Origin of the sequence: Streptomyces pyxinae, from assembly GCF_024756275.1 — a bacterium.
GTDB classification, from domain to species: Bacteria; Actinomycetota; Actinomycetes; order Streptomycetales; family Streptomycetaceae; genus Streptomyces; species Streptomyces pyxinae.
Window position 1 is genome coordinate 1 of record NZ_JANUGQ010000025.1, and the last position, 102367, is coordinate 102367.

Here is a 102367-nt window from a genome sequence, read left to right on the forward strand (position 1 = left end):
AACAACCACTCCGCGGTAAGCCGTCCAGGCCCCGCCGCACCCGAAGTCCCGGGTTCAGCGGACGGGAGCAGGCCGGGCACAGCCCATGGACCGGGGTGCTGTCGTCGGCCGGGGCACCGGAGGACGACGGCGGAAGCAAAGGGAAGCGGGGGGAGTGCGGGGTCAGGGAAAGATCTATGCCTCCGGCGGGGGCCAGACGCCGGGATGGCCGGGGGCTTGTCCGGCGGGCGCGGGTCGGTGGGGGCGGACGTGAAAACGGCTGCCATCCCGCGTGCCTCGGCCCAGCCAAGGCGAGCAGACACGGCACCGGGCGTCAAGGTCGTTCGTCCAGTGGGGCGCTCCACCTTGACGCCCGGCACCGCGCCCGCTCCACGTACGTGTTGGGTCGAGGCACACGGGATGGCAGCCAGGGGCGAGTGGTAGGCAGAGGAAGCGGTTCGCCTGCGGCAAGTGCGTGTCTAACTGCGTGACAACAGCGGCAAACAACGACGAACGCGGGCGGACGACTGCGGACCATCACAGCAGCTCAGCGCCACGATCCCTCCTGTCCGGCGGGTGATCTCGGTTGCTTCGGGACGAAGAGGTCGTGGGTTCAAATCCCGCCACCCCGACTTCGTAAGACCAGGTCAAGGGTCTGATCCTCAGTGAGGATCAGACCCTTTCTGCATCTCGGGGAACACATCTGGGTGACGTCCGGGAGAAGACAGCGCGGGGCCCCCGAGGTCAGGGGCCGTCCGCGCGTCGGAGTCCGAGCACCCGCTGCTGGGTGAGGGCCTGGAGTCCGGCGTCACGGCCGCCGGGGTCGGGTGGGCCGGGGCGGGCACTGTGGCCGGCTCCGGTCATGCTCCGGTGGCGAGGGCCAGGAGGAGGGAGGCGACGGCCAGGGCGAGGTAGGCGCCGGGGAAGGCGATGTTGTGGTGGACGCGGGCGCGGATGTGGGTGATGACGGCGCCGGTGTAGAAGAGGACGAGGCCCGTCGCGGCGGCGATGCCGAGGGGCCGGAGACCCAGCAGGCCGAGGAGGAGCCCGGCGGCGCCGGCGGCCTTGAGGGTGGCCAGCCAGGGGAGCCAGGAGGGCGGGAGCTGCACCTCGGCGGAGTTGGCCAGGACGGACTTGGCCTTGGCGAAGTCGGCTGCGGCGATCCCGGCGTTGGCCGCGATGGTGACGGCGGTGACGATCACTTGGGCGAGGTGCATGGGTGCTCTCCCTTTCCGGCGGGGCGGTGTGCCCAGCCTCGTCGGGGCCCTCGCGGAGCGTCCAATAGCGGCTTCCATAACCTGGTGGAATGGACGTGGACACCCGGCTGCTGCGCTCGTTCGCCGCGGTGGCCGAGGAGGGCAGCCTGACCGGGGCGGCGGAGCGGCTGTTCGTCTCCCAGCCGGCGCTGACCAAGCAGATCAAGCAGTTGGAGAACCGGCTCGGCGTGCCGTTGTTCGTACGGTCCCGGGCGGGCATGGCGCTGACCGCGGCGGGCCGGGCGCTGGCGGAGCGGGCGCCCGGGCTGTTGGCCGGGTGGGACACCGCGCTGCGGGAGGTGCGGGGCACGGCGAGCCGGGCGGAGCGGGTGCTGCGGGTCGGCTTTCTGGCCAGCGCCGCCAATGAGGCGACGCCCCGGATCATCGCCGGGTTCGCCCGCCGCCGGCCGGGCTGGCGGGTCGACATGCGACAGGCCGCCTGGTCGGATCCGACGGCCGGGCTCGCCGCCGGGACCGTCGATGCCGCGCTGCTGCGGCTGCCCTTCCCGGGGCAGGAACGGTTGCGGCGGGCAGTGCTGTTCGCCGAACCCCGCTGGGTGGCACTGCCCTCGGCGCATCCACTGGCGGCGCGTGCGGTGGTGCCGTTCCGGGAGCTGTGGGACGAGCCGTTCGTGGCGGCCCCGGCCGAGACCGGCGAGTGGCGGGACTACTGGCTGGCCGCCGGCGAGCGGGACGGCCACCCGGTCCGTGTCGGGGCCGTCACCGACCAGCCCGACGAGTGGCTGAGTGCCATCGCCAACGGCTACGGCGTCGCCCTGGCGCCCGCGTCCTCGGCGCGCTTCTACGCCCGTCCGGGAATCACGTACCGCCCCGTCAGCGGGATCGGCCCGAGCCGGATCGGGGTGGCCTGGGCTCCGGCGGACGACGGCAACCCCGTGGTACGGGACTTCGTGTGGTGCTGTCTGGAGAGCGGGGACGGGGCGGAGGACGAGGTGGGGGCGGGGGGTGGGGCCGGGGCGCGGGCCGGGGGCGCGGCAGAGACGGGCGGGGCGGCGGGCGGGGGCGGCTGAGCGGTCGCGGGACAGTGGGGAGACGCGATGCGCGTGAGTTGTCCACAGGGGGGTGGGTTCGGTGGGCGGTTGTCCACAGGGTGGGAGGGATGTCGGGGGGATCGGGTTTCATGGGGGCATGACTGATCCGACCGAGACGAAGACGGTGCCCGACTGGGAGCGGCGGTTCCGGGCACCACGGGTGTCATTGCCGGAATGGGCGTGGGACGCGCCCGGGCGGGGGCTGTTCGTGTCCAACGCGACCGGGACGTACGAGCTGTACGCCTGGGACCGGGAGAGCGGCCACCGGCGGCAGGTGACCGACCGGGCCAACGGGACCACCGACGGCACCCTGACCGCGGACGGGGCGTGGGTGTGGTGGTTCTCGGACACCGACGGGGACGAGTTCGGCGTGTGGATGCGCCAGCCGTTCCACGGCGGGGAGGACGAGCCCGCCGTGCCCGGGCTGGCGCCCGGCTATTCGGCGGGGCTCGCGCTCGGCCGGGACGGTACGGCGGTGATCGGCCGGTCCACCGACGAGGTCGGCACCACCGTGCACGTGCTGCGGCCCGGGGGTGAGCCGGTCGAGATCTACCGGCACCGGGAGTCGGCAGGGGTCGGGGACCTGTCCCACGACGGCCTGCTGATCGCGCTGGAGCACACCGAGCACGGGGACGCCATGCACGCGGCGCTCCGTGTCGTCCGGCCGGACGGTTCCACCGTCGCCGAGTTGGACGACACCGCGGGCGGTACACGCGAGCTGGGCCTGAGCGTGCTGGGCTTCGCCCCGGTGGACGGGGACACCCGGCTGCTCGTCGGTCACCAGCGGCGGGGGCGCTGGGAGCCGATGATCTGGGACGTGGCCACGGGCACCGAGACGGACCTGGGGCTCGATCTGCCGGGCGATGTGTCGGCCGAGTGGTATCCGGACGGCTCCGGGCTGCTGATCGTGCACGACTTCGAGGCGCGCAGCGAGCTCTGGCGGTACGACATCGCCCGCCGGGAGCCGGTCCGGCTGGACACCCCGCCCGGCTCGGTGTCGGGCGCCACCGCCCGGCCCGACGGGACGGTGGAGTACCTCTGGTCGTCCGCCGCCCGGCCGTCGGCGGTGCGGTCCACGACCGGCGGCGTGGTGCTCGACGCGCCCGGCGAGAAGGCCCCCGACTCGGTGGCCGTGGAGGACGTCTGGGTGGACGGCCCCGGGGGCCGGATCCACGCGCTCGTCCAGCGGCCGGCCGGGGTGACCGGGCCGCTGCCCACCGTCTTCGACATACATGGCGGTCCCACCTGGCACGACAGCGACGCCTTCGCCGCCGGCCCGGCCGCCTGGGTGGACCACGGGTACGCGGTCGTCCGGGTCAACTACCGGGGCTCCACCGGTTATGGCCGGGAGTGGACGGACGCCCTCAAGCACCGGGTCGGGCTCATCGAGCTGGAGGACGTGGCCGCCGTCCGGGAGTGGGCGGTGGCCTCGGGGCTGGCCGACCCGGCCCGGCTGGTGCTGACCGGCGGTTCCTGGGGCGGCTATCTCACCCTGCTGGGGCTCGGCACCCAGCCGGACGCCTGGGCGGTGGGCGTGGCCGCGGTGCCGGTGGCCGACTATGTGACGGCGTACCACGACGAGATGGAGGCGCTGAAGGCGATGGACCGGACGCTGTTCGGCGGGTCGCCCGAGGAGGTGCCGGAGCGGTTCAGGGCCTCCTCGCCGCTGACGTACGTGGACGAGGTCCGGGCTCCGGTCTACATCTCGGCGGGCGTCAACGACCCGCGCTGCCCGATCCGGCAGGTGGAGAACTACGTCGACCGGCTCGCCGCCCGGGGCGCGGTGCACGAGGTCTACCGGTACGACGCCGGGCACGGCTCGCTCGTGGTGGAGGAGCGGATCAAGCAGGTCCGGCTGGAGCTGGACTTCGTCGCCCGGCAGCTGCCGCCGGCCCGGAGCGAGGAGGCTGCCGCGGAGTGACGGGAAGGAGTGGGAGTACGGAGGTGTGAGGGTGGGTGGCGGCGAGCGGGGCTGCCCGCGGGACCGGGGCTGCGGCCAGGATGCTAGGGACATCGGTCCGGGAGGCGCCGGGCGGGTGGCCGGGAGCAGGCGCTGCGGGCTTCCGGGAGCGGTCGGGAGGCGGTCCGGGGGCCGGCCGGCGACCGGGCGACGGTCGGGCAGGTGACCGGGGGCAAGCAGGAGGCGGTCCGGGATACGCCAGGTGGGTGGCCCGGAGCGGGTCCTGCGGGCTTCCGGGAGCGGTCGGGAGGCGGTCCGGACCGGAGATGAAATCGGGGCGGTCCGGCGTGTGACCGGGAGCACCCGGAGACGGTCCAGAGGGCGGCCAAGGCGCCCGGAGGGAGCTCGAACGCCGGCCGGAGGTGATCGGGAGGTGGTCCGAGGGCCCCTGAAGGCGGTGCGGCGCACGTCCGGCGGGTGCCCGGGACGACCGGCGGACGGTTCGGTTGCCGGCGGGGACGACCGGCAGGTGACCGGGGGCACCCGGAGGCGGTCCGGTGAGCTGGCCGGGGCGACCGGAGGCGGTCGGGGGCCGGCCGGGAGGCGACCCGGGCGGAGGGAGGGCGAGCGGGTTCCGTACCGTGGAGGGGTGTACCGGTTCCTGACGACGCCCCGCTGGTGGGGGATCAACGCCTTCGTCCTGCTGGCGATCCCGTTCTGCGTGTTCATGGGCACCTGGCAGCTGGGTAAGTTCGAGGACCGGGTGGACACACACCGGGCGGCGGAGCAGCGGCCGGACCCCGGTTCGGTGCGGGCCGCGCCGCTGGCCTCGCTGCTGCCGGTCACCTCGGAGACCTCCGGGCGGCACGCCACGGTGACCGGGCGGTACGGGGAGCAGTTCCTGGTGCCGGGGCGGGAGCTGGACGGGCGCACCGGCTCGTACGTCCTCACCCTGCTGCGGACCGGCGGACCGGCGGACCGGGACGGTGGCAAGGCGCTTCCGGTGGTTCGGGGCTGGCTGCCCGAAGGGGCCCGGGCGCCCGGCGTGCCGGACGGTGAGGTCACCGTCACGGGCGCGCTGCAGGCCTCCGAGAACGCCGGCACCAAGGGCGTGCACGCGGCGGGCGGACTGCCGGCCGGACAGGTCGGGATGATCAGCGCCGCCTCACTGGTCAACCTGGTGCCGGGCGAGGTGTACGACGCGTGGATCACCCTCACCGACGCGCCCGCCGGCCTGACGCCGGTGCCCGCGACCCTGCCCGAGGGCAGCGGGCTGGATCTCAAGGCGTTCCAGAACCTCGGCTACACCGGCGAGTGGTTCGTCTTCGCCGGCTTTGTCCTCTTCATGTGGTTCCGGCTCTTCCGCCGCGAGGCCGAGCAGGCCCGGGACCAGGCACTCGGGCTGACCGCCTGAGGATCGGGGCCGGACCCCGGGCGGGCACGCCGGGAACCAGGAGGGGCTGGGCGCCCCCGTCCCCCCGGTGGCCACGCCCCGTGCCCCCGCCCCGTTCGCACGTACGGTGTCGCACCGTGCGGTGACGCCCGGCCGGTCACTCCGTGGGCAGGGCGCCCGTGTGGTAGACGGTGCCCGCGCAGGCGTTGTCGACCGTGGCCCGGGCCTCCGGGGCGCCGCCCTCGGCGGTGTGGGTGACCGTGACACTGCCGGCCTCCGGAGTGCCGTCCCCCGTGCCCAGCTGGGCCTGCGGTTCGGCCGCCGGTCCCGTGTCGTTCGGGCCGCCGGTGCCACCGGTCCCGCCGGAGTCCCCGGAGGAGGGGGTGTCGCCGGACGGGCTCGGCCCGGGGGACGTACCGCCCCCGCCGGCCGGGCAGGTCTCGCTCGGCACCCAGGCGAACTTCACCTCGTACGCCGCGGCCGGCCGCAGCAGCAGCCGGTTCTCCGCCGGAGTGTCCGGCAACCCGGTCGCCGGGTCACCCGCCGTGTGCCGGACCACGCCGATCCGGCCCGCGTCGGCCGCCCCGGCGGCCCGTACGGCGACCGCGCCGTCACCGCCCACCAGGCACTCGGCGCCCGAGACATTGGTGACCCGGAAGGTCCCGTAGACCTTGCCGTCCGGCTCGGGCCTGCCCGCCTCGGCGACGGTCACGCCCAGTCCCTTGGGTCCGCACACCGGCGCGTCCGGGGCCGCGGAGCCGGCCGCCGTCTCCGGCGCCGTCCCCGGGGCGGTGCCGGGCGACGCGCCCGGGGAGGCCCCCGGTCCCGGAAGCTTCGGCCGGGCACCGTCGGCACCGGTCTCGCCGCCCCCGGTCGCCCGCTCGCCGGGTGGCCGGCTCGACGGCCGCGTCCGCTCGCCCTGCCCCGGCTCCGCGTCGGTGCCGTCGTGGACCTGCTCGCCGTGGCCGGCGGTGATCGCGCGGTCCTCGGCGGTGGAGCCGGTCCCCGCCACATGGAAGAACGCGGGAACCGCCGTACCGAACAGCAGGGCGGCCGCCGCCGCGCCCACGGCCAGTTGCCGCTTGCGGGCACGCCGCTCGGGCACCGCCCGGCGCAGCAGGTCGAGCGAGCCGTCGGCGGGCCGGAGGTCCCGTACCGCGCCGTGCAGCAGCTGACGCAGCGCCCGTTCGTCCCCGGTCAGGCCGTCCCCGGTCAGCCCGTCGTCCGGCGTCCCGGAGTGCCCGCCGAGGTGGTCACCGGATCGCCCCCCGGAAGCTCCGTCGTGCTGCCCTCCGGGCGTTTCTCCGGGTGCCTCTCCGGATACCTCTCCGGGATGGCGGCCACGTTCCGGCCCGTTGTTCACAGTCTCGTTTCCAGTCCGGTCGCCCGGCGGACCGTGCTCGGTCCTGCCGGGGACGCTCTCGCTTCTGCCGGCGGCACGCTCGCGCCTGCCGGGGCCTTGCCTGTCCCTGCCGGGGCCACGTCCGCTTCCGCCGGGGCCATGTCCGTCTCTGCCGAGGCCACGCCCGTTCATGCCGGGTCCTCCATGGCGACGCGCAGCGCCGCGATGCCCCGGGAGCCGTACGCCTTCACCGAGCCGAGCGATATCCCCAGCGTCTCCGCGACCTGTGCCTCCGTCATGTCGGCGAAGTACCGGAGCACGAGCACCTCGCGCTGCCGGCGCTGGAGTCCGCGCATCGCCTTGATGAGCGCGTCCCGCTCCAGCTGGTCGTACGCCCCCTCCTCGGCGCTCGCCATGTCGGGCATCGGCTTCGACAACAGCTTCAGCCCGAGGATGCGGCGGCGCAGCGCGGAGCGGGAGAGGTTCACCACGGTCTGGCGCAGATACGCCAGGGTCTTCTCCCGGTCGCGGACCCGCTTGCGCGCCGAGTGGACGCGGATGAACGCCTCCTGGACGACGTCCTCGCAGGAGGCCGTGTCGTCGAGCAGCAACGCGGCGAGCCCCAGCAGCGACCGGTAGTGGACGCGGTAGGTCTCGGTGAGGTGATCGACGGTCGTCCCGCTGACGGTGGTCGTCTCGGCGGCCATCGCCATGTCAGGGCCCGTACGCCCGGCGGACGGCACGGACCCGGCCGGCGGAAGCGCCGGAGCGGACGTGCCCGGCGGGAGCGAGGCGGTGGCCGAGGGCGCGGGCCCGGATATGCCCGGGGGCGGCGCAGCGGCGGGCGCGGGCAGGGCAGCCGGAGCCGCGGCGGACGGCACCTGCGGCGGGATGCGCACCGGCCCGGTGGCGGGCACGGGGGCGATCACCGGCAGCCCGCCCGTACGGCGGGACGAACGGCCGGACGGGCGCACGGCGCCCCCGGCCGGACCGCCCCTGCGGAACGGGACCACCGCGGAAGCGGCCGAGCGGATCCCCGGCCGGACCGCCGCTGTGATGTCGAGTACCTCTGCCACGCCTGTTGGACACGCTGCCCCCCGTCAGGGTTGTACGCGCGCGCGACCACGTTTGACGGCGCGTCCGGTGCGTCGTTTGCCCTCATGCGTACCCGCTCTTCCCCATGGGCCCGGCCCGCGCCGACGGCGCGAGGGGCGACCGCGTAGACGCCGTTCGCCCGGCCGCCGGTTGCGGAAGGACGGGCCGGTGTCACCGGATCTGTCGTCGCCCCGGTTCACGCGGTCCCGGCCGGAGCTGTGCTCACAGGGCGTTCACGAATCCTACAAAGCTCAACAGCTCAGTCCAGCGGCAATTCCGCCGCGACGGCCTCCGCGATCTGAGCGGCGTTCAGTGCGCCGCCTTTGCGCAGATTGTCGCCGCAGACGAAGAGTTCCAGCGCCCGTTCGTCGTCCGGCGCCCGCCGCACCCGGCCGACCCAGGTCGGGTCGGTGCCCACCACGTCGGCCGGGGTCGGGAAGCCGGCTGCCGCCGGATCGTCGTAGAGCACCACGCCCGGCGAGGTGGCCAGGATCTCGTGCGCCCTGGCGACCTCCACCGGCCGCTCGAACCGGGCGTGCACGGAGACGGAGTGGGCGCCGATCACCGGGACACGTACACAGGTGGCCGCCACCGGCAGCCCGGGCAGGCCCAGGATCCGGCGGGTCTCGGCGCGGATCCGCAGTTCCTCGGAGGACCAGCCGTCCGCCTGGAGCGTGCCGGACCAGGGCACCACGTTCAGGGCCAGTGGGGCGGCGAACGGCCCGGCCGCGGCGTCGCCCAGGGCCCGCCGCACATCGCCGGGGGCCGTACCCAGCTCCGTACCGGCCACCGCGGCCAGTTGCTCGCGCAGGGCGGCGACCCCGGCCCGTCCGGCGCCACCAGCCGCCTGATACGCGGAGACGACCAGCTCGGTCAGCCCGAACTCGGCGTGCAGGGCGCCCACCGCGACGATCAGCGCCAGGGTGGTGCACCCGGGGGACGCGACGATGCCGAGCGGGCGGACCCGGGCGGCATGGCCGTTGATCTCGGGGACCACCAGCGGCACGTCCGGGTCGTCCCGGAAGGCGGGCGAGGCGTCCACCACGACGGTGCCCCGCCCGGCGGCGACCGGCGCCCAGCGCGCGGCCACCTCCCCGGGCGCCAGGAACAGCGCCACGTCGGCGCCGGCCAGCGACTCCTCGGTGACCGCCCGCACCTCGGTCGGCTCGCCACGCACGGTCAGGGTGCGGCCGGCCGAGCGCGGGGACGCGAGCAGCCTGATCTCACCCCAGACATCGGCGTGCTGCGACAGGATGCCGAGCATCACCGCGCCGACGGCCCCGGTCGCCCCGACCACCGCCAGCGCCGGCTTGCGCGCCATCAGCCGGCCGCCCGCGCGCCGGGGACCCGGGCGCCGGAAATCCGGGCGGGCCCGGCGCCCCCACGGGGACCGGGACCATGACCGGCGGGACCGGGACCGGGACCACGACCGATCGGACCGGGGCCGGGAGCCGTCCGCGCACCGGGTCGCCGGGCGGCGGCGCGCAGCGGCGCCACCGCCCGGCGACCGGGGCGGGCGGCAGGGGTCACCGGCCGGTGCCGCCGTAGACGACCGCCTCGTCCGAGTCGCTGTCGAGGCCGAAGGCGGTGTGCACGGCGCGCACGGCCTCGGTGACGTCCTCGGCGCGGGTGACCACCGAGATACGGATCTCCGAGGTGGAGATCAGCTCAATGTTGACACCCGCGTCCGACAGCGCCTCGAAGAAGCCGGCGGTCACGCCCGGGTTGGTCTTCATACCGGCGCCGACCAGCGAGATCTTGGCGATCTGGTCGTCGTACCGCAGCGACTCGAAGCCGACGCCCGCCTTCTGCTTCTCCAGGGCGTCGATGGCCTTGCGGCCCTCCGCCTTGGGCAGGGTGAAGGAGATGTCGGTCAGCCCGGTGGACGCGGCGGAGACGTTCTGCACCACCATGTCGATGTTGATCTCGTTGTCCGCGATGGCGCGGAAGATCGCGGCGGCCTCGCCCGGCTTGTCCGGCACTCCGACGACAGTGATCTTCGCCTCGGAGGTGTCGTGGGCGACACCGGAGATGATGGCCTGCTCCACCTTGCGGTCCCCTCGCGGTTCGTTGCTGACCCAGGTGCCCTGGAGCCCCGAGAACGAGGACCGGACGTGGATCGGGATGTTGTATCGGCGTGCGTACTCGACGCACCGGTGCAGCAGCACCTTGGAGCCGGAGCTGGCGAGCTCCAGCATGTCCTCGAAGGAGATCCAGTCGATCTTCCGGGCCTTCTTCACGACCCGGGGGTCGGCGGTGAAGACGCCGTCGACATCGGTGTAGATCTCACAGACCTCGGCGTCCAGCGCCGCGGCGAGCGCGACGGCGGTGGTGTCGGAGCCACCGCGGCCGAGGGTGGTGATGTCCTTCTTATCCTGGGAGACGCCCTGGAAGCCCGCGACGATGGCGATGTTGCCCTCGTCGAGCGCCGTACGGATCCGGCCCGGCGTGACATCGATGATGCGCGCCTTGTTGTGGACCGAGTCGGTGATGACGCCGGCCTGGCTGCCGGTGAACGACTGCGCCTCGTGGCCCAGGTTTTTGATCGCCATGGCCAGCAGCGCCATGGAGATCCGCTCTCCGGCGGTCAGCAGCATGTCGAATTCGCGTCCGGCAGGGATCGGGGATACCTGCTCGGCGAGATCGATCAACTCGTCCGTCGTGTCGCCCATCGCGGATACCACGACGACCACCTGGTGGCCGCTCTTCTTGGCATCGACGATTCGCTTGGCGACGCGCTTGATGCCCTCGGCATCGGCTACGGAGGAGCCTCCGTACTTCTGCACGACAAGGCCCACGTGCGCTCCTCGCTCAGTCCGTTGTGCGGTCGGCTCAGTCTAACGAGCGGCCGAAAAGCGCCCCTGAACAATCACATGGTGAGATGTCCCGCTCACCCTGTGATCAACAGGTGATCGACCACCGATCGTCCCGATCGGCAGGTGATCCTCCCCGGACGATCGCCTCCTGGCCGCCACCGATCGGTCACTGACCGGCCGGTACCGGCGCGGTCCGCGCGGAGCGGTCCGGCGATCGCCGTGAGAGCGCCCCACGGCCGCTCGCCGGAGTGCCTGCCCCGGCCGCGCCTGCTTATCCGGAACGTGAGGCGGCTCACGCGCGCCCGTGCCCGGGGCACGGCGGCCCCGGCCGTCCGGGTGACACCGTCGGCCCGGGCCGACGGCGGGGTTATTTGGCGGTACGCAGGCCCAGCGGGCCCAGGATCTCGGCGGCCATGACCCGGCCCGCCTCCTCGGCCAGGGTGTCCTCGGCCAGGTCCTCGTCGGTGTCCAGCCCGTCCAGCGCCTCCAGTGGCTGGTCCAGCCGGACGTGCGAGACCAGCGACTGAAGGGCGCGCAGGGTCGCGGAGGCGGTCGGGCCCCAGTTGGAGAAGTACGAGAACTGCCACCACCACAGCGCCTCGGTGGTGCGGCCCGCCCGGTAGTGGGTCAGCCCGTGGCGCAGGTCGGCGACGATGTCGGCCAGGTTGTCCGAGATCCGGCACGGCACCGGTGCCCGGCGGGGCTCGTACGGGTCGAAGACCTCGGAGAAGACGTCCACCGGGTCCAGCAGCACCGCGAACCGCTCCCGCAGCTCGTCCATGTCCAGCTCGGGGCCCGGATCGGGCTCGTACCGCTCCTCGGGGACGATGTCCTCGTGCGCGCCCAGCCGCCCGCCCGCCAGCAGCAGCTGCGAGACCTCCAGGAGCAGGAAGGGAACCGCGCTGTCGGGTTCGTCGCCCTTGGCCACCTCGGTGGTGGCGACGATGAAGGACTCGATCGAGTCGGCGATCTGGACCGCGAAACTGTCCGGGTCGAGCCCGTGCGCGTGCAGTGTGGCGTCAGACATCGAGGAGTCGTCTCCCTTCGAACGCTCGCCCGAGAGTGACCTCGTCGGCGTATTCCAGGTCCCCGCCAACGGGAAGCCCGCTGGCGAGGCGCGTGACCTTCAGCCCCATCGGTTTGACCATCCGCGCCAGGTACGTCGCGGTGGCCTCCCCTTCCAGGTTGGGGTCGGTGGCCAGGATCAGCTCGGTGACCGTGCCGTCCGCGAGCCGGGCGAGCAGCTCACGGATGCGCAGATCGTCCGGTCCGACGCCTTCGATCGGGCTGATCGCGCCGCCCAGCACGTGATACCGCCCCCGGAATTCGCGCGTCCGCTCGATCGCGACGACGTCCTTGGGCTCCTCGACCACGCAGATGACCGCGTCCTCCCGGCGGGGGTCGCGGCAGATGCCGCACCGCTCCTCCTGCGCGACGTTCCCGCACACCGCGCAGAACCGGACCTTGTCCTTGACCTCCAGGAGGGCATGGGCGAGGCGGCGTACGTCGGTGGGCTCGGCCTGGAGGATGTGGAAGGCGATCCGCTGGGCGCTCTTGGGACCGACGCCGGGCAGTCTGCCCAGTTCGTCGATGAGGTCCTGAACCACGCCTTCGTACAACGGAATGCCTCTCCTGGAGTGCTGTGCTGCTTACCGTAGTTGCTGGGCCCGGCAGTGAGAAGGCCCGTCCGGTCCGGGCGGTCCCGGCCCGGACGGTCCCGTGCGGGAGGATCAGAAGGGCAGGCCCGGGATCCCGCCGCCGCCCAGCCCCTGGGCGAGCGGGCCGAGCTTCTGCTGCTGGAGGGTCTGGGCGTTCTGGTTGGCCGCCTGCACCGCCGCCACCACCAGATCGGCCAGCGTCTCGGTGTCCTCCGGGTCCACCGCCTTGGGGTCGATCACCAGGTTGCGCAGCTCGCCGCCGCCGGTGACCGTGGCCCTCACCAGACCGCCGCCCGCCTGGCCTTCGACCTCGGTCGCGGCCAGCTCTTCCTGGGCCTTCGCGAGATCCTGCTGCATTTTCTGGGCCTGCTGGAGCAGCTGCTGCATATTGGGCTGGCCACCACCGGGAATCACGGTCACTCCTGGCTGTTCGACAACGGATGTTCGGTATGCCGAGCCTACGTGGTCCCCGGTCGCCGCGCTTCATCCGTACGGTCATCGGCCCGGAGCCGTACCGACCGGCGCCTCCGGACACCGTCCCGCACCCGGTCCGGGCCGGGTCCGGGACGGTCCGCAGGCCGAGCGCCATCCCTCGTACAGGTGAAACAGAGACCCGGCCCGTACCCGAGCGCTCCGCCTCGTGCGGGCGGAAATACCGGGGTTTCCCCGCCGTACCCGCCATTCGGCGGTAGGAAAGAGCGTGCGCACCGGTTACGGAACTTCACGCACCGTACGTCACGGTACGTCACGCATCGCACGTCACGCAGAGCGCAGAGGAGGGCCCCGGTGAGCCAGCCGGAGAGACAGCCCGACGGCCCCGCCCACGGCGAGGGCGTGGGCGGGGGCCGCCGGTGGCGCGGCGGACACCGGCACGGCGACGACCGCCCGCGCGTCGGGGACCGTCCGCGCATCGAGGACCTCACCGGCCGCCCTCTGCCGCTCGGCGACTGGGGCGAGCCGGCCGAGCGACTGGACGAGCTCTACCGCTGGGTCGAGACGCACGCCCTGCGCACCGCCGAGTGGTACCTCTCCGACCGGTTGCTCAAGCGCCGTTGCGCCCGGACGCTGCGGATCGGCACGGCGCTGTGCGGTGTCACCGGGGCGGCCCTGCCGCTGCTCGAACTGACCGGGGCGGTGCGCGGCGCCGCCGCCTGGGCGTGCCTGGCGCTGCTGGGAGCCGCCGCCTGCCTGGCCTGCGACCGGTATTTCGGCGTCACCTCGGGCTGGATGCGGGACGTGGCCACCGCCCAGGCCGTGCACCGCCGGCTCCAGGCGCTCCAGTTCGACTGGGCGTCGGAGAGCGTACGGGAGGTGCTGGGCCCGGCCGAGGGAACGGCCGGCGAGGCGTCCGAGCGGTGCCTCGGGGTGCTGCGCCGGTTCATGGAGGACGTGACGGAGCTGGTCCGGGCGGAGACGGCGGACTGGATGGTGGAGTTCGGGTCCGGCCCCCCGCCGCCGGCCATGCGCACCGCCCCCGGCGGCGGGCCCGCGCGCCCGGAGCAGGGCCCGCCGGCCGCCCGCTTCCCGTCCTCCCCGCCGGGCTCCCGCCCGAGCATGCCGCGCCAGCGGCCCCCCGAGCCGCGCTGAATCACCCGTACGGCGGTACCGAAGTTGCCTTGCCTGTCGGAGGCTTTCGGCACCGTACGGTACGACTCCCGAACGGCCCGGACCCGGTCCCGAGGCCGCGCCGGAGCTGCGGCTCCCTTGCACTCCAGGGTCTCCGGGGCCTCCGGGCGCATCCGGGGGCTCAGCTGAAGATGATCATCGACCCCTGTCCCAGGCTGCGCGTCGCCGCCGCGTGCAGCCCCAGCCAGACGTGCCGCTCCCGGGCGAAGGGGCTCTCGTCGTACGGAATCGGTCCGGCCGGCTCCTCCAGCGTGGTGGGCCGGGCCGGGGGCGCGGGCGGGGCCGGCGGGTTGGCCGGGTCGATGCCGATCGCCGGTGCCACGTACTCCAGCTCGCGCAGCAGCCCCTGTGCCGAGCCCAGCGGTCCCCCTCCGGCCATCAGCTCGTCGGTGGCGAGCGGCACCGCGAAGTCGAGCGGCACATACGCGCCCGCGTGGTCGTAGTGCCAGACCAGGTGGGACTGCTGGGCGGTCGGCTCGAACATCTCCAGCAGCTGCTCGTAATCCCCGCCCAGTTCGTCCACCGGGGTCACCGGCAGCCCGCAGATCTGGAGCAGATACACCCGGCGCAGGAAATGCAGGGCGTCGTAGTCGAACCCGGCCACCGGGGCCACGTCGCCCGTGAGCCCCGGCATGTAGGAGAAGACGGGCACGGTCGGCAGCCCCGCCTCGCTCAGCGCCTTGTCGTACGTGGCGATCTCTTCGGCGAAGGGGTTGTCGGGGCTCTGGCACAGCACGTCGACCAGAGGGACCAGCCACAGATCACAGGCCAAGGGGGCACTCACTTTCCGATGGACATCACGAATATCACTGATATCGCCGACACCGTCGATATCACCGGCATCACTGACCTGATGAAGATCAGTGAACGAAAACTACGAAAACCATGAAAACCACGAAAACCGATGAAACAAAAGCGATGAAACGAGAGCGCTGAGCCGAGATCACCGGCCGGGGCCGACCGGAGCCGACCAGCAGAGAGGACGGAGGGGCATGTCCAGGTACATCTCACCGGAACACGGTCCGGCCGGACATCACCGGGAGGCGCGGAGCACGGGCAGGAGGACCGGGGCGTACGAACGTGGTTCAGTGCAGATCCCATACCCATGCGCCACCGATCCGCTCACCCTTTCGGCTCAGAAGCTTCGACACTGTCTCGTACAGCGCCGCCTCGTTGTACTGCGGTGGCAGCACCAGCACCCCGGCCTTCCACTCGGCCAGGTCCCGGCGCGCCTGGGCCCGCCACTCGGGCCCGATCGCCGGCACGCGCCCGCTCCACCGCACCTCACCGAGGAGGTCGGAGGTGTACCGGGGGGTGGCTCCGTAGATGCCGATGCGGTCCGGGCCCCAGGGACCGTTGAAGTAACCGCCCGGCATCCGGAAACCGAAGTCCGCCGCCGTCTGCCAGTGCAGGGCGTCGGCGCCGCTCGGGTCCGGCAGCGGCACCGGGACCAGGGTCTCGCCCGGTCCCAGGTACTGCCGGTAGGTGCCGTATGCCACGAACCCGGGCACCGCCTCCCGCTCCCGCACCGGGTAGGGCGTCGGCAGGATCGGGAGCAGCGCGGCGCCGACCGCCACCAGGCCGGCCACCTGCACCGCCGGGAACCGCGAGAAGGCCAGCCGCTCCACCGCCAGCGCGATCCCGGCGCCCAGGACCGGCGCGCAGATCATCGCCACCCGCGACTCGATGACCGACTCGAACAGCGGCGCCTCCGCCAGCAGCCGCCACGGCCCCGGGACCACCAGGTCCGTGTACGGCAGCCGGACCCGGGTGCCCAGCGAGAGCGCCGCCGCCACCAGGCCGGTCGCGGCCAGCGCCCGGACCAGTGGCAGCCGCCAGAGCCGTACCGCCACGGCCACCGCCAGTGCGATCAGCGGCCAGCCGTAGAACGCGTTCTGCTCGGTGCGGTTCATCGCGAGCCGGTCGGCCGTGGCCTCGTCGCCCAGCAGCGAACGGCCGGAGAACTCCAGCAGCGCCAGCGGACTGTTCCCGGCGTCCGGGCCGTGCAGCACGCTGTGGTAGCTCTGCGGTCCGAAGAACTGCCAGTACAGCGGGAGCGCCACCAGCGGCAGACACACCACCGCCGCGATGCCCACCCCCTTCAGCAGCGGCGGGCCGGCGGTGCGGACGACGTCCCGGCGCGCCAGCGCGTAGGAGAGCGCGAACAGCAGCATCCCGACGGCGGCCAGCAGCAGCGGCTCTTCGCCGAGGAAGATCTGGTACGCGGTGAAGAGACCGAGCAGCACTCCGTCCCGCACCACCGCGCGCCCGGCGCTGAGCCGCAGCGCCCGGTCCACGATCACCGGGATCATGAAGAGGACCAGGAAGTTGGGGTGGGCGGTGCCGTGCGAGACCATCGGCGGCGCCGCGGCGGCCAGTCCCGCTCCCAGCGCCGCCGCGCACCGGCTGCGCGCCGACCGGCCGCGTACCACCCACCGGGCGAAGAGCCAGTACCAGGCGCAGGCGGTCGCGGTCAGTCCCAGGGTGAGGACCAGCGCCCAGGTCACCGTCGGTCCGAAGACCAGGGTCACCGGGGTGAGCGGCACCGAGAGGCCCAGCATGACGGTGTTCGCCATGAGGTTCACGCCCTCGGGAAACCCCTGGGCGGTGGTGAAGAGCGGGTTGCGGAGATGACCGACGTTGTCGGCGGTGACCGCGAAGAACCACTCCCACTGGTTCTGGTCCTGCATCGAGTCCCGCAGGTAGGAGTGGTCCAGGTCGGCCCAGAGGCCCCGGTAGAGAAGGACGGAGCCGAGCAGGAACAGTCCCGCGACCACCAGGTCCACCCGTCGCACCGCCCGGGCCCGGAGCCGTACGAGTTCCCACAGCACCTGGGCGTACGCCGGCGCGCCCACCTTGGAACCGTCCTGGTGCGCCCACCGCACCGGTACCTCGGCCACCGGCCAGCCGGCGCGGCGGAAGTGGCGCAGGATCTCGACGTCGATGCCCCAGCCGTTCAGCCGGGAGTCCGCGAAGGCACGGCGGACGCGGGGGCCGTCGAACAGCTTGAAGCCGCACTGGGTGTCCCGGATGCCGGGCACCGCGACAGCGCGTATCAGCCGGTTGCCGAGGCGGCCGAGCCATTCGCGCAGCCGGTGCTGGTGTGTCTCGATCCGGGAGCCGGGCAGCGCGCGCGAGCCGATCGCCGCCGCGCGGGGCTGTCCCCCCGCCGGTTCCAGGGCATCGGCCAGCCGGTCCAACTCCTCGATGGGGGTGGCCAGGTCGGCATCGGTGACCAGTACCCGCCGGCCGGTGGAGGCGAGCACTCCGCGCCGGAGCGCGCCGCCCTTGCCCCGGTTCACCGGGTCCCGCTCCAGCCGGATGCGCGGCTCGTCGGCGGCGGCCTCGCTCACCACCCGGGCGGTGCCGTCGGTGGAGCCGTCGTCGGCGACGATCAGCTCCCAGTCGCCCCAGCGGTCCGGGGCGGCGGTGAGGTGGGCGCGGATCGCCGCCAGGGTGGCGGGCAGTCGCTCCTCCTCGTTGTACGCGGGGACGACCACCGAGAGCGCGACCCGCGCGACCGACGCGGGCCGAGCGACGTCGGCGGCGGAGTCCGTGACACCGCCGCGGGGAGGATCCGCGACGGCACCGCCGGGGGGACCCATGGCTCCGCCGCCGGCGGAACTCACGACAGCGCCGCCGAGGGAATCCACGAGACCGCCGCCGAGGGAATCCGCGACACCGCCGGCGGGAGAGCGGGAGGAACCGGAGGCCGAGGGTCCGGTGGGAGAAGGACTCATCGCGGGCGGTTCTCCAGATGATCGGCCCAGGCCAGCGCCTGCTGGTTGTGCGCGTCGAGCGCGGCGGCCAGGGCTCCCGGGTCGGCGAGCGTCACCGCGCCGACCAGTTCCTCGTAGCCGTTCCACAGCCAGGCGCACGGATTGCGGTCCACCCGCAGATGCGGCACGGCGAAGACCCAGGACTGCACCCGCAGCCGCTGGAGGAATTCGGCGATGTAGCGGTTGGTGATCAGGCCGCCGAGCTCTCGCCAGAAGCGGAGGTCGTAGCCGATCAGGATGTCCAGATCACCGCCGCGCGCGGCACGGGACGCCTCCTCCGCCCGCCGCCGCACCGACAGCAGCCGGGTGCCCTGCGCGCCGATGTATCCGTCGAAGCGGCCGGATCGCACCGGCAGCGCCCGCAGAACACCCTCCACGACGAGCGCCCGCGCCTCGACCATCCCCCGGTAGTCGGCCACCGAGAATTCGTGCACCCGGAAACCCCGGTGCTGGTCGGAGTCGAGCAACCCCTGCGCGCACAGGTCGACCAGCGCCTCGCGGACGGGCGTGGTCGAAACGCCGTACTGGTCCGCTATCTGCTTGACCGTGAACTCCTCGCCGGGCCGCAGACGCCCCGCCAGCACCTCGTCACGCAGCGCGTCCGCTATCTGCTGGCGCAGGGTGCTGCGGGTCACCGCCCCACTCGCGGGCATGGCTCGGGCCCCCTCCGTCCGGCCGTCCGGGTCCCGGACACCTTAAGCCAGCCGGAGGAGAACACCGGGAGCCATCCGTCTCACACGCCCGTCGTACGGCGGTCTCCGGCCGCACGCGTCCGGTCATCCGGGAGCCACGCGGGGGCACGCGTCCGTCGCCGCGTACCGCCCCCGTCCGGCGCACCTGTCCGTCTTCGCGTACCGCCCCCGTCCTCCGGGACATGCGTCCGCCGGCCGTACCGAGCACTCACCGCCTTCGCCCGCCGCTCATACGGTGTGCTCGTCCGCCACCGTGAGCGCCGCGTCCAGCGCCGCCAGCCCCTCCTTCGCCTCGGCGTCACTGATGTTGCAGGCGGGGACGGCGTGGGTGCGGTTCATGTTCACGAAGGGCCACAGGCCGTTCTTCTTGCACGCCGCCGCGAAGGCGGCCATCGGGGCATTGGCCTCGCCGGACGCGTTGTACGGCACCAGCGGCTCCCGGGTCTCCCGGTTCCGTACGAGGTCGAGCGCCCAGAAGGCGCCGAGCCCGCGCACCTCGCCGACCGACGGATGCCGCTCCGCCAGTTCCCGCAGCCCCGGGCCGAGCACCCGCTCGCCCAGTTCGGCCGCCCGCTCCACGATCCGCTCCTCGGCCATCACCTCGATGGTGGCGACGGCGGCGGCGCAGGCCAGCGGGTGGCCGGAGTAGGTGAGGCCGCCGGGGTAGGGACGGGTGTCGAAGGTCGCGGCGATCTCGGCCGAGATGGCGACACCGCCGAGCGGCACATAGCCGGAGTTGACGCCCTTGGCGAAGGTGAGCAGATCGGGGACGACGCCGAAGTGTTCGGCCGCGAACCACCTGCCGGTGCGGCCGAAGCCGGCCATCACCTCGTCCAGTACGAAGACGATGCCGTGCCGGTCGCAGAGCTCGCGCACGCCCGCCAGGTAGCCGGGCGGCGGAGTCATGATCCCGGCGGTGCCCGGGACGGTCTCCAGGATGATCGCCGCGATGGTGCCTGGCCCCTCGAAGGCGATGGTGTCCTCCAGGTGGGCCAGCGCCCGGGCGCACTCCTCGGCCTCGTCGGTCGCGTAGAAGGGCGAGCGGTAGAGGAAGGGCGCCCAGAAGTGGACCACCCCCGCCGACGCGGTGTCCGAGGCCCAGCGGCGGGGGTCCCCGGTGAGGTTGATCGCGGCGGAGGTGGCGCCGTGGTAGGAGCGGTACGCGCTGAGCACCTTGGGGCGGCCGGTGTGCAGCCGGGCCATCCGGATCGCGTTCTCGACCGCCTCGGCGCCGCCGTTGGTGAAGAAGATCTTGTCCAGGTCGCCGGGGGTGCGCTCCGCGATCAGCCGGGCCGCCTCGGACCGTACGTCGACGGCGAATGCGGGCGCGAAGGTGGCCAGCTTGCCCGCCTGTTCCTGGATCGCGGCGACCACCTCGGGGTGCTGGTAGCCGATGTTCGTGTAGACGAGGCCGCTGGCGAAGTCGAGGTAGCGGTTGCCGTCGTAGTCCCAGAAGTACGCACCCTCGGCGCCGGCCACGGCCAGTGGGTCGATCTGGCCCTGGGCGGCCCAGGAGTGGAAGACATGGGCGCGGTCGGCGGCCTTGACGGCCGCCCCGGTCTCCGGGTCGGGCTGAGGTGCGGAGGTGCCACGAGGGGTCAGAGGGGTCATGCGCCCCAGAGTAGGGAGGGGCGGGCCCACCCCGGTATGGCCATCTTGTACGGCGGGAGCCCCCGGGGTCGGCAGGGTGTCGGGTGCGACGGCGCCGCTCGGCGCCGGGGGTCGGACGCGAGGCCGGGGGCCGGGGTTCCGGCCCGACCCGGGGGCCGACCTGTCCCGGGGGCCGGCGTGGCCCGGGCGTCCCCTCGGTGCCGGGGCCGGGGTTCCGGCCCGACCCGGGGGCCCACCCGTCCGTCCCCTCGGTGCCGGGGGCCGGCAGGAGTGAGGGCCGGGGGGCCGGAGACCGCGAGACCCGAGGGCCCGGGGATGCCGTGCGCCGCCCCGGGCCGGACAGACATCCGATTTACCGAGACCTATTGACAGCACGCTGGCGCAGTGACAACATTCTGTCATTGAAGTAGCCACGCCGCGCTTACCGCCCGTTCCCGCCCGGCAGGAGGCAACCATGTCCACCGACGATCCGGTCCACGGCCCGCTCGACGCCCCGGCCACCGCCACCGGGGTGCCCCGCGCCCGCACGGTCCACCTGGCCGTGTACGACACCCTGGCGGACTGGGAGACCGGCCACGCCACCGCCTGGCTGGCCCGCAGCGGCTTCGAGATCCGCACGGTGGGGCTCGGCGCCGGGCCGGTCACCAGCATCGGCGGGCTGCGCATCACCCCGGACCTGCCGCTCGCCCGGCTCCGGCCCGAGGACAGCGCGCTGCTCGTCCTGCCGGGCGCCGACCTGTGGGACACCAGCGACGAACTGGCCCCCTTCGCCGCACGGGCGCGGACCTTCCTGGAGAGCGGCGTGCCGGTCGCCGCCATCTGCGGAGCCACGGCCGGGCTGGCCAGGGAAGGGCTGCTGGACGACCGGTCCCACACCAGTGCGGCCCTGCCCTATCTCGAAGCCACGGGCTACCGGGGCGGCGGTCGCTATGTGGAGGCGGACGCGGTCACCGACGGCGGACTGATCACGGCCGGCCCCACCGAGCCGGTCGCCTTCGCCCGGGAGGTGCTGGGCCGGATGGGAGCCTTCGAGGGAGACCGGCTCGACGCCTGGTTCCGTCTCTTCCACGACTCCGACGCCGCCGCCTACGAGGAGCTCAACGCATGAGCCGGGCCGAGACCGAGCTGGAACGCCGGCTGGAACAACAGTTGCTCAGCCGGACCGCGCTGGGCGTCTTCCGGCTCAACGGTCAGTTCCTCGCGGAGTCCGAGCGGCTCGCCCGGCCCGCCGGGCTCACCGCCGCCTGGTGGCAGGTGCTCGGCGCGGTGCTGACGGGACCGCTCTCCGTCTCGGGGATCGCCCGGCACATGGGCATCACCCGCCAGAGCGTCCAGCGGATAGCGGACCTGCTGGTGGAGAAGAAGCTCGCGGAGTACGTCCCCAACCCCGCGCACCGACGGGCCAAGCTGCTGCGCCCCACCGACGAGGGCCGGGCAGCCATAGCCCGGATCAACCCCGGCCACGCCCGGCTGGCGGACCGTCTCGCTGTCGAGCTCGGCGAGGACGGCCTCCATGACACCGTCCGCGCCCTGGAGCGACTCGCCCGCGCCATGGAGGCCATCGCCATGGACGGCGCCGAGGACTCCACACCCGGTTGAGGATCCTGGCGTTCCGAACAGGACGAGAGGGCCCCGGGGCGGGCGGTGCGAGGATGGCCGCATGGGAAATGAGGATGGCCGCGTGGGAGATATCGAGTCACCCCTCCGTGGGGTGGTGTCCCGACTGCGCGCGGCCGGGTGCGTGTTCGCGGAGGAGGAGGCGGAACTGCTGCTGCGGGCGGCGTCGGACGGCGACGTGGAGCTCGGCGCCCTGGTGGAGCGGCGGGTGGCCGGGGCACCGCTCGAACACGTCGTGGGGTGGGCGGAGTTCGCCGGACTGCGCATCGCCGTGGACGAGGGCGTGTTCGTACCGCGCCGCCGTACGGAGTTCCTGGTCGAGCAGGCCGTCGCGGCTACCCGCCCCGGCGCGGTGGTGGTGGACCTGTGCTGCGGCTCAGGGGCGCTGGGGGTCGCGCTGGTGAGCGTGGTGGAGGGGGCGGAGCTGCACGCCGCCGACGTGGACCCGGCCGCCGTGCGGTGCGCCCGCCGCAATGTCACGACGGTGGGCGGACGGGTGTACCAGGGTGATCTGTACGCACCCCTGCCCGCCGGACTGCGGGGCCGGGTGGACGTGCTGCTCGCCAACGTCCCCTATGTGCCGACGGAGGAGGTTCCGCTGCTGCCCGGAGAGGCGCGGGAGCATGAACCCCTGGTCGCGCTGGACGGCGGGGCGGACGGGCTGGACGTACTGCGCCGGGTGACGGAGGAGGCGGCCGGCTGGCTGGCGCCGGGCGGATGCCTGCTCTTCGAGACGAGCGAGCGGCAGGCCGGGGCCGCCCGCGCGGCCGTCGCGGCGGGCGGCCTCTCCGCCCGGGTGGCGGAGTGCGAGGACCGGTACGCCACGGTGATCATCGGCTCCCGGGTGCCCGCCGGACCCGGGGCGCTCACTCCACCAGGTACTCCGGCGCTCCGGCACTGAGGAACTCCACGTCCAGGTGGGGCCCGGGGCCGGTACGCGTGCGGAAGACAAGCCCCACCGACCGCCGCAGGGACACCAGTTGGCCGAGGGCGTCCGGCTCCGTCGGTTCGGCGTCCACCGGTCGGGCCGCTCCGGCCGATGACCGGTCACCTGCCCTCACGAACCCTTCGATCACCAGCTCCGCGTCGACGCGGGCCTCCCCCAGCACGGGGCCGGCCTCCTCGGAGTCGTACACCTCCCAGCGCAATGACCGCATATGAGGGGTGACTTGACGGATCTCGGCCCACCGCAGGGCGGTCGGCAGCCCGGTACGCGTCAGAATGACCCTGCCCTCGTCGTCCCGGCCCTCCGCGGACCTGTCGCTGATGACCCCGTGTCCCGTCATCGAGGCACAGGCCCAGCTCAGGACGGTGTGCAGCCTGGTGGCGTGCGAGGTGTCCTCCGGGGGAGCGGCGAGGAGCGCGGGAACGGGGAGATCCGGCTCCTCGGCCGGGGCGGGCCGCTCCCGGGGCATGTCCGGCACCGGGGCAGCCGGGACGGCGGACCAGTTGTTGCGGACAAGGGCGAGGGACGAACCGGGGCCCGGGGTCTCCCGGTAGCTGTGCTGGGGCCACCGGGTACCCCGCCTCCGGCCGTAGTGCCGGGACAGATACCCGAGAGTGAGGACGGGCGGACCGGCCGGCACTCCCCGGTCCAGCAGGTCCAGCAGCCGGGAGGTGAAGCACGGGGGAGCGTCCCGGTCCAGCAGGTCGTGCCGCACGACCAGCCATTGCGTGCTGGTCCCCACCTCCGGACGGGGGACCATCGGTGTGTCCGGGGCCGACTCCCACCGGCCGCCCGGTGGGACCCAGCAGTCCTCCGTCATGATCACGTGCCGGGCACCCACCGCGTCGGCGATCAGCCGGGGCAGTGGTGACCGTTCGGCACGCGGGAAGCGCCGGTGGTGGTACTCCTCCAGTTCATGCAGCACATGAGCGTCCCCGACCACATGGACGAACAGGGCGTCGTCGATCGGCCCGCTGACGGTCCAGAAGGCGTCCAGGATCTCTCCGGGGCCCGGGTCGAGCAGCACCACGCAGCGGTCCGCCGCCAGATTCCAGCCCTCCGCCGACATCATCAGCCGGCGCATCCGGTGCAGGGCCCAGGCGACCGCCTCAGCCTGTTCGCCGCCCGCCGCCGACCCGATCAGCAGAGCGGCGCTGCGCTGCGGATCGGGGAAGACCGGCCCGGAGGGCGCGGAGGGCCCGGGCCGGGCCGGGGCCGGTGGAGGGACGTGGCCGTCATGCAGGGCCGCCACCAGGCTCGCCGAGGCGTACGCGAAGATGCGCAACTCCTCCGGGAGCCGGTCGGCGGCGGGGACGGCCTCGGCGTCGATGGCACGGTGGGGGCGCGGGGCGTGGATGGCGATGTAGCGGGTCAGCGCGTCGTGCGTCCGCCAGGCGTCCCGGCGTCCCGCCAGCTCGGCCAGTTCGGCGCGCGCCCCCTCCCGGAACGTGACGACCGGCGGCCCGTCCGGAGGCACCATGATGTCGAGCGTCCCGCTGGTCAGCAGCTCGGCCACATCGGCGGTGGTCGCCTCGCGCACCACCTCCTGACGGATCAGCTGGATCAGCGGCAGGCTCAGCGAGGTGAAGAGCGCGCAGAGGCCGGCCAGCCGTACCGCCGGGAGGGAGCCGGTCCGGACCAGTACCTCCGCCGCCTCCCGGCCGGCCTCCGTCTCCGCCCGGCCGGCACCGGCGCCCGGGCCACCGTCCGCGTCACGACCGCCGACCACCCTCGGGCCGGTGGCCACCCCCGGGGCCGTGGCCGTCTCCCGACCGGCCTCCGCACCCGGTCCGCCGCCCCTGCCCGGGCCGGTGGCCGGCTCCAGGCCGGTGGACGGCTCCGAGTCGATGGCCGACTCATGACCGCCGACCACCCCCGGGCCGATGGCCACCCCCGGGCCCGCGGCTGTCTCCCGACCGGCCTCCGCGCCCGGTCCACCGCCCCTGCCCGGGCCGGTGGCCGGCTCCAGGCCGGTGGCCACCCCCTGGCCGGTGGACGGCTCCGGGACGGTGGCCACCCCCTGGCCGGTGGACGGCTCCGGGACGGTGGCCACCCCCTGGCCGGTGGACGGCTCCGGGACGGTGGACGGCTCCGGGACGGTGGCCACCCCCTGGCCGGTGGACGGCTCCGGGACGGTGGTCGGCGGCCGGATGTCGCCGGGCGGGAAGGTGCCGTACGGAGTGGGAGCCGGCCGGTCGGCCGCCGCGAACGGCGACACCACGGCGCCCGAGGCGCTCGCCAGCCCCGCCTCGAACCCCTCGGGCGCGCAGCGCATCAGGCCGTGCGCCCAGCGGCGTACGGCGTGCGGAGTGAGGGCGAGCATCGGCACCGGGGACCAGCCCGCCTCGTCGTCCAGCACCGCCCGGAGGTGCGGCGGGATCGTGAAGTCGAGGTCCGCGTTCCGGCCGCCCGGCACCCGGTGACGTACCCGCACGGCGGGCAGGTCCAGCGCGGTGCGGTGCCAGAGCCGGCCCGGCAGCGGGTTGACCAGGGCCAGCGGGCCACTCGCTCCCCACCGCCGCAGCAGCCGCCAGATCCGGGGCTCGTACCAGGAGGGCGCCGTGCAGTCCGAGATGACGAACACCAGCCGGTGGCCGTCCGGCACCACGACCGCCCGATCCGGGACGGGCTGGTCCCTGGCGTCGGTGACCCGCGCCTCCCCGTGCGTCCGTAACCGCCAGCGACGCACCTGGCGGAACGCCCCCGAGCTCTCCAGCAGCGCCGTGAACTCGTCCGCCGCGTCCCGCCAGAGGTCCATGGACGGATGGGAGTCGACCAGGACCAGGGCATCGAACCAGGGCTCGGGCATGGGCCCCAGCACCGGCAGCAGCTCGCCGCCGCGTGCGTACGCCTCGACGGTCGCCGCCAGGTCGAGGCCGGTGCGGCGCCCCCGGCGGCGGCGCATCAGCGGCCGCAGGGCCCGTCCCAGTTCCACCGCGTGCGGCAGCGCCCGGCCGGACGCCACCGAAAGGGGCAGTGCCCCGGGAGCGTGCGGCCGGCCGGGGAGGCCCGGGGAGCCGGGCAGCCGTTCCCGGACCCCGTACGGGCCGCCGGGCCCGGGCGCCGGAACGGCGCCGGTCTCCGGCCCCGCGCCCGGCCGGCCCCGGGGGCCCGCCCCCGGGGCGGCCGGTCCGCCGGCTCCGTCGGCCCCGGTGGTCGTCGTGCCCGGCGGCCCCTCCACCGGGTCCGCCGCCGGTTCCGCACCGGACGCCGCTGCCGCGCCCGGCTCCCCGGGGCGGACCGCTTCCGGGCTCGCCGGCACGCCCGGGCCCAGGTCCCGGCCGGCGCCCGCGCCCGACTGCTCCGGCCCGGACGCCGCGGCCAGCCACAGGACGTCCGCCAGCGTGGTGGCGTCCGGTGGCCCCAGCGGCCCGGACGGGCGACGCGGGCCGGACGGCCCGGAGGAGCCCGGCGGCCCGGACGCGCCCGGCGCGGGAGAACCGGCGCCCGCGCCCAGGGCGGTCAGCAGGGCGTCCAGCACCCGTCCCAGCTCATCGCCCCGCCCGTACTCCGCGGCCTCCGGCACCGGATGGGCCGAACTGCCCTCAGGCACCGGACAGTTCCCGCAGCAGGATGGCGAGGAGCCGGGCCCGCTGCTCGCCCCGCGGGCCCCGTTCGTCCGTCACGATCCGGACGGCGTTGAGCAGCTGGTCCACCGCCAGCGCCTCGCCCTTGGCCACCCGCCGCACGAACTCCTCGATGAGCTCGCGCCCGTCGCCGGTGACGGGCTGCCCCAGATGCGCCTCCACCGCCCGGCGCAGCAGGTCGGGAGTGAGCGGAGGCATGTCGTACCGGATGCAGCGCCGCAGGAAGGGCGCCGGGAACTCCCGCTCGCCGTTGCTGGTCATGACGATGAACGGGAAGCGGTCGCAGCGGACATGGCCGTTCTCGACCGGGTGGCGCATCAACCGCTCGGGGAGGTCGCTCTCCCCGTCCCCCGGCCACCGCCGGACCCCCACCCGGCGCCGGGAGTGCCGCACCAGCTCCGGCACCTTGAACTCGCCCCGCTCCAGCACGTCCAGCAAGTCGCTCGGCAGATCGAGGTCGCTCTTGTCGATCTCGTCGATCAGCAGCGCCCTGGGCCGCTCGCGGCCGGGCAGCAAGGCCGTCCCCAGCGGGCCGAACTGGAGGAACGGGGCGATGTCGTCCGCGCCCGGCCACCCGGTCTCCGGCCGAGCGGGCGGCCGCGATCCGGGCCGCTCGGCCGGCCCGGCTCCCGGCCCGCCGCCCTCGGCCCAGACCTCCGGACGGATCTCCTCCGTCGCCCGCGTCGCCCGTACCTCCCCCGGCTCTCGTACTTCCCTCGTCTCCCGTACTTCCCCCGGCTCTCGTATCGCTTCCGGCTCCCGCGCCGCCCCTTGTAGCTCCCGGGCGGAGCGCACCGTCCGTGCTCCGCTCCCGGTGGCCGGGCCGGGCGGCGGGGGCGGGACCGCCGCGCGGGACTGGGCGATGCGCAGGGCGTGGATGTGGCCCAGCGCGTCGTACCGGCACAGGGCGTCCTGGAGCGTGCTGCGGGAGGTGATGTGCCAGCGCAGCACCGGCCCCAGCCGCAGTTCCTCCGCCACCTGCTCGATCACCGTCGACTTGCCGCTGCCCGCCGCGCCGGTGATCAGCAGCGGCCGGTGCAGATAGACGGCCGCGTTCACCGCGTCGGTCAGCCCGTCGGGCGGCTGGAACGTACGCGGGTCCGCCGCACGGGGGAAGGTCCGCCAGGGCGGTGGCTCCGGCAGGGTGACGTCGCGCGGACCGCCGGTGCCCCGGTAGTACGTGTTCCAGCTCATCGGACACTCCTCGTGGAGGTGGTCTCGGTGTGCCCGCCCGACCTGCCGAACCACCCGCAGACGTCGAGCCAGGGCAGGTCGTGCCAGGCCGACCGAACGCCCGCCAGCGAGGCGAAGTCGTCCTCATGGACGGTCTCATGGACGGTCACTTCGGCGCCGGACGGCCCGGCGGCCGACCCCTCGGAGCCCAGCGGCCCGGCGGCCGGTGCTCCGGTATCCGGCGGCCCGGCACCTGGTGTCACGGCCTCCGGCGGCCCGGCGGCCGGTCGCCCGGCGGCGGCCCGCAGACGCGCGAGGTAGGCCGCCGTGAACTTGCCCGGCAGGCCGGCCCAGTGCCGGCCCAGCGCCACCTGGGTACGGGCCGCGGGGCCGGACTCGTCCCCCGGCCAGAGCAGGACCGGGGTGTACGGAAGCAGCAGCTGCACCAGTTCCACCAGGTCGGCGGGGCGGTGACCGATACCGATGGCGCGGTTGAACCCCCCGTCCCGGCACAACTCCTTCAGCCGCTTCGGCTCCCGGGTCGCCTCGGCGTCCAGCCAGTCCACCGGTGCCTCGCCATCCACCGGTACCTGATTCTCGGCCTTCTCCAGCTGCTCCCGGGCCCGGTCGTTGATCCCGCGCAGATGGCGCGGGACGAACAACCGGTCGGCCCAGCGGAGGGTGACCGTACGGTCCACACCGAGCCGGTACAGCCCGGCCTCGGCCTCCTCGGGCCGCCACGCGGGCAGCAGCGCCGCCGGGACCACCACGTCCACCTGGAGCAGCCGGGCGCCGGGCGGCAACCGGTCCTCCGCCCAGTAGAGGATCTCCGGCAGCACCGCCTCCACGCCCGCCTGGCTGGGGACGCACTCGAAGACCTCGCCGTGCGAGCAGCCGTCCCCGTCCCGCAGCCACACGGAGATCGAGTCGGGCCAGTCGACCCGGGCCGCGTGCAGGCTGACGATCAGGCTGATCCGCCGGTCACCGTGCCAGGCCGCCAGCTGCCGGCGGGCGTCCCCCAGCGCCGGAAGGGCACCGGCCGCCTCCGCCCACCGGTCGGCCCGCGCGTCCGCGCAGTCGAGCCCGCACGCGTGGGCCAGGGCGATCAGGCAGGGGGCCAGCGCCGACGCGGCGGCGTGCCGGACGTTCCGGCCGTGCAGCCGGGGGGCGTGCAGGGCGGTGAACTCCAGCAGATGGCGCAGCAGTTCCCGCCCGGCAAGCTCCGGCGGCGGGTGGAACGGCTCCCGGCCGCCCTGCTGGCCCGCGTTGAGCGCGGCGACCGCCCGCTGGATGACGTACGTCGTCAGGGCGCTGCCCGCCCAGTCGAACAACGCCCGCTCGGTGTCCGCCACCACCAGCAGGGCGTCCGCCACCTCCCGGACCCGCGGTGCCCCGCGGCCGGGGTCGGCCGCCGCCCGGTCCCGGAGAGCCCGCAGGGGCTCCGTGACGGCTGCCCCGGACAGGCCGCCGCCGGGCCAGGAGTCCAGTGCGGCGCGGAGGTCGCAGGCGCCGAGCTCGCCCAGCTCCAGGCCCGCCGTCCAGCGCGGTCCCCGGGCGTTGTGGGCGAGCCAGAGCCCCTCGTCGGCCGTGACCGAGCCGTCGTAGTCGAGCCATGCCGCGTCCTGGTCGGACAGCTCGGACATCAGCGCCTCACGGTAGGCCCGCAGGGGCACCACCTCCCCTTCCCCGGGGAAGCCGTGCCGGATCAGCCGGGTCAGGGTGCGGCCGAAGTCGAGCTCGAAGGCGCTCTGTTGGGCGGGGGCCGCGGCCAGGGCCGTCACCCGCGTCCGGCCCTTGGCGTAGCCGCCCACCAGGGCGTCCAGGCCCGGCAGCCCCGCCGCTGCCTGGCAGGTGTCCAGCAGCAGCACCACTCCGGCGATGCCGTCCTGGTTCGCCGCGGCCGTGACCAGGGAGTTCACATCGACGGAGCCCGCCGCGTCCTCCTCGCCGGTCGCCTCGGCCAGGTAGTACAGCCGGTTGCTGCCCTCCGGCGACTGGCCGTGCCCGACGAACGCGAGCACCAGCACCGCGTGTTGTCTGCCCGCCGCGTGGATCGCGGCCCGTACCGCCGTGTCCACCGTGTCACGGCCGGCCCTCCCCGACCGTACGAGCTCCGCGCCGGCCACCGGGCTCTCCTGACAGGCCCCCAGCGCCGGATCGGTGAGCACCTCGTACAGCTCGCCGGCGACCGTGTCGAGATCCTTCAGGTACTGCTGGGAGTCGCACTGCGAGGCGACGACCAGGACGTGCCGCGGCGCCCCCGCGCGCGGACCCCTTGTCACGGCACCGGCCACGACCACCCCCGAACCCCACTCCCCTCACGTGGAGTTCGACCGTACCAACCGTCCCATCGCCCGCGCAGACCTTGAGGAAAACTCCCGCCCGCGCGGAGCGGCGGCCCGGCCGGGGCCGGGTGTCCGGGGCTGGGCGTCCGGGGGCCGGTCCTCCGGGGCGGGCCCCCGGGGGGGCCGGGCCTTCGGAGGGCCGGCGCGTGGATCAGAGGATCGGCCGGACCGGGCCTCCGGGGACCGGGCGATCGGACCGGGCGATCGGACCGGGCGATCGGACCGGGCGCTCAGACCAGGGACCCGAGGACGGCGGCCAGCGGGCGGGGGGCCTCCTGGGGCTCACCACGGCTGCGCGCGTGGGTGCACCGAGTGCCCCCGCGCCGGTCAACCGCAACGTAACAGGGGCCCCTTGAGCCTCCCCGGTCGCTCCCTCCCCTACGCGGCTCAGTCCACCCGCAGCCCAAGGGCGCGCAGCGAACCGGGCGGTACGTCCACACCCTCCACGGCCTCCGCCAGCCGCAACGCCAGATCCGCGACCACCAACTCCGGCACCCGCTCCGGCACCACATCCCCAAGACTCCGCAAATACGCGGCGACCTCCCGCCAGGAATAGAACACCGACCCCCCGTCCTCGCTCAGGTCGAACACCGGAGCCGGAAACCCAGGCTCCTTGGCAAGCCGCTCCAGGTCATCGAGGCCGCGCTCACAACGCTGGGCCATCCGGCTCAGGACCACCTCGTCCTCATGACGGACACCGACGGCGCGCAGCCCGGGGATGAGCCGGATGTCCCGAGCCACCCGGGCAACGGCGTCCAGCAGTGACGGGGCCTCGACATCACACGGCAGCTTTCTGAGCTCTTCGGGATCGGAACAGACAGGGAACAACTCGGGGTTCTCCGGGCCGAGGACGTACCCGACGGATCCGTCCGCGAACGCGTCACAGTGGTCGAAGGCATCGGACTGCTCACGGGTGAGCGGCTGATTGACCACGAGGTGGAAGCTCCACGTAGGCACCGAGGCCTCCATTCAGTGGCGGTGTTTCTTGATGAAGTCGATGATGCGCTGTGCCTCGTCACCGGGGCTCTTCGGCGTGTCGAACACCGTGTAGGCCCTGCCGCAGGAACAGCACACCACCCACCCCCACCGGTGACTGTTCTTGTCGGGCACGACCCGGAGACCGGCCTTCTTGGCGCGGTCGAGTGCCGCCGCCACGTCCTTCTTCTGGTGCCGCCCACTGGAGATCATCCACGAACCCCCCTTCCATGGGCCGTCGTTGAGTCACTCCAACCCCGCGACCAAATGGGCGAGTAGCGAAGTTGACGACTGCCGGGCACACAGGCCGGCTCAGTCCACCCGCAGCCCGAGGGCGCGCAGCGAACCGGGCGGTACGTCCACACCCTCCAGAGCCTCCACCAGCCGCAACGCCAGATCCGCGACCACCAACTCCGGCACCCGCTCCGGCACCACATCCCCAAGACTCCGCAAATACGCGGCGACCTCCCGCCAGGAATAGAACACCGACCCCCCGTCCTCACTCAGGTCGAACACCGAAGCCGGAAACCCAGGCTCCTTGGCAAGCCGCTCCAGGTCATCGAGGCCGCGCTCACAACGCTGGGCCGCGTCGCTGAGGACCACGTCGTCCTCATGACGGACACCGACGGCGCGCAGACCGGGGACCAGCCGGACGTCCCGCGCCAACCGGGCAACGGCATCCAGCAGCGACGGAGCGTCGGTGCCGCACCACAGCCCCCGAAGTTCTTCGGGATCGCTGCGGACCGGGTGCAACTCGGGGTTCTCCGGGCCCAAGCGATACGAGATGGCCCCGTCGGCAAACACGTCACAGGTGTCGAAGAAGTCAGCCTGCTCACGGGTCAGCGGCTGGTTGACGACCAGGGTGAAGCTCCACTCGACCACGGTGGGTGCTCCTTTCAGTGCAGGTGCGCGGAGACGAACTGCTGGACGCGCTTGGCCTCGTCGCCGGAGTTCTTGGGCGTGCCGTGCACGGTGAAGGTCTCACCGCAAGGACAGCACACCACCCACCCCCACCGGTGACTGTTCTTGTCGGGCACGACCCGGAAACCGGCCTTCTTGGCGCGGTCGAGTGCCGCCGCCACGTCCTTCTTCTGGTGCCGCCCACTGGAGACCATCCGCAGAACCCCCTTCCAGGGGGCATCGTCGCGGGGCTCCAACTCCGTTGCGTAATGCGCGAGTAGCCAAGTTGACGGTCACCGGACGGGGGCGAAGGGAAGGCATGGCAGACGCAGGGCCCCCGCCGAAGGAAGCTCGGCGGGGGCCCTGCGTGGGTTCACCCGATTGGGCTATGAGTTACCAGGAGGTCATCCGCTCGTCTTGGCCGCGCCCGGGTCGACCACCTGGTCGGCGGGCGGCTGCTTGGCCTCGACCTTCTCGTTGTAGTCGCTGAAGGTCACCTCACCGGGCTGCTTGCCGCCCTCGGTCACCGCCTTGAGGATGTACGGCTCGCCCTCGGTGGCGACGTACATGGTCGTCTTCTCGCCGTTGGACTGCTTCTTCACCAGGGCCAGGGCGTCCTTGCCGTCGATCTCGGTGGTCTCGCCCTTGGTGAGGCCCTTGCGCTCGGACTTGTCGCTGTCCAGGGCGGCCAGGAACGCCTGCTTGTCGCAGACGCCCTCGGTGCCGGCCTGGTTGGGCTGGGACTTCACCCACTTGCCCTGGAGCTGCTGCACCTTCTGCTGGGTACCGGGTTGACCCTGCAGGGAGTTCTGCCAGAACTTCTGGTCCCCGCGCACATAGACCTGCTGCCCGAGCTGGAGCACCTCGGCCTTGGCGCCCTGGCCGGTGATGGTGCCGGTGCAGTGGTCCTGCTCGTCCACGTGGAAGTTGAGCCCGATCTCGTTGCCGGTCGGCTGGCGTGCCGTGCCCTCCACCCGTACGGACTTCGCCTCACGGGTCGCCTTCACCGCGTCGGCCGCTATCTGGTCCGGGCTCTTGCCACCGAACGCCTTGTCCGCGTCCTTGCCGTCGTCGCTGCCGCATCCCGCGAGCGCCGTCGCGCCCAGACATACCGCCACGGCCGCCACGAGCGCCTTCTTCGCCGCCATGAATTTCCTCCCGTAGACCCCGTGCGCACTCCGGCTGAGTGCTGGGTGGTCAGCCGTCCGCGTACCCGGGGCCCGGAAGGTAAACCGGGGGTAAATCCGGTCATGGCAGGGTGAGTTCAGGACGTTCCGCGCGGTTTTGCCGGGAGCCCGGGAAAGGGCGGGAGCCCCGGGAAGGAGGGTGGGTCCGGCGAACGGTCCCGGCGCCCGCCGGACCCGCCCCGCCTCCTCCCCGCCCCCCGGGCCGGTGCTCAGCGGCGGGTCTCGCCCGCCAGGAACTCGGTGAGCGCCTTGCCGGGCCTCAGCACCGCGCGGCCGTCCTCGACATGGAAGTCACCGAACCCGAGGACGGAGACCGCCCCGCCCTCCCGCAGTCCCTCCGCGAGGGCGCCGGGGCGCTCGACCGTGCCGAAGAGCGCGTCCAGTACGCGTCCCACGACCGCCGGCTCCAGTGCCCGTCCCCCGCCGCCGTTGCCGGTCTTGGCGGCCACCGCCCGTGTCAGCGCGTCCTTGTCCATGCGCGGTCACTCCTTTCGTACGGAAATGGGGTGTTCGCGAGCCATCGTGACAGCCGCGCACGGGGGCAACCGGCAGGACGGTCCGGGGCCGCCAGCGCGTCGCGGGCGGTCGTCACCTGTCCGCATGACAGGTGACGACACCGGAGACGCGTGCGGTGCGCGTCGGTAGCGTGACAGCGAGCGAGAGGAGAAGGCACGTGGAAGCACCGAACGCCGGGACGGGGAGCGTCCCCGCGGACCCGGAGGAAGAGGCCCTGGTGGAGCGGATCCGGGCTCAGCAGGCCGTGCTGGCGCGGCTGGCCGGCGCACCCCAGGGCCCCGCGCCCGCCGGCCCGGTCGCGGTCGAGTACGGCGGCGAGACGTTTCAGGTACCGCTGGCGGTGCGAGACGTCCGCGCGGCACTGCCGGCGGAGGCGCGCGACGGCTTCGACCAGGAGCTGGCAGCGGCCGCACCGGCGCAGGCGGGCCCGGTCGTCCGCAAATGGATCCTGGAACACCTGCTGGTCGGTGACGAGTTGGACCGGGTCGATGTACTGCTGGCCGCAAAGGAGCGGCCCGGTGGTCAGTCGGCCGGGGTGGCGGCCGACGCGCAGTCGGGGTGACCCCAGCCGTCCGGGTTCTTGGCGATCTTCTCACCCTTGCCGTACGGCTTTCCGCACCGGCAGCGGCCGGGGAACTTGGCGCTGATCGTCCCCCGCGCGGAGCCGGACTTCGCCGGGCCGGACCGCCGGGTGGACCCGGACCCGGCGGACCGGCGGGCGCCGGCGGCGGGACGGGGCTCGGCGTCGGGCGGGGGCAGCTCGGAGCCGGTCGCGGAGCCGATCGCCTCCTGGGTGCGGGCGGCGTGGCTGGCCGCACCGTCGGCGGCCGCGTTCAGGGCGTCGCCGCCGACCTGGTGGGCGGGGACGTACACGAAGTCCACCTCCCGGCCGGCCAGCAGCCCGTCGATGGCGACCACCAGGTCCTTGTTGGCCACCGGGGTGCCCGCGGCCGTCTTCCAGCCCTTCCGGCGCCAGCCGGGCAGCCAGGTGGTGACGGCCTTCATCGCGTACTGCGAGTCCATCCGCACTTCCAGCGGGACGGCGGGGTCGGTGGCCGCCAGCAGCTCGCGCAGAGCGGTCAGCTCCGCCACATTGTTGGTCGCGCGGCCGAGCGGGCCCGCCTCCCAGGTCGCCACCCGGCCGTCCGCATCCGCCACGACCCACGCCCAGGCCGCCGGCCCGGGATTGCCCTTGCACGCCCCGTCACACGCGGCGATGATCCGTTCCACCATTCCCCTGATGCTGCCATGCGCACGACCGCGCTCCGACCGGGGGCCGTCCAGGGGCCGTCCAGGGACCGATCAGGAGCCGGAACCAGCCCGGCCGGGGCCGCGTCCGGGGCCGGACTCAGGGCTCTCCGGCCGCGGCCCGCACGAGGAGAGCGGCGGTGTGAATGGAGGTCGCAGTTCCCTGCTGTGCACCGCCGCTCTCCCCTGGTGTCCCTTTTACCCGGACATCGGAAAACCAGCCGTTCGGCCGAGCGATTCGACGACACGACCATGACCCGAAGCGGACACGACGGAAGGGGCCACCCCGTGATGCGGGGTGGCCCCTTCCGTACGCACTTTCGCGCGCTTCTCCTGGTATGCGCCGACTACCAGCGATACCAGCGAGCGCTTCCGCCCTTGGGACGGGCGATGAAGCCGATCAGCCAGAAGACCAGCACGATGACGGCGATCCACCACAGTGCCTCAAGGGCGAAACCGGCGCCGAAAAGGATAAGAGCGAGCAGCAGAACAAGAAGCAAAGGAACCATTGTTATCAACCTCCGGAGCCTCTTGTTCCCCAGCCTTCCTCATCTCATTCTCTCGATTTCACGGGTTTCGCACACTCGTTCCAGGACATGAGCAGTGATTTCGCGCTCGCCGGACCGCGAGTGCCCGGACCCCGGGCGCCCGGGGTCCGGGCACTCGCGGCGCCTTACCGCGCGGGTTCAGGAGGGATCGGTACGGCGCCGCGGCAGGCCCTGGAGCAGCGGCGGCCCCTGCCCGCGGCAGGAGCGGGGCAGTCCCCGGGACACGATCACTGCCACTTGAGCAGCGAGGCGCCCTTCACCTGGATGGCCTTCTTGCCGAGGACGTTGCCCCACGGGACGTTCTTGATGGAGCCCTTCTTGCCGCACCCGGCGTCGTACCACTGCGACTTGCCCTTGCTGTTGAACCCCCTGACCTTGATGCACGGGGTGCCCCGCTCGGCCACCCAGCCGTACGCGGCCTTGTAGCCCTTGGCGCCGAAGATGCCGCAGGGGTCCTCGCTGGTCTGCCACTTCAGCGGAATCCCGACGGCCTTCTTCCAGTCCCCCGAGCACTTGGTGCCCGCCGGGGCCAGCTCGATCGTCACCACGTCGTCACCCGCCACGGCGACCGACCTGCTCTGCTCGCCGGTGACGACCGCACCGGCCGGGGCGGCACCCACGGACAGAACGGCGAGGGACGCCAGACCCACGGCGACGGCCAGATTGCGCGACTTCATCATTTCCCCTGTTCATGTCGCTGCCTCCAAGGAGGCGGTCGAGCAGATCCCGAAGCGGAGGGAGACGACAGGAAGCGGAATCCCGGGCTCCCCGAGAGGATGTCCCGGGGGCTCCACCACTGGAAGAGCACCTCCGGTGCACGCTGTTTCTCGAAATCCGCGCCGACTGAAATGTGGTCGGGGGAAAAATTAGTGGACCCGCGAGGAGCGTCGACAAACTGCGCGGTCGTGTCGATCCAACTCCGCGATCAGTGCGGGGCGCCGCCCCGCCGGGTTCTGCTCGCCCACCGAATCGGCACTGCCGGCGCGAAAGGAAAAGGAGTGGACAACACCCGCGCACGCCCGATGGGGCACCGCTCATGCGGAATGATCCCCGCCGCATTCTTCACCCCGCACCGATCGGCAGCCCGCCGGGGGCACGACGGCCCCGGAACAGCAGGTCGCCCCGGGTCGCCCCGGACGACGCTTCGGGGCGAGGCCCGGGGCGACCGGACGGGGGCGGGGCTCAGCAGCTGAGGTTGTTGCCCGCCGGGACGCCCAGGATCTGGGTGAAGGACTGGTACTTGCTCACCCGGCTCTGCACCTGGGCCGGGTTCTTGCCGTCGCACTCCAGCGCACCGTTGATGGAGCGGATGGTCTGCCCGAAGCCCGCGCCGTTGACCATGGCGTTGTGCGGGGTCATGGTGCCGGGGCCGTTCTGGGTGTTCCAGTACCAGAGGCCGGTCTTCCAGGCGACCGCCGGCTCACGCTCCACCCGGTACGGGTTGTTGAGCAGATCGATGCCGAGGGCGTCGCCCGCCGCCTTGTAGTTGAAGTTCCAGCTCAGCTGGATCGGCCCGCGGCCGTAGTACGCGGCCTGTCCGGCGGGGCAGCCGTAGGGCTGGTTGCGGTCGCAGTAGTGCGGGTAGTTCGCCTGATTCTGCTCCACGACGTACACCAGTCCGCCGGTCTCGTGGCTGACGTTGGCGAGGAAGGCGGCGGCCTCCTGCTTCTTCACCGTGTCGCTGCCGGTCTTGGCGAAGCCGGGGTACGCGCTGAGCGCCTCGGTGAGCCCCTGATACGTGTAGAACGGGTTCCGGTTCGGGAACATCTGGTTGAACTGCGCCTCGCTGACCACGAATCCGGAGGGGTTCGGGCCGGGCCCGGGGCCGGGGCCGGTGCCGCCGCAGGCACCCTGGTCGGCCCAGACGTCCGAGGAGCCGGGACGCTCGTTCTGCGTCCACCACTTGGCCTGCCAGTTGTGGCCGTTGTAGGAGGCGGTCTGGCCACCGGTGTAGACGGCGGAGGCGCTCCAGGCGGCCACGCACGGGGCGGCCGCCACGGACTCGGACGCCAAGGCCGCGTTGGCGGCCGCGGGGGCGAGGACGCCGAGACCGGCGGCCGTACAGACCCCGGTGAGCAGGGCGAGTGTCCGCCGGGACACGCGGCGGTACAGCCTCCGGGGCAGATGGCGAGACGTGCGCCGGGACATGCGTCGGGACATGGGGAAGCCCTTCCGTGGGGGGATCCGTGGGGGAACCCTGGTGGAGGGAACGGGACTTCACCTCACCGTGCGTGCTCTGAACCTGTCAAGGTCTAGACCAAAAATCGCCGTTTCCCGGAGATGGCGACGGCCGGCCCCGAAGAGCGGCGACGGCCGGCCCCGGGAAACGGTGACGGCCGGCATCCGGATGCTTCGGATGCCGGCCGTCGGCCGTGAACTCCTCCCGGGCTCCGGTCAGTCGCTGCCCGACGGGGCCCGAGCGCCGGCCGGGGAACCGGTCGGCGGAATCAGAGGGAGGAGAGGTGGATGGGCAGGGAGGGGGATCAGAGGAAGGAGTTGATCTCGATCGTCTCGGTACGGCCCGGGCCGACACCGATCGCCGAGATCGGCGCGCCGGACATCTCCTCCAGCGCCTTCACATACGCCTGCGCGTTCTTCGGCAGATCGGAGAAGGTCTTGGCCTTGCTGATGTCCTCGGACCAACCCGGCAGCATCTCGTAGACCGGCTTGGCGTGGTGGAAGTCGGTCTGGGAGTACGGGAGTTCCTCGACGCGCTTGCCGTCGATCTCGTACGCCACGCAGACCGGGATCTGCTCCCAGCCGGTGAGCACGTCCAGCTTGGTGAGGAAGAAGTCGGTCAGGCCGTTGACCCGGGTGGCGTACCGGGCGATGACCGCGTCGAACCAGCCGCAGCGGCGGTCCCGGCCGGTGGTGACACCGCGCTCGCCACCGATCCGGCGCAGCGCCTCGCCGTCCTCGTCGAAGAGCTCCGTCGGGAACGGACCGGCGCCGACGCGGGTGGTGTACGCCTTGAGGATGCCGATGACCCGGCTGATCTTCGTCGGGCCGACACCGGCACCGGTGCAGGCACCGCCGGAGGTCGGGTTGGAGGAGGTGACGAAGGGATACGTGCCGTGGTCGACGTCGAGCAGGGTGCCCTGGCCGCCCTCGAAGAGGACGACCTTGCCCTCGTCGATGGCGTTGTTCAGGATCAGCGTGGTGTCCGCGACGAACGGCTTGATCTGCTCCGCGTACTGGAGCATCTCCTCCACGATCCGCCCGGACTCGATGGCCCGGCGGTTGAAGATCTTGGCGAGCATCTGGTTCTTCTGCTCCAGCGCCGCTTCGACCTTCTGCTCCAGGATCGACTCGTCGTAGAGGTCCTGGACGCGGATGCCCACCCGGTTGATCTTGTCGGCATAGGTCGGGCCGATGCCCCGGCCGGTGGTGCCGATCTTGCGCTTACCGAGGAACCGTTCCGTCACCTTGTCGAGGGTGACGTTGTACGGGGTGATCAGATGAGCGTTTCCGCTGATGAGCAGCTTCGACGTGTCGACGCCGCGCTCGTTCAGCCCGCTCAGCTCGGAGAGCAGGACCGCCGGGTCGACGACGACTCCGTTACCGATCACCGGAGTGCATCCCGGGGAGAGGATGCCGGAGGGGAGAAGGTGCAGCGCGTACTTCTGGTCGCCGACGACGACCGTGTGGCCGGCGTTGTTGCCGCCCTGGTAGCGCACCACATAATCGACGGATCCACCGAGCAGGTCGGTGGCCTTTCCCTTGCCCTCGTCACCCCACTGAGCACCGAGCAGCACAAGTGCGGGCACAGGCGTACACCCCTTCCGGGCGGGGCATGTCCAAGGTCAGGGGCCGACGCCGCCTCACCGGTGTGCCCCGGAATAGACGAAGCCCCTGGCGCAATAGCGCAAGGGGCTCTTGCACAAAGATGCTACCCGAGGAAGGACCGAGGTGTCGGCTCACGACCAGCTGCTGGTGGTCATCGACCCGGTCGCCCGCCGGAGTGACGGCGAGTCCGTGCGGATCGCGAAGGACGTGCTGTGCGCCGGCGCGGAGGTGAAGGTGTGCTGGCCGGACGGTCCGGAGGAGTTCGGCCGGATGCTGTCCCGGCGGGGCTCGCGGCGCCCGGTGGTGATCGGTGACGACCGGGCGCTGCTCCGTGCGGTGACCCAGCTGCACCGCTTCCGGGAGCTGGCCGACGGGGCGCTGTCGCTGATCCCGGTCGGCGCGCGCGGGGCGGTCCAGCTGGCCGGGGCGCTGGGGGTGCCCGGGGACGCGGTGGCGGCGGCCCGGGCGGTGCTGGACGGCGCGGAGCGGCGGCTGGACCTGCTGGTGGACGACAGCGACGGGGTGGTCCTGGGCGGCCTGCGGATACCGGTCGGCCGCGCACCGGTGACAGCTGCGGCCCCGGGGACGGTGTGGGACACCTGCCGGACGCTGGTCCGCACCCTGGTCCGTCCGGCGCCCTCCGCCCCGGCGCCGCGCGCCCGGACGCAGCGGCTCCGGGTGGAGGCCGACGGGCGGCTGCTGAGCGACCTGGACGCCCCGGTGGAGGATGTGACGGTGTGCTCCCGGGGCGGGGCGGCGGAGGTGGTCGTGCGCCCCCGGTCGGCCGAGCCGGTGCGGGCGACGGCCTCGGCGGTCACCGTGTCGGGCGCCTCCTTCCGCTACCGGGCGGACGCGCTGGTGACCGGGCCGGTCTGGACCAGGACCTGGACCGTCCGGCCCGGCTCCTGGTCGCTGACGGTGCCGGTGGCGGTGCCGGGCCCGGGAGCGGAGAGCGCCGGAGCCGCGGCGGGCTGAGGCCGCCGGACCGGGCCCGGTCACCGCTCGGGCGGACCGGACGCCGGAAGCCCCGGGGCACGGCCGCCCGCGTCCCGGTCACCACCCCGGACGGGCCCGGGCGCCCCCCGGCGGGTCACCGCCCCGGCTGGACCAGGCGGGCCTCGTAGGCGAAGACGGCGGCCTGGGTCCGGTCGCGGAGGCCCAGTTTGACCAGGATCCGGCTGACATGGGTCTTGATCGTGGACTCGGCCACCACCAGATGCGCGGCGATCTCGGCGTTGGACAGGCCCTGGGCGATCAGGACCAGCACCTCGGTCTCGCGCTCGGTCAGGTCGCCCACCTGGGCCAGGGCGGGCGGGCGCGGTGCCTCGGCCGCCCGGGCGAACTCGGTGATCAGTCGCTTGGTCACCGTCGGGGCCAGCAGCGCCTCGCCGGCCGCCACCACCCGCACCCCGTCCGCGAGCTGCCGGGCCGAGGCGTCCTTCAGCAGAAAGCCGGAGGCCCCGGCGCGCAGCGCCTGGTAGACGTACTCGTCCAGATCGAAGGTGGTCAGCACCAGCACCTTGGCGTCGCTGTCCGCCGCGACGATCTCCCGGGTGGCGTCGATGCCGTTCAGCTCCGGCATCCGGATGTCCATCAGCACCACGTCCGGGCGGAGCGCCGCGACCTGGCGGACCGCCTCCCGGCCGTTGACCGCCTCGCCCACCACCTCGATGTCCGGCATCGCGCCCAGCAGCACCGAGAAGCCCTCGCGGACCATCATCTGGTCGTCCACGATCAGTACCCGGATGGTCATGCCCGGCCCTCCGTGTCCGTCGTCCCGGGGGTGTCCGAGGGGCCCGCCGCGCTCCCCGGGGGCTCCGGCTCCCGCTCGGCCGGGGACACCGGCAGGAAGACCGCCACCTCGTAGCCGCCGTCCGCCACCGGCCCGGCCGTCATCTCGCCGTTCAGCATCGCCACCCGCTCCCGCATGCCCGTGATTCCGTGCCCGGCGCCCGGCGACGGCTTGACCAGACCCCGCGCGGGCCCGTTCAGCACCCGCAGCCCCAGGCCGCCGAGCACGTACGACACCTCCACCTTGGCCGTCGCGCCCGGCGCGTGCCGCAGCACATTGCTCAGTGCCTCCTGGACGATCCGGTACGCCGACAGCTCCACGCCCTGCGGCAGCGGGCGTACGGCTCCGGTCACCGCCGCCTCGACGGTGAGCCCGGCGTCCCGTACGTTGCCGATCAGCCCGTCGAGGTCGGCCAGGGTCGGCTGCGGGGCCTCCGGCGCCTCGTAGTCCTCCGCCCGTACGACGCCGAGGATGCGGCGCAGCTCGGTCAGCGCGGCCACCGCGTTCTCCCGGATGGTGACGAACGCCTGCTCAAGCTCGGGCGGCGGGTTCTCCACCCGGTAGGGCGCGGCCTCCGCCTGGATGGCGACCACCGACATGTGGTGGGCGACCACGTCGTGCAGCTCCCGGGCGATGGTGGTGCGCTCCTCCAGCAGGGTGCGCCGGGACCGCTCCTGCTGGGTCACCGTCCGCTCGGCGGTGACCTCGGCCTCCGCGCTGTTCCGGACCTGCGCCACGCTGATCAGCAGCAGCACCAGCGCGGAGGTGACCATCATCGGGCCGGTGTCGGAGCCGCCGAACTGGGATCTCAGGACGACGTCCGCGAACATGCCGTACGCCCCGGTCACCACCCACATCCAGGCGGCGGTGCGCGGCCGGGTCCGGGCCGCCACGACCGTCAGCACCACCAGATGCGCGGCGAAGCACATGTCCGGCCAGGGCCAGCCGCTCCCGATCCCGCCCACGAAGGCGATGAGCAGCGTCACCGCCAGCGACAGCCAGAACGCGGCCACCGGACGTACCAGGGTGGCCAGCACCGCCAGCGCGGGCACCAGCCCCGGTACGAGGTGACCGGCGGCGTCGGCGACGATCAGCACCAGCAGCGCCCCGAAGGCGACGACCGCGTGCGGCAGCCAGCGCACCCACTTGCGTATCGGCTCCGACAGCCGGCGGATCACCGGCCGGTCGGTCCGCATCGGCGGCAGCGGGCGGTAGGCCAGGACATCGGTCAGCAGGTCCCGGCGCAGCCCCTCCATCAGCCCCCGGGCGTAGTGGTACTCGGGGCTGCGGCTCCCGGACGACGGGCGCCGGTCGCCCCCGGAGGGCGGGCGCCGGCCGGCGGAGGTGTGCGGTGATTCGGTCACGGGGCAACGGTAGGCGGACGCGGTGGTGAGGTCGTCACCTTGGATGCGGATTCCGCCGCCTCCCCCTGGAGTACTACCTGGCCCGTCCCCGCCCCCACCAGGCCGGACACGACCGGGAGGCCACCGGTGCGCCCCGGCCCCGCGCGGGCGACCGGGGACCGTGGCCGGGCGCCGGAACCGGGCCACGCCCCCGGGAGGAGCCGGACGGCGCCCGGACGGCCGGAACCGCCGGAACCGCCGGGGACACCGGCGGCACCGGAGCGTGCGCGGACGGGACGCCCGCGCCGGGAGCCCGCCGGGAGGCACCGGCCGGAAGTGCCGCCCCGGGGACCGGGAAGGGAATCCGCCGGGAAGCCGACAGGCGGGGTGCCGCACGGGAACACACGGGAACCCGGGGAAGGCAGCCGGAACAGCAACCCCGGTACGCCCCGGCGTCACGGGACCTCGACGAGGCCCGGGCCGTCAGGGCCGCGGGCACCCGGCGCGGACCACCGGGCACCAGCACCCGGGCACTATGACGCCGGGGCACCGGGCACAACGACGCCGGGGTGCCGGGGCCACCGGGCGCGGGCGGGCCGCCCGGCGGGGAGCCGTCGTACCGCCGGACGGCCGGGGCGGCCCGGGGCGCCGGGGGCAGCGGGCCGGGCGGGCCGCCGGAGGCCCGGGCCCGTACGGTTCGCCGGGCCGGACGGCCGCCGAACCGCGCCCGCGCGGGGCGCCGGGCAGCCGCCCCCCGTAGGGACCGCCGGGCAGCCGGCTCCCCCGTACGACCGCCGCCGGACAACCGCCCCCTGTGCGGACGGCCGGGCCCGGTGGCTCACCAGGCCAGCTGGGCGATCTCCTCCGCGACCACCGCGCAGGCGTCCGCCGCCGGGTCGATGAGCGGGAAGTGCCCCACCTCGTCCAGCAGCGTCAGTCCGGCCGTCTCCCCCGCCTTCGCCGCGGCCTCGGCGTACGCCTCCGCGACCGCGCGCGGCACCACCACGTCGTCCCGGCCCTGGACCAGCGTGGTGGCGATCCCGGTCGGCAGCAGCAGCGCCGGGTCGGTGTGGGCGGCGCGCTCGGCCAGCCGGTCCGGGCCGCCGAGCAGCTGGGTCACCGCACCGCCGCACACCTCCAGCTCCACCGCCAGCCCGAAGTGCGCGATCGGGGCCAGCGCGACCACCCCGCGCAGCTCCGGGGCCCTCGCCGGCCGCCACGGCGAACCGGCCGGCAGCACGTGCCGCGCCGCCGCCCAGAGCGCCAGATGGCCACCGGCCGAGTGACCGGTGAGCACCGTCCGGCGCGGATCGGCGGCCGGCAGGTGGACGGCGGCCAGCTCCGGCAGGGCGTCCAGCGCGGCGGCCACGTCGTCGAAGGTCTCGGGCCACCGCCCGGCCACCGGGCCGCCGCTCCCGGCCTCGCCGGTGGCCGGGGACCCGGCGCGCGGGCCCGGAAGGCCGCCGCCGCGCCGGTACTCGACATTGGCCACCGCGAACCCGCGCCGGGCCAAGTAGTCCGCGAACGGGGTGATGTGCCACCGGTCGAACCGGGCCCGCCACGCCCCGCCGTGCAGGACCACCACCAGCGGCACGTCCCCGTCCCGGCCGTCGCGCGGGGCGTAGAAGTCGATGACCTGGTCCGGATGATCGCCGTACCGGGCGGTGGAATCCGGGTCGACGGCCGGATGCGACAGGGCCGAGGCCTCCTCGGCGGCGTCGCGCGCGGCGGGGTCGGGCATGGTGCTCAACCTTTCGGTGTCGGGGCCGGATTGGCCTGACCTGCGGGGACGGTACCAGGAGTGGCAACCCCCGCACCGCCCCCGCGCGCCCGCCCCCACCGGGGCGCCGGCACCGGGCCCCGCTACACGGAGACCGCCTGTACCGGAAGGGGAGGCCCCGGTTAGGCCCCGCCGCCCGCCGGCACCTCCCGCACCACCTCGGCCAGCACCCGGGCCGCCCGCTCGGTGTCCGCGAAGCCGACATAGAGCGGGGTGAACCCGAACCGCAGCACATCCGGGCGGCGCAGATCGCCCACCACGCCCCGGGCGATCAGCCGCTCCATCACGGCCGGCGCCTCCGGGCAGCTCAGCGCCACCTGACTGCCCCGCTCACGGTGCTCGGCCGGGGTCATCGAGACCACCCGGCCCTCGGGGACGTACGCCGCCACGCACTCCAGGAAGAAGTCGGTCAGCGCCAGGCTCTTGGCCCGCACCGCCGCCACCGAGACCCCGTCCCAGACGTCCAGCGCCGACTCCAGGGCCAGCATCGAGAGGATGTCGGGGGTGCCCACCCGGCCGCGCGCCGCGCCGGACGCCGCCCGGTAGCCGGTGGTCATCCCGAACGGATCGGCATGCGAGTTCCAGCCCGGCAGCGGCGAGTCGAACCGGTCCTGGTGGCGCTCGGCGACATACAGGTAGGCCGGTGATCCGGGGCCGCCGTTGAGGTACTTGTACGTGCAGCCGATCGCCAGGTCCACCCCGTGCTCGTCCAGTCCGACCGGCAGGGCGCCGGCGCTGTGGCAGAGGTCCCAGACCGCGAGCGCGCCGGCCGCGTGCACGGCGGCGGTGATCCCGGGCAGGTCGTGGAGCCGGCCGTCCCGGTAGTCCACGTGGTTCACCAGCGCGGCGGCGGTGCGCGGGCCCACCGCGTCCGCGACCGCCCCGGGCTCGACGGGCACGAGCCGGGTTCCGGTCAGCCGGGCGGCCGACTCCGCGATGTAGCCGTCGGTGGGGAAGGTGGTCGCGTCCACCACGATCTCGTCCCGGCCGGGGCCGGCCAGCCGCACCGCCCCGACCAGCGCCTTGAAGACATTGACACTGGTCGAGTCACCGACCACGAGCTGCCCCGGGGCGGCGCCCACGAGCGGCGCGATACGGTCCCCGATCCGCTCGGGCGCGGTCCACCAGCCGCTCTCCTCCCAGGAGCGGATGCGCAGCTCGCCCCACTCGCGGGTCAGCACCTCGGCCATCCGGGCCGGCACATGCGCGGGGAGCGCGCCCAGCGAGTTCCCGTCCAGATAGACCCCCGCGGAGCCCGCTCGGGACTCCGCGGCCACGCCGCCGTTCTCGCCGTCACCGAGGGCGAAGAGCTTCCGCAGTCCCGCCAGCTCGTCCGCGGCGTCCAGCTCCCGGGCCCGGTCGCCGAGCACACTCGTCTCCTTCCCGGCCGTCCCGGCCTCATTGTTCTTCCCGGCGTTCTTCCCGGTGCTCCTCCGGGCGTTCTCCCCGGCCTGCTCCTGGGTCGTCTCAGACATGGCTGCGCGCCGTCCACAGCTCGGGGAACACGTTGTTCCGGGCGCGCTTCTCCAGCCACGCCACCCCGGCCGAGCCGCCGGTGCCGGTCTTGGCGCCCATCGCCCGCCGGGTGGCCATCAGATGGTCGTTGCGCCATCGCCAGACCAGCTCGCCCACATCGGTGAGCGCCTCGCCCAGGCGGACCAGCTCGCCGTTCTGGTCCGGGTCGGCGTAGATCCCGGCCCAGATCTCCTCGACCGCCGGGGAGGGCTCGTACTTCCGGGCCAGATCGCGGTCGAGCACCTCGCGCGGCACCGGCAGCCCGCGCCGGGCCAGCAGCCGCAGCACCTCGTCGTAGAGGCTCGGTTCGTGCAGCGCCTTCTCCAGCTCCGCGTGGACGCGCGGCGCGCCCCGGTGCGGGACCAGCATCGACGCGGACTTGTCGCCCAGCAGGAACTCCAGCCGCCGGTACATCGCGGACTGGAACCCCGAGCCCTCCCCGAGCGCGGCCCGGTAGGAGTTGAACTGGGCGGGGGTGAGCTGTCCGAGCGGTGTCCAGGAGGCGTTCAGCGCCTCCAGCTCGCGCACGGACCGCTTGAGCGCGTCCCGCGCCACCGGGAGCCGGTCCTCGCGCAGCGCGCGGCTCGCGGTCTCCCACTCATGGACGATGACGGTGAACCACAACTCCATGACCTGGGTCGTCACCAGGAAGACCATCTCGCCCGGGTCGTCCGAGAGCGGATGCTGGAGGTGGGTGAGGACGTCCGCCTGGACGTAGTCCTCGTACGGTGTGGTGCCGGCGAAGTCCAGGTTCGGGGTGTCCGAACCGGCCGCTGCGGCATCGGGGGCAGTAGACATCGCTGTCTCCATCAATGCGTGCTACCGGGTAGCGGTCCGCTCCGTCCAGCCGACTGGAGAGCCCCGGTCCCCTCGGGACCGCGCCACAGCAGTGGTACGCGGTCCCGTCCGCATCATGACACGACTCACCGGGTCGCACACGGGGCCGAGGCCGACGGCCCGCGCCGGGCCCGTCCCGTCCCCGGCCTCGTCCCGTACCCGTGCCTCCGGTTCCCGGTCGTCTCAGCCGAGCGTCTCCGCCGCCAGCGGGGAGGAGTCGCGCAGAAACTCCGAGCAGCGCTCGTACTCGGCCTGCTCCCCGATGTCCTGCGCGGCCCGCGCCAGGGCGTGCAGCGCCCGCAGGAAGCCCCGGTTGGGCTCGTGCTCCCAGGGCACCGGACCGTGGCCCTTCCAGCCGCTGCGGCGCAGGGCGTCGAGCCCCCGGTGGTAGCCCGTCCTGGCGTACGCGTACGACTCGACGACCCGGCCGCCCTCGTACGCCTCGTCGGCGAGCCGCGCCCAGGCCAGCGAGGAGGTCGGGTACTTGGCGGCGACATCCGCCGGGTCGGCGCCATTGGCCAGCAGCTCGCGGGGCTCCGGGTCGTCCGGCAGATGGGTGGGCGCCGGTCCGCCCAGCAGGTTCTCGTGGATGCTCATGGCCCCCAGTGTCCCCCACCCCCGCGCGCCCCGGCCCGGCCCCCGCAGCGGCCGCCCCGGACATGCCCCGGGCCCGGTACCGCACGCATGGGACGCGTACGCGGTACCGGGCCCGGGGCGGGTCACCGGCGACAGGGGCCGGGTGCCGTCCGATCCGGAGATCCGAAGGGCCGGGGCACGGTCCGGGCCGAGGGCCGGGATGCCATGCGGTCCGGAAGGCCAGGGAGCCGAAAGCCGGAAGCCGGCGGTCGTGGCCTACTTGAGCTTGGTGCCCGCCGAGCGCAGGGCCGTGCACGCCTCGGCGACACGCTTCGCCATGCCCGCCTCGGCCAGCTTGCCCCAGGTGCGCGGGTCGTAGGTCTTCTTGGAGCCGACCTCGCCGTCCACCTTCAGCACGCCGTCGTAGTTCTGGAACATGTGGGCCGCGACCGGGCGGGTGAAGGCGTACTGGGTGTCGGTGTCCAGGTTCATCTTCACCACACCGTTCTCCAGCGCGGTGGTGATCTCCTCGGCCGTGGAGCCGGAGCCGCCGTGGAAGACGAAGTCGAAGGGGCTGGCCTTGCCGAACTTGGCGGCCACGCCCTCCTGGAGGTCCTTCAGCAGCTCGGGACGGAGCACCACATTGCCCGGCTTGTAGACACCGTGCACATTGCCGAAGGAGGCGGCCAGCAGGTAGCGGCCCTTCTCGCCCAGCCCGAGGGCCTCGGCGGTGCGCAGGGCGTCCTCGACGGTGGTGTACAGCTCGTCGTTGATCTCGTGGCTGACACCGTCCTCCTCACCGCCGGTCGGGGTGATCTCGACCTCAAGGACGATCTTGGCGGCGGCGGCCTTCGCCAGCAGCTCCTGGCCGATGGCCAGGTTGTCCGCCAGCGTCTCGGCGGAACCGTCCCACATGTGGGACTGGAAGAGCGGGAGCCCGCCCTTGGCGACGCGCTCGGCGGAGATGTCGATCAGCGGCCGGACGTAGCCGTCCAGCTTGTCCTTGGGGCAGTGGTCGGTGTGCAGGGCCACGGTGATGTCGTACTTGGCCGCGACGATGTGCGCGAACTCGGCCAGCGCGACCGCGCCGGTCACCATGTCCTTGTTGTGCTGGCCGCCCAGGAACTCCGCGCCACCGGTCGAGATCTGGATGATGCCGTCGCTCTCCGCCTCCGCGAAGCCGCGCAGGGCGGCGTGCAGGGTCTGGGACGACGTGACGTTGATGGCCGGGTAGGCGAACTTGCCTGCCTTCGCCCGGTCGAGCATCTCGTTGTAGACCTCGGGGGTTGCGATGGGCATCTGTCCGCTCCTTGTGATCTGCGGTTGCGTGCTGATCCCTGACCTGGGGGCGACGTCATCGTCGCACCTATCCTCCCAGATGGCCGCAGGGGCTCCACCCCGCCTCCGGAGCGCGCGCACGAGCAGCACCACATCCCCTGCCCGTCACCCGGACGGGCTTACGGGGGTGCGGGGACACGGAAAAGGGGCGGAGCGTTTCACGTGAAACACCCCGCCCCGGGCGATCCCTGGCCGGTCTCCGCCAATCCTGGCCAGGAAACGCCCGGGATCGGGGCTTGGCGGGACCGCCGGGTTACGCCAGGCCCAGCTCGTCGAGCGCGTAGGCGTACCGGTACGGCACCCCGGCCGTCCGGCTGATCTTCTCGGCCGCGCCGGTGGCCCGGTCCACGATGGTGGCGACGGCCACCACCTCGGCACCCGCCTCACGGACGGCCTCGACGGCGGTGAGCGGGGAACCGCCGGTGGTGGAGGTGTCCTCCACCACCAGCACCCGGCGGCCCCGGATGTCCGGTCCCTCGACCTGGCGCTGCATGCCGTGCGCCTTGGCCGCCTTGCGTACGACGAAGGCGTCGAGCGACAGTCCGCGCGCGGCCGAGGCGTGCAGCATCGCCGTCGCGACCGGGTCGGCGCCCAGGGTGAGCCCGCCGACCGCGTCGAACTCCAGGTCGGCGGTCAGATCGAGCATGACCTGACCGACGAGCGGCGAGGCCACCCCGTCCAGGGTGATCCGGCGCAGGTCGACGTAGTAGTCGGCCTCCAGCCCCGAGGAGAGGGTCACCTTGCCGTGCACCACGGCCTTGTCCTTGATCTGCTGGAGCAGATCGGCTCGAACGTCAGTCATGCCCCCGAGCTTAGGTCCTGCGAACCCGGCCACCGCGCCCCGGCGCTCACCCGGTTCTCAGAGCCGCCGCCAGGCGAAGGTGGCGGCGGCCTCCAGGGGGTCGATCGGGGTGACCAGGCGGGGCTGGGTGTTCAGCCCGTTGGGCGGTCCGGACTGCGGCTCCACGCAGACGGCCTCCGCCTGCTCGTCGTAGACCACCACCCACTGCTCCCGGCTGGTCACCCGTACCTCCAGCTGCCCGGGCCAGGTGAGGGTGACGTCCACCCCGTCGGGCATCCCGAAGCAGTCGTCCCAGGGGCCGGACCGGGGGTCGATCCGGCGGCCGGTCGGCAGATGGTCCTCGCCCCGCTCCTCCTGCCAGCCCGCGGTGAAGTCGATCCGTACGTCCGCGCCGCCGAGGTTCCGGTTGAACCAGGGGTGCCAGCCGGCCTGCGCCGGGAACGAGTCGCCGCGCGTCTCGACGCCGATCCGCACGGTGAGCGCGTCCTCGGTCAGCTCGAAGATCTGGGTGACGAGGCCGGGGTACGGCCAGGGCTCGGTGAGCTCATAGCTGAACACCGCCTCGGTCCGGTCCGCCCGGACGGTGCGCCAGGCGGTGTGCCGACCGGTGCCGTGGATGGCGTGCGGGGGCGAGTCGACCGGCAGTTGATGGCTGACGGCGCCGTTCATGAACCGCCCGTTCGCGGTCCGCCCGCACCACGGCACCATGGGGAAGCAGCCGTACCGCTCCCCCTGCCGCAGCAGTTCGGTGTCACCGATCCGGAGTCCGGCGATCCGGCAGCCGTTCTCCGGGGCGATGCGCAACTCCACGTCCCCGGCGGTCAGCCGGACGTCCTTCGCCTCTGCGGGCGCTGCCACTGCGGGGTCTCCACTGTTCTTGGTCACGGTTCCCGAGCGTACGAGCCGACGGAGGATCCGGCCCACCAGTGGCGGGTCCGGCCCACCGGTGGCGGTTCGACCTGCCGGTGGCGGGTCCGGCCTACCGGCGGCGGCGCAGGGCCCGGCCCAGCACGACGGCGGAGGCCAGGGCGAGCGCGGCGGCGGGGGCGAGCCAGCGCAGCGTGGCCGTGGCGGTGGCGGTGTCGGGCCCGGGGGCCGGCGCGTACCGGCCGCGGGGCGGCGCGTGGTCCACCTCCTCGGCGGAGCGGCCGATCATGGTCCGGCGGGCGTGCGCCGCCTCGGCCGGCGCCCCGGGGAAGTCGTCCCCGGCGAGGCCCTCCCGGGCCGTGTCGTCCCCGCTGAAGTCCCCCTTGGCGAAGGGCCCGTCGGCGAGCGCCTCCTCGGTGAGCTCCCCGGCGGTCAGGTCGTCGGGGACCGGCTCCACCGAACCGAGCCCCCCGGACCCGTCCTCGTCGTCCCCGCGCTCGGGGCCGGCCAGCGGATCGAGCGCGGACGGGGGCACCGGGGTGTCGAACACGGACGGACGGCCGCTCCCCGCCGCCTCCCCCGCATCCGGGTCGGCCCCGGCCCCGGTCACCCCGGTGTCGGTCCCCGCCCTCCCGGCGGTCTCCGCCAGCGTCTCCGCGAACCGGTCCAGCAGCCGGTGCCCGGCCGACTCCGCCGCGTCGGCCGGCAGCTCGGCCAGCCGGCCGTCGGCGGTCAGCGTCCCGCTGAAGGACAGCGTCGTCCCGCCGTCGGCCTCCGCCGTACGGACCGTCAGCGCCAGCTTCACCGAACCGCCGCCGCGCACCTCGCCGCCCTCGCCCGTCACCTCGAAGGCGCCCTCCTCCGCGCCGGGCACCACCCGCAGGGCGCCCCGGTAGGTGATGGTGTGGCCGCCGGCCCGCACCTTCAGCCGGCCCGACAGCGGACCGGCCGACGCGTCGGCGTCCCGCTGGAGCCCCGGCACGCAGCGGGCGACCCGGACCGGGTCCGCCAGCGCCTCGCGGAGGGTCTTCTCGCCAACCGGAACGAACACCTCATGCTCCATGGAAACCGAGCCTACCCACGCCCGGCCGCCGCGTCTCCCACGCGTACCGGGCCAGTCGCACCACCCGCCCGCGAGGGCCGGCCCGGCCGCGCTCAGCCGCCGTACCGGGGGTGCACCAGCGTGGACGGCTCCAGACCGGCCAGCCGGGTGCGCTCGGCACGCCGGGCCTCCGCCGCCAGCACCGCCGGGCCCAGCTCCAGCCGCGCGGGCGCGTCCGCCGCCAGCGCCAGCACCGGCGGTACGGCCCCGGGCGCGGCCAGCAGCAGCCCCCAGTCGTGCACCGCCCGGGCGTCCTGGTGGCCCTGGGCTCCCCGGTCGGCCCCGTCGGCCCCCTCATCACCGGGGACGTCCGCCCCGCCCGGCGCGCTGTACGCCCGTACGGCGAACCCGGCCGCGCGCAGGGTCGCCGCCACCGTCCAGTAGCTGCGGGGCCGGGACTCCGCCGGGCCCGCGTGCACGGCGAGCCGCCCGTCCGGGGCCAGCGCCCGGGCGGCCAGCCCGTAGAACTCCCGCGCGTACAGCCGGGTGCCGCTGGTGTCGCCCGGGTCCGGCAGGTCCGCGATCACCACGTCGTACGGCTCCGGGGACTCCCCCGGTTCCGGGACGCCCGCCGCCCGGCCGCGCAGCCAGCCGAAGGCGTCGGCGAGCACCACCCGGGTCCTCGGGTCGGCGAGGGCCCGGCCGTTGAGCCGGACCAGCTCGGGGTCGGTACGGGCCAGCCGGACCACCTCCGGGTCCAGCTCCACCACCGTCACGGCGGCCACGTCCCGGTAGCGGAGCACCTCCCGCGCCACCAGCCCGTCGCCGCCGCCCAGGACCAGCACCCGGGCGTGCGGCCCGCGCATCGCCGGGTGCACCAGGGCCTGGTGGTACCGCCGCTCATCGGCTCCGCTGACCCGCAACTGCCCGTCCAGATAGAGCCCGAGCGGCTCGCCGCGCCCGCCGGTCAGGACGATCTCCTGCACCTCCGTCCGGACGGCCACCCGCACCCGGTCCCCGTACACCGCCCGCCGCGCGGCCCGCTCGAAGTCGTCCACCAGCGCGGTGGCGACCGCCAGCCAGATCAGCACCAGCACATTGGCGAGGACCAGCAGCCGCCGCGCCGGGGCGGTCAGGTCCCGCCCGAACACCCACAGCACCAGTGCCCCGCCCGCCACCGCGTTCACCGCACCCGTCAGCAGCGCGCTGGTGAGCTGGCCCAGCCAGGGGAGCAGCAGAAACGGAAAGGCCAGCCCGCCGACGAGCGCGCCCACGTAGTCGGCGGCGAACAGCTCGGCCACCGTCCCGTCCGCGTCCTGCCGGGCCCGCCGGGAGACCTGCTGGATCAGCGTCATCAGCAGCGGCATCTCGGCGCCGATCAGCACCCCGATGGCCAGCGAGAAGGCGACCAGCACCGGCCGTGAGCCGCCCAGCCAGGCGAAGGCCGCGTGGAGCGCGAGCGCCGAGCAGCCGCCGGTGAGCGCCAGCGCCGCCTCCAGCAGACCGAACCCGACCACCGCCCGGCAGCGCAGCCGCTTGGCCAGCAGCGAGCCGATGCCCATGGCGAAGACCATCAGCGAGAGCACGACGGACGCCTGGGTGACCGAGTCGCCGATGAGCGAGGAGGCGAGGGCGACCAGCTCCAGCTCGTACACCAGGCCGCACGCGGCGCAGACGAAGACGGCGACCAGCACCCAGAGTCGCCCCGCTCGCCGCCCCGCCGACGGCGACCCGGCGCCCGCCGGGCCGAGCGGTGCGGAGACAGGGGTCGGCGTTTCGATCACAGAAGAAACGCTACGTCACATCATTATTACGGCTTGTCACCCACACGGGTGAAATAACGTCGCCCCAGGCATAGAACCCGCCGCGCCCCGTCACACCCCCACCCCCAGCCCCCACAGCCCCCGGCCCCTCGATCCCCCACCCCTGAACGCCCTCAGCCCCTCAGCCCTCAGTCCTCAGCGCGCATCCGGCACCCCGATACTGGTCCGGGTCACCACCAACTGCCCCTCCTGCGGGTAGGCGTGCCAGGTGCGCCACCGCACCTGCCGGCCGCGGCGCTGGGCGAGCATGGCCGTGAACGCGTGCGGCGAGCCCGGAAACGTCCCCGCCAGCCCGTGCGGGTGATCGGCGACCAGGGCGAGCAACTCCTGGGCCCGCCCGGCGAACGAGCCCTCCGAGAGGCTCTCCACCCGGGCGGCGAACTCGTACTCCCAGCCCCCCACCTGTTTCGCCACCCCCAGGGGCAGCGGCGTACTGCTGCCGGGCATACAGGCCACGGTCTCGGAACATCTGCCGCCACCCTCCTCCAGCAGTACCTGGTGGGAGGCGCCGAGCAGTCTCAACTGGAGTATGGCGCCGGAGAGTTCGAGGTCGAGTACGGCGAGGGCGGGCAGCGCCTCCCGGCCCAGCGCCCAGGCCAGGTCGGTGGCACGGGTGTCGGTGTAAGAGGTCTCAAGGGTCGTGAGCATGGAACGGCTCCGCAAACACGGCTCGTGGCTGGACCGGAACGCCCCGGAAGACACGCGTGGGGGATCGGACTCCACCGGCTCGGGTCCACACGAGGTCCGATGGCTGGAAGGTGTCGACAGCGAGGCTGTCATGAACCGTGGGCGGCTCACAGCGTTTTTACCCAAGTTGAACTGGTTTCCATCCCCTGGGGGGCTCCGCGGTTCAACTGTTCAACGGAAAACGGCCTGCTGGACGCGCAGGTGTGAGACATAACGTCAACAAAAGCCGGAACAACGGGAGTTGCCCTTCCCGTCGTTCCGGCACACCGGCCACCCCGTCACATTCCGGCCACCCCGTGTCAACTGCCCCCGCATCCGCCTCCGCCGCCCCCGCAGGACGAGCCACCGCCGCCGCAGGAGTGACCACCGGAGTGCCCGCCGCAGGAATGCCCGCCCGAGTGTCCGCCGGAGTGATGACCGCCGGCTCCGCTCCCGGAGTCCCCGCCGGACCAACCGCCGTCCCCGGCCCACCAGCTGCCTCCCCCGGCGGCCGCGGCACTCCGCCGCCGGCCCGACCTGCCGCCGGGCCCCCGCCCCTTCCCGAGGCTCTTGGCGTTCCCGCCACCGCGCCCCGCCGCCAGCAGTCCGGCGAGCGCGAACACCACCACCAGCGTCGTGCCCAGCACGATCAGTGCCACCATCGTCGGGTCCCCCTTCCCCGTGTGAGTACCGCCGCGTGCCGCCGTACACCCCGGTGTACCGCCGCGCACCGCCGCGTCCCGCGCCCCGGCGGGACATCACCGGGGCTCTCTTGTGCGTGGCAGGGAGATCCCCCGGCGTCCCGGTGTCCAAAGCGCACTTGAGCAACTCCAGAGGTTCGGACCAGGATGCCCCCATGACACCACCGCGTCCCCCGCTCAACCGCCGGCTGGCCCCGTTCGGCACCACGATCTTCGCCGAGATGTCCGCGCTGGCCCTGACCACCGGCTCGATCAACCTCGGGCAGGGCTTCCCCGACACCGACGGTCCGGCGGAGATCGCGGAGGCGGCGGCCCGCGCCGTACGGGAGGGCCGGGGCAACCAGTACCCGCCGGGCCCCGGCGTCCCCGAGCTGCGCGCGGCGGTGGCCGAGCACCAGCTCCGGTTCCACGGGCTGACGTACGACCCCGAGACCGAGGTCCTGGTCACCACGGGCGCGACGGAGGCGATCGCGGCGGCGCTGCTGGCGCTGGTCGAGCCGGGCGACGAGGTCATCGCCCTGGAGCCGTACTACGACTCGTACGCCGCCTGCGTCGCGATGGCCGGCGGCACCCGGGTCCCGGTCACCCTCCGGCCCGGCGGCGGCCGGTTCACCCTGGACCTCGACGAGTTGCGGGCCGCCGTCACCGACCGCACCCGGCTGCTGCTGCTCAACACCCCGCACAACCCCACCGGCACGGTCCTCACCCGCGCGGAACTGGCCGCGATCGCCGAGCTGGCGGTCGAGCGCGACCTGCTGGTGGTGACCGACGAGGTCTACGAGCACCTGGTCTACCCGACCACCGCCCCGGCCCCGGCCACACCCCCGGCCACGTCGCCGGGCCCGGCCGTGTTCCCGGAAACGGAGGCCGCCGGCACTCCCGCCCCCACCCCCGCCCATCTGCCGATCGCCGGCTTCCCCGGCATGCGCGAGCGCACCCTCACCATCTCGTCCGCCGGCAAGTCCTTTTCGTTCACCGGCTGGAAGATCGGCTGGGTCAATCCCGATTCGCCTACCTATTGGGTCATGGCCGCGTGACCGCCCGCCCGGCATCGGCCAGGATGGCACGCGAAGCATCGGCGGACACATGTGAGGACGGTAGAGACATGAGCGGCAGGCCGCTGCTGAACCGCAGGCTGGACGGGCTCGGGACGACGATCTTCGCGGAGATGTCGGCATTGGCGACAGCGACGGGCGCGATCAACCTGGGCCAGGGCTTCCCCGACACCGACGGCCCGGAGTCCGTACGCGAGGCCGCCGTACGAGCACTGCGCGACGGCCGCGGCAACCAGTACCCGCCGGGCCCCGGCATCCCGGAACTCCGCCAGGCGATCGCCGACCACCAGCGCCGCTTCTACGGCCTGAGCCTCGACCCGGACACCGAGGTCCTGGTCACCGCGGGCGCGACGGAGGCGATCGCGGCGACCATGCTCGCGCTGCTGGAGCCCGGTGACGAGGTGATCGCCTTCGAGCCCTTCTACGACTCCTACGCGGCCTGCATCGCCATGGCCGGCGCGAAGCGCGTCCCGCTCACCCTGCGCGCCCCGTCCTTCCGCCCGGACCTGGACGAGCTGCGATCCAAGATCACCCCGCGCACTCGCCTCCTGCTCCTCAACACCCCGCACAACCCGACCGGGATGGTCCTCACCGCCGACGAGCAGAGCACCATCGCCGCGCTCGCTGTCGAGCACGACCTGCTCGTGGTCACCGACGAGGTGTACGAGCACCTGGTCTTCGACGGCGCCGCCCACGTCCCGATCGCGAGCTTCCCCGGCATGCGCAAGCGCACCGTCTCCATCTCCTCCGCCGGCAAGACCTTCTCCTTCACCGGATGGAAGGTTGGCTGGGTCATGGCGGACGGCCCGCTCGTCTCTGCGGTCCGGACCGCAAAGCAGTACCTGACGTACGTCAGCGGGGGCCCCTTCCAGTACGCCGTCGCCGAAGCGCTTCGCCTCCCCGACTCGTACTTCGACGGCTTCCGTGCCGACCTGCAACGCAAGCGCGACCTGCTCGGCGACGGCCTGCGCGCGGCCGGCTTCGATGTCTACCAGCCGGAGGGCACGTACTTCATCACCACCGACATCACCTCCTTCGGCGAGAAGGACGCCTACGCCTTCTGCCGCGCCCTCCCCGAACGCTGCGGCGTCGTCGCCATCCCCAACTCCGTCTTCTACGACGACCCCGACGCCGGCCGCACCCAGGTCCGCTTCACCTTCTGCAAGAAGGACGACGTCCTCCACGAGGCGACCACCCGCCTGCAACGCTTGTCCCTCTGAACTCACCTCTCTCACCCCAGGTGAGGGCCGAGCGAGTTCGCTACCGGGCTGGGTTGGGAATCCTTAATGGTCAGCCAAGCTGACCATCGCCGTCTCACGAGCCATAGGGACCAGACTCAACACAGCTTGCACACCTACAACTTGAGGTCCTGTCCATTTCTCCCGAATCAGCCGAGGCCAGTGCCAAACTGGCCTCAGCTTCGCTTCGGGGGTCACTCCGCAGGCCGTGCGAGCGCCGAACGGCGCAGGCACGCGACGGGACTGGGAAATGCCCAGTTCTGATTCGTCTCGTACGTCCAGAGACTCGAACGACGCCATCTGACGATCAAGAGACGTGGGCGTGACCCCCTCGTCCTCTACACCACGCTAACCGTGGTCTGAGGAGGAGCGCCGTGGAGCCCCACGACGAGATCGAAGACGAACTCCCGCCTGACGCCTTGTTCTGGGCAATGGAGCCCTTCGGCCCGCCCATGGGCGAGGCCGCGTGCAGCACCTGGGACCGGACTCGGTTCCCGACCCCGCAGGAACAGCAGGCGACGTTCGACGGAGAGCCGACCGTGCCGGAGCGGGACTTTCCCAAGGCCCGGGCGGTGTGCCTCGCCTGTCCCCTGCTGGAGATCTGCCGCGACTACGCCCAGGACAGTCGGGACGAGCACGTGTTCCTGGCCGGGGAAACCGCCGAGGAGCGGCGTAAGAACTGGCGGAAGTCCGGCGAGATCGCCAAGCGGCATCGACAGGTGACCGCGCTGTACACCCTCGACGTCCCGACGGCGACCATCGCGCGGCTGCTTCAGCGAGACGAGAGCTCAATCCGAGGCGACCTGCGCGAGGTCAGGAAGCGCCGCTCGGACCTGCCCCCCACCGCCTGAGAGGCCAGCCGCCGGCGGCCCCACCCGAACCGCCGGCGGCCCCGCGCGGGGTGCCTCTTCCGCATCACCGCGCACTCCTTAGACCGATCACCTCACATACGGAGGACAACGTGCCCGATCAGGACGATGCCGAGTACGAGCAGACGGCCGAGGACGTGGAGGAGCCCGACGCCGTGGAAGACGAGCTTGACGCGACCGAGGACACAGAACAGGACAGTGCCGCGATCTGGTCACGGTTCGGCGACAGCGACCTGCCGCCGTTGCCGAAGATGGCCGCGGTCAACCGCGCCGCCAAGGCGGGTGTGGAGGCTGGACTGCCTAGCGAGTTCGCCACCGCGTTGGCCCACGCCGCTGTCGACCCGAGTGAGCTGAGGACGTTGCTTCGCCGTCCTACTCGGGTCAACATCGCCGGAGGCGTCATCGAGGCGATTGACCTCGACCTCTACGTACCTGGCCTGGTACCGCTGCCGACCAACAACCGCACGATGGAAAAGCGGGTATACCCGGCGGCCGGCGCCGAAGGGTACATGGGCCCGCTCACTGGCCCTCGCTCCGGTCCTGGCGAGACCACCTCGCTTTGGATCGAAGGCGAGGACGTCAGCCACGTACAAGACGAGACGGAGCGAGCCCGCGAGTTCATCCTGGCGAACAACAACCTGCGCGAGTCCATCGCGGCGCGCGGCATCGCCATGCCAGTGAACGTCGTCTTCTTCAAGTTGCGGCACCGCGACGGCGAACCCCCCATGCCCCTCCTGGGAACTGCTGACGGCTCCAGCCGCGTCACCAACGCTCACCACGTCCTGGCGCTCACCGATCGTCAGACGCACTACCACTTTCCGACGAACCGCGATGACTATCGTCGCTTCATCGGTTCCATCAGCGAAGTCGACCCTGAGGCGCTGCGCCCCGCTGGTCGCCGACGGCTAATCCGACAGCGGAACGCGTTGATCACTCCCGCTCGGGTATTTCTCCGCTTTACCCCCACCAAGGACGGGTACGACTACGCGCGCGCGGTCAATGCCTTCGTCGGCATGCTCCACGTTGATCCTCCTCGGCCGTGGAGCCAGACGGGCAAACTCGAAGCCATGGCCGAAGCGGTCCTCGATGTGCTGCGCGGTGCCGACGTACTCGATGATCCCGTCCACGACTACCTCGCTGGCCTTCTCACCCCGGAGCAGGCCAAAATCGAGGGGCTCCCCATCGAGCGAGACGAGCAGGCGGCCTTCGTTCTCGCTGCTCTTCTCCGCGAGCACCACCGCGAGCTTGTCGAACGAGGGATTCGCGACGTCACCGCCAAGAAGAGCGTCAGCGCCAGCCGACGCACAGATGTAATCGCAGAGTTGGCTCTCCGGCCCACCCGAAGCATCGCTACCACGCTGGACACGAACGATCCTGAGCGCCAGCGGGCAGAACGGATGCGTGCCTCGTACCTACGCTGCGCACGACTGGCCCGGTATGCGACGGTGCCGTGGAAGGTCACAGGCCGGTCGCCCGAGAAGCTCCTCGAAGCGGCCTTGGGAGAACTCCGCGCCGTCCTTGGCAATCCCCAGGTTGATCCCGAAGCATGGGTTAATCGAGTGGAACTCGCGGCCTTGGCACAGTACCACCTCACGGCGTGGGGTGGATTGCAACGCGAAGCGATGGGAAGTACCGACGCGGACAAGCGCGGCCCTCATCAAATTCTGGAGGCAATGCTCCACGACGAGCATGGCTTGCGGCTGCTCGCCCAAGCGGTCATCGACGGGCGGACTGGGACACACCCACGCCGCGTCACGGAAGAGGGAGACTTCCAGCGCGGCACCCGCGACGAGTATGGGGCCTGGCATGAAGATCCTGCCGGTCACCCGATGCCGATCGAGGACCGATGGCTTCGCTATGAGACTTACCCCACGGGTACCACTCTGCCCCGGCCTGTCACGCCCCCCAACGAGTCACCTCGGATGAAGACAACTCGCCTAAAGGGCCAGATCGCCCGGCTCATCGAGCAGATCGACCTGGACATCGACGAGCTCGCCAGCGTGGAGGAAACCCAGGGTGGACCGCTTCTCGACAAAGAGGGTTGGGCGAGCCCGAACGAACTCCTGAGCCACCTGATGAACGTCCACTCTCAGATCAACTACTGGGCAAAGGTCGCCGAGCGTCAGACGTCTCGTCCCAGCGGGTAAGGAGACCCCTCCGTGCCGTCCTCGCCAGGATGCACCAGTGCTGGCGAGGGCTCGCAGGTGGACTCTGAGCGACTCACAGCGCGCCATTCGCCAGGAGGTCGCGAATGGCGTCCTCCCGGCGTCGAACAACGATGCGTCCGTCCCCATCGCTGTAGATGAGAACGGCGGTCCCTGGGTACAGGCCAGCCTCGGCAAGCACTCCCAGAGGGATCTCCACAGCGCTGGCCTCGGACACGATCTCTTCAGCGAGTTCCCTGATCATGTAGGTCAGTGTGGCACTGACTGGCTGGCGGCCGAAGCCCCGCGGTGAGCCCACATCTGTAGATCGCCCAGTTGATTCACGTCGGATATCTTCATCGCTATCTGTCTCCGCCCTGGTCACCAGACCTCCGGGAGGCGATCGGTGACTCAGGTCACTCCCTCAGGTCTGACGAATCGCTTTCCACGTCCCCAGCGGGCTCAGCCTCCGGTACAGCACCAATCTGCTGGCCAGCACGGTAGTACCGCCATGCGCTCTTGTACTCGTTCGGGCTGTCGTCGTACATGATCACGTAGCCCATGAGGGCAGTGACCTGCCACTTGGCCGGTATCTCTGCGGAGACCAGTTGAAAGACCTCGTCGGCCGTCATCTCAGCCGATGGCACGTTGACGCTCCGAGCCTTGAACTCCGCCGACTTTCCGTACCTAAAGTTGTACGGCAGGTCGGCCTTGATCGTCTCCAGGAGCTCGTGCAGCGTCGCCTCGCCGGGCGACAGCCCCTCGATCGGCCGATCAAGGTCGATGGGGAACACGACGTCGAAGTGGTTCTGCTTCAGGACGGTGCTGTCCCGCTGGCGACCAGGGTCCTTGTTGCCGAAGCCATTGTTGTTCCAGGGGATGTTCCCCATGCCCTTGTGGTGACTGATGAGTAGTTGTTCCGGGGCGAGCGCCGAGAAGTCCTCGGCTACGTACAGGCACGAGAAGGTCATCTCGTCCAGGGAGATGTTGCGGCGCCCCGAGATCTTGCGGAGGTGGTTGCGAAGACGGGCCGGCAGGGACTTGTCGGCCTTGCCGACGTAGACAAACTCGCCGTTCAAATACAGCTGGTAGACCCCGGGCTTCTCCTTGAGCCGCGCGATGCTCTCCTCGACGAGGGGAGCCCTGTCGAGCCCCTTGAGTGCGGCGGCCAGCTGGTCGCCGAGCGCCTTGGTGATGCTCAGGGTGAAGTCCTTGTGGTACTGCGTCCCGTCGTCGGAGCCCACCACCGGCGCCATCAGTCCCACTCCCTTGCTCGACATGTTCCCGGAAACCCTATCGGTGACTTGTACACGTGGCCGAACCTTCATCTTGAAATGGCTTGAAGATCTACAACTCCGCGGTATGCTTTTGGAATGGCTGAACTGCAAGAAGAATCAAAGAAGGACCGCACGGGCGTCGAACTCTTCGCTGGCGCTGGCGGTCTGGCCATGGCCGTCCACCGCGCTGGATTCCGTCCCCTGCTCTTCAACGAGTTCGCCAAGCGGGCGTGCGAGACCTTGGAGGCCAACGGGGCTCAGCGGCTGCCCGACGGCCAGAAGCCGACCCGAGCCCCCGGGCCCAACGAGAAGGTGCCCCTCGTCGCGGGCGATGTCCAAGACCTCGACATGGACTACCTGGCGGGCCAAGTGGACGTGCTCGCCGGCGGCCCTCCCTGCCAACCGTTCAGCCTCGGCGGCGTCGCCAAGGGCGACGAGGACAAGCGGAACATGTTCCCGCAGATGTTCAAGGCGGTCCAACAGATCCAGCCGAAGGCCGTGATCTGTGAGAACGTGCGCGGCTTGCTCAGGCCCTCCTTCAGGGACTACTTCAACTACATCCAGCGTGAGCTGGAGATGCCTTTCGAGAAGCGAGGCAACCGCACCTGGGAGCAGCACTACAAGCATCTGCTGGAGCAGCGCGAGAAGGAGCCGGACGACCCCAAGAAGCGGTACGACCTCGTCATGATGCCGGTGAACGCCGCCGACTACGGGGTGCCCCAGATCCGTAACCGCGTGATCATCGTCGCGTTCCGTCGCGACTTGAATGTCGACCGCGAGCTGTTCAAGACCCTCGTGAAGCCGACGCACTCCGAGACCGCCCTCATCCGCTCCATGGAGGAGGACGGGGAGTACTGGAAGCGACACCCGAATGTCCCGGACCATGTGAAGGAGCGGGTCATGGCCCGCCTCCCGAAGACCATGCCGATGGACGACGGCCTGCTGCCCTGGTACACCCTGCGCGACGCGATCGCCGGCATCAGCGACAACAAACCCCTGCCCGACGTGCCGGACGAGTGGCTGGACCGAACCGAGCACTTCCTCGGCGGGTTCACGGAACACATCGGCTGGCCCGGTGCCCGCATCTACGACGGACACACCCCCAACGAACTCGATCGCCCAGCGAAGACTGTCAAGGCCGGCGTGCACGGTGTGCCCGGCGGTGAGTCGGTCATGCTCCTCGACGAGTTGGTGGCCGACAAGACCGCTCCTGGCGGCGCCCGGTACAAGCACAGGTACATGACGGTCCGCGAGACCGCCCGCGTCATGACCTTCCCCGACACCTGGGACCTCAGGGGCCCGCGAGGCGAGAAGATGCGCCAGCTCGGCAACGCCGTACCCGTTGCCCTTGGCGAGGTCTTCGCCAAGGCGGTCGCCACTGTCCTGGACGAGGCGGAGGGGCGCCAGAAGTGACCGGGCCCACCAGCAGAGCGCAGAGCGGCTGGAAGCACGACCCGCCGCCGGACCGAGCCTGGAAAGGGCGGCCCGGTAGAACCCGGACCGCCATCACGGCCGAACAGGACCGGGCCGCCGGTGGCCGCCACAGGCGCTCCGTGGATCTCGGCGAGGGACGGTTCGCCCGGGCGTCGGTGGAGCTGAAGGTTCTTCCCGATACGCGACGCATTCGCGCGTACCTGCGCTGGTCCGACGGCGGTAAGTCTCCGGCCCGCTACCTCGGGCAGGTCGAACGCGAAACCCGGGCCGCGAACCTTGCCGAGGGGTGGAAGATGGCCTGGGAGAAGGGCCTTCTCACCGAGGAACCACAGGCAGAGGGATCCTGGGCTTCCTCGCCGTCGGTGCGTGCGGTGATGCGGGCCAATCGGAGTAAGGACACCCGACCCGAGCTGAGGCTCCGTTCCCTGTTGCACAAGCAGGGTCTCCGGTACCGCGTGGCGGCACGGCCCTTGCCTGACCTGCGGCGCACCGCCGACCTGATCTTTTCTAAGCCCAAGGTCGCGGTGTTCGTCGACGGATGTTTCTGGCACGGCTGTCCAGAACACCTTCGGGAGTCGCACAAGAACGCCGAGTTCTGGCGAAGCAAGATCGAGGGCAATCAGACCAGGGACGCGGAGACGGATCGCCTCCTGCAAGAGGCCGGCTGGACAGTCGTTCGCGTCTGGGAGCACGAGGCCCCCGACGCCGCCGCGGCGCGGGTGATATCAGTTGTGCGGACCTCGTCAGCAGACCAGCACAACTCCGGACAATCAGAGTCGAACATGAAGAGGTAGTCCAGATCGCCGACCCTCGGCGCACGCACCCGGATCTGACATAATGCCGGGGGCTGAGGGACGGCCACTGCGGCGGTCGGTAGGATCCCGCCCATGGCTCCCAGCCCTGATGACGTGACATCTCCGCAGTTCAACCCGTTGGGCCTTGACTTGCTCGGCCGCAATCTCCGGGAGGAGATGGACGGGCGACCGCGCGTGCCCCTGGATAAGGTCAAGCCTTTCCCGGGAGCAGGGCTATATGCGCTCTACTATAAAGGCGACCTCGAGATCTACGAGGGCCTGAAGGACCGCGATATTCCTATCTACGTCGGGAAGGCATCGGCTGGCGATAGTAGCTACGGAGATCCGCCGAACATGTCTGAGCGAAAACTGTTCGGCCGCATAAGGGATCACCGTAGAAGCATCAACGAAGCCGCCAACCTCGACGCCTCGCATTTCGACGTCAGATCCCTGACCCTCGACGACATTTGGATCGTCCTAGGCGAGCGAGCCCTTTTGCGTGCCTATAGCCCTGTCCTCTGGAATACGGTGATGACGGGATTCGGAGGGAATCCGCCTGGTCAGGGTCGGAGGAACGCTCGATCAGTCTGGGATTCAATCCACCCGGGACGGAAACGAGCGGCGAGGCTTCTCTGTAACCGCAACTACAGCGGTTCTGAAATGGAGAAGCTCATCTCTGATGGAATTAGCATCTCGCTGATGGAGGCGGGCGAGCAGCGCGATAAGGCATTGAAGGCATTTCGCAACTCCCCTGCGCAAACCATCTGGGAGGAGGCGAAGGGTTCCGGGCATGGCCCTAAGCCTGTCCTCGTCTTTCGCGAGGATGTTTTCCTGGAGGAAAACGCTCGATTTGGATTCGATCTCAGCACTCTTGAATGGGAGCTGGCGGACATGCCAGAACAGACAACGACCGAGGAAGCCGCACTCGACGTTCTTGAAGGATGAATGTCGTCTGACAGGCATCCCCGCCCCCGGACCGTCTGGCGCTTGCTCGGTTCGACGCACGCGGTATCCCATGTGTCCCGTCCCTTATCCGTCAGCCCAGCGAACGACATCAGCCATTGGCTGAACGGCGCCCTTCTCGGACGCCTCAGGCTTCCCGAGACTGCTGCACTGGACGAGGGAGGGGCGCCATGGCAGTGGCACGGAAGCGGCGAGGATCAGCAGCCCGGAAACGTCGAGAGCAGCGGCTCCGCCGCAGTGTTATCGCCGGGGGCGTGAGCGTCGTCGTACTGGTGGCCTTCTGGAGCGTGGTCTGGCCCTATCTCGTCGGTGGTCTCGTTCTGGGTGGAGTCGCCGGCGGTGGGTGGTGGTTGTGGCGCACCAATTGGTTCATCCGGGGTGGCGATCGGCAGTGGCGGTGTGATGAGGCTGTGAAGGCGGGGCACCGGACGCTGACTGAGGTCGATGCGATGACGGGGACGGACTTCGAGGACTTCGTCGTGGACCTCTGCCGACGCGACGGATGCACCGACGTGCGGAGGGTCGGCGGCTCTCACGACAACGGGGCCGACGTGCTGGGGCTTCTTCCCGATGGGCGGAGCATGGTGATCCAGTGCAAGCGGTACACGCCCAAGAGCAAGATCCCCAGCAGGGAGATCCGGGACCTGCTCGGTGCGAAGGTTCATTTCAAGGTCGACGTGGCAATCTTCGTGGCCACGACGTACTTCAGCGGGCCGGCTGAGAAGTTCGCCACGGAGAACGACATCCTCGCTGTCCATCGCGATCACCTCGGGCTGTGGAACAACGGCGCCTCGCTGCTGTCGCTCGGCGTGGTGAACGGTCTGGGACAAGGGGACCGGCGGCACCGGGAGCGGTGGAAGGAGACGTACGGGTAGAAGGCGAGGACGGCCGGAAAACGTTGGTGTGGGGTATGCGGAGTGGTCCGGGGCGGGTGTCCGGCGTCGGTACTCTGGAGCGCATGTCTGCTGCCCCGGTTCGCGTTCGTTTCGCCCCGTCCCCGACCGGCATGTTCCATGTCGGTGGTGCTCGGTCCGCTCTCTACAACTGGGCCGTGGCGCGACAGTCCGGCGGCACGTTCGTCCTGCGGATCGAGGACACCGACGCGGCCCGGAACAAGCCGGAGTGGATCGACGGGATCATCAACGCACTCGCGGCGATCGGCGTCCACGGCGAGGACGCGGCCTTCGAAGGGCCGTACTTCCAGTCGCACAACGCCGACCGGCACCGGGAGGCGGGGCTGCAGCTCTTCGCGGCCGGGAAGGCGTACTACTGCGACTGCACCCGGGAGCAGCTGAAGGAGCGCACCGGGTCGGATCACCTCGGGTATGACGGGTTCTGCCGGGGGCGGGGGCTGGCCTTCGAGGAGGGCCGGGCGCTGCGGTTCCGGACGCCGGACGAGGGCGAGACCGTCGTGGTCGACCTGATCCGCGGGGAGCCGGCGTTCCCGAACAGCGCGATCGAGGACTTCGTGATCGCCCGCGGTGACGGGTCCCCGGTCTTCCTGATCGCCAACGTGGTCGACGACCTGGACGAGGGCATCACGCAGGTCATCCGTGGCGAGGAGCACCTGTCGAACACGCCGAAGCAGCAGCTGCTGTGGGAGGCCCTCGGCGCCAAGCCGCCGGTGTGGGCGCACCTGCCGGTGATCGTGAACGAGAAGCGGCAGAAGCTGTCCAAGCGCCGCGACAAGGTCGCGCTGGAGGACTACCTCGCCGAAGGCTTCCTCCCCGAAGCGATGGTGAACTACCTCATGCTCCTGGGTTGGGGGCCCGGCGGCGACCGGGAGATCATGCCGTACGAGGAGCTGGAGCAGCTCTTCCGGATCGAGGACGTCAACACCGCGCCGGCCTTCTTCGACGTGAAGAAGCTGACGGCGTTCAACGGCGACTACATCCGCGCGCTCTCGCCGGAGCAGTTCGCCAACGCCTGCGCGCCGTGGCTCGTCGCCCCGTACGCGCCGTGGGCCCCGGAGGCGTTCGACAAGGACCTGTTCGAGGTGGCGGCCCCGCTGGCCCAGACCCGACTGGCGCTGCTGTCGGAGATCACCAGCTACGTGGACTTCCTGTTCCTCGACCAGCCGGTCGAGGACGAGGCGTCGTGGAACAAGGCGATGAAGGTCGGCGCCGGTGACATCGTGTCCGACGCCCGTGCCGAGCTGGCCACCGTCGCGGACTGGAAGGCGGACGACCTGAAGGCCGTCCTGCTCGCCGTCGGCGAGAAGCACGGCCTCAAGCTGGGCAAGGCCCAGGCGCCCATCCGGGTCGCGGTCACCGGCCGCACGATCGGACTCCCGCTGTTCGAGTCCATGGAGCTGCTCGGCCGGGACCGCGTGCTGGCCCGTTTGGACGCGGCGGCCAAGAAGCTGGCCGCCGCGCAGGCGTAGCCGCCGGTCAGGCGACCTTCGCGAGAAGGTCGCCCCAGGCGTTGCCGAAGTAGTTCAGATCGAACCGGGCCAGGGCCTCATAGGCGGCCTTGGTCTCGGTCTGGCGCGCCGCCGCGCGTTCCCGGACCTGCGCCGGGAGGCGGCCGAGGTCCGGGGCCGGCTGACCGGTCAGCGCGGCGAGGTCGCCCAGGCCGGCCACCGGTCGGATCAGACAGGGCAGGCCGAGCAGCAGGGCCTCGGCAGCGCAGCGGCTCCAGCCCTCCCGCATCTGAGGGAGGAAGACGCCGACGTCGCACGCGCACAGCAGCCGCAGGTACCGCTCACGGTCGACGTCGTAGTGGGCGCCGTCGAGGCCGATGGTGTTGCTGCCGCTGGTGATCACGCGCAGTCCTGGCGCGTCGGCCAGGGCCGCCGAGACCTCTTTGGTGCCCTTCCAGTGCACGGCCTTGCCCGCGTACACCCCGAGCACGTCCGGGGACAGACCGAACTCGGCGCGGCACTCGGCGCGGTCGAAGCCGCGGGCCCGCTCGACCTCCGCCATGTCGAAGGCGTTGTAGATCACCCGGACGTTGCGGACGCCTCGGGCCTGGAGGAAGCCGGCCCAGTACGGGGCGACGCAGACCACGGCGGCGCACTGGGGCAGTACGCGGAAGAGGCGCTCCCAGAACATGGCTTCGACGGGAGCGGAGTCGTGCTGCAGCGGCTCGTAGTGGTGCAGGAGGAACACCGTGCGGGCCCGCATCTCCGGTGTGAAGAGCAACAGGCTCAGGTCGTCCCACATGAAGGTGCCGGTGGTGCTGTCGAGCGCCCGGATGGTCGGGGCCAGGCGGGCGAGGTGGCGGAGCTTGCGCCAGCGGCGGACGCGGTAGGTGCGCTTGTGGTCCGGGACCGTGCGCCATTCCACGTCGTCGGCCGTCGCCTCGTGGAGCATCCGCAGGTAGACCCGGCCGCCAGTCCGGCCGACCGGCTCCATCGAGTAGACGACCCGCTTCACGGACGTACCCCCTGTTGGTGTCGGACGTACTCGGCGTGGAGCAGCGTGGACATGGCCTCCAGGTGGGGGCTGAGGCCGCAGGCGGCGTCGGCGAGCGGGAGGTAGAAGTCCTGCAGGCTCTGAAGGAACCGTCGGCGCCTGTCGGCGTTGGGCGAGGCGGCGAGATCGCGGAGGTTGTGGAGGCGGTCGGCGAGCCGGACGAGGAGGTCCTCGGGTGGGAGCGCGGCCTGCTTGAAGCGCCAGCGGGTCTCGTCGCCGGCGGTCTTGGGGCGCTGTTCGAGGCGGTGGTCGGCCGTCATCGCACGCAGGCGGTCGGTGAACGGGGCGCCGAGGTGCTGGACGATCAGCGCCTCCGACTCGGGGGCCACCTCCAAGGCGTCGTGGAGAAGGGCGAGGAGGAGGGTTTCGACCTGGCTGACCCTAATCTCGGTGGCGAGCAGCGTGATGATGGTGAGTGGGTGTTCCAGGTAGGGCGTGCCCTGGTCGCGGGTGTGGCCGTCGTAGATAGTGAGGGCGAGGGCGCCGGCGACGCGGGCGCGGGACTGCTCGTCCGTGCTCCACGCGGCAGCGCCGAGCACGGTGAGAACGTGGTCCAGGTCGATGGGGTTCATCCGCTTCACCTCGTACGGGGGGCCGTTGCACGGGGGTCGGGCACGTGGTCGGCGAGGAGCAGGGTGTCGCCGACCGCCAGGGCGTCGAGGCCGAGGTCCGCCGCCGCTGCCACGGCCTGCTCGGCGGTCCGCAGGATCGGGGCGCCCTTGCGGTTGAAGGACGTGTTCAGCAGCAGCGGCAGTCCGGTGCGCTCGTGGAACTGCTCCAGGAGTTCGTGCAGGCCCTGGTGGTCGGGGGCGACGGACTGGACGCGAGCGGTGCCGTCGTGGTGGGTGACCGCAGCGATGCGGTCCGCTCGGCATCGGCGGACGCGGGCGACGCGGTTCATGAAGGGGTCGCCCGCCGACATGAACCACTCCGTGGCGTGCTCGGCGAGGACCGCCGGGGCGAAGGGGCGGTACGTGGCTCGCTTCTTGATCGCGTTGAGCCGGTCGCGCGTGGCGGCGTGACCGGGGTGGGCGAGGATCGAGCGATGGCCGAGGGCTCGCGGCCCGAACTCAAGCTGTCCCTGCACCCAGCCGACGATGTGGTGTTCCGCGAGGAGCGCGGCCACCGTGGGCGCCAGACCCGGGCCGAGGTCGGTCAGCGCGCGGTATCCGGCCGGCACCGCAGTGGCTGGCAGGGCGCCCGGGTGCGGGCCCCAGGCCGCGTCGGTCGGCACAGGGAGGCGCTCTTGGCCGAGCTGGTAGTGCCAGCCGTAGAGCGCGGCGCCCACGGCAGTGCCCGCGTCGTGCGGGGCCGGTGCCACGAAGAGGGTGTCGAAGCCGCTGTCGGCTGCCAGCTGGCCGTTGAGGTGGGAGTTCAGGGCGCATCCGCCGGAGAACACCAACGTCGAGGCTCTGGTGAGCCGACGCAGGTGGCGGGCGATGTGGACGACGGATTCCGCGAAGACCTCCTGGACGGCGGCGGCCAGGTCGGCCCGCTCGTGGTCCGGCTGCTCCGCGACGTTGTCGGCGGTCCAGGCCCGGCCCGCGAGCAGCAGCGGTGTGCTGCTGTCTGCCGAGCCCCAGGGGTGGTCGATGCGGACCTCGCCGTCGTCGCAGAGCCGGACCAGCTCGCGGATCTGCGCTCCGTAGCGCTGGGGATCGCCGAAGGCCGCGAGCGCCATCATGCTGCCCTCGGGCTCGTCGCCGGGCGGGATCACCCGCCGCGCGAGGTTCCGGTAGAAGTGCCCGAGGGAGGAGTGAACGCGCCGGGGGCCGGCCGGGCTGGGTACGACGGTCGGCATGCCTTGGTGAAGGCGGTCGATGCGATCGGGCCGCAGGTCGTACTCGGTGATGCGCTCGCGGCCAGGGCCGAAGTCGGAGCCGAGGGAGGAGCCGCCGGCGTCGATGACAAGGCCGGCCGCGTGGTCGTGGCCGGAGAGCAGGTAGCCGGAGAGAACGTGGGCCGTGTGGTGGGAGAGGAGGCGAAGGTGTTCGCCGAGCGGGGCGGGCAGGAGGGCGGCGAGCTCGTCGCGCTCCTCGGCCAGCCACCAGCCGGAGGCGGGGTTGGGACGCATGGAGGCGGCCCAGACGGCGTCGATGTCCTGCGGTTCGAGGCCGGCGGCCTCCAGGCACCACTGGAGCGCGCGAGTCGGGGAGGTGAGCGTGCCCTTGCGGGTGGGGTGGTTGTGTTTGACGCCGCTCCAGCGTTCCTCTTCGGCCGCGTAGAGGCGGCCGTCGACGAGTAAGGCGGCGCTGGTGTCGTGGTGGAAGTTCAGTCCGAGGACTGCGGGCATGGTGGTGTACCTCCGGTCTGGGGTCAGACGGTGAGGGCCGGGGTGGGGAGGAGGGCGGCGCCGGAGTCGGTGTACTCGTGGCAGCGCAGGCAGAACCGGAAGTGGTGGCTGCGGGGCGCGAACACCTTGGCCGCGAAGTCCTCGTCCCAGATGCTGAATTCGCTGTCGTCATTCGCCATGGCGTTGAAGCAGCGGTAGCAGGACCCGTCCATCTCGATCATCAGGTGCTGGTCGAGGTAGCGGTCGCAGATGCCGCGCAGCTCGTTCGCCGGCTGGCCGACGTCGACGTGGTGCACGTGGTTGGTGACGTGGATGGCACCGTACGTGTCACACAGCCTCGCGAGCTGTGCGAGGCGGATGGAACTGATGCCTTCCAGAACGCTGTTGATGATCACGGTCTTGCCTGCCTCTCGGAGGCGGGGCACGACGCTGTGGACCTCGTCGTAGTTCTCGTGCTCGTCGTCGCAGCCGATGAGGACCTGGTCGTACGAGCGGAGGGTGGCCTCCATGATCCGCTTGTTGCGGGCCAGGATGATGGCGTTCGTGCCCAGGACCATGACCTTGTCCGGCAGGCGGGTGCGGGCCGCGTCGCTGAGGGCGGGGAAATCCCGATGCACGGTGGGCTCGCCGCCGTTGATGTGCAGCTGCTGGAAGGGGATGGTCTCCAGCCGGGTCAGGATGGTGGAGAACAGCTCCAGGGACATGTTCTCGCCCTGGGCGCCGTCGGCGAAGATGCAGAAGTCGCAGGATCGGTTGCACTTCGTCGTGATCTTGATCTTGGCCGTCCTCAGGGTGCGGGGCATGGGCGCACGCGCGGGCATGGCGGGACTCCTTGGGTCAGGGGTGGACGTCGCCGGGGGTGAGGCTGAGGAAGTCCTGCACGGTGGACTTCTGCCGGTGCCAGAGCGAGAGGGTTGCGCGCAGGGTGCCGGCGGTGGTCGGTCCGGTGGGGATCAGCGCCGCCATCCGGGCGGCCAGCCGCTGGGCGGGAGTGGCCTCGTCGGCCGCGAGCGCGTTCAGGGTCTGTGCGGCGGCTCGGAGTTCCTTCGCCTCGCGCCGGATCAGGTAGTCCGTCGCCACGCCGGGCGGCGGGTCGAGGTAGTACAGCCAGCGGGCGACTCGTACGCGGAGCATCCCGGCGGTCATCACCCAGTCTGTACGGGCGTGCTCCTCGCCCTGGCTGGCGGGGCCGTTCGCGTCGGGAACGCGGCGCATCGCAGCCTCCAGAGCGACATGGGCCGTGCGGAGCAGGTGACGCGGACTCCGCGGACGGGCATCGGATCGATCTTCGGCGTGCCCGAGGAACAGCTCGGCGTACCCGTCCAGCCCGTCCGGCCTCCACTGAGTGAGGGCGGCCGTCTTGCCGGGGCACCGGGTCCGTGTCGCGAGCGCGGCGGCGGCGAACCAGCACGGAGCGAGGTAGTGCCAGGCCACGCAGTGGCGCCGGTACGCGGCGATGTCCTCCACCACGTTGTCCGTACTGTCCGCCGCCAGCTGGTACCGGCCGCCCAGCCGCCCCTGGAGGATGCCCCGGTAGAACCGCTCGTCGACCTCGCACCACGGCGCCATCTGGGCCCGGGACTTCCAACGCTGGAAGTCCCGGGCGCTCCCGCTGATCAGCGACCAGGTCGCGATCTCGGGTGCGGAGACGAGCCGCCCGTCCGCCTCGGCCACGGTGAACGCGAAGCCGGGCGGATGCTCCAGGAGACGCCGGTGGGAGACCTCCCTGCCGACCGCGGCGGTGTGCGCGGCGGCCAGGCGGTGGTTCCACTCCTCCCAGTCCGCCGGGGCCTGGGAGAGAAGGACCCGGACGTCGATGTCGGAGTGGGGAGCAAGCAGGTCGGCCGGCTGCCACTTGTGGGTGAGCATCACCGCCCCGACACCATGGGCGTCCAGCTCGCGTTCGTACAGCGCTCCGAGCCCCAGGTAGAGGGACGGCGCTTCGACCACCGCCATCACCTTTCCCCCGAGGAGGCGCGGGCGCAGGCGGGCCGGGCCGCGTCCGCGTTGAGGAGAGGCAGCACGGGCAGGACGGGGGTGCCTTCGGGGTGCTCCATCCGGTCCCAGCGCAGGTCGTAGTCGACGTAGTGGAAGCCCTGCCAGGCGTCGTTGGTGTTGCGGTCGAGCATGGCCTGGAAGAGGTGGGCGAAGGCGTCGCCGAGGGTGCCCTCGGCAAGGTGAGGCTTCAGGGGGATGTCGCGGTTGTGGAGGATGCACGGGCGGGCCACACCAGTGGGCGTGATCTTGATGCGGTTGGCGTCGGAGCAGGTGGCGCAGCTGGAGTTGGAGATGAACCCGATCGAGCCCGCCCAGCCGTCCGGGCGGAGGTACTGCCCGGGGCTGCGGACCCCGAGCTCGTCCCTGCGGACCTCGCCGGCGTTCGAGAACCACTCGTGGAGACGGTCGCGGACTTCCGCCTCGTTGATGAACTCGGTGTCGAAGAGCGCCTGCGCGGGGCCGATGTTCTGGAGTTCGATCAGACGGACGGCAATGGGCAGGTCGTGGGCGAGCTCGGCCACGGCGAAGGCGTCGTTCAGATAGGTGCGCTGGAGAACACAGTTGATCTTCACGCGCAGGCCGACGGCGAGGGCGGTGTCGAGGGTGCGCCGGGTGACGCGCGGGTCGCCGCCGCCCATGATCTCGGCGGACCGGGTGGGGTCGAGGCTGTGGAGGCTGAGGTTGAGGTACGTCAGGCCGGCACTGTGGAGCTGTTCGACGCTCAGACCACGGCGCAGGTTGCCGTGGCTGGTCATGCCGATCGCGGCGTCGGGTCCGAGGCCGTCGGCGAGGGCCGAGATCACGTCGAGGATGTCCGCGCGGAGGGTCGGCTCGCCGCCGGAGCAGTGCGCCTTCTTGATCTTCCAGGCGCCGGCCTCGGCGGCGATGGCCGCGTAGTCGGAAGCGGTCAGGGGGCGGTCCTTGTGCCCGTAGTCCGGCATGCAGCGGGGCTTGCAGAACACGCAGTCCAGGTTGCAGAGCGAGTTCAGGGTGAAGGCCAGGTAGGGGTGGTTGCGGCCGGTCGCCGCGAAGGCGGCGGCCAGGTCGCGGCGGTGCGTGGCGGGCATCGGTCAGCCTCCTACGAGGGGAATGCGGACAGCGGGCACCTCGGCCAGACCGTCGAGCGGCTGGCCGGTGAGGTAGCGGCGCAGGTTGTCGGCGAAGAACGCGACCGCCTCGTTCATGTACGTGCGGCTGAGCGTGGAGCTCTTCGGCGTGAGGACGACCCGGGGGTGGAGCCGCAGCGGATGGCGGGCGGGCAGCGGTTTCGGGTCGAAGACGTCCAGCGCGGCGCCGCGAAGGCGGCCGGCGCTGAGGGTGGCCAGGAGGGCTGCCTGGTCGACGGTCGACGCGCGGCCGAGGTTGAGGAACACGGACCTCGGCTTGAACGCCGTGAAGAGGCCGTGGTCGAAGAAGCGGTCCGTGGCCCGCGTGGCGGGCAGCAGATCGACCACCACGTCGGCGACGGCGACCGCCTGGTGCACCGCCGACGTGTGCGTCCACGTGATCCCGCCCTCGGCGGCCACCGGCGGCGTCCGCCGTACGCCGATGACGTCCATCCCGAAGGAGCGGGCCGAACGAGCGAGGTGTTCGCCGATGCTGCCGCAACCGACGATGGTCATCGTCGCCCCCGCCAGGTCGAAGAACTCCTCGGCCAGGTCGTCCTTCCACCAGGTCCGGTTCCGCTGGGCGAGCTGGCTCATGAACAACCCGCGTGAGAAGCCCAGGACCATCCCCATGGCGTGCTCGGCCATGGGCCTGCCGTGGAACCCGTACGAGCGGGTCAGCGCCACCCCGACCGAGTGGGCCTCGGCGACGGGCAGATGGTCGGTGCCGGCGGCCGGGGAAGCGATCCACCTCAGACGAGGCGCGCCGAACAGCCACGACGGCTTGAACATCCAGCCGAAGTAGACGTGCGCCTCGGCCAGCTGGTGCGGCACGGCCTCCTCGGTCGCCGTACGGAACTCGACACAGGGGAAGGCAGCGGTCAACGCCCGCTCGTGCTCGGCGGACAACCGCCAGAAGGAGTGCGGGGACTCCAGACTGATCAACACGACCGGCCGGTTCATCGCACCCGGCCCACCGCGCTCGACGCCGGCACAAGAGCCCAAGGAGCGATGCGTTCGACGACGGAACCGATGCTGGCCTCGTAGTCGTGGCGCGAGCGCACCAGGGTCGCGCCAGTGCTCCGGAGCCGGTCGCGTTCGCGGGGCAGGACGGTCAGGGCACGGTGGAGCGCGGAGGCCAGGGACCGGGCGTCTCGGGGTGCGGCGGTGAAGCCGGTCTCGCCCTCGACGACGGTCTGGGCCAGCCCGCCGGCCGTGGTTGCTACCACCGGGCCCGCTCCGGCCGCGAACGCCTCCAGAGGGATGCGACCGAAGGGCTCCTCCCGCGAGGGAACGACGACCGCGCGCAGGGCCGGGTTGTGCAGCCAGGCGCGGATCGCGGGGGTGAAGCGCGTGATCAGAGTCGCGTCCAGGCCGTACGCGCGGATGCGCGCCGCGAGGTCCTCCTGGTACGAGGTCGGGCGCTCGTGTTCGTCCGAGGTCACCGCAGCCAGGACCAGGTGCGGGGCGCGGAACCCGCGCTCCTTGAGGAGGCGCAGCGCTTCCAGGAGGTCGTCGAACCCCTTCGTCGGCACAGCACGGCCCATGGCGAGAATGAACCCGGCGCGGGCCTTGAAGGGCAGGGGCGGCACGCTCGTCGGCCGGGCCATCTCCTCCTGGATCAGCCCGTTCGGGACGCTCACGATGCTCCCCCGGGGGACGGCGTAACTGACGACGAGGTGGCCCCGCATGTGGGAGGAGATGGCGCCGATCCGCCCGCCTCGGACGGTCGCCGCCCGCAGGGCGTCCCGCTCCCAGCGGACGCGGGACATGTCCTTGGGCCTCGTCAGCGCGGTCGTGGAGCGGGGTACGAGCAGCAGATCCGTGGTCGGCGACGTGTAGGGGGCCAGCCCGAGGAACGGGATGTCGAGGCCGATGAGAAGGCACCGGCTCGCGCGGTCGGCGATGCGTACGGCCGCCTCGCCTGACAGGTCGCACAGCTGCGCGGAGCCGTGAATCGAGTCCGGCGCCGCCTGAACCTCCGGGATCGTAATGACGTCGGCCTCGGCCTGCCGCAGCATCTGCTGGACCTCGTCGGCCCACCGCCGGTCGTGCGCTCCTGCCGTCTCCGGCACGTGCGGGGTGATGACGGAGAGGTGGCCCGGCGGCAGCAGGCGGGCGAGGGCCGTGAGGAAGGCGCGGTTGCTGAAGCCGGTGCCCGACGCCGCACCGTAGAAGCCCTCATGGAGGGCGACGACGACACGGGGCTGGCGGACTGCCGCCGGTACAGCGGCCGTGGGCGGGGGCGGTGGAGTGGCATGGTCGATGCGCACCGTGTGGTGCCTCCTTCGAAGAGGGGGAGCGCGGGCGTGGGCATCAGGTGCTGGCGGTCGAGGGACGGGCATTGCGGGTGAGCCGGCACCAGGCGCGGGTGCCGTGGGTGCCGGTCGTCAGCGACCAGGCGTCGGCAAGGGCCTCGACGATGACCAGCCCTCGTCCCGATTCGGCCTCCTCCTCGGGAGCTGGAGGAGAGGACAGTGCGGGGTGAGAGCAGCCGCCGTCGGTAACGGTGATCTCGACCTCCAGGCCGCCGGTGGTCGGTGCCGTGCGGTCGACGCACAGGACCAGGGGCGGGCTGCCCGAGGCGAAGGCGTTCGTCGCGAGCTCGGACGTGATCAGCCGGGCGTCATCGAGGAGGTCCGCCTCGGTGCCGTGGAGGGCGACCGCCACAGCCTCCCGGGCGATCTCGGCTGCCTTCGGCCCGTACGGCAGATCCGTGATCAGCGTGGTGCCGGCGACGCCGACATCGCCCTGTCCGGCGACGGAGGCCGGTTGTCCGACGTCGCGCTCCAGCACACTGCCCGGATGGCTTCGGGAGGTGCTCGTGCGGTGTCTCAAGTCCCACCCCTTTCTCCACCGGCACCGAAGGCGGCGCCTTCCGCCGGGATCCAAGAACACCGGAGGAGGCCGGTCACACAGGACCCGATCAACGGGTCAACTCGGTCAACTTCCTTGAGAAGGAGGTGAACCAGCCTCCCGAAGGCGTCACCATGAAGGAGCGCGAGAAGTGTTGGACGAACCACTGGGGCAAGAGGTGGTCGCACGTGGCAACGCAGGCAGGGGAACCCAACGCCGTACTGGCGGGGTGTCTCGACGAACTCGGGTGGAGCCCGAAGGCGCTCGCTCGCAAGCTCAACAGGGTGTTCGGAGCGGGGACGGTGGCCGAGTCGGCGCCATACCACTGGCGGGACGCCGGCTCACTGCCGCGCTCACCGTTACCGATGATGGCCGCCTACGTGCTCTCCCAGGAACTGGGTAGACCTGTCTCGGTGGCCGAACTCTGGCAGGGCCGCGTGGGCGACTCCTCGGCACTCGTTCCGGCCGACACGGATCTCGCACGGCCCTGGACCGTGCAGGGCATGGAGGCGATCGTGGAGGACTGGGTGATGGGAGGGCTCATCGACCGACGCCGGTTCCTCGCGATCTCGGGCGCGGGGCTTCTCGCGATCGTCGCCCAGTATCTCGACGGCACTGCAGGGCGCGGTCAGTACGCTCCCCGGATCACGCCGTCTGCGGGCGCCGATCCGCTCGTAGACCAGGTCGAACAGCACCTGCCCATGCTCTCCGCGCTCGACGACGAGCACGGTGGAGCACGTCATCTCCCTTACGTGGGTGCACAGTTCCGTGCGGTCGGTCTGCTGATCCGCGAAGGCGGTCATGCTCCCGCCGTCGCGAGCCGCCTCATCCGCGCGCTCGCGGAGATCGGCCAGCTGGCCGGCTGGATGGCCTTCGACGCCACCGACCACGGTCTGGCGCAGCGCTACTTCGCCACAGCACTGCGGGCAGCACACCAGGTCAACGACCTGCCCCTGTGCGCCCACATCCTCGGTGACCTCTCCTTCCAGGCGGCCAGCCGGGGCCACCCAGCCGACGCCATCGCCCTCGGCGAGGCCGCCCGCCGCGCCAGTGACGCCGCCCCGCCGGTCGTACGGGCATCCGTACTGTCGCGGCTCGCGTACGCGTACGCCGCCGCCGGCCGTGACAACGACTTCGCCCACACCCGTGGGGCCGCCCGCGAACTGATCGCCAGCCGGGACGGCGGGCAAGAGGAACCCCGCTGGATGTACTTCCTCACCGACAACCACCTGGACTGCCAAGCCGGTTACGGCCTCATTCAGATGGGCCGCGCCCAGCTGAAGGCGGACGGCGGTGCGAGGGGACGGCGCTTCCTCGCCCAGGGGTCGGAGATGCTCCGGTCCGGGGCGTACGACGTCCCGCGCGGCGACCCCAGCCAGCGCAGGGCCATGTTTGAAGGTGCCTGGCTGGCCCTGGGCCACAGCGCCCATGGGGACCTGGAGGCTGCTTGCCAGGTCGGCCAGATCGTCGCCGACCGCCTCGATGTCGTGCGCTCGCCTCGCAGCGCGGCCCTGCTCCACCAGCTCGCCGCAGACCTGCGCCGCCGACAGCGCAACGCCCACGTGCGCAGCTTCCTGCCAGCCCTGGAGCACGCCCTCGCCGAACACGCCCCGTCGACACAACCCGGCCGTTAGGGTCAGGATCATGACCGCAGGGGAGCGCGTTGTCGTTGTCGGGGCTGGGGTGGCAGGGCTCACCACCGCCGCCGTTCTCGCCGAGGCCGGAGCCTCGGTGCACGTGATCGCCGAACAGGTGCCGGGCGTTACGTCCCTGGCGGCCGGGGCGATGTGGGGCCCGTACCTGGTCGAACCGAAGGACAAGGCCGACCAGTGGGGACAACGGTCGCTGGAGATCTTCCGCGAGCTCGCCGAGGACCCGTCCACGGGAGTCCGGCTCACCAGCGGCATCGAGGCGTCCCGCACGGCCGAGGCGCCACCGGACTGGGCCACCACCCTGCCCGGGTTCCGACCGTGCGAGACGACTGAACTGCCGGCAGGATTCTCGACCGGCTACCGGTTCACGGTGCCGCTGATCGACATGCCCGCCTACCTCGACTACCTTCTGCGTCGCCTCGATGCCGCTGGGGGAACGGTCGAGCAGCGACGCCTGGCTTCGCTCGCGGACGCCGGTCCTGCTCCCGTGATCGTCAACTGCACGGGCCTGGGTGCCCAGGAACTGGTCCCGGACCCTGACCTCCGGCCCATCCGCGGCCAGCACGTCGTCGTCACCAACCCGGGGCTGACCGAGTTCTTCTCCGAGGACACCGGCCTCTCACCTGACCTGCTGTGCTTCTACCCCCACGGCGACACCGTCGTCCTGGGCGGCACCGCCATCGACGGCGAAGGCAGCCTCGCCCCCGACGAGAAAGCGGCAGCCAGAATCCTCGCCCGCTGTGCCGAGGTCGAACCCCGACTCGCCGAGGCCCGCGTCCTGGAAAACCGGATCGGCGCACGGCCGACCCGGGCCACGGTCCGCGTGGAGCCGGAGCGGTCGGAGGACGGCACCGTGGTCGTGCACAACTACGGGCACGGAGGCGCCGGCGTCACGCTCTCGTGGGGATGCGCCGAAGAGGTTGGGAAGTTGCTGTCCGCCAGATGACCACGGCTCTCATCGCTATTCGGTAAAACACCCCCGGGAGGCGGAACGTCAGACGCCCGGTGGACGGTCAGGGCCGTCCACCGGGCGCTTCCATTACTTAGTTTGTGGCCGCCTCGCTCCTTGTCGGAAGACGTACGGGGTGAAAGGGCGAGCAGGTTCGATCATGAGCCCGAGCAGGCGGTTGAATTCAGTCCGCTCTTCGTCCGTCATGAGCGCGTGGGCGTTGCCGAGGTTCTTCTCTTCGAGTTGTTCCATGAACGGGGCGAGGAAACGCTGGATGGCTTCGGGTGCTTCTTGGTGCGTCTGGACGTACGCCAGGTAGCGCGAGTGCTGTGCCTTCAGCTCTTCAAGGTCGGCGCGGGTGGCCTGGAAGATCAGGTCACGCTCCTCCTTGCTGAAGGGGCGACCGTCTCGGTGGGACCAGGTGCCGGTTTCGCGGAAGTGCTTGAAGTCGGCATCGCAGAGCAGGACGACGATCTCGGGGCGGATTTCGGTCCGGGGCATAGGCGCACGGTTTCTCCTTGAAAGGTGGGCTAGGTGCCGACGGGTTCTATGATGCGGAGAATTCCCGGTTTACCTAACCGGGAATTGTCTGCTGTGTTTCGCGGCTCGGTCTTGCGGTCAGCGCCGCCGCAGCGGACTCTTAGCGAGCCTGGTACCGGTTCGCGCCGCCTGTTTCGGTGAGGTGACCGCGTGCTTGCCTCGGCCTCGCAGGCCCTGGGAGTTGTCGGGGTCGGCGGGGAGGTCGGCCATCCGCCGCAGCCGCCACACGAGCACGTCGCTCACGCGTTCCGCCGTGTCCAGTTCCCTTCGGGCGGCAGCTTGAGTGAGCAGGGAGGTGGGGTCATGGCCTGCGCTCTGCGCCTCGGCGAGGGTGGCCGCGAGGGCCGGCCAGCCGGGTTCGGCGAGGATTCGGTCGGCCAGCTCGGGCAGGGCATGGCGCACGGCGGCGGAGTGGTGGCGCTGCCAGGCTGGGGCCAGGCGCCGACCCCGGTGGTTGAGCAGAGCCATGGGGTACTCGGCGGCGGCCTGGTAGGCGGCGCGCAGGTGTTCGGCTGCCCGGCGGGCGGCCTCGGCCTGCTGGGCGTGCTGCTTCTTGGCGTGCCAGTGCGCGGCGGCGATGATCAGAAAAAACAGCATGTCGATGACCATCGCGGTGGTGGCGCCGTCCTCGCCCCGGCCGAGGGCCGGGCCGCCGCGGACGAGGTCGCGGGCGGTTCGGCGCAGGGCGTGGTCGTGGCCGCGTGCGGCGCGGACGTGGGAGCGGGAGGCGCGTTCGAACGCGGTGGCGGCGGCCTGGAGTTCGCGGCGGGTGTGGGCGGCCGAGGTCGTGGCGAGGGCGTCGAGGACCTCCCCGGTGGCGGCGATCTGCGCGGCGATGACGCCGTCGTCGCCGTGGTCGATGACGAGCAGTGCCTGCCAGGCGGCGGTGGTGGCGCGCCGGCGTGCGGAGGCGGGTCCGGTCACCGACGGCTGGGCCGGTTCCTGGGCGGGGTCGTCCGGGGTTGGGCCCCAGCGTTCGCGGATGCGGGGCAGGGAGAGGTCCGGGGCGAGCTTGGAGCCGGAGTAGAAGACGGGCTCGCTCTTGGCGTTGCGGTCGCCGGGGAGGGCGACGGTGTAGCCGAGGGTGTCGCCCGACGGTGCGATACGGCGCCGGATGAGCAGACCGGCCGCGGCGAGGCGGTCGAAGAACTCCTCCTCGCTCGCCGCACCGGCCACCGAGCGACGGACCGCCTCACGCAGCTCCTCGCGCGGGGTGCGCTGCCGACCGTGGCGTTCGGCTTTGTGGCGTTCGGCGCTGGTGGGCCGCTTGGCGGCGGTGCCGTCGCCGGCCTTCACGCGGTGGAGGGCGTAGTCGACTTCGATCTGCCGGCATTCGGCCTGGGCGCGCTTGGCTGAGCGGTGGTGGTCAGGGCGGCGACCGTCTTCCCGGACGAGGGTGGCGATGAGGTGGATGTGGTCGTCGGCATGGCGGACGGCTGCCCAGCGGCAGCCCGCGCCGTCGTCGGGGTCGATGCCGGTGGCGGCGATGACGCGGCGGGCGATGTCCGCCCACTCGGTATCGGTAAGGGTGCGGTCGCCGGGGGCAGCGCGGACGGAGGCGTGCCACACATGCGTGGCGGGTCGGGTGTCTTCGGCGAGGAGGTGCAGGGGTTCGTCGAGGAGTTGGGCGAGGTCGGCGAGGGTGGTGTTCGGGTCACGGCCGGGGTCGGGGACGAGGCCGTCGAAGGAGGCGACGAGGTGGGGGTCGGTGTGTTCCTCGCGGCGACCGGGGCCGTAGAGGTAGGCGAGCAGGCGGGCGGTGTTGCGGCCCTGCTTGTGGATACAGGGGATCAAGCGACGGTGCCCTTGGAGCTCGGGTCGGTGAGGCGGGCGGTGACGTGGCGGACGTCGTCGGCGGCGCGTTGAACAGCGGCGATGGTGTCCTCCAGGCCGTCGGGGTAGGTGCCGCTGTTGAGTGCGTGGGCGGCCTGGTTGAGGTTGTTGTTCGCGTACCCGAGCTGGCGCCGGAGCGCGAAGAGGGCAGTCAGGGTGTCCTGGCGGGTGGCGACGGCGGCTGCGGTGCGGTCGAGGTCACGGGCGGCGGCGAGAGCGCTGTGGGCGAGGAAACCGGCGACGCTCATGCCGACCGCTTCGGCGCCGGCGGTGACGATCTCGTGCTCGGCGTCGCTGAGGCGCACACTGTGCGCGCGGCGCTGCGTACGGGCGCGTACGCGGGGCTTGCCCCGGCGGTGCCGTACCGGCTGCGATCCGCCCCCGGTCGCAGCCCCCACCTTCCGCGCCCCCTGGCGCGGGAAAATGCCCGCCACCCCCGGGGCGGGCATCGGTTCGGACACACCCCCTGCGGGGGAGTGTCCGAACCTCCAACTTGCTGGTGGGTCGGCGGCTTGGGTGGGGGACGGCTGCTGCTGGTCGACCTGCGTGGGATTGACGTGCTCGTGCATCAGTGCCTTTCGTGAAGTACGGAGGTATGAGAGGTGGGGACCGTCGGCGTGGGCCCTCTCAATGGGGATGGTCGGCGCGAGCGGTCTTCAGCTCCGCCTTGACGGCTCGGGTGACCTCGGCAGCGCGGTCGCTGGCGATGCTGTGCCCGTCGGCGCGCACTGCGTCTTCCAGGCGGTCGCGTGACAGACGCCCGGTCTCCTGGTGGACGCGATGCGCGTAGGCGACGAGCACCTCCCACGGCAATTCGGGCTTTCGCCCTGGCTGCTTCGACTTCGCGGAGTTGCCCGGATCAGCTCCGGGACCGTCGCTCGCTACCGATTCCGGGCTGACGGGTACGGGGACGGGCCGCGGCGGGCGCTCCGCACTCGGGCGGAGACGGGTGCCGGGTTCCGGGCGGGCGGATTGCGGGCGGGCTGCCTTGTGAGTGTCCTCGTCGCCCGAATCGGATGCGGGCAGGCCGCCCGTCGCCTTCGCCCGCTTCGGAGAGCCTCCGCGCGGACGGCTCTGCCCGGAACCGCCGGCGGCGTTCGGGACTGGGGCGTTCCAGCGCGGGGGCAGGGTGAGGGAGGCGAGGTCGAGGGCCTGCTTGCGGGTGGCGAGCTTGCGCAGCAGCAACTCGTCCTGGAGCGGGTCTCCGTCGACGTCAGCCCGCTCCAGTGCCTCGTGTAGGCGGTGGGACAGGCGCCGACCCCGCAGCTTGCCACGCTGCCCGTCGGTCATGGTTTCGGCGCGGAGGATCAGGGCGACGGCGTCGCTCAGCGCCCGCTCGCGGATGAGCCGGGCGGCGTCCGCGTCCTGGTCGGCGATGCCCAGCCGCGCCAGCAGCCGCTCGCGCGTCTGCCGGACGAGGACGGTGGCCAGACCGCGCGAGGCGGCCTGGGGTGTGCGGTGACGCAGTTCGATGCCCATGGCCAGATGCCACAGCATCGCCGCCATGACGGGCCCCACGAAGGCGCGCACGGTGCCGCCGACGAGCCCGAACTCGGCGTAAGCGGGGATGATCTGCACTCCGGTGATCACCCACACCAGGACGCCGGGCACGCCCGGTGCTCGTGCGGGGCCGTTGAGGTTCTGGCGTGCCATCAGCGCGGTGGCGAACAGGGCCAGCTCGGCGGTGGCGAACATGAAGGCGCGTTCGACGGTGCTTCCCATGTCCAGGTAGTCGGCGGCGAATCGCCAGCTGGTGTCGGCGCTGTAGGCGGTGCAGCCGGCTGCCGCCAGGCCCGCGACCTTGATCGCCGGAGTGCCGGTCCGCATGCCACTGGTACGGCTCCGGCCTCGCCACATACGCCATCCGGCGAACAGCAGGGCGGCGGCGAGCAACAGCGTGCCGATCGCGAGCAGGGACAGGGGTTCGAGGGGGAAGATCATGCGGCTTCCTGACGGGCGCGTTCCGCGGCGGCGAGGTCGAGGCGCGTCGGGTGGGACGTGGCGCGGGGCACGTTGCCTCGGGCACGACCGTCGGGGCCCACGCGTCGACTGCGGCAGGGTTCTCCCGCGCGGGCGTGGCACCAGGGGCACGGGACGCCGAGGGCGTCCGGGAGCCCTGCGGCGACGGCGGCCTCGCGTGCGGCACGGGTCGGCCGGTAGGGGGCGAGCGCGGTGCGGATTGTCGGTGGGACGCACGATCCGATGGCACGCAGACGGGCCTCCACGTCGGCGGGCGGGCCACCGCTGGTGAGCTGCCAGTGCGTTGTGGGCGCGGCCGTTCCGGTGGCCACGGCTTGTCGGCTGCCGAGGAGCTCGGCCCGCCAGGCGGCCGGGTTGTCCGGGTCGGCGGTCGGCGTGGGGTCGGTGTGCCGGTCGAGACGGTCGCGGCGGTACGTACGCCACGCTCGGGCGACGTCCACGGGCAGGGTCGGGTAGGGCGAGTCGAGGACGTGCGTCCGTATCGCCTGGCGGACGTCCCAGCCGTGGTCCGTGGCGAAGGGCACGTCGTGGAGTAGTTCGTGCCACTGGGCGAGCTGGTCGCGGGCCTCGCCTGGGTCGGTGCGGATCGTGCGGGGGTCGAGGCGGCCGGTGTAGGCGAGGACAGCGGCGACTTCGCGGCGTTCCAAGGGGTGGGTTACTCCGTTCCTGTCGGTTCGTCGAGGGCGGCGAGGAGGGCGGCGGTGTGCGCTTCGGCGCGGGTCATGCCGCCTGCGAGTGGGGTGGCACCGCCAGGCAGGGCGCGCAGGTTCGGCCGCTCCGGGGCGGGAGTGCGTTCCCGGGCGATCCACGTGCGCCAGTCGGCACCCCACGCGGCGGCGGGGCGGGGTGCCCACGTCGCCCGGTAGGTGCGCCACTTCTCGTCGGCCGCCCGCAGGCCGTGCTCGCCGAGTCGGGCGAGGTGCCCGTCGTGCCGCAACCAGGCCCGGGCGGCATCGTCGATCTCCCACTGGGTGGCGGCGGTGAGGGAGGCAGAACTGCTGCTGCTCTTACCGTTGACCTTCGGTTCACTACCGTTCTGGGGGTCGGAATCCGCGCCCCTGGAGGGCTGGAATCCGGTCTCCCCAGGGGTCGGAATCCGTTCCCCGGGGTCGTTATCCGGCTCCCCTGTGAAGGCGTCGGCAGGGTCGGATTCCGGCCCCCGAAGGGTCGAGAGCCGATCCCCCTGAGGGGCCGCGTTCCGGTCCTCCTCGTCTGCTTGGCCGAGGAAGGAGGCGGCGATTGGGAGGTGGTAGTACGTCTCTCCACGCGGTCCCTTGCGGCCCGGGAGCGGCGCCAGCTCCCCGCTGGCGATCAGCTTCGTGAGGGCGTCGCGCACGGCCGTACGGGAGGCGTTCGCGCGCTTCATGAGGGTGGGCACGGACGCGTACGCGATGCAGCGACGGTCGATGCACCGGTCGGCGATCAGGGCGAGGACCATGCGGGCGGTGCCCTTGCTGCTGCTGTGGTCCCACACCCATTCGCGGGCGTCGTAGCTCATCGGGTGGCGGCTCCTAACTCAGGGCAGGCGGGTGCGGCGGGCCTCTTCGGGTCGTGCGCGGAGGGGGATTGGGGCGCGGTCCCCGATACCGAGCGTGTCGGCGAGGGTCGCGAGGGCGCGGATGCGATGGGGCCCGGCCGCAGCGGGTTCCTCGGGCCACGCCGGGGTTTCGTTCTCGCGGACCGGCGCTCCGGGTGCAGCACCAAGACAGCCACACCCGCGCGCGAAGATCCAGCGTTCGGCCGAGAAACCGCACAGCTCACGGCGAACGTGTCCTGAGCGGGGATTCCGAGGCCGTAGGTCGATGCGCACGACCGGTTGATGGCGGGGGTCGGGCTGTCGTGCGAGCCGCTGTCGGCCCTGTGTCGGCCGTCCTCGAACCGTGGGCGAAGCGGGACTGTCCCTCCGGCTTCGGTCAGGCCGCTTGGACGTACGACGAGGTGGAGAGCAGGTCCGCGAGCCGCGCGGCGCTCTGTGGGCTGATCGTCGTCGTGAAACTCGCGCACACGCGCTGGAGAGCCGCGTCCCTCGCCGAGTCCACCTTCTGACGGCCGGCGCCGGCCGACTCGGGAGCGATGACGGGCTGGATGACGGCGGGTTCGGTCTGGTGTCGCGGCATGGACGTCCTCGGGGCAGCGTTCGGTCGCCGATCCGCCGGCGTGTGATGCCGCCGACAGGTCGACTGGGGGGATCCATGCTCCGGAAAATCCCTGGTTTCCCTAACCGGGGATCGTCGGATATGTTGCGCCCTTCATCGCCTGGTCAGGCGGGGTGAATTCCACCGACTTGCCCCGCTACAGCGGGTTCTGCTCGACGCTGATCCGATCCCAGTCCATGTACCGGCCGAACTTCTTCGGCTCGTCGATGACGATCCCCGAGAAGAGGAACCGCAGCACCGCGTTGCGCCGCTCGTCCGTCATGTCCTCGGCGTCCCAGGCGGCCCGCGCGCCCGCACCCGTGAGGCCGTCCAAAAGCACCATCGGGCGGACAACGACCTTGCGCTGGGCCTTGGCGATGCGGCCGGTGATCTCCTTGCGCATCTTGCGGTACTCCGCCGTGGAGATCTCCTTCGCGGTCCACATCTGGTTCAGTTCGTCCAGCTGCCGCTGGTCGTCCTCCAGCTCCTCGGCCGCGCTCTCGGAGAGGTTGCTGCTGGCGAGCCGACCGTCCACCCGCAGCTTGCCGAGCAGTTCGACCGCCGCGTCCACGACGAAGTCCTCCAGGGTCTGGGCCATGATCGACCGAGTGCACTTCTTCTCGTCGTTCCGGCCTCGGCGGTTGCACTGGTAGACCGGCCCGGTGCCCTTCGCCGTGCCGGACATCAGCGTCCCGCACCGCCCGCACATCACCAGGCCGCGCAGCAGGTAGTAGCGCTGCACGGGCTTGCTCAGCGCCTCCCGGTACGCCGCCGACCGGTATTCGCGCCGCGTCCGCACCTCCGCCCACACGCCCGCGTCGATGATCGCGGGCCAGGTACCCGGGCCGATCTCCTCGCCCTGGTGCATGCGGATTCCGGCGACGTGCCGGGAGTCGAGCAGCGCGCGGACGGTGCCGCCTGTCCACGCCTTGCCGCCGGCCGTGCGGATGCCCCGGCTGTGCAGGTCCTTCGCGATCGGTGCCGGGCCCTCCCCCTTCAGGTAGCGGTCGAAGACCTCCCGGACGATCGCGGCCTCCTCCTCGACGATCGTCATGCCGTCCTTGGCGTAACCGAACCGCCTCACGCCGCCCTGCGGCTTGCCCTCCCGCGCCCGGTCCTGCATCGCGGACTTCAGCCGCCGTGAGGTGTCGTCCGAGGAGCGGCAGGCGTGCGCGACCTCGATGCGGAGGATGAAGCGGTCGTCGGGGTCGGCGAGGTCACGACGGTTCGCCTCGCCGTGGAGGGTGATCGCGTGGTCGTCGGAGACCTGGAGCAGCTCCTCCAGGTCCCGGGGCTGCCGCATGAGCCGGTCGGGGTGGTAGGCGATGATGTGCCGGAAGCCACGGTTCCGGGCCTCGTCCAGCAGGCGGTCCCAGCCGGGCCGCTTCCGCTTGCGGCTCCACGCCGAGCGGCTGTTGTCGACGAAGACGTGGGCGGGGTCGATGACCAGGCCCCGGCGCTCGGCGATCTCGCGGCAGATGCGCTCCTGGCGGTCGACGCCCGTCTGGTCGTCGTCGTCCGCCTGGGATATGCGGCAGTAGACCGCCGCCGGCTCACCGGCGACGTTGGTGCTGGGGTTGCCCCTGGTGGGCTTGTTGCGCGACACGCGAATGAGTGTACGAACGAGGAGTCGGCTGGATCACCGCGCCCCCGGCACTGATCTCCGCCGTCCGCACCGCCAAGCAGTTCCTCACCTTTGTCTCGGGCGGGCCGTTCCAGTACGCCGTGGCGGAGGCGCTGCGCCTGCCGGACGCGTACTTCACCGGGCTCCGCGACGACCTGCGCGTCAAGCGGGACCTGCTCGCGGACGGCCTCGCGGCGGCCGGCTTCGAGGTCTACCGCCCGGCCGGCACCTACTTCGTCACCGCCGGCATCACCCCGCTGGGCGAGCGCGACGGGGTGGAGTTCTGCCGCTCCCTGCCCGAGCGGTGCGGGGTGGTGGCCATCCCGTCCGCCGTCTTCTACGACCACCGCGACCAGGGCGCCCCCTTCGTCCGCTTCGCCTTCTGCAAGCGGAAGGAGGTGCTGGACGAGGCGGTGAGCCGCCTCAAGCGGCTGGCGTCCTGACGGACCCGGGGAACACCCGCTGCCGGGCGGTGGGGCCGGGACCCACTCCTGGGCCCCGGCCCTGAATCGCCCCGGAGTCCACTCCTGCCGGACCGACGACGGAGGTCAGTCCGGAGGAGCTTGTCAGCGGGGGTCCGAATCCGGCTCCGGGCGCGGGAGTTCGTCGAGATCGAGGGTGAAGGTGCGGCCGTCGGCCAGGGGGATGGGGAGTTTGCCCGCGCCGTACTTGTAGGTGTGCGCCGCGACGTACCCCGTACCGGTCGGCTGGGTGTGAAGGACGACTTCCTGGGCGTAGGGGTCCACCACCAGGTAGATCGGAATGCCGTAACGGCCGTACTTCGCGGTGCAGTCGTCGTAATCCTTGCGCGCGGAGGAGGTCGAGACCACCTCCGAGATCAGCAGGACGTCTTCGAAGCTGTAGCGCTTGCCTTCGCGGCGGGCGTCCTCGCGAAGGATCGCCAGGTCGGGCGCGGAGTTCTCATCGGCGGGGAAGTCGATGTAGACGTCCGAGGCGGTCTTCGCGTGGCGCCCGAGGGACACGACCGTGTCGTACTGCATCGACTTGATCGTGCTTGAGTGCTCGAAGCTCTGCGGAGTCATGATCACCTTTCCGTCAGCTCCGAACAGCACCGTGTATCCCTCGGGAAACTCGGTGTGCATGATCGCGTCGACGCTCATGGACGGCTCCTCCCGTGTGCGATCAGGATACGGCGCCCCGTGCCGTGTCACCGAGCCTGCGATGCGGCCCGAGGGCGCCGGTCAGTTCCTCGGGCCGCCCCGGCTCCGCCGTCCCGGAGGGAGGCCGGTGGTGACCGGCTCGTGTCCGGTCTTCCCTCACGGCCCCCGGCCCCCGGTGCGTGCACCTTCACCGTGCGCGAGCAGCGGAGCCTCAGGGCTCATCGGGCGGTGTCCGGACCCGGCCGGCCGGCGGGGCCACCGGCCCCGATGACCGAGGCGGCCGGGTGGCAGGCCAGGGGATGGCGGGCCGCGGCCGGAGTCGGCTAGCCCGTGGGGGCCGTGCTGTCACGGCGACACGCGCCGGGCGGTCCGGGGCGGGGGGACTACCACCCGTGCGGGGGGTCCCGGCCCGCGCCGCGCTCGCGCCGGGCGCGTACGGCACCGAAGGTCGGGGTGAACCGTTCCGCGCGTACGGAGGTGCACCGTGTCCGCCGAGACCGCCCCCACCCTCGATCACGCGGCCCCCGCCGGGAGCAGACCGAGGGCGCGCGGGCGTGCCGCGCTGCACCGGGCCGCTCCCGCGCTGGGGTTGTTCGCCGCCGCCCGGCTGCTGGGGATGGTCTGCCTGGCGCTGTGGGCATGGCGGCTGGACCGCTCGCCGCGGATGCTGCTGGCGAGTTCCTGGGACTCCGACTGGTACGCCCGGATCGCCGCGCACGGCTACGGCTACACGCTCCACTGGCCGGACGGCGTGGTCCAGTCCGACCTGGCGTTCTTCCCGCTGTACCCGGGGCTGATCCGGGCGGTGACGGCGGTGCTGCCGGTGACCGGCGGGACGGCCGGGCTGCTGCTCTCCTGGGCGGCGGCCGGGGCGGCGGCCGGCGGGATCTACCTGGTCGGCGAGCGGCTGTACGGGCGGGCGGTCGGCACCGCGCTGGTGCTGCTCTGGGGGCTGCTGCCGCACGCCATCGTGGTGTGCATGGCGTACACCGAGCCGCTGCTCACCGCCTTCGCCGCCTGGTCGCTGTACGCGGTGCTGACCCGGCGCTGGCTGTGGGCGGGCGCACTGGCGGCGCTGGCCGGACTGGCCCGGCCCAACGGCATCGCGGTGGCCGCCGCGGTGCTGGTGGCCGCCGGGTGCGAGGGCTACCGGTGGCTGCGGGAGCGGCGGGGTGCCGCACCGGGGGCCGCCGTGGCCCGGCCCGGCTGGCGGGTCGCGGTGGCGGCGGCGCTGGCCCCGGCCGGCTGGACCGGGTACGTCCTCTGGGTCGGCGCCCGGCGCGGCGACTGGCTGAGCGGCTACTTCGCCGTGCAGGAGGGCTGGACCTCCCGCTTCGACCTGGGCGCGGGGGCGCTGCGTACCGTCCGGGCCATCGTCACCCGGCCCATGGACCTGGGCTTCACCATGGCGCTGGTGTTCACGGCGGTGGGGGTGCTGCTCTTCGTCCTGCTGTGCCTGGCCCGGCCGCCGCTGCCGCTGCTGGTCTACACCGCGGTGCTGGTGCTGATCGTGGCGGGCGGGTCCGGCTTCTTCGAGTCCAAGCCGCGCTTCCTGCTGCCGGCCTTCCCGCTGCTGCTGCCGCTCGCCCACGCGCTGCGCAGAGCCCGGCCGGGGGCGGCGATCGCGGTGGTCGCCGCCCTGGCCGGGCTCTCGTTCGCGTACGGGGCCTATCTGCTCACCCTCGCCACGATGGCGCTGTGACGGCACGGGCCCTGTGCCGGCCGGGGCGGGCCCCAGAGGCGGGCGCCCGCCGGGCCCGGGCACCGACCGGGCCGGAAGTCGCTCGGGCGCCCTCCGGACCGGGGTCGCTCGGGCCCGCCGGGCCGCTCAGGCCTCGTCGCCCTCCGGGCCGCCCTCGGCACCCTCCTCGCCCTCGGCGGGCAGGATGCCCAGCTGCTCCTGGAGCCAGCGGTCGAACTCGACCGAGGCGCGGACCCAGCTGACCGTGGACGAGACGAAGTGCTCCAGGCTGACCCCGGTGCCGATCAGCATCTGGGCCTCGCCGATGAGCCGGACGGTGGCGCCGCCCTGCTCGTCCTCGTGGAGGTGGGTGTACACCTTGGGCCACAGGGTGCGGCGGTTCCAGTCGTCGATGGAGTCCAGGATCTGCGCCCGGTTCTCCACCGGGTGCGGCCGGTCGTAGAACGTCCGCACGGAGAAGACCTGCTGCTCGTCCTCGCCGCGGAACATGAAGTACGTACGGAACTCCTCCCACGGCGCCGCGAGGTCACCCTCGTCGTCGACGACGTACTTGAGCTCCATCTGCTCCAGGAGCTGCTTGACCAGGTCCTGGTCGGGGAGGACGGGGCCCGCCGGTCCTGCGGCTGCCTGAGGCTGGGGCTGGCCCCCGAAATTCGGAATCGAGGACGGGTCGATGCTCACCGTGTATTTCCCTTCGTACGAGTCCCCGTCATCCTCCCCCATCCCGCCCGCCCGCTGGCAAGCCCGGACCCCGGCGATCCGCTCCCGGCTGAAGCCCGGCCCGGCGCCCCACGGCCGGCCGCGGCCCCGACGCGTTCCCGTGCCCGCTCCCGGACCCGTTCCCGCTCCCGTGCCCGTACGGCGGCAGGCCCGCCACCCCGAGGGGTGACGGGCCCGGAAGCGACCGGAGGCGCGGGCTACCGGGGCGGGCCCACGGTGAGGCCGTCCTCCGCGCGGTCGACGCGCACGGTGTCGCCGTCCTTGACCTCGCCGGACAGGATCTCCTTGGCCAGCCGGTCCCCGATGGCCGTCTGGACCAGGCGGCGCAGCGGGCGGGCGCCGTAGGCGGGGTCGTTGCCCTCGTCGGCCAGCCACTCCAGGGCCGCCGGGGTGACCTCAAGGGCGAGCCGGCGCTCCGCGAGGCGGCGGGCCAGCCGGTCGATCTGGAGCCGGGCGATCCGGGCCAGTTCGTCGCGGGTGAGCGCCGAGAAGACCACCAGGTCGTCCAGCCGGTTGAGGAACTCCGGCTTGAAGGAGGCCCGGACGACCTCCAGCACCTGCTGCTTCTTCTCCTCCTCGCTGGTGGCCGGCTCGACCAGGTACTGGCTGCCCAGATTGGAGGTGAGCACCAGGATGGTGTTCCGGAAGTCCACCGTCCGGCCCTGGCCGTCGGTGAGCCGGCCGTCGTCCAGCACCTGGAGCAGCACGTCGAAGACCTCCGGGTGGGCCTTCTCCACCTCGTCCAGCAGCACCACGCTGTACGGTCGGCGGCGCACCGCCTCGGTGAGCTGGCCGCCCTCCTCGTAGCCGACGTAGCCGGGAGGCGCGCCGACCAGCCGGGCGACACTGTGCTTCTCGCCGTACTCGCTCATGTCGATGCGGACCATCGCCCGCTCGTCGTCGAAGAGGAAGTCGGCGAGCGCCTTGGCCAGCTCGGTCTTGCCGACGCCGGTCGGCCCGAGGAAGAGGAACGAACCGGTCGGCCGGTCCGGGTCCGCGATCCCGGCCCGGGTGCGGCGCACCGCGTCCGAGACCGCGCGGACCGCCTCGCCCTGGCCGATCAGCCGCTTGCCGAGCTCGTCCTCCATCCGCAGCAGCTTCTGGGTCTCGCCCTCCAGCAGCCGGCCCGCCGGGATGCCGGTCCAGGAGCCGACCACGTCCGCGATGTCGTCCGGGCCGACCTCCTCCTTGACCATGGTGTCCTTGGTGTCCCGGGCCGCCTCCTGCTCCGCCTCGCTGGCCTCCGCCAGCTCCCGCTCGACGGCCGGGATCTCCCCGTACAGCAGCTTGGAGGCGGTGTCGAAGTCGCCGTCCCGCTGGGCCCGCTCGGCGGTGCCGCGCAGCTCGTCCAGCTTCTCCTTCAGCTCACCGACCCGGTTGAGGCCCTGCTTCTCCTTCTCCCAGCGGGCGGTCAGCCCCCGCAGTTCCTCCTCCTTGTCCGCGAGGTCGCGGCGGAGCCGCTCCAGCCGGTCCACCGAGCCGGGGTCGGTCTCGTTCTTGAGCGCCAGCTCCTCCATCCGCAGCCGGTCCACCGAGCGCTGGAGCTCGTCGATCTCGACCGGGGAGGAGTCGATCTCCATCCGCAGCCGGGACGCGGCCTCGTCCACCAGGTCGATCGCCTTGTCCGGCAGGAAGCGGGAGGTGATGTACCGGTCCGAGAGAGTCGCGGCGGCGACCAGCGCCGAGTCCGCGATCTGCACCTTGTGGTGGGCCTCGTACCGGCCCTTCAGCCCGCGCAGGATCGCGATGGTGTCCTCGACCGTCGGCTCGGCCACCAGCACCTGCTGGAACCGCCGCTCCAGCGCCGGGTCCTTCTCGACGTGCTCGCGGTACTCGTCCAGCGTGGTGGCGCCGACCATCCGCAGCTCGCCCCGGGCCAGCATGGGCTTGAGCATGTTGCCCGCGTCCATGGCGGAGTCGCCGCCGGCGCCCGCGCCGACGACCGTGTGCAGCTCGTCGATGAAGGTGATGATCTGCCCGTCGCTCTCCTTGATCTCGGAGAGCACGGTCTTCAGCCGCTCCTCGAACTCGCCCCGGTACTTGGCGCCCGCCACCATCGCGCCCAGGTCCAGCGCGACCAGCCGCTTGTTCCGCAGGCTCTCCGGGACGTCACCCTTGACGATGCGCTGCGCCAGCCCCTCGACCACGGCGGTCTTGCCGACGCCCGGCTCACCGATGAGCACCGGGTTGTTCTTGGTACGGCGCGAGAGCACCTGGACCACCCGGCGGATCTCCTGGTCCCGGCCGATCACCGGGTCGAGGCGGCCCTCCCGGGCGGCGGCCGTGAAGTCCGTGCCGAACTTCTCCAGCGCCTTGTACTGCCCCTCCGGGTCGGCCGTGGTCACCCGGCGCCCGCCCCGGGCCTTGCGGAACGCCTCCAGCAGCTTCTTGGCGCTCGCGCCCTGCCGGGTGAGCAGCTCACCGGCCGGGCCGCCCTTGGCCGCGATGCCGATGAGCAGGTGCTCGGTGGACACATAGTCGTCGCCCAGTTCCTTGGCGCGGCTCTGCGCGTCGGCCACCACGGCGAGCAGATCCCGGTTGGGGCCGGGCGGGGCGACGGTGGAGCCGGTGACGCTGGGCTGCGCGGCGAGCAGCCGCTCGGCGCCCGCCCGCACCGCGGCCTGGTCGGCGTCGGTGGCGGCGAGCAGATCCACGAGGTTCTCGTTGTCCTGGCCCGCGAGCAGCGCGAGCAGCAGGTGCGCCGGGGTCAGGTCGGCATGCCCGTCCGACACCGCCCGGCTGCTGGCGGCGTTGAGCGCGTCCCGGCTCTTGTTGGTCAGCTCGGCGTCCACGTGCGTCCTCTCCTCCTCCGGCCCGGCGGGTCCGGTCCCGATCCTGGCCTTCTGCTTCTTCCAACCTACACAAACTTGAGTCTATTCCACTCAACCTAGTGGAGGCGAGTGCCTGGAGGTAGGTTCCGGTCCATGGCCATCGATCTCCGCGCGCCCGGCGACGCGTATGTCGCCTTCTGGCGCGAGTACCACATGTCCACCCTGACGACTCCCCGCCCGGACGGCACCCCGCATGTGGTGGCGGTGGGTGTGACGTACGACCCCGAGGGCGGCGCCAAGGGCATCGCCCGGGTCATCGCCAACCGGCACAGCCGCAAGGTGGCGAACGTCCTGGCGGCCGGCCCGGCGGGTGCCCGGGTGGCGGTCTGCCAGGTGGACAAGGGGCGCTGGGCGACGCTGGAGGGGGTGGCCCGGGTACGCACCGAGCCGGAGGCCGTCGCGGACGCCGTGGCCCGGTACGCCGAGCGCTACGGCCGCACCCCGGCACCCAACCCGGACCGGGTCGTCCTGGAGATCGCCCTCACCCGGGCCATGGGACGCGCCTAGCGACGGGCCCGGGAGCGGGCCACCGGGACGGCGAACGCGGAAGAGGGCGGGAAAGCGGCGGGAGAGCGGCGCGGGCACCGGCACGGCGACCGGCACGGCGACCGGCGCGGAAACGGGAAAAGCACAGCGGCGCCATCGTGTTTCAGGTCCACGATGGCGCCGCTGTGTGGGGGAAGCACCTGAGCGATCTGCAACGACGGGGGAACCGCTCAGGCGCTGCGGGGGGTGGCGGAGGTGGTCTCGGGTTCGACCAGTTGGTGGTCGCGCTGGTCCAGGTTGACGAAGATCATGCCGTACCTGATGGCACAGCGGACGGGCTGCGGGGCGCCCCGGGGCCGGCGAAGGCACCGGTAGGCGCGGACGTCCTCGTCGTCCTCACGCGCCACGACGATCGGCTCTCCGAAGAGGGTGACCATCAACGAGTCGCCACGGTGGGGGATGGCCGTGGCCAGGTCGATGAAGTGCCACCCCGACCGGTAGGCCGACGCCATCTCGCGCCGGAAGGAACGGTCGTCCGGGGGAACGGTCATGCCGTCACGCCCGTCCCTGCGACCGCCGCGGCGGAGTCACGGGGGCCGGCGGGCTTGTGCTCCCACGTCGGCTCACGCTCGTCCGAGGGGCCGAATTCCCACGTCGGCTCGCGGAAGGTGGTGGGCGTGACCTCCCAAGTGGGTTCACGGTCACTGGCGGGGGTGAGATCCCGCGTGGGTCCGTTCGCGATCGCGACGACATCCCCCGCAGGTCCGCTCTCCCATGTCGGCTCCCCGTTGGCGGCGACTGCGCCGAGGGCCGCAGCCGCAGCAACGGCTATGGCGCCGACTGCACGAACCATCCTGGTCATGGCCGATCTCCACCTCTTTTGATCCATACCTCCTCCCCCGCGATTAAGACGATGGCTCACTCCGAACGCTTCCACCAGCAACTGCAGGCATCATGTTCCTGTAATTCAGGACCCTGAGGGGGGTGCACATGGAGACGAACAGGGGCGATACGGACGAAGGACACCATCACCACGAGCTGTGCGAGGCGGGGAGACAGCTCTACGCCGCCGCGCTGCGCTCGGGCCGGATCGCCACGTCCGAGGTGGAAAGGGTTCCCTGCCTGCTCAATCTCGCGCTGGTGCACCCCGACCCGGACGATCCGCAGTGGTACCGGCCGATCCCGCCGTCCATCGCGCTCAATCAGCTGATACACCCCATCGAGCGCGAGATCCAGGAGCGGCGGCAGCTGGCGATCTCCCTGGCCGACACCTTCGAGCCATTCATGACCATCACCGCCCAGTCCCCCGCCGCCAACCAGGCGATCAACGTCCTGGAGGGACTGACCCTGATCAACGCCACGCTCGACCGGGTCATGGACGAGTGCACCGACGAACTCCTCACCATCCAGCCCGGAAGCGGACGCAAACCGGAAACGGTGAAGGCGGGGCTGCGCCGGATGGAACCGCTGCTGGACCGGGGCATCAAGATGCGCACCCTCTACCAGCACACCGCGCGCCACCACTCGGCCACCATGGGGTACGTCGAGCGGATCATGCCGTACGGCCTGGAGGTGCGCACCCTTGAGGAGATCGTCGACCGGCTGATCATCGTGGACCGCAAGGTGGCCTTCATCCCGGCCCGCCGGGACCGCCAGGTCGCCCTGGAGCTCCGCCACGACGGACTGGTGCGGTATCTGGTCGGCGTCTTCGACCAGTTCTGGCTGCACGGTACGCCCTGGGAGGAGGACATCGTCGCCTACGCCCCCACCCGGGACGGGATCAGCGGCATCCAGCGCTCGATCGCCAAGCTGCTGGTCGAGGGACATGTGGACGAGGCCATCGCCCGCCGGCTGGGGATGAACGTCCGCACCTGCCGGGCGCACATCGCCAAGCTCGCCTCCGCGCTGGGCAGCGGCAGCCGCGCCCAGTTGGGCTTTCTGATCGCCCGCTCCGGGATCCTGGAGGACGACCCGCACTGCGACGGGACCTGACCCCGTCCCGCGCCGCCCCGGGGCCTGACCCCATCCCGCGCCCGGGGCCCGGTGGCTCGTACCGGGACCCCGGCGGCCCGCACCCGGGGCCCTGGTTCTTCCGTGCCCGCCCGGACCTCCCCTCTCACCCTTTCGTCCCCTCGCCTGTCGCCGCAGGTCAGGGCGGGTGGCGGCGAAAGGGGCGACTCCCGGCCACCGGCCGGAACCGGCGGGCGTTTAGCATATGAGCACCGCCCAGCTCGAAAGATGATCCTGTGACTGTCAATGACGATGCGTTCACTAACTGGATGAGCCGCGAGGAGATCGCGGAATCGATGATCCCGGTCATCGGCAAGCTGCACCGGGAGCGGGATGTCACCGTCCTGGTCCACAGCCGTTCCCTGGTGAACAAATCGGTGGTCAGCATCCTGAAGACCCACCGATTCGCCCGCCAGATAGCCGGCGAGGAACTCTCGGTCACCGAGACCCTGCCGTTCCTCGAAGCCCTCACCACCCTCGACCTCGGGCCCTCCCAGATCGACATCGGGATGCTCGCCGCCACCTACCGCGCGGACTCCGGCGGCCTGTCGGTGCGGGAGTTCACCGCCCGGGCCGTCGCGGGCGCCACCGGGGCCGACAAGATCGAGCGCCGCGCGCCGCGCGATGTCGTCCTCTACGGCTTCGGCCGCATCGGCCGCCTGGTGGCCCGCCTGCTCATCGAGAAGGCCGGCTCCGGCAACGGTCTGCGGCTGCGGGCCGTCGTCGTCCGGCGCGGCGGCGACCAGGACCTGGTGAAGCGCGCCTCGCTGCTGCGGCGCGACTCCATCCACGGCCAGTTCCGGGGCACCATCACCGTGGACGAGGCCAACGGCACGATCACCGCCAACGGCAACGTGATCAAGGTGATCTACGCCAACGACCCGTCGGAGATCGACTACACGGCGTACGGCATCAAGGACGCCATCCTCATCGACAACACCGGCAAGTGGCGCGACCGCCAGGGCCTCTCGGAGCACCTGCGCCCCGGCATCGACAAGGTGGTGCTCACCGCTCCGGCCAAGGGCGACGTCCCCAACATCGTGCACGGCGTCAACCACGACACCATCAAGCCGGACGAGCGCGTGCTGTCCTGCGCCTCCTGCACCACCAACGCGATCGTCCCGCCGCTGAAGGCGATGGCCGACGAGTACGGGGTGCTGCGCGGTCATGTGGAGACCGTCCACTCGTTCACCAATGACCAGAACCTGCTGGACAACTTCCACAAGGCCGACCGCCGGGGCCGGTCCGCGCCGCTCAACATGGTCATCACCGAGACCGGCGCCGCCTCGGCCGTCGCCAAGGCGCTGCCCGAGCTCAAGGCCCCGATCACCGGCAGCTCGATCCGGGTGCCGGTGCCGGACGTCTCGATCGCCATCCTCAGCCTGCGGCTCGGTCGCGAGACCACCCGCGAGGAGGTGCTGGACCACCTCCGTGAGGTGTCGCTGACCTCGCCGCTGAAGCGGCAGATCGACTTCACCACCGCCCCGGACGCGGTCTCCAGCGACTTCATCGGCTCGCGCCACGCCTCGATCATCGACGCGGGCGCCACCAAGGTCGACGGCGACAACGCGATCCTCTACCTCTGGTACGACAACGAGTACGGCTACTCCTGCCAGGTCGTCCGCGTCGTCCAGTACGTCTCCGGGGTCGAGTACCCCACCTACCCGGCCCCGGTCGTCTGACCGACGGCCGTACGGGTCCCGGTCGCCCCCGGCCGCCCGGCTGACGGCCGGCCGGCCGGTCCCGGTCGCCCGATCGGCCGACCGTACGGCTCCGTCCGACCGCTCGGACGGAGCCGTACGGGAGCCCCGGCGCCGCCCGTACGTCTCCGGGGCGGGCCCCACCGGCACCGTACGGGCGCGGGCCCGTACGGCCCGGCAGGGCGAGCGTCACCGGTACGGCGCCACCCGCACGTCCCCGGGCGGGCACGCCGCCACCCGCACGCCCCCGGGCGGGCACGGCACCACCCCGCACGCCCCGGGCGGGCACGGCACCCGGCGCGTACCGGGGCCGGGCACCCGCGCCCGCACCACCGCCGGTGCCCGCCGGCGGAGGCACGCGTACCAGCGTCCACCGCCGTCCACCCCCGTGCGACGGGGCGCGGCGCACGACGAGGGCCCCTTTCCTGCCCGGGAACTCCGGGTGGGAAAGGGGCCCTCGCCCATGAACACCGCCGGCCACCGCGACCGCGGCAGCGGCGCCGGGTGCGGCGCTACTCGCCGCCGCGCTTGGGGCGCCAGACCACCAGCGCGCTCGTCTGCTGCACATCCGTGTACGGCACGAGATCGCGCCGGTAGGAGGCGTGCACCTGGGCCTCGCGCTGCCGCATCGCCGCCGCCGCGCCCTCGACCGCCGCGCTCAGCTCGGCTATCCGGGACTGGAGCGCGGCGACCTGGTTCTCCAGCTCGATGATCCGCTTGATGCCGGCCAGGTTGATGCCCTCGTCCTGGGACAGCTGCTGCACCTGCCGGAGCAGCGCGATGTCCCGGGCCGAGTAGCGCCGGCCGCGCCCGGCCGTGCGGTCCGGGGAGACCAGGCCGAGCCGGTCGTACTGGCGCAGGGTCTGCGGGTGCAGCCCGCTCAGCTGCGCGGCCACCGAGATGACGTACACCGGCGTCTCTTCGGTCAGCTCGTACGGGTTGCGTCGGTCGCGTCGGCGTTCGTCCACTCTCAAGCCCCCTTCGCGGCCTGGAACAGCTCCGCGCGCGGGTCCTCGCCGGCGGTCGCCTCGCGATAGGACTCCAGCGCTTCCCTCGCCTTGTCGTCCAGCTCCGTCGGCACGGCGACCTCGACGGTGACCAGCAGGTCGCCGTGGGTGCCGTCCTTGCGGGCGGCGCCCTTGCCCCGGGCGCGCATGGTGCGCCCGTTGGGCGTGCCCGCCGGGATCTTCAGCGTCACCGGGGGGCCGCCGAGCGTCGGCACCCGGATCTCACCGCCCAGCGCAGCCTCGGCGAACGACACCGGGACCGTCACGGTCAGGTTGTCGCCGCGCCGCCCGAAGACCGGGTGCGCCTTGACGTGCACGACCACATAGAGGTCACCGGCCGGTCCGCCCCGCTCGCCGGGCGCGCCCTTGCCGCGCAGCCGGATCCGCTGCCCGTCGGAGACGCCCGCCGGGATGCGGACCTGCATGGTGCGCGAGGACTTGGCCCGGCCGCTGCCGTGGCAGACCTCGCAGGGGTCCTGGGCGATCAGCCCGCGCCCCTTGCACTCCACGCACGGGTCGGTCAGCGAGAACGAGCCGCTGCCGCCCCGGGACACCTGGCCGGTGCCGACACAGGTCGGGCAGACCCTGGGGGTGCCGTTCTTGTCGCCGGTGCCGGAGCACGCCTTGCAGGGCTGCTGGCTGGACATCCGGAGCGGGACCGTGGCCCCGTCCACCGCCTCGGTGAAGCTGAGCGTCACCTCGGACTCGATGTCCTGGCCGCGCCGGGGCTGGGTGCGGGCGCCCGCGCCGCCACCGCCCCGGTTGAACAGCCCGCCGAACACGTCCCCGAGGCCCCCGCCGCCGCCGAAGCCACCGGCGGCTCCGCCCTGGGCACCCCCGAAGAGGTCGCCCAGGTCGAAGTTGAACGTGCCGCCGCCGGCGCCGGGACCGGCCCGGAAGCCGCCGTTGCCGAAGAGGGCGCGGGCCTCGTCGTACTCCTTGCGCTTCTTGGGGTCCCCGAGGATGTCGTTGGCCTCGGAGATCTCCTTGAAGCGGGCCTCGGCCGCCGCGTCGCCCTTGTTGGCGTCCGGGTGGTTCTCGCGGGCGAGCTTCCGGTACGCCTTCTTGATCTCGGCCTCGGTGGCGTCCTTGGGGACGCCGAGAACCTTGTAGTAGTCCTTCTCGACGAAGTCCTTCGTGCTCATCGACGTCCCTCCTTCCGGACCTTCCGGACGATCTCAGCGGTCTCAGTGGCCTCAGCGGTCTCCATGACCTCAGCGGTCACAGCGTCGGCCGGCGCACCGGCCGCCGGGCCGGACCCGGGACCGGTGGCGGCGGACACCGTGTCGGCACCCGCCACCGCTCCGGCCACGGCCCCGGCCATGGCGTCAGCCCTCGCCGGGGCCACCGCTCTCCTCGCCGCCCGGCTTCTTCTCGTTGTCGCCCGCGGCGTCGTTGCCCGCGGCCTTGGGTGCCTGGCCGTCTCCGGCCGCCTTGCCGTCCCCGGCCGCCGCGGCCCCGGACTCCGTGGAGCCCTGCGCCGCCGCGTCCTCGCCGTCACCGGCACCGGCGTCCTTCGCGGGGGCGGAGGACGCGGCCCCGGCGGACGCGGGAGCCGCGCCCGGCTGGGGCTCGGCGACCGCCACCCGGGCCGGACGGATCGTCCGGTCCCCGATCCGGTACCCCGGCTGCAGGATCGCGACGCACGTCGTCTCGGTGACGTCCGGTGCGTAGCTGTGCATCAGGGCCTCGTGGATCGTCGGGTCGAAGGGCTCGCCCTCCTTGCCGAACTGCTGGAGGCCCATCTTCGCGGCGACCGTCTCCAGCGACTCGGCGACCGACTTGAAGCCGCCCACCAGCTCGCCGTGCTCCCGCGCCCGGCCGATGTCGTCCAGCACGGGCAGCAGCTCGGTCAGGAGGTTCGCGACGGCGACCTCCTTGACCGCGACCCGGTCGCGCTCGACCCGCCGGCGGTAGTTCTGGTACTCGGCCTGGAGCCGCTGGAGGTCCCCGGTGCGCTCGTCGAGCGCGGTACGGGCCCGGTCCAGTTCGGCCCGGAGGCCGGCCGTCTCGGTCACGTCCCCGGCCGGGGCCGCCGCGGCCTCCTCATCGGAGGAGACACGGGCGGCATCGGCGGTGGCGTCGGTGGCGCCGGAGGGGACGTCGGGCTTCTCCTCGAAGCCCGGGGTCTCCTCCGTCATGCGGCGCCACCCTTCGGCTTCTCGTCGTCGACGATCTCGGCGTCGATGACGTCCTCGTCGGCCTTGCCGGCACCGGCGGGGCCGCCCTGCGGGGCCTCACCGGCACCGCCGGCCGCCTGGGCGGCCTGGGCGTCGGCGTACATCGCCTGGCCGAGCTTCTGGGAGACGGCCGCGACCTTCTCGGTGGCGGTCCGGATCTCCGTGGTGTCCTCGCCCTTCAGCTTCTCCTTGAGCTCGGTCACCGCCGTCTCGACCTCGGTCTTGACCTCGCCCGGGACCTTGTCCTCGTTGTCCTTGAGGAACTTCTCGGTCTGGTAGACGAGCTGCTCGGCCTGGTTGCGGGTCTCGGCGGTCTCGCGGCGCTTGTGGTCCTCCTCCGCGTACTGCTCGGCCTCGCGCATCATGCGGTCGATGTCGTCCTTCGGCAGCGCGGAGCCGCCGGTGACGGTCATCTTCTGCTCCTTGCCCGTGCCCAGATCCTTCGCGGTCACGTGCATGATGCCGTTGGCGTCGATGTCGAAGGAGACCTCGATCTGCGGGACGCCGCGCGGGGCCGGCGGGAGGCCGGTCAGCTCGAACATCCCGAGCTTCTTGTTGTACGCCGCGATCTCGCGCTCGCCCTGGTAGACCTGGATCTGCACGGACGGCTGGTTGTCCTCGGCCGTGGTGAAGATCTCGGACCGCTTGGTCGGGATCGTGGTGTTGCGCTCGATCAGCTTGGTCATGATGCCGCCCTTGGTCTCGATGCCGAGGGACAGCGGGGTCACGTCGAGGAGCAGGACGTCCTTGACCTCGCCCTTGAGGACACCGGCCTGGAGCGAGGCGCCGATGGCGACGACCTCGTCCGGGTTCACACCCTTGTTGGCCTCCTTGCCGCCGGTCAGCTCCTTGACGAGCTCGGCGACGGCCGGCATACGGGTGGAGCCACCGACGAGAACGACGTGGTCGATCTCGGAGAGCTGGATGCCCGCGTCCTTGATGACGTTGTGGAACGGCGTCTTGCAGCGCTCCAGCAGGTCCGAGGTCAGCTGCTGGAACTGCGCCCGGGTGAGCTTCTCGTCCAGGTGCAGCGGGCCCTCGGCGGAGGCGGTGATGTACGGCAGGTTGATCGTGGTCTCGGTCGAGGACGAGAGCTCGATCTTCGCCTTCTCGGCGGCCTCGCGGAGCCGCTGGAGGGCCATCTTGTCCTTGGACAGGTCGACGCCGTGGCCGTTCTGGAACTGCTTGACCAGGTAGTCGACGACCCGCTGGTCCCAGTCGTCACCACCGAGGTGGTTGTCACCGTTGGTGGCCTTCACCTCGACCACGCCGTCACCGATCTCCAGCAGCGACACGTCGAAGGTGCCGCCACCGAGGTCGAAGACCAGGATGGTCTGGTCGTCCTTCTCCAGGCCGTAGGCGAGCGCGGCGGCCGTCGGCTCGTTGACGATGCGCAGGACGTTGAGGCCCGCGATCTCACCGGCCTCCTTGGTGGCCTGGCGCTCGGAGTCGTTGAAGTACGCCGGGACGGTGATGACCGCGTCGACGACCTTCTCACCGAGGTAGGACTCGGCGTCACGCTTCAGCTTCTGCAGGATGAAGGCGCTCATCTGCTGCGGGTTGAAGCTCTTGCCGTCGATGTCGATCTTCCAGTCGGTGCCCATGTGGCGCTTGACCGAACGGATCGTCCGGTCGACGTTGGTCACCGCCTGACGCTTGGCGACCTCACCGACCAGCACCTCGCCGTTCTTGGCGAAGGCGACGACGGACGGCGTGGTCCTGGCGCCCTCGGCGTTGGTGATGACGGTGGGCTCGCCGCCTTCGAGAACGCTGACGACGGAGTTAGTCGTGCCCAGGTCGATGCCGACCGCACGTGCCATTTCAATTCCTCCATGACTTGAGTGGAACAGGCTCAAGGATGCACGAGCGGCGTCCACGCGTCAACAGACGTGAGCCCACTCGACTCAACTTTTATCCCTGTCTTATCCGCAGTCGAGCCGCGATGGCCTCGCCTACCCCAGGGGTCGCCCGCGAACCGGACGCGACCCGCCGTCCGCCCGGAAGGCCGGGCGACCGGATCCATCATGGGATCGTTCAGGACAAAAGCTCCCATAACCCTCGTAAATCCTCACATCCCCATGGAACGGCCGGGTGAACACCATGGCGTCGCCCCAGTCATCCCCCTCCTCCCCTCCGCCCGCCGAGCCGCCCCCTCGCCTCCCCCTGGACGGGAAGCGGCTGCTGGACCTGGTGGCGGGCTCCGCGCTCCTCCTGCTGGCCGCCCCGCTGCTGACGGTCGCCGCGCTCGCCGCCGCCCTGCGGACCGGCGGCCGCCCCCCCCCCCCCCCCCCCCCCGCCCCCGGGGGGGGGGGGGGGCCCCCCCCCCCCCCCCCCCCCCCCCGCCC

Annotated in this window: 87 protein-coding genes and 3 pseudogenes; 25 read left to right on the forward strand and 65 right to left on the reverse strand. The window is 72.1% G+C overall.

Annotation, left to right across the window (positions count from 1 at the left end; all coding sequences use genetic code 11):
• Nucleotides 1-839: 839 nt before the first annotated feature.
• Nucleotides 840-1196: a DoxX family protein gene (locus NX801_RS23935; protein WP_258789956.1), complete on the reverse strand. Its 357-nt coding sequence runs from the start codon at nucleotides 1194-1196 to the stop codon at nucleotides 840-842.
• An 89-nt stretch (nucleotides 1197-1285) separates the two neighbouring features.
• Here NX801_RS23935 and NX801_RS23940 point away from each other — a divergent pair, with 89 nt between their 5' ends.
• The 3 genes from NX801_RS23940 to NX801_RS23950 all read left to right on the forward strand — a co-directional run bounded on the left by NX801_RS23940 (nucleotide 1286) and on the right by NX801_RS23950 (nucleotide 5601).
• Complete coding sequence (locus NX801_RS23940) at nucleotides 1286-2266, forward strand: LysR family transcriptional regulator (protein ID WP_258789957.1); 981 nt, start codon at nucleotides 1286-1288, stop codon at nucleotides 2264-2266.
• Between the two features lie 118 nt (nucleotides 2267-2384).
• Nucleotides 2385-4208, forward strand: a complete 1824-nt coding sequence (locus tag NX801_RS23945) for a S9 family peptidase (protein ID WP_258789958.1) — start codon at nucleotides 2385-2387, stop codon at nucleotides 4206-4208.
• Nucleotides 4209-4836: 628 nt separating this feature from the next.
• Nucleotides 4837-5601 carry an SURF1 family protein gene (locus tag NX801_RS23950; protein ID WP_258789959.1) on the forward strand — a complete coding sequence of 255 codons (765 nt, stop codon included), beginning with the start codon at nucleotides 4837-4839 and terminating at the stop codon, nucleotides 5599-5601.
• A gap of 136 nt (nucleotides 5602-5737) precedes the next feature.
• On the opposite strand, the gene NX801_RS23955 is transcribed toward NX801_RS23950, so the two are convergent.
• From NX801_RS23955 to NX801_RS23985, 7 genes are all read right to left on the reverse strand, one after another.
• The gene (locus NX801_RS23955; RefSeq protein WP_258789960.1) at nucleotides 5738-6943 is read right to left on the reverse strand and encodes a hypothetical protein; all 1206 of its coding nucleotides are present in this window, start codon (nucleotides 6941-6943) and stop codon (nucleotides 5738-5740) included.
• A 167-nt stretch (nucleotides 6944-7110) separates the two neighbouring features.
• Nucleotides 7111-7803, reverse strand: a complete 693-nt coding sequence (locus NX801_RS23960; RefSeq protein WP_428986219.1) for a SigE family RNA polymerase sigma factor — start codon at nucleotides 7801-7803, stop codon at nucleotides 7111-7113.
• A 473-nt stretch (nucleotides 7804-8276) separates the two neighbouring features.
• Nucleotides 8277-9338 carry an aspartate-semialdehyde dehydrogenase gene (locus tag NX801_RS23965; RefSeq protein ID WP_428986213.1) on the reverse strand — a complete coding sequence of 354 codons (1062 nt, stop codon included), beginning with the start codon at nucleotides 9336-9338 and terminating at the stop codon, nucleotides 8277-8279.
• Nucleotides 9339-9543: 205 nt separating this feature from the next.
• Complete coding sequence (locus NX801_RS23970; protein WP_258789961.1) at nucleotides 9544-10815, reverse strand: aspartate kinase; 1272 nt, start codon at nucleotides 10813-10815, stop codon at nucleotides 9544-9546.
• A gap of 385 nt (nucleotides 10816-11200) precedes the next feature.
• Nucleotides 11201-11860 carry a DUF5063 domain-containing protein gene (locus NX801_RS23975; protein ID WP_258789962.1) on the reverse strand — a complete coding sequence of 220 codons (660 nt, stop codon included), beginning with the start codon at nucleotides 11858-11860 and terminating at the stop codon, nucleotides 11201-11203.
• Nucleotides 11853-12452, reverse strand: a complete 600-nt coding sequence (gene recR / locus NX801_RS23980) for a recombination mediator RecR (protein WP_258789963.1) — start codon at nucleotides 12450-12452, stop codon at nucleotides 11853-11855. Before recR ends, NX801_RS23975 begins: the two co-directional genes overlap by 8 nt.
• A 111-nt stretch (nucleotides 12453-12563) precedes the next feature.
• On the reverse strand, nucleotides 12564-12905 hold the full coding sequence (locus NX801_RS23985) for a YbaB/EbfC family nucleoid-associated protein (RefSeq protein WP_258789964.1): 342 nt from the start codon (nucleotides 12903-12905) through the stop codon (nucleotides 12564-12566).
• A 372-nt stretch (nucleotides 12906-13277) separates the two neighbouring features.
• Between NX801_RS23985 and NX801_RS23990 the strand changes: the two genes are divergently transcribed.
• Nucleotides 13278-14078, forward strand: coding sequence for an SLATT domain-containing protein (locus NX801_RS23990; protein WP_428986214.1), 801 nt, complete (start codon nucleotides 13278-13280; stop codon nucleotides 14076-14078).
• Nucleotides 14079-14238: 160 nt separating this feature from the next.
• Here NX801_RS23990 and NX801_RS23995 read toward each other — a convergent pair whose 3' ends face one another.
• The 4 genes from NX801_RS23995 to NX801_RS24010 form a co-directional block, all read right to left on the reverse strand.
• Nucleotides 14239-14889: a hypothetical protein gene (locus NX801_RS23995; RefSeq protein WP_258790036.1), complete on the reverse strand. Its 651-nt coding sequence runs from the start codon at nucleotides 14887-14889 to the stop codon at nucleotides 14239-14241.
• A 313-nt stretch (nucleotides 14890-15202) separates the two neighbouring features.
• Nucleotides 15203-17722: a dolichyl-phosphate beta-glucosyltransferase gene (locus NX801_RS24000; RefSeq protein WP_258789965.1), complete on the reverse strand. Its 2520-nt coding sequence runs from the start codon at nucleotides 17720-17722 to the stop codon at nucleotides 15203-15205.
• Between the two features lie 131 nt (nucleotides 17723-17853).
• On the reverse strand, nucleotides 17854-18549 hold the full coding sequence (locus NX801_RS24005; RefSeq protein ID WP_258789966.1) for a GntR family transcriptional regulator: 696 nt from the start codon (nucleotides 18547-18549) through the stop codon (nucleotides 17854-17856).
• A gap of 267 nt (nucleotides 18550-18816) precedes the next feature.
• Nucleotides 18817-20199, reverse strand: a complete 1383-nt coding sequence (locus tag NX801_RS24010; protein WP_258789967.1) for an aspartate aminotransferase family protein — start codon at nucleotides 20197-20199, stop codon at nucleotides 18817-18819.
• Between the two features lie 454 nt (nucleotides 20200-20653).
• On the opposite strand from NX801_RS24010, the gene NX801_RS24015 reads away from it, so the two are divergent.
• From NX801_RS24015 to NX801_RS24025, 3 genes are all read left to right on the forward strand, one after another.
• Nucleotides 20654-21307: a DJ-1/PfpI family protein gene (locus NX801_RS24015; RefSeq protein ID WP_258789968.1), complete on the forward strand. Its 654-nt coding sequence runs from the start codon at nucleotides 20654-20656 to the stop codon at nucleotides 21305-21307.
• Nucleotides 21304-21798, forward strand: coding sequence for a MarR family winged helix-turn-helix transcriptional regulator (locus tag NX801_RS24020; protein ID WP_258789969.1), 495 nt, complete (start codon nucleotides 21304-21306; stop codon nucleotides 21796-21798). The genes NX801_RS24015 and NX801_RS24020 overlap by 4 nt, the downstream gene beginning before the upstream one ends.
• 61 nt (nucleotides 21799-21859) lie before the next feature.
• Nucleotides 21860-22717 (forward strand): putative protein N(5)-glutamine methyltransferase, encoded by an 858-nt coding sequence (locus NX801_RS24025; protein WP_258789970.1) that lies wholly within the window; start codon nucleotides 21860-21862, stop codon nucleotides 22715-22717.
• Here NX801_RS24025 and NX801_RS30825 read toward each other — a convergent pair.
• The 9 genes from NX801_RS30825 to NX801_RS24075 form a co-directional block, all read right to left on the reverse strand.
• Entirely contained in the window at nucleotides 22683-26315 is a 3633-nt protein-coding gene (locus NX801_RS30825; RefSeq protein WP_309505883.1) for an SAV_2336 N-terminal domain-related protein, read from the reverse strand. The genes NX801_RS24025 and NX801_RS30825 overlap by 35 nt on opposite strands.
• The gene (locus NX801_RS24035) at nucleotides 26308-27543 is read right to left on the reverse strand and encodes an ATPase (RefSeq protein WP_309505884.1); all 1236 of its coding nucleotides are present in this window, start codon (nucleotides 27541-27543) and stop codon (nucleotides 26308-26310) included. Before NX801_RS24035 ends, NX801_RS30825 begins: the two co-directional genes overlap by 8 nt.
• Complete coding sequence (locus NX801_RS24045) at nucleotides 27540-29804, reverse strand: vWA-MoxR associated conflict system protein (RefSeq protein WP_258789971.1); 2265 nt, start codon at nucleotides 29802-29804, stop codon at nucleotides 27540-27542. Before NX801_RS24045 ends, NX801_RS24035 begins: the two co-directional genes overlap by 4 nt.
• Nucleotides 29805-30254: 450 nt before the next feature.
• Nucleotides 30255-30824 (reverse strand): hypothetical protein, encoded by a 570-nt coding sequence (locus NX801_RS24050; RefSeq protein WP_258789972.1) that lies wholly within the window; start codon nucleotides 30822-30824, stop codon nucleotides 30255-30257.
• Nucleotides 30825-30836: 12 nt separating this feature from the next.
• Nucleotides 30837-31055: a hypothetical protein gene (locus NX801_RS24055; protein ID WP_258789973.1), complete on the reverse strand. Its 219-nt coding sequence runs from the start codon at nucleotides 31053-31055 to the stop codon at nucleotides 30837-30839.
• A 99-nt stretch (nucleotides 31056-31154) separates the two neighbouring features.
• The gene (locus NX801_RS24060; protein ID WP_258789974.1) at nucleotides 31155-31724 is read right to left on the reverse strand and encodes a hypothetical protein; all 570 of its coding nucleotides are present in this window, start codon (nucleotides 31722-31724) and stop codon (nucleotides 31155-31157) included.
• Between the two features lie 14 nt (nucleotides 31725-31738).
• Nucleotides 31739-31957: a hypothetical protein gene (locus NX801_RS24065; RefSeq protein ID WP_258789975.1), complete on the reverse strand. Its 219-nt coding sequence runs from the start codon at nucleotides 31955-31957 to the stop codon at nucleotides 31739-31741.
• Nucleotides 31958-32146: 189 nt separating this feature from the next.
• Entirely contained in the window at nucleotides 32147-32890 is a 744-nt protein-coding gene (locus tag NX801_RS24070; protein ID WP_258789976.1) for a hypothetical protein, read from the reverse strand.
• A 248-nt stretch (nucleotides 32891-33138) separates the two neighbouring features.
• Nucleotides 33139-33405, reverse strand: coding sequence for an HU family DNA-binding protein (locus NX801_RS24075; RefSeq protein WP_258789977.1), 267 nt, complete (start codon nucleotides 33403-33405; stop codon nucleotides 33139-33141).
• 197 nt (nucleotides 33406-33602) lie between these two features.
• On the opposite strand from NX801_RS24075, the gene NX801_RS24080 reads away from it, so the two are divergent.
• Complete coding sequence (locus tag NX801_RS24080) at nucleotides 33603-34007, forward strand: hypothetical protein (protein ID WP_258789978.1); 405 nt, start codon at nucleotides 33603-33605, stop codon at nucleotides 34005-34007.
• On the opposite strand, the gene NX801_RS24085 is transcribed toward NX801_RS24080, so the two are convergent.
• The 5 genes from NX801_RS24085 to NX801_RS24105 form a co-directional block, all read right to left on the reverse strand.
• On the reverse strand, nucleotides 33968-34678 hold the full coding sequence (locus NX801_RS24085; protein ID WP_258789979.1) for a ribonuclease H family protein: 711 nt from the start codon (nucleotides 34676-34678) through the stop codon (nucleotides 33968-33970). The two genes, NX801_RS24080 and NX801_RS24085, sit on opposite strands and share 40 nt — an antisense overlap.
• A 362-nt stretch (nucleotides 34679-35040) precedes the next feature.
• Complete coding sequence (locus NX801_RS24090) at nucleotides 35041-35202, reverse strand: DUF5670 family protein (RefSeq protein WP_258789980.1); 162 nt, start codon at nucleotides 35200-35202, stop codon at nucleotides 35041-35043.
• A 266-nt stretch (nucleotides 35203-35468) separates the two neighbouring features.
• Nucleotides 35469-35921 carry a hypothetical protein gene (locus tag NX801_RS24095; RefSeq protein WP_258789981.1) on the reverse strand — a complete coding sequence of 151 codons (453 nt, stop codon included), beginning with the start codon at nucleotides 35919-35921 and terminating at the stop codon, nucleotides 35469-35471.
• Nucleotides 35922-36423: 502 nt separating this feature from the next.
• A complete protein-coding gene (locus NX801_RS24100; RefSeq protein WP_428986215.1) occupies nucleotides 36424-37341 on the reverse strand; it encodes a glycoside hydrolase family 19 protein in 918 nt (305 codons plus the stop codon).
• Between the two features lie 383 nt (nucleotides 37342-37724).
• Complete coding sequence (locus NX801_RS24105; protein WP_258789982.1) at nucleotides 37725-39008, reverse strand: adenylosuccinate synthase; 1284 nt, start codon at nucleotides 39006-39008, stop codon at nucleotides 37725-37727.
• 142 nt (nucleotides 39009-39150) lie between these two features.
• Here NX801_RS24105 and NX801_RS24110 point away from each other — a divergent pair, with 142 nt between their 5' ends.
• Nucleotides 39151-40002: a diacylglycerol kinase family protein gene (locus NX801_RS24110; RefSeq protein ID WP_258789983.1), complete on the forward strand. Its 852-nt coding sequence runs from the start codon at nucleotides 39151-39153 to the stop codon at nucleotides 40000-40002.
• Between the two features lie 115 nt (nucleotides 40003-40117).
• Here the strand turns inward: NX801_RS24110 and NX801_RS24115 are convergent, their stop codons facing one another.
• The 12 genes from NX801_RS24115 to NX801_RS24170 all read right to left on the reverse strand — a co-directional run bounded on the left by NX801_RS24115 (nucleotide 40118) and on the right by NX801_RS24170 (nucleotide 53390).
• Complete coding sequence (locus NX801_RS24115) at nucleotides 40118-40780, reverse strand: response regulator (RefSeq protein ID WP_258789984.1); 663 nt, start codon at nucleotides 40778-40780, stop codon at nucleotides 40118-40120.
• On the reverse strand, nucleotides 40777-42183 hold the full coding sequence (locus tag NX801_RS24120; RefSeq protein ID WP_428986216.1) for a sensor histidine kinase: 1407 nt from the start codon (nucleotides 42181-42183) through the stop codon (nucleotides 40777-40779). Before NX801_RS24120 ends, NX801_RS24115 begins: the two co-directional genes overlap by 4 nt.
• Nucleotides 42184-43000: 817 nt before the next feature.
• Nucleotides 43001-43903, reverse strand: coding sequence for an alpha/beta hydrolase (locus tag NX801_RS24125; RefSeq protein ID WP_258789985.1), 903 nt, complete (start codon nucleotides 43901-43903; stop codon nucleotides 43001-43003).
• 161 nt (nucleotides 43904-44064) lie between these two features.
• Nucleotides 44065-45417 (reverse strand): kynureninase, encoded by a 1353-nt coding sequence (gene kynU, locus NX801_RS24130; protein WP_258789986.1) that lies wholly within the window; start codon nucleotides 45415-45417, stop codon nucleotides 44065-44067.
• Entirely contained in the window at nucleotides 45410-46255 is an 846-nt protein-coding gene (locus NX801_RS24135; RefSeq protein WP_258789987.1) for a tryptophan 2,3-dioxygenase, read from the reverse strand. Before NX801_RS24135 ends, kynU begins: the two co-directional genes overlap by 8 nt.
• A gap of 222 nt (nucleotides 46256-46477) precedes the next feature.
• Nucleotides 46478-46891 (reverse strand): DUF3151 domain-containing protein, encoded by a 414-nt coding sequence (locus NX801_RS24140; RefSeq protein WP_258789988.1) that lies wholly within the window; start codon nucleotides 46889-46891, stop codon nucleotides 46478-46480.
• A 255-nt stretch (nucleotides 46892-47146) separates the two neighbouring features.
• On the reverse strand, nucleotides 47147-48187 hold the full coding sequence (gene fbaA / locus NX801_RS24145) for a class II fructose-bisphosphate aldolase (protein ID WP_258790040.1): 1041 nt from the start codon (nucleotides 48185-48187) through the stop codon (nucleotides 47147-47149).
• Nucleotides 48188-48461: 274 nt separating this feature from the next.
• On the reverse strand, nucleotides 48462-49010 hold the full coding sequence (pyrE, locus tag NX801_RS24150) for an orotate phosphoribosyltransferase (RefSeq protein ID WP_258789989.1): 549 nt from the start codon (nucleotides 49008-49010) through the stop codon (nucleotides 48462-48464).
• 57 nt (nucleotides 49011-49067) lie between these two features.
• Nucleotides 49068-49895, reverse strand: coding sequence for an aldose epimerase family protein (locus NX801_RS24155; RefSeq protein ID WP_258789990.1), 828 nt, complete (start codon nucleotides 49893-49895; stop codon nucleotides 49068-49070).
• A 94-nt stretch (nucleotides 49896-49989) separates the two neighbouring features.
• On the reverse strand, nucleotides 49990-50940 hold the full coding sequence (locus tag NX801_RS24160; protein WP_258789991.1) for an SRPBCC domain-containing protein: 951 nt from the start codon (nucleotides 50938-50940) through the stop codon (nucleotides 49990-49992).
• Between the two features lie 92 nt (nucleotides 50941-51032).
• Complete coding sequence (locus NX801_RS24165; protein WP_258789992.1) at nucleotides 51033-52703, reverse strand: polyamine aminopropyltransferase; 1671 nt, start codon at nucleotides 52701-52703, stop codon at nucleotides 51033-51035.
• A 174-nt stretch (nucleotides 52704-52877) separates the two neighbouring features.
• Complete coding sequence (locus NX801_RS24170) at nucleotides 52878-53390, reverse strand: DUF2617 family protein (protein WP_258789993.1); 513 nt, start codon at nucleotides 53388-53390, stop codon at nucleotides 52878-52880.
• 874 nt (nucleotides 53391-54264) lie between these two features.
• Between NX801_RS24170 and NX801_RS24175 the strand changes: the two are divergent.
• The 4 genes and pseudogenes from NX801_RS24175 to NX801_RS24190 all read left to right on the forward strand — a co-directional run.
• Nucleotides 54265-55107, forward strand: a pseudogene (locus NX801_RS24175) (aminotransferase class I/II-fold pyridoxal phosphate-dependent enzyme); the annotation flags it as partial.
• Nucleotides 55108-55214: 107 nt separating this feature from the next.
• Complete coding sequence (locus NX801_RS24180; RefSeq protein WP_258789994.1) at nucleotides 55215-56384, forward strand: pyridoxal phosphate-dependent aminotransferase; 1170 nt, start codon at nucleotides 55215-55217, stop codon at nucleotides 56382-56384.
• A gap of 392 nt (nucleotides 56385-56776) precedes the next feature.
• Nucleotides 56777-57253, forward strand: coding sequence for a WhiB family transcriptional regulator (locus NX801_RS24185; protein WP_258789995.1), 477 nt, complete (start codon nucleotides 56777-56779; stop codon nucleotides 57251-57253).
• Nucleotides 57254-57363: 110 nt separating this feature from the next.
• On the forward strand, nucleotides 57364-59418 hold the full coding sequence (locus tag NX801_RS24190; protein ID WP_258789996.1) for a hypothetical protein: 2055 nt from the start codon (nucleotides 57364-57366) through the stop codon (nucleotides 59416-59418).
• 73 nt (nucleotides 59419-59491) lie between these two features.
• Here NX801_RS24190 and NX801_RS24195 read toward each other — a convergent pair whose 3' ends face one another.
• Nucleotides 59492-59680, reverse strand: a complete 189-nt coding sequence (locus NX801_RS24195; protein WP_258789997.1) for a hypothetical protein — start codon at nucleotides 59678-59680, stop codon at nucleotides 59492-59494.
• Nucleotides 59681-59831: 151 nt separating this feature from the next.
• Nucleotides 59832-60695, reverse strand: a complete 864-nt coding sequence (locus NX801_RS24200) for an Eco29kI family restriction endonuclease (RefSeq protein ID WP_258789998.1) — start codon at nucleotides 60693-60695, stop codon at nucleotides 59832-59834.
• 93 nt (nucleotides 60696-60788) lie between these two features.
• On the opposite strand from NX801_RS24200, the gene NX801_RS24205 reads away from it, so the two are divergent.
• The 5 genes from NX801_RS24205 (at nucleotide 60789) to gltX (ending at nucleotide 66266) form a co-directional block, all read left to right on the forward strand.
• Complete coding sequence (locus tag NX801_RS24205; protein ID WP_258789999.1) at nucleotides 60789-62105, forward strand: DNA cytosine methyltransferase; 1317 nt, start codon at nucleotides 60789-60791, stop codon at nucleotides 62103-62105.
• A 140-nt stretch (nucleotides 62106-62245) separates the two neighbouring features.
• Nucleotides 62246-62920: a very short patch repair endonuclease gene (locus NX801_RS24210; protein ID WP_258790000.1), complete on the forward strand. Its 675-nt coding sequence runs from the start codon at nucleotides 62246-62248 to the stop codon at nucleotides 62918-62920.
• Between the two features lie 93 nt (nucleotides 62921-63013).
• A complete protein-coding gene (locus tag NX801_RS24215; RefSeq protein ID WP_258790001.1) occupies nucleotides 63014-63865 on the forward strand; it encodes an Eco29kI family restriction endonuclease in 852 nt (283 codons plus the stop codon).
• Nucleotides 63866-64137: 272 nt separating this feature from the next.
• Complete coding sequence (locus NX801_RS24220; RefSeq protein WP_258790003.1) at nucleotides 64138-64758, forward strand: restriction endonuclease; 621 nt, start codon at nucleotides 64138-64140, stop codon at nucleotides 64756-64758.
• Between the two features lie 131 nt (nucleotides 64759-64889).
• Nucleotides 64890-66266 carry a glutamate--tRNA ligase gene (gltX, locus tag NX801_RS24225; protein WP_258790041.1) on the forward strand — a complete coding sequence of 459 codons (1377 nt, stop codon included), beginning with the start codon at nucleotides 64890-64892 and terminating at the stop codon, nucleotides 66264-66266.
• A 7-nt stretch (nucleotides 66267-66273) separates the two neighbouring features.
• Here the strand turns inward: gltX and NX801_RS24230 are convergent, their stop codons facing one another.
• From NX801_RS24230 to NX801_RS24270, 9 genes are read right to left on the reverse strand one after another with little or no spacing between them, the layout of a single operon-like run.
• Nucleotides 66274-67260, reverse strand: a complete 987-nt coding sequence (locus tag NX801_RS24230) for a glycosyltransferase (RefSeq protein WP_258790004.1) — start codon at nucleotides 67258-67260, stop codon at nucleotides 66274-66276.
• Complete coding sequence (locus tag NX801_RS24235) at nucleotides 67257-67871, reverse strand: HD domain-containing protein (RefSeq protein ID WP_258790005.1); 615 nt, start codon at nucleotides 67869-67871, stop codon at nucleotides 67257-67259. The genes NX801_RS24230 and NX801_RS24235 overlap by 4 nt, the downstream gene beginning before the upstream one ends.
• A gap of 5 nt (nucleotides 67872-67876) precedes the next feature.
• A complete protein-coding gene (locus NX801_RS24240) occupies nucleotides 67877-69592 on the reverse strand; it encodes a carbamoyltransferase C-terminal domain-containing protein (protein ID WP_258790006.1) in 1716 nt (571 codons plus the stop codon).
• A gap of 23 nt (nucleotides 69593-69615) precedes the next feature.
• The gene (locus NX801_RS24245; RefSeq protein ID WP_258790007.1) at nucleotides 69616-70413 is read right to left on the reverse strand and encodes a radical SAM protein; all 798 of its coding nucleotides are present in this window, start codon (nucleotides 70411-70413) and stop codon (nucleotides 69616-69618) included.
• A gap of 16 nt (nucleotides 70414-70429) precedes the next feature.
• Complete coding sequence (locus NX801_RS24250; RefSeq protein ID WP_258790008.1) at nucleotides 70430-71548, reverse strand: hypothetical protein; 1119 nt, start codon at nucleotides 71546-71548, stop codon at nucleotides 70430-70432.
• Nucleotides 71548-72657 carry a radical SAM protein gene (locus NX801_RS24255; protein ID WP_258790009.1) on the reverse strand — a complete coding sequence of 370 codons (1110 nt, stop codon included), beginning with the start codon at nucleotides 72655-72657 and terminating at the stop codon, nucleotides 71548-71550. Before NX801_RS24255 ends, NX801_RS24250 begins: the two co-directional genes overlap by 1 nt.
• Before the next feature lie 3 nt (nucleotides 72658-72660).
• Complete coding sequence (locus tag NX801_RS24260; RefSeq protein ID WP_258790010.1) at nucleotides 72661-73659, reverse strand: D-2-hydroxyacid dehydrogenase; 999 nt, start codon at nucleotides 73657-73659, stop codon at nucleotides 72661-72663.
• On the reverse strand, nucleotides 73656-74969 hold the full coding sequence (locus NX801_RS24265) for a glycosyltransferase family 4 protein (protein WP_258790011.1): 1314 nt from the start codon (nucleotides 74967-74969) through the stop codon (nucleotides 73656-73658). The genes NX801_RS24260 and NX801_RS24265 overlap by 4 nt, the downstream gene beginning before the upstream one ends.
• A 43-nt stretch (nucleotides 74970-75012) precedes the next feature.
• Complete coding sequence (locus tag NX801_RS24270; protein WP_258790012.1) at nucleotides 75013-75492, reverse strand: ATP-binding protein; 480 nt, start codon at nucleotides 75490-75492, stop codon at nucleotides 75013-75015.
• Nucleotides 75493-75740: 248 nt separating this feature from the next.
• Here NX801_RS24270 and NX801_RS24275 point away from each other — a divergent pair, with 248 nt between their 5' ends.
• Both NX801_RS24275 and NX801_RS24280 read left to right on the forward strand, forming a co-directional pair.
• A complete protein-coding gene (locus NX801_RS24275) occupies nucleotides 75741-77186 on the forward strand; it encodes an NsdA family TPR-like regulatory protein (RefSeq protein WP_258790013.1) in 1446 nt (481 codons plus the stop codon).
• Between the two features lie 10 nt (nucleotides 77187-77196).
• A complete protein-coding gene (locus NX801_RS24280; RefSeq protein ID WP_258790014.1) occupies nucleotides 77197-78150 on the forward strand; it encodes an FAD-dependent oxidoreductase in 954 nt (317 codons plus the stop codon).
• Between the two features lie 93 nt (nucleotides 78151-78243).
• On the opposite strand, the gene NX801_RS24285 is transcribed toward NX801_RS24280, so the two are convergent.
• The 8 genes from NX801_RS24285 to NX801_RS24320 form a co-directional block, all read right to left on the reverse strand.
• On the reverse strand, nucleotides 78244-78654 hold the full coding sequence (locus tag NX801_RS24285) for a hypothetical protein (protein WP_258790015.1): 411 nt from the start codon (nucleotides 78652-78654) through the stop codon (nucleotides 78244-78246).
• 117 nt (nucleotides 78655-78771) lie between these two features.
• Nucleotides 78772-80487: a relaxase/mobilization nuclease domain-containing protein gene (locus tag NX801_RS24290; protein ID WP_258790016.1), complete on the reverse strand. Its 1716-nt coding sequence runs from the start codon at nucleotides 80485-80487 to the stop codon at nucleotides 78772-78774.
• Nucleotides 80484-80924: a plasmid mobilization protein gene (locus NX801_RS24295; protein WP_309505885.1), complete on the reverse strand. Its 441-nt coding sequence runs from the start codon at nucleotides 80922-80924 to the stop codon at nucleotides 80484-80486. The genes NX801_RS24290 and NX801_RS24295 overlap by 4 nt, the downstream gene beginning before the upstream one ends.
• 229 nt (nucleotides 80925-81153) lie before the next feature.
• Nucleotides 81154-82467 (reverse strand): hypothetical protein, encoded by a 1314-nt coding sequence (locus NX801_RS24300; RefSeq protein ID WP_428986217.1) that lies wholly within the window; start codon nucleotides 82465-82467, stop codon nucleotides 81154-81156.
• Complete coding sequence (locus NX801_RS24305) at nucleotides 82464-83153, reverse strand: zinc finger domain-containing protein (protein WP_258790017.1); 690 nt, start codon at nucleotides 83151-83153, stop codon at nucleotides 82464-82466. The genes NX801_RS24300 and NX801_RS24305 overlap by 4 nt, the downstream gene beginning before the upstream one ends.
• Before the next feature lie 8 nt (nucleotides 83154-83161).
• Nucleotides 83162-84004, reverse strand: coding sequence for a helix-turn-helix domain-containing protein (locus NX801_RS24310; RefSeq protein WP_258790018.1), 843 nt, complete (start codon nucleotides 84002-84004; stop codon nucleotides 83162-83164).
• Nucleotides 84005-84419: 415 nt separating this feature from the next.
• Entirely contained in the window at nucleotides 84420-84623 is a 204-nt protein-coding gene (locus NX801_RS24315; protein ID WP_258790019.1) for a hypothetical protein, read from the reverse strand.
• A 175-nt stretch (nucleotides 84624-84798) separates the two neighbouring features.
• The gene (locus NX801_RS24320; RefSeq protein WP_258790020.1) at nucleotides 84799-86247 is read right to left on the reverse strand and encodes a recombinase family protein; all 1449 of its coding nucleotides are present in this window, start codon (nucleotides 86245-86247) and stop codon (nucleotides 84799-84801) included.
• A 23-nt stretch (nucleotides 86248-86270) separates the two neighbouring features.
• On the opposite strand from NX801_RS24320, the pseudogene NX801_RS24325 reads away from it, so the two are divergent.
• Nucleotides 86271-86708, forward strand: a pseudogene (locus NX801_RS24325) (aminotransferase class I/II-fold pyridoxal phosphate-dependent enzyme); the annotation flags it as partial.
• 123 nt (nucleotides 86709-86831) lie between these two features.
• Here the strand turns inward: NX801_RS24325 and NX801_RS24330 are convergent.
• Nucleotides 86832-87386, reverse strand: a complete 555-nt coding sequence (locus tag NX801_RS24330; protein WP_258790021.1) for a Uma2 family endonuclease — start codon at nucleotides 87384-87386, stop codon at nucleotides 86832-86834.
• Between the two features lie 484 nt (nucleotides 87387-87870).
• Between NX801_RS24330 and NX801_RS24335 the strand changes: the two genes are divergently transcribed.
• Nucleotides 87871-89088 carry a glycosyltransferase family 39 protein gene (locus NX801_RS24335; RefSeq protein WP_258790022.1) on the forward strand — a complete coding sequence of 406 codons (1218 nt, stop codon included), beginning with the start codon at nucleotides 87871-87873 and terminating at the stop codon, nucleotides 89086-89088.
• A gap of 126 nt (nucleotides 89089-89214) precedes the next feature.
• Here the strand turns inward: NX801_RS24335 and NX801_RS24340 are convergent, their stop codons facing one another.
• Both NX801_RS24340 and clpB read right to left on the reverse strand, forming a co-directional pair.
• Nucleotides 89215-89769: a type III secretion system chaperone family protein gene (locus tag NX801_RS24340; RefSeq protein WP_258790023.1), complete on the reverse strand. Its 555-nt coding sequence runs from the start codon at nucleotides 89767-89769 to the stop codon at nucleotides 89215-89217.
• A 236-nt stretch (nucleotides 89770-90005) separates the two neighbouring features.
• Nucleotides 90006-92600 carry an ATP-dependent chaperone ClpB gene (gene clpB / locus NX801_RS24345; protein ID WP_258790024.1) on the reverse strand — a complete coding sequence of 865 codons (2595 nt, stop codon included), beginning with the start codon at nucleotides 92598-92600 and terminating at the stop codon, nucleotides 90006-90008.
• A gap of 132 nt (nucleotides 92601-92732) precedes the next feature.
• On the opposite strand from clpB, the gene NX801_RS24350 reads away from it, so the two are divergent.
• Nucleotides 92733-93146, forward strand: a complete 414-nt coding sequence (locus NX801_RS24350) for a pyridoxamine 5'-phosphate oxidase family protein (protein WP_258790025.1) — start codon at nucleotides 92733-92735, stop codon at nucleotides 93144-93146.
• 209 nt (nucleotides 93147-93355) lie between these two features.
• On the opposite strand, the gene NX801_RS24355 is transcribed toward NX801_RS24350, so the two are convergent.
• Complete coding sequence (locus NX801_RS24355; RefSeq protein WP_258790026.1) at nucleotides 93356-93676, reverse strand: Rieske (2Fe-2S) protein; 321 nt, start codon at nucleotides 93674-93676, stop codon at nucleotides 93356-93358.
• Between the two features lie 439 nt (nucleotides 93677-94115).
• Here NX801_RS24355 and NX801_RS24360 point away from each other — a divergent pair, with 439 nt between their 5' ends.
• Nucleotides 94116-95117 (forward strand): helix-turn-helix transcriptional regulator, encoded by a 1002-nt coding sequence (locus NX801_RS24360; protein WP_258790027.1) that lies wholly within the window; start codon nucleotides 94116-94118, stop codon nucleotides 95115-95117.
• Nucleotides 95118-95371: 254 nt separating this feature from the next.
• Complete coding sequence (locus NX801_RS24365) at nucleotides 95372-96817, forward strand: glyceraldehyde-3-phosphate dehydrogenase (RefSeq protein ID WP_258790028.1); 1446 nt, start codon at nucleotides 95372-95374, stop codon at nucleotides 96815-96817.
• A 530-nt stretch (nucleotides 96818-97347) separates the two neighbouring features.
• Here NX801_RS24365 and NX801_RS24370 read toward each other — a convergent pair.
• The 4 genes and pseudogenes from NX801_RS24370 to dnaK all read right to left on the reverse strand — a co-directional run bounded on the left by NX801_RS24370 (nucleotide 97348) and on the right by dnaK (nucleotide 101842).
• The gene (locus NX801_RS24370; protein ID WP_258790029.1) at nucleotides 97348-97803 is read right to left on the reverse strand and encodes a heat shock protein transcriptional repressor HspR; all 456 of its coding nucleotides are present in this window, start codon (nucleotides 97801-97803) and stop codon (nucleotides 97348-97350) included.
• Nucleotides 97804-97805: 2 nt separating this feature from the next.
• Entirely contained in the window at nucleotides 97806-98987 is a 1182-nt protein-coding gene (gene dnaJ, locus NX801_RS24375) for a molecular chaperone DnaJ (RefSeq protein ID WP_258790030.1), read from the reverse strand.
• 407 nt (nucleotides 98988-99394) lie between these two features.
• Nucleotides 99395-99983 (reverse strand): annotated as a pseudogene (gene grpE / locus NX801_RS24380) (nucleotide exchange factor GrpE); the annotation flags it as partial.
• The gene (gene dnaK / locus NX801_RS24385) at nucleotides 99980-101842 is read right to left on the reverse strand and encodes a molecular chaperone DnaK (protein WP_258790032.1); all 1863 of its coding nucleotides are present in this window, start codon (nucleotides 101840-101842) and stop codon (nucleotides 99980-99982) included. The gene dnaK and the pseudogene grpE, both read right to left, overlap by 4 nt.
• Between the last annotated feature and the right edge of the window lie 525 nt (nucleotides 101843-102367).

What these genes read in the sequence shown, in the direction of transcription:
- NX801_RS23935 (WP_258789956.1), bottom strand. Translation starts at nt 1,196, where the DNA reads ATGCACCTCGCCCAAGTGATCGTCACCGCCGTCACCATCGCGGCCAAC.
- NX801_RS23940 (WP_258789957.1), top strand. Translation starts at nt 1,286, where the DNA reads ATGGACGTGGACACCCGGCTGCTGCGCTCGTTCGCCGCGGTGGCCGAG.
- NX801_RS23945 (WP_258789958.1), top strand. Translation starts at nt 2,385, where the DNA reads ATGACTGATCCGACCGAGACGAAGACGGTGCCCGACTGGGAGCGGCGG.
- NX801_RS23965 (WP_428986213.1), bottom strand. Translation starts at nt 9,338, where the DNA reads ATGGCGCGCAAGCCGGCGCTGGCGGTGGTCGGGGCGACCGGGGCCGTC.
- NX801_RS23975 (WP_258789962.1), bottom strand. Translation starts at nt 11,860, where the DNA reads ATGTCTGACGCCACACTGCACGCGCACGGGCTCGACCCGGACAGTTTC.
- NX801_RS24000 (WP_258789965.1), bottom strand. Translation starts at nt 17,722, where the DNA reads ATGGGTCCCCCCGGCGGTGCCGTCGCGGATCCTCCCCGCGGCGGTGTC.
- NX801_RS24005 (WP_258789966.1), bottom strand. Translation starts at nt 18,549, where the DNA reads ATGCCCGCGAGTGGGGCGGTGACCCGCAGCACCCTGCGCCAGCAGATA.
- NX801_RS24010 (WP_258789967.1), bottom strand. Translation starts at nt 20,199, where the DNA reads ATGACCCCTCTGACCCCTCGTGGCACCTCCGCACCTCAGCCCGACCCG.
- NX801_RS24015 (WP_258789968.1), top strand. Translation starts at nt 20,654, where the DNA reads ATGTCCACCGACGATCCGGTCCACGGCCCGCTCGACGCCCCGGCCACC.
- NX801_RS24020 (WP_258789969.1), top strand. Translation starts at nt 21,304, where the DNA reads ATGAGCCGGGCCGAGACCGAGCTGGAACGCCGGCTGGAACAACAGTTG.
- NX801_RS24025 (WP_258789970.1), top strand. Translation starts at nt 21,860, where the DNA reads ATGGGAAATGAGGATGGCCGCGTGGGAGATATCGAGTCACCCCTCCGT.
- NX801_RS24035 (WP_309505884.1), bottom strand. Translation starts at nt 27,543, where the DNA reads ATGAGCTGGAACACGTACTACCGGGGCACCGGCGGTCCGCGCGACGTC.
- NX801_RS24055 (WP_258789973.1), bottom strand. Translation starts at nt 31,055, where the DNA reads ATGATCTCCAGTGGGCGGCACCAGAAGAAGGACGTGGCGGCGGCACTC.
- NX801_RS24065 (WP_258789975.1), bottom strand. Translation starts at nt 31,957, where the DNA reads ATGGTCTCCAGTGGGCGGCACCAGAAGAAGGACGTGGCGGCGGCACTC.
- NX801_RS24070 (WP_258789976.1), bottom strand. Translation starts at nt 32,890, where the DNA reads ATGGCGGCGAAGAAGGCGCTCGTGGCGGCCGTGGCGGTATGTCTGGGC.
- NX801_RS24075 (WP_258789977.1), bottom strand. Translation starts at nt 33,405, where the DNA reads ATGGACAAGGACGCGCTGACACGGGCGGTGGCCGCCAAGACCGGCAAC.
- NX801_RS24085 (WP_258789979.1), bottom strand. Translation starts at nt 34,678, where the DNA reads ATGGTGGAACGGATCATCGCCGCGTGTGACGGGGCGTGCAAGGGCAAT.
- NX801_RS24090 (WP_258789980.1), bottom strand. Translation starts at nt 35,202, where the DNA reads ATGGTTCCTTTGCTTCTTGTTCTGCTGCTCGCTCTTATCCTTTTCGGC.
- NX801_RS24095 (WP_258789981.1), bottom strand. Translation starts at nt 35,921, where the DNA reads ATGATGAAGTCGCGCAATCTGGCCGTCGCCGTGGGTCTGGCGTCCCTC.
- NX801_RS24115 (WP_258789984.1), bottom strand. Translation starts at nt 40,780, where the DNA reads ATGACCATCCGGGTACTGATCGTGGACGACCAGATGATGGTCCGCGAG.
- NX801_RS24125 (WP_258789985.1), bottom strand. Translation starts at nt 43,903, where the DNA reads ATGCCCGACCCCGCCGCGCGCGACGCCGCCGAGGAGGCCTCGGCCCTG.
- kynU (WP_258789986.1), bottom strand. Translation starts at nt 45,417, where the DNA reads ATGTCTGAGACGACCCAGGAGCAGGCCGGGGAGAACGCCCGGAGGAGC.
- NX801_RS24135 (WP_258789987.1), bottom strand. Translation starts at nt 46,255, where the DNA reads ATGTCTACTGCCCCCGATGCCGCAGCGGCCGGTTCGGACACCCCGAAC.
- NX801_RS24140 (WP_258789988.1), bottom strand. Translation starts at nt 46,891, where the DNA reads ATGAGCATCCACGAGAACCTGCTGGGCGGACCGGCGCCCACCCATCTG.
- pyrE (WP_258789989.1), bottom strand. Translation starts at nt 49,010, where the DNA reads ATGACTGACGTTCGAGCCGATCTGCTCCAGCAGATCAAGGACAAGGCC.
- NX801_RS24160 (WP_258789991.1), bottom strand. Translation starts at nt 50,940, where the DNA reads ATGGAGCATGAGGTGTTCGTTCCGGTTGGCGAGAAGACCCTCCGCGAG.
- NX801_RS24170 (WP_258789993.1), bottom strand. Translation starts at nt 53,390, where the DNA reads ATGCTCACGACCCTTGAGACCTCTTACACCGACACCCGTGCCACCGAC.
- NX801_RS24180 (WP_258789994.1), top strand. Translation starts at nt 55,215, where the DNA reads ATGAGCGGCAGGCCGCTGCTGAACCGCAGGCTGGACGGGCTCGGGACG.
- NX801_RS24195 (WP_258789997.1), bottom strand. Translation starts at nt 59,680, where the DNA reads ATGATCAGGGAACTCGCTGAAGAGATCGTGTCCGAGGCCAGCGCTGTG.
- NX801_RS24200 (WP_258789998.1), bottom strand. Translation starts at nt 60,695, where the DNA reads ATGTCGAGCAAGGGAGTGGGACTGATGGCGCCGGTGGTGGGCTCCGAC.
- NX801_RS24205 (WP_258789999.1), top strand. Translation starts at nt 60,789, where the DNA reads ATGGCTGAACTGCAAGAAGAATCAAAGAAGGACCGCACGGGCGTCGAA.
- NX801_RS24215 (WP_258790001.1), top strand. Translation starts at nt 63,014, where the DNA reads ATGGCTCCCAGCCCTGATGACGTGACATCTCCGCAGTTCAACCCGTTG.
- gltX (WP_258790041.1), top strand. Translation starts at nt 64,890, where the DNA reads ATGTTCCATGTCGGTGGTGCTCGGTCCGCTCTCTACAACTGGGCCGTG.
- NX801_RS24235 (WP_258790005.1), bottom strand. Translation starts at nt 67,871, where the DNA reads ATGAACCCCATCGACCTGGACCACGTTCTCACCGTGCTCGGCGCTGCC.
- NX801_RS24240 (WP_258790006.1), bottom strand. Translation starts at nt 69,592, where the DNA reads ATGCCCGCAGTCCTCGGACTGAACTTCCACCACGACACCAGCGCCGCC.
- NX801_RS24245 (WP_258790007.1), bottom strand. Translation starts at nt 70,413, where the DNA reads ATGCCCGCGCGTGCGCCCATGCCCCGCACCCTGAGGACGGCCAAGATC.
- NX801_RS24250 (WP_258790008.1), bottom strand. Translation starts at nt 71,548, where the DNA reads ATGGCGGTGGTCGAAGCGCCGTCCCTCTACCTGGGGCTCGGAGCGCTG.
- NX801_RS24255 (WP_258790009.1), bottom strand. Translation starts at nt 72,657, where the DNA reads ATGCCCGCCACGCACCGCCGCGACCTGGCCGCCGCCTTCGCGGCGACC.
- NX801_RS24260 (WP_258790010.1), bottom strand. Translation starts at nt 73,659, where the DNA reads ATGAACCGGCCGGTCGTGTTGATCAGTCTGGAGTCCCCGCACTCCTTC.
- NX801_RS24280 (WP_258790014.1), top strand. Translation starts at nt 77,197, where the DNA reads ATGACCGCAGGGGAGCGCGTTGTCGTTGTCGGGGCTGGGGTGGCAGGG.
- NX801_RS24285 (WP_258790015.1), bottom strand. Translation starts at nt 78,654, where the DNA reads ATGCCCCGGACCGAAATCCGCCCCGAGATCGTCGTCCTGCTCTGCGAT.
- NX801_RS24300 (WP_428986217.1), bottom strand. Translation starts at nt 82,467, where the DNA reads ATGATCTTCCCCCTCGAACCCCTGTCCCTGCTCGCGATCGGCACGCTG.
- NX801_RS24310 (WP_258790018.1), bottom strand. Translation starts at nt 84,004, where the DNA reads ATGAGCTACGACGCCCGCGAATGGGTGTGGGACCACAGCAGCAGCAAG.
- NX801_RS24315 (WP_258790019.1), bottom strand. Translation starts at nt 84,623, where the DNA reads ATGCCGCGACACCAGACCGAACCCGCCGTCATCCAGCCCGTCATCGCT.
- NX801_RS24330 (WP_258790021.1), bottom strand. Translation starts at nt 87,386, where the DNA reads ATGAGCGTCGACGCGATCATGCACACCGAGTTTCCCGAGGGATACACG.
- NX801_RS24350 (WP_258790025.1), top strand. Translation starts at nt 92,733, where the DNA reads ATGGCCATCGATCTCCGCGCGCCCGGCGACGCGTATGTCGCCTTCTGG.
- NX801_RS24355 (WP_258790026.1), bottom strand. Translation starts at nt 93,676, where the DNA reads ATGACCGTTCCCCCGGACGACCGTTCCTTCCGGCGCGAGATGGCGTCG.
- NX801_RS24360 (WP_258790027.1), top strand. Translation starts at nt 94,116, where the DNA reads ATGGAGACGAACAGGGGCGATACGGACGAAGGACACCATCACCACGAG.
- dnaJ (WP_258790030.1), bottom strand. Translation starts at nt 98,987, where the DNA reads ATGAGCACGAAGGACTTCGTCGAGAAGGACTACTACAAGGTTCTCGGC.
- dnaK (WP_258790032.1), bottom strand. Translation starts at nt 101,842, where the DNA reads ATGGCACGTGCGGTCGGCATCGACCTGGGCACGACTAACTCCGTCGTC.